This window comes from Streptomyces sp. NPDC002888 (assembly GCF_042888465.1).
In the GTDB taxonomy this organism is placed as follows: domain Bacteria; phylum Actinomycetota; class Actinomycetes; order Streptomycetales; family Streptomycetaceae; genus Streptomyces.
The window spans coordinates 115,344-228,681 of the sequence record NZ_JBIAPU010000016.1 but is presented as its reverse complement, the minus strand read 5'-3'; the positions used below and the strand labels follow the sequence as shown (position 1 = coordinate 228,681).

99 protein-coding genes, 12 pseudogenes and 1 riboswitch (2 of these 112 only partly in view) are annotated in these 113,338 nt (G+C 70.4%); of the genes and pseudogenes, 56 read left to right on the top strand and 55 right to left on the bottom strand.

Features of this window, described 5'->3' with window-relative positions:
* A pseudogene (locus ACFYWX_RS26165) lies at positions 1–145 on the top strand (iron-containing alcohol dehydrogenase) (its annotated part extends 403 nt beyond the left edge of the window); the annotation flags it as partial.
* Positions 146–518: 373 nt separating this feature from the next.
* The gene (locus ACFYWX_RS26160) at positions 519–4,163 is read left to right on the top strand and encodes a family 78 glycoside hydrolase catalytic domain (protein WP_389426522.1); all 3,645 of its coding nucleotides are present in this window, start codon (positions 519–521) and stop codon (positions 4,161–4,163) included.
* Here ACFYWX_RS26160 and ACFYWX_RS26155 read toward each other — a convergent pair.
* From ACFYWX_RS26155 to ribA, 5 genes are all read right to left on the bottom strand, one after another.
* The gene (locus tag ACFYWX_RS26155; protein ID WP_389426521.1) at positions 4,121–4,567 is read right to left on the bottom strand and encodes a hypothetical protein; all 447 of its coding nucleotides are present in this window, start codon (positions 4,565–4,567) and stop codon (positions 4,121–4,123) included. The two genes, ACFYWX_RS26160 and ACFYWX_RS26155, sit on opposite strands and share 43 nt — an antisense overlap.
* Entirely contained in the window at positions 4,564–4,755 is a 192-nt protein-coding gene (locus ACFYWX_RS26150) for a hypothetical protein (protein ID WP_389426520.1), read from the bottom strand. The genes ACFYWX_RS26155 and ACFYWX_RS26150 overlap by 4 nt, the downstream gene beginning before the upstream one ends.
* 100 nt (positions 4,756–4,855) lie before the next feature.
* Positions 4,856–5,788: an NADP-dependent oxidoreductase gene (locus ACFYWX_RS26145; RefSeq protein WP_389426519.1), complete on the bottom strand. Its 933-nt coding sequence runs from the start codon at positions 5,786–5,788 to the stop codon at positions 4,856–4,858.
* Positions 5,789–5,820: 32 nt separating this feature from the next.
* Positions 5,821–6,768: an NADP-dependent oxidoreductase gene (locus ACFYWX_RS26140; RefSeq protein ID WP_389426518.1), complete on the bottom strand. Its 948-nt coding sequence runs from the start codon at positions 6,766–6,768 to the stop codon at positions 5,821–5,823.
* A gap of 40 nt (positions 6,769–6,808) precedes the next feature.
* Positions 6,809–7,447, bottom strand: a complete 639-nt coding sequence (ribA, locus tag ACFYWX_RS26135) for a GTP cyclohydrolase II (protein ID WP_389426517.1) — start codon at positions 7,445–7,447, stop codon at positions 6,809–6,811.
* A gap of 107 nt (positions 7,448–7,554) precedes the next feature.
* Here ribA and ACFYWX_RS26130 point away from each other — a divergent pair, with 107 nt between their 5' ends.
* Positions 7,555–8,106, top strand: coding sequence for a MarR family winged helix-turn-helix transcriptional regulator (locus ACFYWX_RS26130; protein ID WP_389426516.1), 552 nt, complete (start codon positions 7,555–7,557; stop codon positions 8,104–8,106).
* A 102-nt stretch (positions 8,107–8,208) separates the two neighbouring features.
* On the opposite strand, the gene ACFYWX_RS26125 is transcribed toward ACFYWX_RS26130, so the two are convergent.
* Positions 8,209–9,417 (bottom strand): MFS transporter, encoded by a 1,209-nt coding sequence (locus ACFYWX_RS26125; protein ID WP_389426515.1) that lies wholly within the window; start codon positions 9,415–9,417, stop codon positions 8,209–8,211.
* 97 nt (positions 9,418–9,514) lie between these two features.
* Here ACFYWX_RS26125 and ACFYWX_RS26120 point away from each other — a divergent pair, with 97 nt between their 5' ends.
* The 5 genes from ACFYWX_RS26120 (at position 9,515) to ACFYWX_RS26100 (ending at position 14,380) form a co-directional block, all read left to right on the top strand.
* Entirely contained in the window at positions 9,515–10,087 is a 573-nt protein-coding gene (locus ACFYWX_RS26120; RefSeq protein WP_389426514.1) for a TetR family transcriptional regulator, read from the top strand.
* Positions 10,088–10,208: 121 nt separating this feature from the next.
* Positions 10,209–11,039, top strand: a complete 831-nt coding sequence (locus ACFYWX_RS26115; RefSeq protein WP_389426513.1) for a hypothetical protein — start codon at positions 10,209–10,211, stop codon at positions 11,037–11,039.
* Positions 11,040–11,316: 277 nt separating this feature from the next.
* Entirely contained in the window at positions 11,317–12,084 is a 768-nt protein-coding gene (locus ACFYWX_RS26110; RefSeq protein WP_389426512.1) for an IclR family transcriptional regulator, read from the top strand.
* A 68-nt stretch (positions 12,085–12,152) separates the two neighbouring features.
* Positions 12,153–13,139 carry a PDR/VanB family oxidoreductase gene (locus ACFYWX_RS26105; RefSeq protein ID WP_389426511.1) on the top strand — a complete coding sequence of 329 codons (987 nt, stop codon included), beginning with the start codon at positions 12,153–12,155 and terminating at the stop codon, positions 13,137–13,139.
* Positions 13,140–13,168: 29 nt separating this feature from the next.
* Positions 13,169–14,380, top strand: coding sequence for a cytochrome P450 (locus tag ACFYWX_RS26100; protein WP_389426510.1), 1,212 nt, complete (start codon positions 13,169–13,171; stop codon positions 14,378–14,380).
* A 296-nt stretch (positions 14,381–14,676) separates the two neighbouring features.
* Here the strand turns inward: ACFYWX_RS26100 and ACFYWX_RS26095 are convergent, their stop codons facing one another.
* On the bottom strand, positions 14,677–15,543 hold the full coding sequence (locus tag ACFYWX_RS26095) for a maleylacetate reductase (RefSeq protein WP_389426509.1): 867 nt from the start codon (positions 15,541–15,543) through the stop codon (positions 14,677–14,679).
* A gap of 44 nt (positions 15,544–15,587) precedes the next feature.
* On the opposite strand from ACFYWX_RS26095, the gene ACFYWX_RS26090 reads away from it, so the two are divergent.
* The gene (locus tag ACFYWX_RS26090) at positions 15,588–16,367 is read left to right on the top strand and encodes an IclR family transcriptional regulator (RefSeq protein WP_389426508.1); all 780 of its coding nucleotides are present in this window, start codon (positions 15,588–15,590) and stop codon (positions 16,365–16,367) included.
* A 20-nt stretch (positions 16,368–16,387) separates the two neighbouring features.
* On the opposite strand, the gene ACFYWX_RS26085 is transcribed toward ACFYWX_RS26090, so the two are convergent.
* Genes ACFYWX_RS26085 through ACFYWX_RS26075 form a run of 3 tightly spaced genes read right to left on the bottom strand, consistent with a single transcriptional unit; the run spans position 16,388 to position 18,498 of the window.
* Positions 16,388–17,095: a B3/4 domain-containing protein gene (locus ACFYWX_RS26085; protein ID WP_389426507.1), complete on the bottom strand. Its 708-nt coding sequence runs from the start codon at positions 17,093–17,095 to the stop codon at positions 16,388–16,390.
* A gap of 58 nt (positions 17,096–17,153) precedes the next feature.
* The gene (locus tag ACFYWX_RS26080; RefSeq protein WP_389426506.1) at positions 17,154–17,615 is read right to left on the bottom strand and encodes an FMN-binding negative transcriptional regulator; all 462 of its coding nucleotides are present in this window, start codon (positions 17,613–17,615) and stop codon (positions 17,154–17,156) included.
* 46 nt (positions 17,616–17,661) lie between these two features.
* Positions 17,662–18,498, bottom strand: a complete 837-nt coding sequence (locus ACFYWX_RS26075; RefSeq protein WP_389426505.1) for an EamA family transporter — start codon at positions 18,496–18,498, stop codon at positions 17,662–17,664.
* Between the two features lie 115 nt (positions 18,499–18,613).
* Here ACFYWX_RS26075 and ACFYWX_RS26070 point away from each other — a divergent pair, with 115 nt between their 5' ends.
* Positions 18,614–19,198 carry a helix-turn-helix domain-containing protein gene (locus tag ACFYWX_RS26070; RefSeq protein ID WP_389426504.1) on the top strand — a complete coding sequence of 195 codons (585 nt, stop codon included), beginning with the start codon at positions 18,614–18,616 and terminating at the stop codon, positions 19,196–19,198.
* A gap of 44 nt (positions 19,199–19,242) precedes the next feature.
* Here ACFYWX_RS26070 and ACFYWX_RS26065 read toward each other — a convergent pair whose 3' ends face one another.
* Both ACFYWX_RS26065 and ACFYWX_RS26060 read right to left on the bottom strand, forming a co-directional pair.
* The gene (locus ACFYWX_RS26065; RefSeq protein WP_389426503.1) at positions 19,243–20,895 is read right to left on the bottom strand and encodes a glycoside hydrolase 43 family protein; all 1,653 of its coding nucleotides are present in this window, start codon (positions 20,893–20,895) and stop codon (positions 19,243–19,245) included.
* Positions 20,896–21,068: 173 nt separating this feature from the next.
* On the bottom strand, positions 21,069–22,298 hold the full coding sequence (locus ACFYWX_RS26060) for a PP2C family protein-serine/threonine phosphatase (RefSeq protein ID WP_389426502.1): 1,230 nt from the start codon (positions 22,296–22,298) through the stop codon (positions 21,069–21,071).
* 198 nt (positions 22,299–22,496) lie between these two features.
* Between ACFYWX_RS26060 and ACFYWX_RS26055 the strand changes: the two genes are divergently transcribed.
* Together ACFYWX_RS26055 and ACFYWX_RS26050 are read left to right on the top strand one after the other, a co-directional pair.
* Complete coding sequence (locus tag ACFYWX_RS26055) at positions 22,497–24,341, top strand: hypothetical protein (RefSeq protein ID WP_389426501.1); 1,845 nt, start codon at positions 22,497–22,499, stop codon at positions 24,339–24,341.
* Positions 24,342–24,348: 7 nt separating this feature from the next.
* Positions 24,349–25,665 carry a hypothetical protein gene (locus ACFYWX_RS26050; RefSeq protein ID WP_389426500.1) on the top strand — a complete coding sequence of 439 codons (1,317 nt, stop codon included), beginning with the start codon at positions 24,349–24,351 and terminating at the stop codon, positions 25,663–25,665.
* Between the two features lie 40 nt (positions 25,666–25,705).
* Here ACFYWX_RS26050 and ACFYWX_RS26045 read toward each other — a convergent pair whose 3' ends face one another.
* From ACFYWX_RS26045 to ACFYWX_RS26010, 8 genes and pseudogenes are all read right to left on the bottom strand, one after another.
* Entirely contained in the window at positions 25,706–26,350 is a 645-nt protein-coding gene (locus tag ACFYWX_RS26045) for a pyridoxamine 5'-phosphate oxidase family protein (RefSeq protein ID WP_389426499.1), read from the bottom strand.
* 36 nt (positions 26,351–26,386) lie between these two features.
* The gene (locus tag ACFYWX_RS26040) at positions 26,387–27,628 is read right to left on the bottom strand and encodes a globin domain-containing protein (RefSeq protein WP_389426498.1); all 1,242 of its coding nucleotides are present in this window, start codon (positions 27,626–27,628) and stop codon (positions 26,387–26,389) included.
* Between the two features lie 273 nt (positions 27,629–27,901).
* A pseudogene (locus tag ACFYWX_RS26035) lies at positions 27,902–28,503 on the bottom strand (response regulator).
* A 271-nt stretch (positions 28,504–28,774) separates the two neighbouring features.
* Positions 28,775–29,038, bottom strand: a pseudogene (locus ACFYWX_RS26030) (MMPL family transporter); the annotation flags it as partial.
* Between the two features lie 54 nt (positions 29,039–29,092).
* Positions 29,093–29,230 carry a hypothetical protein gene (locus tag ACFYWX_RS26025; protein ID WP_389426497.1) on the bottom strand — a complete coding sequence of 46 codons (138 nt, stop codon included), beginning with the start codon at positions 29,228–29,230 and terminating at the stop codon, positions 29,093–29,095.
* On the bottom strand, positions 29,227–30,276 hold the full coding sequence (locus ACFYWX_RS26020; protein ID WP_389426496.1) for a zinc-binding dehydrogenase: 1,050 nt from the start codon (positions 30,274–30,276) through the stop codon (positions 29,227–29,229). Before ACFYWX_RS26020 ends, ACFYWX_RS26025 begins: the two co-directional genes overlap by 4 nt.
* Positions 30,273–31,133 carry a fumarylacetoacetate hydrolase family protein gene (locus ACFYWX_RS26015; protein ID WP_389426495.1) on the bottom strand — a complete coding sequence of 287 codons (861 nt, stop codon included), beginning with the start codon at positions 31,131–31,133 and terminating at the stop codon, positions 30,273–30,275. The genes ACFYWX_RS26020 and ACFYWX_RS26015 overlap by 4 nt, the downstream gene beginning before the upstream one ends.
* 45 nt (positions 31,134–31,178) lie before the next feature.
* Positions 31,179–32,003: an IclR family transcriptional regulator gene (locus ACFYWX_RS26010; RefSeq protein ID WP_389426494.1), complete on the bottom strand. Its 825-nt coding sequence runs from the start codon at positions 32,001–32,003 to the stop codon at positions 31,179–31,181.
* A 47-nt stretch (positions 32,004–32,050) separates the two neighbouring features.
* On the opposite strand from ACFYWX_RS26010, the gene ACFYWX_RS26005 reads away from it, so the two are divergent.
* A complete protein-coding gene (locus ACFYWX_RS26005; protein ID WP_389426493.1) occupies positions 32,051–33,766 on the top strand; it encodes an IlvD/Edd family dehydratase in 1,716 nt (571 codons plus the stop codon).
* Positions 33,767–33,852: 86 nt separating this feature from the next.
* Here the strand turns inward: ACFYWX_RS26005 and ACFYWX_RS26000 are convergent, their stop codons facing one another.
* On the bottom strand, positions 33,853–34,554 hold the full coding sequence (locus ACFYWX_RS26000) for a FadR/GntR family transcriptional regulator (protein WP_389426492.1): 702 nt from the start codon (positions 34,552–34,554) through the stop codon (positions 33,853–33,855).
* A gap of 256 nt (positions 34,555–34,810) precedes the next feature.
* On the opposite strand from ACFYWX_RS26000, the gene ACFYWX_RS25995 reads away from it, so the two are divergent.
* Positions 34,811–35,257, top strand: a complete 447-nt coding sequence (locus ACFYWX_RS25995) for a MarR family winged helix-turn-helix transcriptional regulator (RefSeq protein WP_389426491.1) — start codon at positions 34,811–34,813, stop codon at positions 35,255–35,257.
* Between the two features lie 28 nt (positions 35,258–35,285).
* Here the strand turns inward: ACFYWX_RS25995 and ACFYWX_RS25990 are convergent.
* Positions 35,286–35,375, bottom strand: a pseudogene (locus tag ACFYWX_RS25990) (DNA-binding response regulator); the annotation flags it as partial.
* A gap of 57 nt (positions 35,376–35,432) precedes the next feature.
* Between ACFYWX_RS25990 and ACFYWX_RS25985 the strand changes: the two are divergent.
* On the top strand, positions 35,433–35,615 hold the full coding sequence (locus ACFYWX_RS25985) for a DoxX family protein (RefSeq protein WP_389426490.1): 183 nt from the start codon (positions 35,433–35,435) through the stop codon (positions 35,613–35,615).
* A 419-nt stretch (positions 35,616–36,034) separates the two neighbouring features.
* On the opposite strand, the gene ACFYWX_RS25980 is transcribed toward ACFYWX_RS25985, so the two are convergent.
* Together ACFYWX_RS25980 and ACFYWX_RS25975 are read right to left on the bottom strand one after the other, a co-directional pair.
* A complete protein-coding gene (locus ACFYWX_RS25980) occupies positions 36,035–36,430 on the bottom strand; it encodes a hypothetical protein (protein ID WP_389426489.1) in 396 nt (131 codons plus the stop codon).
* Positions 36,420–36,914 carry a cupredoxin domain-containing protein gene (locus ACFYWX_RS25975; RefSeq protein ID WP_389426488.1) on the bottom strand — a complete coding sequence of 165 codons (495 nt, stop codon included), beginning with the start codon at positions 36,912–36,914 and terminating at the stop codon, positions 36,420–36,422. The genes ACFYWX_RS25980 and ACFYWX_RS25975 overlap by 11 nt, the downstream gene beginning before the upstream one ends.
* Before the next feature lie 156 nt (positions 36,915–37,070).
* Between ACFYWX_RS25975 and ACFYWX_RS25970 the strand changes: the two genes are divergently transcribed.
* The 3 genes from ACFYWX_RS25970 (at position 37,071) to ACFYWX_RS25960 (ending at position 39,309) form a co-directional block, all read left to right on the top strand.
* A complete protein-coding gene (locus ACFYWX_RS25970; protein WP_389426487.1) occupies positions 37,071–37,652 on the top strand; it encodes an RNA polymerase sigma factor in 582 nt (193 codons plus the stop codon).
* Complete coding sequence (locus tag ACFYWX_RS25965) at positions 37,645–38,445, top strand: hypothetical protein (protein ID WP_389426486.1); 801 nt, start codon at positions 37,645–37,647, stop codon at positions 38,443–38,445. Before ACFYWX_RS25970 ends, ACFYWX_RS25965 begins: the two co-directional genes overlap by 8 nt.
* Before the next feature lie 63 nt (positions 38,446–38,508).
* Entirely contained in the window at positions 38,509–39,309 is an 801-nt protein-coding gene (locus tag ACFYWX_RS25960; protein WP_389426485.1) for a maleylpyruvate isomerase family mycothiol-dependent enzyme, read from the top strand.
* Between the two features lie 52 nt (positions 39,310–39,361).
* Here ACFYWX_RS25960 and ACFYWX_RS25955 read toward each other — a convergent pair whose 3' ends face one another.
* Both ACFYWX_RS25955 and ACFYWX_RS25950 read right to left on the bottom strand, forming a co-directional pair.
* Complete coding sequence (locus ACFYWX_RS25955; RefSeq protein ID WP_389426484.1) at positions 39,362–39,490, bottom strand: hypothetical protein; 129 nt, start codon at positions 39,488–39,490, stop codon at positions 39,362–39,364.
* Entirely contained in the window at positions 39,487–40,356 is an 870-nt protein-coding gene (locus ACFYWX_RS25950) for a hypothetical protein (RefSeq protein WP_389426483.1), read from the bottom strand. Before ACFYWX_RS25950 ends, ACFYWX_RS25955 begins: the two co-directional genes overlap by 4 nt.
* Before the next feature lie 283 nt (positions 40,357–40,639).
* Between ACFYWX_RS25950 and ACFYWX_RS25945 the strand changes: the two genes are divergently transcribed.
* Positions 40,640–41,035: an MFS transporter gene (locus tag ACFYWX_RS25945; RefSeq protein ID WP_389426551.1), complete on the top strand. Its 396-nt coding sequence runs from the start codon at positions 40,640–40,642 to the stop codon at positions 41,033–41,035.
* A 243-nt stretch (positions 41,036–41,278) separates the two neighbouring features.
* On the opposite strand, the gene ACFYWX_RS25940 is transcribed toward ACFYWX_RS25945, so the two are convergent.
* Positions 41,279–42,253 (bottom strand): Lrp/AsnC family transcriptional regulator, encoded by a 975-nt coding sequence (locus ACFYWX_RS25940; RefSeq protein WP_389426482.1) that lies wholly within the window; start codon positions 42,251–42,253, stop codon positions 41,279–41,281.
* 361 nt (positions 42,254–42,614) lie between these two features.
* On the opposite strand from ACFYWX_RS25940, the gene ACFYWX_RS25935 reads away from it, so the two are divergent.
* Together ACFYWX_RS25935 and ACFYWX_RS25930 are read left to right on the top strand one after the other, a co-directional pair.
* Positions 42,615–43,265, top strand: a complete 651-nt coding sequence (locus ACFYWX_RS25935; RefSeq protein WP_389426481.1) for a TetR/AcrR family transcriptional regulator C-terminal domain-containing protein — start codon at positions 42,615–42,617, stop codon at positions 43,263–43,265.
* 168 nt (positions 43,266–43,433) lie between these two features.
* Positions 43,434–44,486 carry a threonine aldolase family protein gene (locus ACFYWX_RS25930; protein ID WP_389426480.1) on the top strand — a complete coding sequence of 351 codons (1,053 nt, stop codon included), beginning with the start codon at positions 43,434–43,436 and terminating at the stop codon, positions 44,484–44,486.
* Between the two features lie 92 nt (positions 44,487–44,578).
* Here the strand turns inward: ACFYWX_RS25930 and ACFYWX_RS25925 are convergent, their stop codons facing one another.
* From ACFYWX_RS25925 to ACFYWX_RS25915, 3 genes are all read right to left on the bottom strand, one after another.
* Positions 44,579–45,373: a CocE/NonD family hydrolase gene (locus ACFYWX_RS25925; protein WP_389426550.1), complete on the bottom strand. Its 795-nt coding sequence runs from the start codon at positions 45,371–45,373 to the stop codon at positions 44,579–44,581.
* A gap of 38 nt (positions 45,374–45,411) precedes the next feature.
* On the bottom strand, positions 45,412–45,732 hold the full coding sequence (locus ACFYWX_RS25920) for a hypothetical protein (protein ID WP_389426479.1): 321 nt from the start codon (positions 45,730–45,732) through the stop codon (positions 45,412–45,414).
* Between the two features lie 184 nt (positions 45,733–45,916).
* Entirely contained in the window at positions 45,917–46,894 is a 978-nt protein-coding gene (locus ACFYWX_RS25915) for a zinc-binding alcohol dehydrogenase family protein (RefSeq protein ID WP_389426478.1), read from the bottom strand.
* Between the two features lie 137 nt (positions 46,895–47,031).
* Between ACFYWX_RS25915 and ACFYWX_RS25910 the strand changes: the two genes are divergently transcribed.
* Complete coding sequence (locus ACFYWX_RS25910; RefSeq protein WP_389426477.1) at positions 47,032–47,373, top strand: ArsR/SmtB family transcription factor; 342 nt, start codon at positions 47,032–47,034, stop codon at positions 47,371–47,373.
* A gap of 113 nt (positions 47,374–47,486) precedes the next feature.
* Here ACFYWX_RS25910 and tcuA read toward each other — a convergent pair whose 3' ends face one another.
* The 3 genes from tcuA to ACFYWX_RS25895 form a co-directional block, all read right to left on the bottom strand.
* Complete coding sequence (gene tcuA / locus ACFYWX_RS25905) at positions 47,487–48,971, bottom strand: FAD-dependent tricarballylate dehydrogenase TcuA (RefSeq protein WP_389426476.1); 1,485 nt, start codon at positions 48,969–48,971, stop codon at positions 47,487–47,489.
* Between the two features lie 74 nt (positions 48,972–49,045).
* Positions 49,046–50,482, bottom strand: a complete 1,437-nt coding sequence (dctA, locus tag ACFYWX_RS25900) for a C4-dicarboxylate transporter DctA (protein WP_389426475.1) — start codon at positions 50,480–50,482, stop codon at positions 49,046–49,048.
* Complete coding sequence (locus ACFYWX_RS25895; RefSeq protein WP_389426474.1) at positions 50,479–51,597, bottom strand: PrpF domain-containing protein; 1,119 nt, start codon at positions 51,595–51,597, stop codon at positions 50,479–50,481. Before ACFYWX_RS25895 ends, dctA begins: the two co-directional genes overlap by 4 nt.
* A 132-nt stretch (positions 51,598–51,729) precedes the next feature.
* On the opposite strand from ACFYWX_RS25895, the gene ACFYWX_RS25890 reads away from it, so the two are divergent.
* The 5 genes and pseudogenes from ACFYWX_RS25890 (at position 51,730) to ACFYWX_RS25870 (ending at position 56,768) form a co-directional block, all read left to right on the top strand.
* Positions 51,730–52,638, top strand: a complete 909-nt coding sequence (locus tag ACFYWX_RS25890; RefSeq protein ID WP_389426473.1) for a LysR family transcriptional regulator — start codon at positions 51,730–51,732, stop codon at positions 52,636–52,638.
* 146 nt (positions 52,639–52,784) lie between these two features.
* Positions 52,785–53,909, top strand: a complete 1,125-nt coding sequence (locus ACFYWX_RS25885; protein WP_389426472.1) for an NAD(P)-dependent alcohol dehydrogenase — start codon at positions 52,785–52,787, stop codon at positions 53,907–53,909.
* Between the two features lie 133 nt (positions 53,910–54,042).
* A pseudogene (locus ACFYWX_RS25880) lies at positions 54,043–55,047 on the top strand (flavin-containing monooxygenase); the annotation flags it as partial.
* 10 nt (positions 55,048–55,057) lie between these two features.
* Positions 55,058–55,768 carry an SDR family NAD(P)-dependent oxidoreductase gene (locus tag ACFYWX_RS25875; protein WP_389426549.1) on the top strand — a complete coding sequence of 237 codons (711 nt, stop codon included), beginning with the start codon at positions 55,058–55,060 and terminating at the stop codon, positions 55,766–55,768.
* Position 55,769: 1 nt separating this feature from the next.
* Positions 55,770–56,768 carry a carboxylesterase family protein gene (locus ACFYWX_RS25870; RefSeq protein ID WP_389426471.1) on the top strand — a complete coding sequence of 333 codons (999 nt, stop codon included), beginning with the start codon at positions 55,770–55,772 and terminating at the stop codon, positions 56,766–56,768.
* An 85-nt stretch (positions 56,769–56,853) separates the two neighbouring features.
* Here ACFYWX_RS25870 and ACFYWX_RS25865 read toward each other — a convergent pair whose 3' ends face one another.
* On the bottom strand, positions 56,854–57,627 hold the full coding sequence (locus ACFYWX_RS25865) for a CAP domain-containing protein (protein WP_389426470.1): 774 nt from the start codon (positions 57,625–57,627) through the stop codon (positions 56,854–56,856).
* A 506-nt stretch (positions 57,628–58,133) separates the two neighbouring features.
* Here ACFYWX_RS25865 and ACFYWX_RS25860 point away from each other — a divergent pair.
* From ACFYWX_RS25860 to ACFYWX_RS25845, 4 genes are all read left to right on the top strand, one after another.
* Entirely contained in the window at positions 58,134–58,655 is a 522-nt protein-coding gene (locus ACFYWX_RS25860; RefSeq protein WP_389426469.1) for an ATP-binding protein, read from the top strand.
* On the top strand, positions 58,630–59,088 hold the full coding sequence (locus tag ACFYWX_RS25855; RefSeq protein WP_389426468.1) for a Fur family transcriptional regulator: 459 nt from the start codon (positions 58,630–58,632) through the stop codon (positions 59,086–59,088). The genes ACFYWX_RS25860 and ACFYWX_RS25855 overlap by 26 nt, the downstream gene beginning before the upstream one ends.
* Positions 59,089–59,183: 95 nt before the next feature.
* Entirely contained in the window at positions 59,184–60,335 is a 1,152-nt protein-coding gene (locus ACFYWX_RS25850; protein ID WP_389426467.1) for a PP2C family protein-serine/threonine phosphatase, read from the top strand.
* A 128-nt stretch (positions 60,336–60,463) separates the two neighbouring features.
* Entirely contained in the window at positions 60,464–60,901 is a 438-nt protein-coding gene (locus ACFYWX_RS25845; protein WP_389426466.1) for a GNAT family N-acetyltransferase, read from the top strand.
* A gap of 11 nt (positions 60,902–60,912) precedes the next feature.
* Here ACFYWX_RS25845 and ACFYWX_RS25840 read toward each other — a convergent pair whose 3' ends face one another.
* Together ACFYWX_RS25840 and ACFYWX_RS25835 are read right to left on the bottom strand one after the other, a co-directional pair.
* The gene (locus ACFYWX_RS25840) at positions 60,913–61,095 is read right to left on the bottom strand and encodes a hypothetical protein (RefSeq protein ID WP_389426465.1); all 183 of its coding nucleotides are present in this window, start codon (positions 61,093–61,095) and stop codon (positions 60,913–60,915) included.
* Between the two features lie 35 nt (positions 61,096–61,130).
* A pseudogene (locus ACFYWX_RS25835) lies at positions 61,131–61,436 on the bottom strand (glycoside hydrolase family 43 protein); the annotation flags it as partial.
* 234 nt (positions 61,437–61,670) lie between these two features.
* Here ACFYWX_RS25835 and ACFYWX_RS25830 point away from each other — a divergent pair.
* Positions 61,671–62,470, top strand: a pseudogene (locus ACFYWX_RS25830) (sensor histidine kinase); the annotation flags it as partial.
* On the opposite strand, the pseudogene ACFYWX_RS25825 reads toward ACFYWX_RS25830, so the two are convergent.
* Positions 62,463–63,285 (bottom strand): annotated as a pseudogene (locus ACFYWX_RS25825) (NAD-dependent epimerase/dehydratase family protein); the annotation flags it as partial. The pseudogenes ACFYWX_RS25830 and ACFYWX_RS25825 overlap by 8 nt on opposite strands.
* Positions 63,286–63,471: 186 nt before the next feature.
* On the opposite strand from ACFYWX_RS25825, the gene ACFYWX_RS25820 reads away from it, so the two are divergent.
* Positions 63,472–64,221, top strand: a complete 750-nt coding sequence (locus ACFYWX_RS25820) for an SDR family oxidoreductase (protein WP_389426464.1) — start codon at positions 63,472–63,474, stop codon at positions 64,219–64,221.
* On the opposite strand, the gene ACFYWX_RS25815 is transcribed toward ACFYWX_RS25820, so the two are convergent.
* Positions 64,199–65,119: a sigma-70 family RNA polymerase sigma factor gene (locus ACFYWX_RS25815; protein ID WP_389426463.1), complete on the bottom strand. Its 921-nt coding sequence runs from the start codon at positions 65,117–65,119 to the stop codon at positions 64,199–64,201. The two genes, ACFYWX_RS25820 and ACFYWX_RS25815, sit on opposite strands and share 23 nt — an antisense overlap.
* A 169-nt stretch (positions 65,120–65,288) precedes the next feature.
* On the bottom strand, positions 65,289–66,956 hold the full coding sequence (locus ACFYWX_RS25810) for a PucR family transcriptional regulator (RefSeq protein ID WP_389426462.1): 1,668 nt from the start codon (positions 66,954–66,956) through the stop codon (positions 65,289–65,291).
* 313 nt (positions 66,957–67,269) lie between these two features.
* Between ACFYWX_RS25810 and ACFYWX_RS25805 the strand changes: the two genes are divergently transcribed.
* From ACFYWX_RS25805 to ACFYWX_RS25795, 3 genes are read left to right on the top strand one after another with little or no spacing between them, the layout of a single operon-like run.
* The gene (locus ACFYWX_RS25805; protein WP_389426548.1) at positions 67,270–68,538 is read left to right on the top strand and encodes an aspartate aminotransferase family protein; all 1,269 of its coding nucleotides are present in this window, start codon (positions 67,270–67,272) and stop codon (positions 68,536–68,538) included.
* Entirely contained in the window at positions 68,535–71,429 is a 2,895-nt protein-coding gene (locus tag ACFYWX_RS25800; protein ID WP_389426461.1) for an FAD-binding and (Fe-S)-binding domain-containing protein, read from the top strand. Before ACFYWX_RS25805 ends, ACFYWX_RS25800 begins: the two co-directional genes overlap by 4 nt.
* Positions 71,426–72,865 carry an NAD-dependent succinate-semialdehyde dehydrogenase gene (locus ACFYWX_RS25795; RefSeq protein WP_389426460.1) on the top strand — a complete coding sequence of 480 codons (1,440 nt, stop codon included), beginning with the start codon at positions 71,426–71,428 and terminating at the stop codon, positions 72,863–72,865. The genes ACFYWX_RS25800 and ACFYWX_RS25795 overlap by 4 nt, the downstream gene beginning before the upstream one ends.
* A gap of 104 nt (positions 72,866–72,969) precedes the next feature.
* Here the strand turns inward: ACFYWX_RS25795 and ACFYWX_RS25790 are convergent, their stop codons facing one another.
* A complete protein-coding gene (locus tag ACFYWX_RS25790) occupies positions 72,970–73,716 on the bottom strand; it encodes an IclR family transcriptional regulator (RefSeq protein ID WP_389426547.1) in 747 nt (248 codons plus the stop codon).
* A 257-nt stretch (positions 73,717–73,973) separates the two neighbouring features.
* Here ACFYWX_RS25790 and solA point away from each other — a divergent pair, with 257 nt between their 5' ends.
* The 12 genes from solA (at position 73,974) to ACFYWX_RS25730 (ending at position 87,048) form a co-directional block, all read left to right on the top strand.
* Positions 73,974–75,107: an N-methyl-L-tryptophan oxidase gene (gene solA / locus ACFYWX_RS25785; RefSeq protein ID WP_389426459.1), complete on the top strand. Its 1,134-nt coding sequence runs from the start codon at positions 73,974–73,976 to the stop codon at positions 75,105–75,107.
* Positions 75,108–75,112: 5 nt separating this feature from the next.
* Entirely contained in the window at positions 75,113–76,099 is a 987-nt protein-coding gene (locus ACFYWX_RS25780; RefSeq protein WP_389426458.1) for a succinylglutamate desuccinylase/aspartoacylase family protein, read from the top strand.
* A 107-nt stretch (positions 76,100–76,206) separates the two neighbouring features.
* Positions 76,207–77,337, top strand: a complete 1,131-nt coding sequence (locus ACFYWX_RS25775; RefSeq protein WP_389426457.1) for an extracellular solute-binding protein — start codon at positions 76,207–76,209, stop codon at positions 77,335–77,337.
* Positions 77,330–78,481: an ABC transporter ATP-binding protein gene (locus ACFYWX_RS25770; protein ID WP_389426456.1), complete on the top strand. Its 1,152-nt coding sequence runs from the start codon at positions 77,330–77,332 to the stop codon at positions 78,479–78,481. The genes ACFYWX_RS25775 and ACFYWX_RS25770 overlap by 8 nt, the downstream gene beginning before the upstream one ends.
* A gap of 5 nt (positions 78,482–78,486) precedes the next feature.
* On the top strand, positions 78,487–79,407 hold the full coding sequence (locus ACFYWX_RS25765; protein WP_389426455.1) for an ABC transporter permease: 921 nt from the start codon (positions 78,487–78,489) through the stop codon (positions 79,405–79,407).
* Positions 79,404–80,273, top strand: a complete 870-nt coding sequence (locus tag ACFYWX_RS25760) for an ABC transporter permease (RefSeq protein ID WP_389426454.1) — start codon at positions 79,404–79,406, stop codon at positions 80,271–80,273. The genes ACFYWX_RS25765 and ACFYWX_RS25760 overlap by 4 nt, the downstream gene beginning before the upstream one ends.
* A complete protein-coding gene (locus tag ACFYWX_RS25755; protein WP_389426453.1) occupies positions 80,270–81,661 on the top strand; it encodes an aminotransferase class III-fold pyridoxal phosphate-dependent enzyme in 1,392 nt (463 codons plus the stop codon). The genes ACFYWX_RS25760 and ACFYWX_RS25755 overlap by 4 nt, the downstream gene beginning before the upstream one ends.
* Positions 81,662–81,684: 23 nt before the next feature.
* On the top strand, positions 81,685–82,638 hold the full coding sequence (locus tag ACFYWX_RS25750) for a succinylglutamate desuccinylase/aspartoacylase family protein (RefSeq protein WP_389426452.1): 954 nt from the start codon (positions 81,685–81,687) through the stop codon (positions 82,636–82,638).
* Positions 82,635–84,089: an aldehyde dehydrogenase family protein gene (locus tag ACFYWX_RS25745; RefSeq protein ID WP_389426451.1), complete on the top strand. Its 1,455-nt coding sequence runs from the start codon at positions 82,635–82,637 to the stop codon at positions 84,087–84,089. The genes ACFYWX_RS25750 and ACFYWX_RS25745 overlap by 4 nt, the downstream gene beginning before the upstream one ends.
* The gene (locus tag ACFYWX_RS25740; RefSeq protein WP_389426450.1) at positions 84,086–85,024 is read left to right on the top strand and encodes an aldo/keto reductase; all 939 of its coding nucleotides are present in this window, start codon (positions 84,086–84,088) and stop codon (positions 85,022–85,024) included. Before ACFYWX_RS25745 ends, ACFYWX_RS25740 begins: the two co-directional genes overlap by 4 nt.
* A 45-nt stretch (positions 85,025–85,069) precedes the next feature.
* Positions 85,070–85,735, top strand: coding sequence for a haloacid dehalogenase type II (locus ACFYWX_RS25735; RefSeq protein ID WP_389426449.1), 666 nt, complete (start codon positions 85,070–85,072; stop codon positions 85,733–85,735).
* A gap of 29 nt (positions 85,736–85,764) precedes the next feature.
* A complete protein-coding gene (locus tag ACFYWX_RS25730; RefSeq protein WP_389426448.1) occupies positions 85,765–87,048 on the top strand; it encodes an NAD(P)/FAD-dependent oxidoreductase in 1,284 nt (427 codons plus the stop codon).
* Between the two features lie 88 nt (positions 87,049–87,136).
* On the opposite strand, the gene ACFYWX_RS25725 is transcribed toward ACFYWX_RS25730, so the two are convergent.
* Both ACFYWX_RS25725 and ACFYWX_RS25720 read right to left on the bottom strand, forming a co-directional pair.
* Positions 87,137–87,313 (bottom strand): helix-turn-helix domain-containing protein, encoded by a 177-nt coding sequence (locus ACFYWX_RS25725; protein WP_389426546.1) that lies wholly within the window; start codon positions 87,311–87,313, stop codon positions 87,137–87,139.
* Entirely contained in the window at positions 87,244–88,326 is a 1,083-nt protein-coding gene (locus ACFYWX_RS25720) for a PucR family transcriptional regulator (RefSeq protein ID WP_389426447.1), read from the bottom strand. Before ACFYWX_RS25720 ends, ACFYWX_RS25725 begins: the two co-directional genes overlap by 70 nt.
* A gap of 98 nt (positions 88,327–88,424) precedes the next feature.
* On the opposite strand from ACFYWX_RS25720, the gene ACFYWX_RS25715 reads away from it, so the two are divergent.
* Both ACFYWX_RS25715 and ACFYWX_RS25710 read left to right on the top strand, forming a co-directional pair.
* Positions 88,425–88,709: a helix-turn-helix domain-containing protein gene (locus tag ACFYWX_RS25715; RefSeq protein ID WP_389426446.1), complete on the top strand. Its 285-nt coding sequence runs from the start codon at positions 88,425–88,427 to the stop codon at positions 88,707–88,709.
* Positions 88,706–91,006, top strand: a complete 2,301-nt coding sequence (locus ACFYWX_RS25710) for an XRE family transcriptional regulator (protein WP_389426445.1) — start codon at positions 88,706–88,708, stop codon at positions 91,004–91,006. The genes ACFYWX_RS25715 and ACFYWX_RS25710 overlap by 4 nt, the downstream gene beginning before the upstream one ends.
* 142 nt (positions 91,007–91,148) lie before the next feature.
* On the opposite strand, the pseudogene ACFYWX_RS25705 reads toward ACFYWX_RS25710, so the two are convergent.
* Together ACFYWX_RS25705 and ACFYWX_RS25700 are read right to left on the bottom strand one after the other, a co-directional pair.
* Positions 91,149–91,481: pseudogene (locus ACFYWX_RS25705) on the bottom strand (aldo/keto reductase); the annotation flags it as partial.
* Between the two features lie 9 nt (positions 91,482–91,490).
* Positions 91,491–91,757: pseudogene (locus ACFYWX_RS25700) on the bottom strand (transposase family protein); the annotation flags it as partial.
* Positions 91,758–91,878: 121 nt separating this feature from the next.
* On the opposite strand from ACFYWX_RS25700, the pseudogene ACFYWX_RS25695 reads away from it, so the two are divergent.
* Positions 91,879–92,252 (top strand): annotated as a pseudogene (locus ACFYWX_RS25695) (transposase); the annotation flags it as partial.
* A 31-nt stretch (positions 92,253–92,283) separates the two neighbouring features.
* Here the strand turns inward: ACFYWX_RS25695 and ACFYWX_RS25690 are convergent.
* Positions 92,284–93,276 carry an aldo/keto reductase gene (locus ACFYWX_RS25690; protein ID WP_389426444.1) on the bottom strand — a complete coding sequence of 331 codons (993 nt, stop codon included), beginning with the start codon at positions 93,274–93,276 and terminating at the stop codon, positions 92,284–92,286.
* A 124-nt stretch (positions 93,277–93,400) separates the two neighbouring features.
* On the opposite strand from ACFYWX_RS25690, the gene ACFYWX_RS25685 reads away from it, so the two are divergent.
* Positions 93,401–94,030, top strand: coding sequence for a TetR family transcriptional regulator (locus ACFYWX_RS25685; RefSeq protein WP_389426443.1), 630 nt, complete (start codon positions 93,401–93,403; stop codon positions 94,028–94,030).
* Between the two features lie 153 nt (positions 94,031–94,183).
* Here ACFYWX_RS25685 and ACFYWX_RS25680 read toward each other — a convergent pair whose 3' ends face one another.
* A complete protein-coding gene (locus ACFYWX_RS25680) occupies positions 94,184–94,831 on the bottom strand; it encodes a TetR/AcrR family transcriptional regulator (RefSeq protein ID WP_389426442.1) in 648 nt (215 codons plus the stop codon).
* Positions 94,832–94,985: 154 nt separating this feature from the next.
* Between ACFYWX_RS25680 and ACFYWX_RS25675 the strand changes: the two genes are divergently transcribed.
* Positions 94,986–97,328, top strand: a complete 2,343-nt coding sequence (locus ACFYWX_RS25675; protein WP_389426441.1) for an MMPL family transporter — start codon at positions 94,986–94,988, stop codon at positions 97,326–97,328.
* A 985-nt stretch (positions 97,329–98,313) separates the two neighbouring features.
* On the opposite strand, the gene ACFYWX_RS25670 is transcribed toward ACFYWX_RS25675, so the two are convergent.
* A complete protein-coding gene (locus tag ACFYWX_RS25670; RefSeq protein WP_389426545.1) occupies positions 98,314–98,730 on the bottom strand; it encodes a TetR/AcrR family transcriptional regulator C-terminal domain-containing protein in 417 nt (138 codons plus the stop codon).
* Positions 98,731–98,837: 107 nt separating this feature from the next.
* Here ACFYWX_RS25670 and ACFYWX_RS25665 point away from each other — a divergent pair.
* A pseudogene (locus ACFYWX_RS25665) lies at positions 98,838–100,617 on the top strand (FAD-binding dehydrogenase).
* Positions 100,618–100,731: 114 nt separating this feature from the next.
* Here the strand turns inward: ACFYWX_RS25665 and ACFYWX_RS25660 are convergent.
* The 7 genes from ACFYWX_RS25660 to ACFYWX_RS25630 form a co-directional block, all read right to left on the bottom strand.
* Positions 100,732–101,520, bottom strand: coding sequence for an ABC transporter ATP-binding protein (locus tag ACFYWX_RS25660; RefSeq protein WP_389426440.1), 789 nt, complete (start codon positions 101,518–101,520; stop codon positions 100,732–100,734).
* Positions 101,517–102,569 carry a FecCD family ABC transporter permease gene (locus ACFYWX_RS25655; protein ID WP_389426439.1) on the bottom strand — a complete coding sequence of 351 codons (1,053 nt, stop codon included), beginning with the start codon at positions 102,567–102,569 and terminating at the stop codon, positions 101,517–101,519. The genes ACFYWX_RS25660 and ACFYWX_RS25655 overlap by 4 nt, the downstream gene beginning before the upstream one ends.
* Positions 102,566–103,612, bottom strand: coding sequence for an ABC transporter substrate-binding protein (locus ACFYWX_RS25650; protein ID WP_389426438.1), 1,047 nt, complete (start codon positions 103,610–103,612; stop codon positions 102,566–102,568). The genes ACFYWX_RS25655 and ACFYWX_RS25650 overlap by 4 nt, the downstream gene beginning before the upstream one ends.
* 67 nt (positions 103,613–103,679) lie before the next feature.
* A riboswitch (cobalamin riboswitch) is annotated at positions 103,680–103,881 on the bottom strand.
* 35 nt (positions 103,882–103,916) lie between these two features.
* Positions 103,917–104,918, bottom strand: coding sequence for a methylmalonyl Co-A mutase-associated GTPase MeaB (gene meaB, locus ACFYWX_RS25645; protein ID WP_389426437.1), 1,002 nt, complete (start codon positions 104,916–104,918; stop codon positions 103,917–103,919).
* Positions 104,919–104,923: 5 nt separating this feature from the next.
* Entirely contained in the window at positions 104,924–107,098 is a 2,175-nt protein-coding gene (gene scpA, locus ACFYWX_RS25640; protein WP_389426436.1) for a methylmalonyl-CoA mutase, read from the bottom strand.
* A complete protein-coding gene (locus tag ACFYWX_RS25635) occupies positions 107,098–108,906 on the bottom strand; it encodes a methylmalonyl-CoA mutase family protein (protein ID WP_389426435.1) in 1,809 nt (602 codons plus the stop codon). The genes scpA and ACFYWX_RS25635 overlap by 1 nt, the downstream gene beginning before the upstream one ends.
* 112 nt (positions 108,907–109,018) lie before the next feature.
* Positions 109,019–110,671, bottom strand: a complete 1,653-nt coding sequence (locus ACFYWX_RS25630; protein WP_389426434.1) for a purine-cytosine permease family protein — start codon at positions 110,669–110,671, stop codon at positions 109,019–109,021.
* 237 nt (positions 110,672–110,908) lie between these two features.
* Between ACFYWX_RS25630 and ACFYWX_RS25625 the strand changes: the two genes are divergently transcribed.
* On the top strand, positions 110,909–111,550 hold the full coding sequence (locus ACFYWX_RS25625) for a superoxide dismutase (RefSeq protein ID WP_389426433.1): 642 nt from the start codon (positions 110,909–110,911) through the stop codon (positions 111,548–111,550).
* A 152-nt stretch (positions 111,551–111,702) separates the two neighbouring features.
* Here ACFYWX_RS25625 and ACFYWX_RS25620 read toward each other — a convergent pair whose 3' ends face one another.
* Complete coding sequence (locus tag ACFYWX_RS25620; protein WP_389426432.1) at positions 111,703–112,125, bottom strand: DUF350 domain-containing protein; 423 nt, start codon at positions 112,123–112,125, stop codon at positions 111,703–111,705.
* 195 nt (positions 112,126–112,320) lie between these two features.
* Between ACFYWX_RS25620 and ACFYWX_RS25615 the strand changes: the two genes are divergently transcribed.
* Positions 112,321–113,338, top strand: partial view of a PucR family transcriptional regulator gene (locus ACFYWX_RS25615; RefSeq protein WP_389426431.1) — the 5' portion only. It continues 641 nt past the right edge of the window; 1,018 of the gene's 1,659 nt are visible here — the first part of the coding sequence; it begins with the start codon at positions 112,321–112,323; the stop codon falls past the right edge of the window.

Genomic DNA, 113,338 nt, shown 5'->3' with positions numbered 1-113,338 from the left:
CAAGCGCACCGGCCGCGACCGGGCCGCTCTGCCGCGCAGCGTCGTCTACGACCCCGAACTCACCCTCCGCCTTCCCGTGGACACGTCGGTGACCAGCGGTTTCAACGCCATCGCGCACGCCGTGGAAGCCCTCTACGCGCCCGACGCCTACTCCGCCCTGTGGTTCGACGAGGCGGACGCCCTGACCGGCTTCCGCGCCTGGCAGCAGGCCTTGACCGGCCACGCGGAGAGGCACGGTGCGCACTTCCGACCCTCGCTGTCCTTCTTCCTCCTCACCCGCGAGGTCGTGATCTTCGACGACCTGGCCGACGGCGGCACCGCAGGGTGAGTCATCGACTCAGACCATTGTGTTTCGGCCGAGGTTGTTCGTAAGCTTTCCACTTGGAAGGTATTGAAACGTTTCAATATCTGACGGGGGAGGGACACCCCTGCTGCAGCGCGGTGCGCTTACGAAAGGAATCTGAGCCGTGGCCGAGGAGAACAGAAGTGCGTTGAGCCGCCGACACATGCTCGGCATCATGACGGCCGCGGCAGCCGGGGCCTCACTCCCGCTCGCCGCCGCGCCGAACGCCGTGGCGGCGAGCGCGGCAGCATCGGGCAGGCCCGGTTCCGCACCCGCAGACCTGCAGGTCAACTCCCGGGTCGCACCCCTGGGTACGGAGACCGCGCCGGCGTTCAGCTGGGTGCCTCCGGTGGCCAGGCAGACCGCGTACGAGATCCAGGTCGGCACCGGGCCGGGCAAGGCGGACGTCTGGCGCAGCGGCAGGGTGGCGAGTTCGAACAGCACCGAGGTGGCCCACGGGGGCGGCGCGCTGCGGTCGGAGCAGGCGTACTTCTGGCGGGTGCGGACCTGGGACGAGAAGGGCGCACCCGGTCCCTGGAGCGAGCCGGCGATGTGGGAGACCGGCCTGCTGAAGGCCGAGAAGGACTGGTCGGGCGCGCGGTGGATCGGCGGCCGCGAGGCGCAGGACCACGACTGGAAGGACCTGACCGCGACCGTCGTCTTCCGCGGCGGTTCCGACGCCGCCGGCGGGCTGTCCTTGCTGCTGCGCGCCGAACCCATCGGCAAGACGTGGGGCGAGGGCCTCAACTGGACCGTCCGGCAGAGCGGCGACGACATGCAGCTGGTGATGAAGACCAGCCACTACGCCGGCAACACCTGGGTCGACGACGGCACCTCCGAGCCCGACTGGGGCGTCAACCACTACGACCCGCAGAGCGAGACCAACCCCACCACCGCGGGCACCCGGAGCGTCCCGGTCGACACCGTCACCCTCCCCGCCTCGACCGGGCTGACGAAGGACACCTGGGCCACCCGCGACCACACCGTGCGGGTCGCGGTCATCGGGCTCACCGTGACCACCTCCGTCAACGGTGCCGAGGTCGACAGCCGTACGCTCACCGGCGACCAGATCCGCCGCCACGGCAGCTTCGGCTTCGGCGGCGGCACCTCCGCCACCGTCCGCAGCGTCAAGGTGACCGGCACCGGCGCCCCCGACTTCTCCGTCGACCTCACCACCGGCGCCAACCCGTTCGAGAACGGCATCGGCAGCCCCGCAGGCCTGACCTTCCCGCCGAAGAACCCCTTCATTCCGTCCAAGAACAGCGTGCTGCCGATCGCCAACCCGGCCCCGGTACTGCGTCGCGCGTTCACCCTGCCCCGAGGCCGCCGTATCGCCAAGGCCCGATTGCACCTGAGCGCCGCCGGCAACGTCACCTTCACCGTCAACGGCGACCCGATCACCGTCGACGGCAAGCCGGCGAACCGTGGCCGGACCAACGTGCCCCGGCTGCTCACCGACCAGAGCACCTACGACCGTACGGTCCTCTACGACACCTTCGACGTCACCGCGCTGCTGGAGGCCGGCCGGGAGAACGTCGTCGCCGCCGAACTCGGACGCGGCTGGTACGGCGTGACCACACCCCAGGAGTGGTACTGGCAGCTCGCCCCCTACACCGGTCAGCCCCGCCTGCGCGCGAAGCTCGTCGTGACCTACACCGACGGCTCCGCCACCACGCTCGTCACGGACGAGGACTGGCTCGGCGCGGACGGACCGACGACGTTCGACTCGGTCTACTCGGGCGAGAAGTACGACGCCCGGCGCGCGGACCAGCTGGGGGAGTGGCGCTCACCCGGCTACCGGACCGGCCGTGACTGGCGCCCTGCCACCGTGCTGATCCCGCCGGGCAGTTGCGCGGGCCCCTCGCCGAAGTACCACGGCACGCTGCCCGCCACGACGGTTCCCGACGGCTTCAAGCCTGCCGTGCCGCGGGCCCACGAGGCGGAGCCGGTGCTGGTCAACCAGACGCTGCGCCCTGTCTCGATCACCGAGACGGCGCCCGGCTCGGGGACCTGGGTCCTGGACTACGGCCAGATCCTGACGGGCTTCGTCCGCCTGCGGCTCACCGGCATACGCCCCGACAAGGCGGGCCTCACCCTGCGGATCCGCGGCGGCAACCGGATCGTCGCCGGCGACGGCACGGCCGCCTCCCCGCTCTCCGTCGAGGAGGAGAACTTCCAGCACGACGCCAACCTGCAGACGCACTACTACGCCCTCGGCAGGCGGTCGACGCAGACCTGGGAACAGCAGTTCAGCCACTTCGGCTTCCGCTACCTGGAAGTGATGAACCTAGAGGCGGTCCTCGGGCGAGCCCCCGACGTCACCCGGGACGCGGACGTGTTGACCGTCGACGTCGCCCGCTCCGGCTTCGCCCGCACCGGCACCTTCACCACCGACAACGCCCTGCTCAACCGCCTCCAGCGCAACCTGGAGTGGGCCGAGCAGAACAACCTCGTCCAGAAGCCCACCGACACCCCGTCGCGGGAGAAGAACGGCTGGACCGGCGACGCCATGGCCAGCTCCGAGTCGGAATCGCTGACCTGGGACGTCAACGCCGTCTTCACCAACTACCTGCGGCACTTCCCCGACACACAGATCTCCACCGGCCAGCTGCCCATGTTCGTCCCCATCGCCAAGGGCGGCTACGGCTACGACCACACGCCCGGCTGGAACGCCGCGTGGAAGGCGGTGCCCGCCTGGGACTCGGCGTACTTCGTGATGCCGTGGGAGCTGTACACGTACTACGGCAACAGCAGCCTGTTCGCGGAGCTGTACGACCACCAGGACACGCTCCTGAAGTACTACGAGACGCTGTTCACCGCAGAGAACGACTACAAGTTCGAAGCCTCCCTCGGTGCCTATTCCGGCGCGGAGAGCCCCGGCAGCAACGCCGTCATCAGCCTCGCCTTCTACATCCACTTCTGCGACTACATGGACGAGGTGGGCCGCAGGCTCGGCCGCACCGAACGCGCCGCCCACTACGCGAAGTTGGCACGGACGCTCCGCAAGGCCTTCATCGCCAACTACTGGGATGCCGCACAGGGCCACTTCACCCAGGGCAGCATCTCCAGCGAGAACACCCTGGCCATCGCCTTCGACCTGGTGCCCGGCTCGGACCTGAGCTCCGGCGACCCCCGCTACCTGGCGGGCACGAAGACGGTCGAGGAGAACAAGAAGGCCCTCGCGAAGCTGCTCGCCGACCGGATCGTGGCCGCGGACCAGCACCTCCAGAACGACATGTACGGCTCGCGCTACGAGTTCAACATCCTCAGCGAGTACGGCTACACGGACATCGCCCTCAAGGCCGTCACCCAGACCGGCCTGCCCGGCTACGTCCACCAGATCGCCAAGGGCGCCACCTCGCTGTGGGAACAGTGGACCGACCGGCTCTCGGTCAACCACCACTACCGCTCCAACGTGGCCACCTGGTTCTACCAGAGCCTGGCCGGCATCAGGCCGACCTCGACCGCCTACGAGTCACTGCGGATCCGCCCGTACATCCCCTCGGCCGCGGTCAACAGCCGGGTTCCGAAGAACACCGAGGACACCGACCTGGCACCCGCGATCCTCGACCACGTCAGCGCCTCGATCGACACCGTGCGGGGCGAGGCGTCCTCGGAGTGGCACCGCCGCCCGGACGGCAGGATCGACTTGGCGGTCACCATCCCGTACAACACCGAGGCCGAGATCTGGGTTCCCACCCGGGACAAGCCCGTCACCGCCCCTCGGGGTGTCGCCTTCGTCCGTGACGACACGTCCGGCGGCGCGGCCTACAAGGTCTACCGGGCCCGGGCGGGCCGGTACCGCTTCAACGCCGCGTGACCTGACCGCGCGGACCGCCGCACCGTGCCGAGGTGTCGCCTTCGGCACGGTGCGGCTTCAAGAGAGAGGACATGAGGAGGGCCTCGACGAGCCGGGTCATGCGGTGCACCTCGCAGGTCGTCGAGGGTGAGGGAGGCGCTCGCCAGGGACACCGCGCTCGGCGTGTGCGCGGGCGCGTGGCGCCCGGTGGTGAGGCGCAGCCACCACTCGGCGGGTGCGGTCAGGACGGCGTCGGGCCGGTCCGGCTCATCGGTGAGCGAGATCGCGTTGCCCACCTCCAGTCCGAAGGTGCGCTCGGGTGCGGTGGTGTGGACGGCCATGCGGACCGGGCGGACGGCCAGGGCGTCGGCCTTGCCGAGGAAGTCCAGGAACGGGTCGGCCTGGTCGAGGAGCAGTCCGGTCACGCGGGCAGCAGGGGCGCCTCGTGATCGAAGGCGACCTCCACGTCCCAGGTGTGGTGGGCGAACTCCGTGAGCCGCACGCCGGCCACCGTGGCGACATCGACTGCCACGGGCAGGAAACCGAGGTCGACCGTCAGATAGTCGTGTCCGCTGCGCAGGGCACCGATGGTCTGGTCGGCTCGGTCGGTCATGTGCGTTCTCCGTAGAGGTGTCAGGAAGGGAGATACGAAGGGAAAGGGGGCGTGGACGTGACGGGGGTCACTGCACTCGCGGGTTCGCGCGCGGCCCCGGTCAGGGGACCAGGACGATCTTGCCGTGGGTGTGCCGCTGCTCCAGCTCCGCGAAGGCGTCGGCGACGCGGTCGAGCGGGTAGGTGGCGGCGATCGGGATCTCGACGGCCCCCGAGGCGACCAGGTCGGCCAGTTCCACCAGGATCTCGCGTGCGGTCGCGTTGTGGCGTCCGTCCGTCCGGGCGCCGATCTCCGCCGCACGTTGCATGGCGACGGTCGTCTGGATGCGGTCCGGCTTGATGCCGAGGGCGACGGCGAGGTCGAGGTACTCGGGTCCGTAGAGGTCGATGAACGCGTCGATGCCGCTCGCTCCCGCCACCTGTTCGAGCCGCTCGCGAAGGCCGTCTCCGTACGGCACCGGGATCACGCCGTGCTTCTCCAGCCACTCGGCGTTGTCCGGCGAGGAGATGCCGAGCACGCGCACGCCCCGACCGGTGAGCAGCTGCACGAGGAACGAACCGACCCCGCCCGCGGCGGCGGACACCACGACCGTCTCCCCTGGCTGGGCAGCGACGGCGCGGCCGGCCGCGTAGGCCGTGGCGCCGACCATGTGCAGGGAGCCCGCCGCCTCCCAGCTCACGTGAGGCGGCTTGGCCACCAACTGGGCCGCCCGGACAGCCGCGTGCGTCGCCTGCGTGCCCGCGCTCGGCGTCCAGCCCAGCACCTCGTCGCCGACGGCGAGCCCGTCCACCCCGGCGCCGACCGCGGTGACGACCCCGGCGAGGTCGCTGCCCTGGCCGGAGGGGAAGTCCACCGGGAACAGATCGCGAATCACCCCGGACCGGATCATCGCGTCGAAAGGATTGATGCCGGCGGCACGCACCTCGACGACGACTTCTCCGGGCCCCGGCTCGGGGGTCGGGACGTCGGTGACGTACAGCACGTCACGAGCGCCGTACTGGTCGAAACGTACTGCCTGCGCTGTTCGGTTCATGTCTTCTCCGCAAGGTGTGGGGCCGGGCGCGATCAAGGGACGATGACGGTCTTTCCGGTGGCGTGGCCGGCTCGTGCCTTGGCGATGAGGGCGGGGGCGTCGGCGAGGGGGACTTCGGCGTCGATACGGACGCGCAGTTCCCCGATGGCGGCGAGTTCGGCGAGCGTGGTCAGCGTCTCGACGGTCGGGCTGTTGGAGAAGTTGACGCCGCGGATGCCGCGGGCGGCCAGGGCATCGGGGTGGGTGGCGTGGTTGGTGCTGATCAGTGTGCCGCCGGGGCGGAGCAGACCGGCCATGGGGCTGATGTCGCCGCCGGTCGGGGTGACGAGGTCGAGGACGGCGTCGATGCCGTCGGGGTGGGCGGCGGCCACCTGCTCGTGGGTGGGGCCCTGGGTGAAGTCGATGACGGTGTGGGCACCGAGGTCGCCCAGATGGTCGGCCACCTCGGGCGTTCCGGTGGCCAGTACGCGGGCTCCGAACCGGGCGGCGAACTGGATGGCCGACTGGCCCACGCCGCCGCTGGCACCGTTGATCAGCAGCGTGTGACCTCGCTCGAGACGTGTGGCCTGGACGGCCTGGTAGGCGGTCACACTCGCGGTGGGAAGGGCCGCGGCGAGTGTGAAGGGGAGGGCCTGAGGTATGTGGGCGATCTTGCCGTCCTGCTCGGCGACGGTGTACTCGGCGTAGGAGCCCTGTCCCTGGGGCAGGCGCATGAACTGCCCGTAGACGCGGTCCCCGGGGCGGAAGCGGGTGACGCCCGGGCCCGTCCTCTCGACGACGCCCGCTGCGTCAGAGCCCATGACCAGGGGGAAGTCGTGCGTGACGGAGTCCTTGAGGGCGCCGTCCGTGACCTTCCAGTCGAAGGGGTTCACTCCGGCGGCGTGGATGCGCACCAGGACTTCACCGGCGCCGGGCTCGGGGGTGGGCAGGTCGACGAACTCGGGCTCGGTTCCGAAATCGGTGACGACGACGGCTTTCAAGGCGATGCCTTTCTGGGCTGATGGGTGACCGTGGCGGGCGTCAGCCGACCAGGCTCGCCACCGGTGCGAGGGCGATGGTGTGGTGGGTGTGCTCGACCTTGGCGTGCAGGTAGCGCAGGTTGCTGGGGGTGGTGTGCACGCCGGTGGGGACGGTCCGGCTGACCGAGACGCCGAGGTCGCGCAACTGCCGTGCCTTGTCGGGGTTGTTGGTGAGCAGGTTCAGCTCGGTGATGCGGAGGGCGGTGAGCATCTGGGCGGCGGCGGTGTAGTCGCGGGCGTCTTCCGGCAGGCCGAGGGCGGTGTTGGCCTCGTAGGTGTCCAGGCCGGCGTCCTGCAGGGCGTACGCGTCGAGCTTGTTGTAGAGGCCGATGCCGCGGCCTTCCTGGCGGAGGTAGAGCAGGACGCCTCCGGTGGTTGCGATGCTCTCGACGGCCTCGCGCAGCTGGGGGCCGCAGTCGCAGCGGGCGGAGCCGAAGACGTCACCGGTGAGGCATTCGGAGTGCAGACGCACCAGCGGGGTGGCAGCGGCGGCCGGGTCTCCCAGGATCAGGGCGACGTGCTCGGCGCCGTCGGACAGGCCGTGGAACGTGACCACCTCGGCGGTCACCTGGTAACCGTCGGAGAAGCTCAGCGGGATGTGGACCCGGGTGCGGACGGTGGCTGCGGCGGTGGTGGTCATGGCCTCTCCCGTGGTGGTCAGGTCGTCTCTGTTCGCATCGTTCAAATTTGAACGTGACGCCTACGATAGAGTGGAGTTCCAATTTGAACAACTGGAAGAGGTGTGACGTGGGTCATACGCGTTGGCTGAACGACGAGGAGAAGCGCGCCTGGACGGCCTTCACCACCGCGCACGCGCTGCTGTACCGGCAACTGGAGCAGCGGCTCAAGCGTGATTTCGGCCTGTCCGGCCTGCAGTACGAGATCCTCGCCCGGCTCAGCGGGGCCCCGAACCGGGAGCTACGGATGGCGGAGCTGGCCGGCGCCCTGGTCAACTCCAAGAGCGGGCTGACCTATCAGATCGGGCAGATGGAGAAGGCCGGGCTGGTGCGCCGGCGCTCCTGTCCCAGCGACGACCGCGCGGTCTTCGCCGTACTCACCGACGAGGGCATGGCGCTGCTGGAGCGGGCGGCGCCCGGCCATGTGGAGACGGTCAGGGAACTGCTCATCGATGTGCTCACACCCGAACAGGTGCGGGCGCTCGCCGACGGCCTCGGCGAAGCGAACCGCCGCATGGCCGCCGGCCAGGGCGCTGCGAGCCCTCCCCGAGCCGACGGGACCGCATGCCCGGATGCCGGTGCCGGTGCCGGCGCCGAGGCCGTTGCTGACCTCGGCGCGTGACGGAGGCGTTGGGATGTCCGACTCAGTGGTCGGCGAGCTGGGCCTGGACGGCGGCGCGGTTGAAGTACGCCTCGGCGTGGGATGGGTCGGTGCTGACGGTGTTCACCGCGCCGCACCGACCGGCTGGGGCCGGGCGTCCCGGTCGTCGTGCCGCCTGCGGCGGCCGACCAGGTACGCGGCGAGGGCGAGGAGTGCGGACAGAGCGATGAGCGCGCAGACCGCCCCCCAGCCCAGCTGGACGTAGGCGCGGGCGCCGAGCCACGACCCGGCACTGCCGCCGAGAAACGCGCAGGTCATGTAGCCGGTGTTCAGACGACTGCGGGCCTCGGGCCGCAGGGCGAAGATACGGGCCTGGTTGGCGACCTGGCCGCACTGCACCGCCACGTCCAGCAGGAGCAGTCCGGCGGCCAGTGCCACGAGCCCCACCACTCCGCCCAGCGAGCCCGCGGTGAGCACCGCCGCCGCGGCGAGGGCGGCCAGGATGCACCACAGGTTCACCCGGTCGGCACCGAGCCGGTCCACCCAGCGTCCGGCCGCGGGCGCGCAGAACATGCTGCCCGCGCCGATCAGGGCCAGCAATCCCACGGCCTGGGTGCCCATGTCGTACCGGGGGCCGGTCACGAGGAGGGCCAGTGCGGTCCAGGCGGCGCTGAACCCGCCGAAGACGGTGACCTGGAAGAGCGCGGAGCGCTGCAGCTCCTTCTCGGTGCGCAGCATCCGCAGGGTGTCGGCGAGCAGGGTCGGATAGCGGTCGTGCACGGCCGGGGTGTTGCCGGGCAGGGCGAGGCCGAGGACGACGGCGAGCAGCGCGGTCAGCGCGGCGGCGACGAGGTACGGAGCACGCCAGCCCAGGTGCTCACCCAGCACGCCGCCGAAGGTGCGGGCCAGCAGGATGCCGCCGATCAGGCCCGCCTGCAGAGTGCCGATCACGCTGCCGCGCCGATCGGGCTCGACCAGACCCGCCGCCATGGGCAGCAGCAACTGCGGTACCACGGTCGCCGCACCCACCACGGCACCGGCCGCGAGCAGCAGGCCGGTGGCCGGGGCGAGACCGGCTGCCAGGAGGGCGACGCCGGTCACCGCGAGCAGCCCGGCGATCAGTGGACGGCGGGGGAGGCGGTCGCCGAGTGGCACCAGCAGAAAGATTCCGGCGGCGTAGCCGAGCTGGGTCACCGTCGCCACGATCGCCGCCGTGGCCGGGGTGACACCCAGGCCGTCGGCGATGAGCGGAGTGAGGGCCTGCGGGAAGTAGACGTTCGCGACACCGACACCACAGGCCAGCGCCATCAGTAGAGGCAGCTTGCGGGACATCAATCGACTCCAACCGAACGAACTGGATGGTTCGCTTTCGAGGCTGACATACGGACCTTGGAATCGTCAAACGAACCAGTTCGTTACCATCGGATGCATGGCATACGACTCCACGGCGACCAAAGAACGCATTCTCGCGGCGGCGACCGCGGAGTTCGCCGCGCACGGCGTCGCCGGTGCCCGGGTGGACCGTATCGCCGCCCGGGCCAAGGCCAACAAGCGCGCGATCTATGACTACTTCGGTGACAAGAGCAAGCTCTTCGCCGTCGTTCTCGAACGCGCCCTGGCCGGCCTGGCCGAGGCCGTCCCGCCGAGCGACGATCTGCCCGGCTATGCCGAGCGCCTCTTCGACTACCACCGCGCCCACCCCGAGGCCCTGCGCCTGGTCATGTGGGAGGCCCTCGAGATCGGCGACGAGCCCGTCCCTGCCGAAGAGGCCCGCACCCGCCACTACCAGGACAAGATCGACGCCGCAGCGTCCACCGGTCCGGGCGGTGACGCTCGCACGCGTGTGTTCTTCACGCTCGCCCTGGCGAGCTGGAGCATCGGCATGCCCCAGCTGCGGCGGATGGTCCTCGGCCCTGACCACGACCTCGACGACCTCCGTACGGACGTGGCCCGGGCCGTACGGGCCCTGTCGGCGGTGGGCGATGTGTCTGTGCAGGAGTAGTCGTGGCTCCTCACATGACAGGCGTGTCGCGCGCCAGAATGTGGGCGACTCGCGTGACCTGCCGGTGCGCGGCCTTCCGGAGGGTGGGCGGCCCCTCGACGTGGTGAGGATCCGATCAGGGGTGCCCGACGACGAGACCGGCTGTCGGCTGGAGCAGCGCCAGGACTTCCACACCCTGTACTGGATCCGGTCCGGCGCCGGTCGTCAGGTCATCGACGGGAAGCCCACGGAGGTGGGCTCTCCGACGCTGACCCTTGTCGGCCGTGGCCAGGTGTACCGGTGCGAGCACATGAGCGACATCGACGGCGCGGTCATCAGCTTCGGCGACGACCTGCTGTACGAGGGGTCCGCGGCGCAGGTGAACCCGGTGTGGCTCGTCGGGCGCTACGGGGCGCCGGTGAGCATGCCGGTCGAGGACGCTGCGCGCATGGACCGGCTCGTCGACAGCCTGGCAGCCGAGGCACAGCGCCCGCAGGACGCGCTGAGCGTGGAGGTCCAGCGGCACCTGCTGCTCACTCTGCTGTTGCTGGCCCAGCGCCACTACGACGGTGCCCGCGCCCACGGGGCGATGAACGACGACGGTGACGCGCGGCTGCACCGCCGCTTCGTGGCACTGCTGGAGCGGGACTTCGCCCACTTCCACATCGCGGACTTCGTGGCGTGGAACAACCGCAGGTGGGACATGCAGGCGTATTACCACGCGTCCGATGTCTACGTGGAGATGTACGGGAAGGCGACCGACGGTCGACGCTCACATCGCCGCGATGAAGGACATCCTCGTCGAATACCCCGAGGCCCGGATCGTGCAGCACTACCCCAACGTCGTGCAGGGCGACTGGACCGCGACCATCGGCCACTACAACCTCGAAGGGGTCAACGTCTGCACCGTCGCCCGCCACCACAGAGGGCAGATGGTCGAGGAGTACCTGTTCACGCGGCTGCTCGCCGATGACGAGCCCGACCCGTACGCCAAGGACGAGATCCTGGTGAGCATCACCAGCCCGACAGCAACCTGCTGCAGGCCGCTGCCGACATCCGTCCCGGCTGGAACGTGGTCGTACGCGGCACCCAGCTGGGCAAGCGGTCGGCCACCTTCACCCGGCGCGAGGGCGGCAAGGTCGTCGAGCGGCTCCGGTTCGCCGCGGTCTGGCATCGCGCCCGGACCGGGGGCACCCGAGCGGACGGGGTGCCCCTCTTGACCTGCCAGAAAGGAATCCGATGATGGCCAGGTGAGGACACAGAACGGCGAGTCGGTTCTGGCGCGGGTCGTGCGGATCTTCGAGGCGTTCACGCCGGAGGAGTCGGCCCTGACCGTCTCGGAGATCTCGCGGCGCACGGGGCTGCACGTGGCGACCGGGTCGCGGCTGGTGGCCGAGCTGGTCTCCTACGGGTTCCTGACCCGGGACGCCGACCGCCGGGTCCGGGTGGGCATGCGCCTGTGGGAGCTGGCCACCCGGGCCTCGCCCTCCCTGTCGCTGCGCAACGCGGCGATGCCGTTCATGGAGGGCGTCCACGACGTCGTCGGCCACCACGTGCAGCTCGGCGTGCTGGACGGCGACGAGGTGCTGTTCCTGGAGCGGCTGACGGCACCGGGCGCGGTCATCAACTACACGCGCATCGCGGGGCGCCTTCCCCTGCACGCCTCCTCCAGCGGCCTGGTCCTCCTCGCCCACGGCCCCGCCGACCTGCGGGAGCGGGTGCTCGACGAGCCCCTGGAGCGCTACACCCCGAACACTCCGGCCACCGCCGCCCGGCTGCGGGCCGTGCTGGCCGAGGTCCGTCGGCAGGGGTACGCGTACTGCCCGGGATACGTGCACCCGGACGCCCTGGGCGTCGCGGCGCCGGTGCGCGACGCGCGCGGTGAGGTGGTGGCCGCGCTGGCGGTGATCGTTCCCAACGAGGCGGGGGCCTCGTCCGTCGTGCCCGTGGTGCGGACGGCGGCACGCGGTGTGTCCCGTGCGCTGGGTGCCGGTGGAAGTTCGTCTCTCACTGAATGAGAACGCCGTCGCGGCGGTATGCCCCGGCCGCGCATCCTGCCTGGCAAGCCATAGACGGGAGCGACGACGTGGTCGTGAACAGCGTGGAACTGCCGGCGCCGAGGAGCGCGGCGAACGCGGCGACTCTGACGGTCACCGCCAAGGAGCGGGCCGCCGAGGGCGTCGTGTCCCTCACCCTCGCCCACCCGGACGGTGCCCGGCTGCCGGACTGGACGCCCGGTTCCCACATCGACCTGATACTGGCGGACGGGACGACCCGGCAGTACTCCCTGTGCGGCGACCGATGGGACGCGCACACCTACCGGATCGCCGTGCTGCGGGAGCCCGCGGGACGGGGAGGATCCGCCTATGTGCACGACCAGTTGCGTCCGGGGGACCGCGTCGGGGTCGGCGGCCCCCGCAACCACTTCCCTCTCGTGCCGTCGGAGAAGTACCTGTTCATCGCGGGCGGCATCGGCATCACCCCGCTGCTGCCCATGGTGCACCAGGCCGAACTGATCGGCGCGGACTGGCAGTTGCTGTACGGCGGCCGTACGCGGTCGTCGATGGCCTTTCGCGAGGAGCTGACGGCCACCTACGGCGAGAAGGTGCACATCGCCCCGCAGGACGAACTCGGACTGCTGGACCTGGCGTCCTGGCTGGGCACACCGCGACCCGACACCCAGACGTACTGCTGCGGCCCCGCCCCGCTGCTCACCGCCGTCGAAGCCGCCTGCGCCGCCTGGCCGCCGTACGCCCTGCGCACCGAACGCTTCACCGCCGCCGCGCGGACCGCGCCGCTGCGCGACACCGCCTTCGAGGTCGAACTGAGCCGTACAGGACGCACGGTCACCGTCACCCCGGACCTGTCCGTGCTGGAGGCGGTGCGTCGCGCCGGCGCCGATGTGCTGTCCTCCTGCGAGCAGGGCACCTGCGGCACGTGTCTGACACCGGTGCTGGAGGGACAGCCGGACCACCGGGACTCGATCCTCGCCGACCACGAACGGGCCGCGAACGACTGCATGTTCCTCTGTGTGTCGCGCTCATGCGGCGACCGCCTGGTCCTCGACCTCTGAGACCTCTTCACATGCCTTAAGGAGCCGCCATGACCGAGGCACTGGAGCGTGCCGTCCTGCCGCCCGTGAGCGATGCCGACCCCTTCGCCCACGACGTCCTCCTGGACCCCGAACCGCTGCACCAGGCTTTGCGCGAGGCCGGTCCGGTCGTGTACCTCTCGCGCTACGACGTCCATGCCCTGGCCCGCTACGAGCAGGTGCACGCCGCCCTGGTGGACTGGCAGCACTTCGAGTCGGGATCGGGCGTTGGCCTGGCCAACTTCCGGCACGAGAAGCCGTGGCGTCCGCCGAGCCTTCTGCTGGAGGCCGACCCGCCCCGGCATGACGCCCCACGCCGGGTGCTGCGGGAGATCCTGGCCCCGCCGGCACTGCGTCGCCTGCGCGAGAAGTGGCACGCTGTGGCCGAGGAACTCGTCGAGCAAGTCCTCGCCGAGGGAGCTGAGTTCGACGCCTTCACCGCGCTGGCGGAGGCGTTCCCGCTGCGGGCCTTTCCGGATGCGGTGGGCCTCGGGCCGGACGGACGCGAGAACCTGCTGCCGTACGGCAACATGGCCTTCAACGCTTTCGGTCCGCGCAACGACCTCGTCGCGGCGGACGCGCACCGGGTGGCCGCGCTGTCGGCATGGGTGAACGCCCAGTGCGTCCGGGAGGCGTTGAGCGAGGACGGCTTCGGCGCGCAGATCTGGGCGGCCGCCGACCGGGGCGATCTGACGTACGAGCAGGCGCCGTTGGTGGTGCGCTCCCTGCTCACCGCAGGCGTCGACACCACCGTGCACGGCCTGGCGGCCTGCCTGTACGCCTTCGCCACCCACCCCGAGGAATGGCAACGGCTGAGGAAACGCCCGGAGTTGGCGCGGGCCGCGTTCGACGAGGCGGTCCGCTGGCAGTCACCGGTGCAGACCTTCTTCCGTACCGCCACGACCGAGGTGACGATCGCCGGTACGGCCGTCCCGGCGGGCACGAAAATCCTCATGTTTCTCGGCGCGGCCAACCGCGACCCGGACCGCTGGCACGACCCCGACCGCTTCGACCTGACCCGCGACCCCTCGGGCCACGTCGGCTTCGGTATGGGCATCCACCAGTGCATCGGCCAGCACGTGGCCCGACTGGAGGCCGAGGCGATACTGACCGCCCTGGCCCGCCGCATTGAGCGCATCGAACTCACCGGCACCCCGCACCGCCACCCCAACAACACCCTGCGCTCGTGGGCGTCCCTGCCCCTGCGCGTCCAGCCCGTCTGATCAGGAGGGAACCCAGCAATGTCCCAGGAGGTCTGGTGAGACACCGCGGTCTGGCGGCACGGAGCCCGTGTCCGGCCATGTCCACCGCGACCGCCGGGCGGCCCATGGCCGCCACGTGGGCGATGACCTCACTCCAGCACCAGGACCCGTGCCAGTAGCCGTGAACGAAAATCAGCGGGGTCGAACCAGCGGACATGATCACTCCTTTGCGCGCGTCCAGAAGAAGTGCGGAGGATTCGACCGGATCCGGACTTGTGCGCTCCAGTCGAATTCCGCCCGACGGAAGAACTCGTCGCTCAGTTCTCCTCGTCAGCCACCGTCAACGGGTCCGCCCCCTGCCAGGCCGCTCGCAGTAGCCGCCGCAGACCGCGGGAGGTCACAGCGCGCGGGTTGTTCGCCGGGACCACCTCGAGGATCGCGCGCACGGCATCATCGACGGCGGCCTCGTCGAGCCCGTGGTCCCGCAGCGCCCTGGGCGCATCGACAGCACGCCGCAGCCCATGCAGGCCCTCCAGGGCCGACGCGGCGCCGAACGCCTCCGCGATGCGGCGCTCGGCCTCGGGAGCGGCGGGCGCGTTGAAAGCCAGCACATACGGCAGTACGACCGCGTGCTTCTGGGCGTGCGGCAGGTCGTACGCGCCTCCCAGCACATGACAGATCTTGTGATGCAGCCCCGAACCCGCCGAGGAGAACGCCACGGCCGACAGGTAGGCCCCGTACAGGACCTGCTCGCGGCCCTCCGATCCGGCCGGGTCGGCCACCACCGCCGGCAGCCCGGCCGCCAACGCCCGGATGCCCTCGCCCGCCAGTGCCCGGTCCACCGGATCGGTGCGCGGCGCCCACATGGAGTCCACACAGTGGGCGAGAGCGTTCAGTCCTGACGCGACACTCATCGCCACCGGCAACGACAGGGTCAATGTCGCGTCGTACTCGATCGAACGTGGCAGAACCCGCGCGTCCACTCCGGTGGTCTTGCGAACCCCCTCGGTCAGCCCCCAGACGCTGGTGGCCTCCGACCCCGCGTACGTCGTCGGCTCGGCCACGATCGGGAGCCCGGTGGTCAGCGCGACCGCCTTCGCCAGACCGGTCGTCGAGCCCCCGCCGACGCTGACCAGGAGACCCACCTCGTGCGCGGCCGCCGCGGCGTCACCATGCCGCGCCACGGCGTGACGGTCGAGGTCCCGGTCGGAACCAGCATGGAGGCCTGATGCCCCGTACGAGTCAGCCTGGCCGGAGCGTGGGTTCGCGGCTGTTCGAGGTGCTCTTCGCGTTCCGGCCCGGTCGGTCCCGGCTCACCCTCGCCGACCTGACCCGGGAGACCGGCCTGGCTCATGCCACGGTGCGCCGGCTGGCGCTGGAACTCGTCGAGGCCGGGGCGCTGGATCGCGCACCGGACGGCGCGTTCACCGTGGGCATCCGGCTGTGGCGGCTGGGCACGCTGGCGCCGCTGAGCGTTCTGTTGCGCACCGTGGCACTGCCGTTCATGGACGACCTGCACACCGCGCTGCGCCAGCACGTCCAGCTGGCGGTACTGGAGGGCACCGAGGCGGTGTTGGTCGAGCGGCTGTCGGCGTGCAACGCGGTGGATGTCGTATCGAGGCTCGGCGGGAGGCTGCCGCTGCACACTTCCGGCGTGGGCAAGGTGCTGCTCGCCCACGGCGGCCCGGAGCTGATGGAGCAGGTCATGGCGCAGGGCCTGCCGGCGTACACCGAGCGCACCGTCACCGATCCGGCGCGGCTGCGCACCATGCTGGCCGAGTGCCGCGAGACCGGCGTGGCCGTCGTCCGTCAGGAAACAACACCGGGGGTCGATTCGGTGGCCACCCGTGTCCTCGACGCCGACGGCGAAGTCGTCGCGGCCCTGTCGGTCGTCGTAGGCGCCGGGTCGGTCGACCTACGCGCGATACGGCCGGCGGTCATCGCCTCCGGCCTGGCCGTGTCCCGCAGGCTGGGCTGGCATCCGTCGGCCGGAGTGCGAGTCACCTGACCAGCGGCTCTGCAAGCAGCTCACGTGGTGGCCCGGGGGTGTGCCGGGCTGAGGTAGTGCACGGCGGTCTGCGCCGTGTGCGGGGCGAGCAGGCGCTGCAGTTCCTCCGCCGCGACCTTGAGGAGGCCGCCGTCGCGGGTGGCGTGGAGGGTTTCGAGGGCGAAGGCGACGTGTGTGGAGTCCTCGGTGACGCGGGTGCGGTGGGCGTCGCGGTGGTTCCAGTGGCGGGTCAGGACGGTGTCGGCGTCGGCGTAGATGATCTCGCCGGGCTTGGGGTTTTCCACGGTGTCGGGTTCGCCGAGGGGGGTGAAGGACTCGGTGCCGTCGGCGTATCGGATGTCGACGTCGCCGGTGACGTGATCCAGGTCGAAGGCGCCGGCGGGCAGGCCGTGACGGACGGAGACGGCGTTGTAGGAGTCGACGGCCGGGTTGATGCGCGGCAGCGTTCCCTTCTTGGCGAGGCGGCGGCCGAGCGCGTCGACGCTGGGGCGGATACGCCGGGGGTTGGTGCCGAAGGAGCGGTAGGCGGTGTGCCACGCCTCGATGCGGGGGTCGGTCTCGTCGGCCGGCTGCCAGGTGCCGTCGGCGAGCTGCTGCTCAAGGCCCTCCAGAGTTGCGGAGGTTTGGGGCCAGGGCTCACGGCCGCCCAGGCCGGTGGCGGTCACCAGGGCGATGAGGGTGTCGGGGAAGGCGTCCGCGACGGCGGGGGTGATGCGGAAGGCGGGCATGGTCGGGGTTTCCGTTTCCTGCGTCCGGGGGTGTGCGGCGGGGGAGGGGGTCAGGCTTTCAGGTGCCGTTGCGGTCCAGGCGACGGCGCTGCCGGCGTGCGGTGGACATGTCGAGGCCCTGACCGCGTGTCGTGAGGTGGACGGCGACGGCGGTGCGGTGCTCGACGGGCTTGTGGTCGTCGTACTTGAACTTGGCCAGTACGTCGGTCGCCTCCAGGCGCGGGCCGCGGATGCCGGGCAGCATCCGGCCGTAGGGCGGCCGGTCGACGGCCACGGGGGCGTGATCGCCGTCGGGCTGGAACTGGGCGAGCCGGCGGCGCAGCAGCTCGGCCTTGGCCTCGGGGGCGTCGACGACATGGGCGCGGCAGGTGAACTGGACGGCTGCGTAGTAGCTGGTGGGGACGCCGTCGGTGGGCGGAGTGCCGGCCTTGGCGCGCCAGGGACCGAAGTCGTGGCCTTCGGCGATCCAGGTTTGCCATTCGGCTTCGTCGAGGCAGGCGTCCCAGGGCTGGATGAACATGCTGGTCTCCTTGCGTCGTCGGCTGTGGGGTGGGCTCCGGGGCTGCTCAGGTCAGGGCGAGGAGGCTGACGGCGACGGCGGCCGTGCCCAGGCCGACGAGCTGGCCGCGGTGGATGCGTTCGGCGAGCACAGTGCGGGCGAGCAGGACCGTGCCGGCCGGGTAGAGGGCGACCGTCACGGCGACGACGGCGAGGTCCCCGCTGCGGGCGGCGAGCAGGAACAGCAGGTTCGCCACGGAGTCCAGCACCCCCGCGGCTGCGGACATCGCGTACGCGGGCCGCTCCGAGCCCAGCCTGCGGTACATCACCCCCGCCGCGGCCAGGGTGACGGCCGAGGAGACCGCCCGGCCCACGATCAGCGGCGCCACGCCGCTGTCGGACGGCGCTTGGTGCAGGAAGATCAGTTGGAGGGCGATGGCGGCGCCCGCGCCGAGGGCCAGCAGCAGCGCCGTACGGGAGGGGCGCGCCGACCCGGCGCCGTGTCCGGCGCTGACCAGTACGACCGACACCAGCGCGAGCGGCAGACCCACCAGTCCGGCGGCGGCCAGGTGCTCGCCCTGCAACAGGCCCACACCGACCGGCAGCATGGCGGACACCAGCGCGGTCACGGGCGACAGCACGTTCATCGGACCGATGGCCAGCGTGCGGTAGAGCAGGGCGAACGCGGCGGCGGAGGCGACCCCGGACACGGCACCCCAGCCAAGGGCGCCGGCGCTGAACGAGGCGCCGAGCACCGGCCACAGCAACAGCTCGACCGCGAGAGAGGCCGGGGCCGCGATCATCACCGTACGCAGCACATGAGCCTTACGGGCGCCGAGGCCGCCGAGGAAGTCGGCGCATCCATAGGCGAGTGAGCTGCCCAGGGCCAGCAGCAGAGCGATCACAGTACATCCCTTACTATCATTGGAACGACCGCACCGTACAACGTAACGACCGGTCCGTGTCAACCGAACGACCGCGCGGTGCATTGTGGTGGTCAGTGGCGAGGATGGAGATCAGATGGTCGAGACAGGCGCAGCCCTGCGGACGGTCGCGCACAACGTCCGGGCGGCCCGCACCCGCGCGGGCCTGTCCCTGGAGGAACTCAGCCGGCGCGCCCAGGTCAGCAAGGGAGCCCTGGTGGCATTGGAGAAAGCCCAGGGCAACCCCAACCTGGCCACCCTGGTCCGACTGGCCGACACCCTCGGCATCTCGGTGTCCGCCCTGATGCAGGGACCGCCCGAGGGCCGCGTCCGCGTCGTGGCCGCCGACGCCGTGGCACCCCTGTGGACCGGCGACCGGGGCAGCGAGGCCCGGCTCATGCTGACGACCTCAGGTCCGGCCCCTGTCGAGGTCTGGCGCTGGCGACTGGAACCGGACGAGGAATACCCCAGCCACCCCCACCAGGCCGGAGTCGTGGAGACCGTCAGCGTCACCTCCGGCCGGATGACTCTGATCGTCGACGGCACCGAACACACCCTGGAAGCCGGCCAGACCGCCACTTTCGACGGCGACGCCCCTCACACCTACCGCGGCTCCGGTACCGGAACCTGCAGCCTGATCATGACGGTCCACCTGCCGCCCGGTCCCGCTTCCACCACCTGAGCGACACGTCCGGCAGCCTGTGACCGGGGGGAGCGTCGGTCACCTCATGGTGCCGCCAGCTCGAAGCGCCTCACGTTCACGGCGCCGCCGAGCGCCTGGGTGGCGTGATTGAAGATGGCGAACCGATGGCCCATGAAGAACGTCCAGTTGTTGCCCAGGGTGAAGGCGGGCCCCAGAGACGTGAAGCCGGTGCCGTTCGTGCTGTAGGAGAAGCGTGCCTGGCGACCACTGCCGGGGCGGATGTCGGCGTTGACGCGCAGCCAGATGCGGCCGCCCGAGACGTTGGCGCTCGCCGCCTCGCTGCCGGTGCCAGTGGTGTTCCAGTTGCTGTCCATGGTGAGGCCGTTGACCATCACCACCCTGGTCGAGCCGCCGTCGCGCTTGATCCCGATCCATGCGGAGGAGTCGCGCAGGACGGCGAGTCCGGCCCGGTCGCCGTCCCGCATCGCCGAGTGGTCGAGTTCGACGGTGGCGGTGGAGGTGGGGCCCTGTATGCGGTGGGTCAGGGTGTTGCGGGCGGAGTACAGGTCATTGGTCACCGTCGCGGTCTGCAGGCGCAGCCCGTTGTTGACCGACCACTTGGTGTTGTCGGGGTTGTGGTTCCACTCCCATTTGGGCTTGAGGGTGGTCCCGTCGAAGGTGTCGACGCCGGTGAGGGGCGTGACCTGACGGGGCGGCGCCGGAAGGGCCGGGGCGGGGTAGGAGGCGCCCCAGGCGTTGTTGACGAGCTGTATGACGGGCCAGCCGTCCGACGTCCAGCTGATCGGTGCCAGGACGGGGACCCGGCCGCCGGGGTACGCGTCGACGAAGGCCATGTAGTACCAGGCGCCGTTCTGGGTCTGCACGAGCCCGCCCTGGTGCGGGACGCCGCCGCCGGAGATCGGACCGCCCAGGTCGAGCAGGACCTGCCGCATGGTGTACGGCCCGAAGGGGCCGCTCGTCGACTTCAGGATGTACTGGCCGTTGGCCGGGCGGGTGAGGAAGATGTAGTAGTTCCCGTTCCTCTTGTAGAAGCGGGAGCCTTCCAGGGTGCCGACGTTCGACGGGGTGGTGAACACCTGCCGGCTGCGGACCTGGGTGCGTGCGTCGGCGGAGAGCTGGGCGACGTGGATGGTGCTGTTGCCGTACGCGACGTACATCGTGTCGTTGTCGTCGACGAGCAGCCCCGCGTCGTAGTAGACGTTGTCGAGGGTGGTGTGTCTGGTCCAGGGGCCCTCGACGGAGGCGGCGGTGTAGATGTACGTCCGGGCGAAGTCGATCTGTCCCAGCCAGTAGAACGTCCGGTTGGCCGGGCGGTACGCGAGGGAGGACGCCCAGACACCCCTGACGTAGCCGCGCCCGCCGTTGAGGTCGTATTTGGACCCGAAGTCCAGGACCGGCACCGAGTGGCCGGCGAACTCCCAGTTGACGAGGTCGTGACTGCGGAGGATGGGTGCCCCGGGGGAGTAGTGCATCGTCGAGGCCGAGTAGTAATAGGTGTCGCCGACGCGGATGATGTCGATGTCCGCGAAGTCCTGCCAGATCACCGGGTTGGTGTAGTTCGCGGCGGCGAGCAGGGGGTCCTGGGCCGCCATCGGCGGTAACGCGGCGGCGTGGGACGGGGAGGCGCTCGTGAGGGATACCGAGCCCGCCACGATCAGGCCGGAGGCGGTCCGCAGGGCCTCGCGGCGACTGTGATCTTGGTGGGACCATGACATGAGGGAGTCCTCTCGGTCGGTCGTCAGGGGCACGGAGGCTCACGCGTCTTCGAAATGTTTCGAGGATTGCACCGATCGTTACGTCGCCGGAACAGTAGGAACGGTCCATGGCCCCGTCAAGACGTATGGCGTCACAAGGAAGCCGGCTCCTCGAAAGAATCGGCCACGTCTGCTCACAGGGGCAGGACGATCAGGGCGGTGTCATCGGTGTTGCCGGTGCGCGGGAGAAGATCGGACAGGAGCGCGTCGGCCATGGCCTCGGCGTCGGTGTGCCGGTGGCGGCTGAGGGAGCCTGCGAGGCGGTCCAGGCCGGCGTCGATGTCCTCGTCGCGGCGTTCGATCAGGCCGTCGGTGTACAGGACCAGGGTCGCGCCTTCGGTGAAGGGCGTGCGGGCCTGGACGCGGGGGATGTGTTCGGGCCGGGCGCCGAGGGGCGGGTCGGTGGCCTGGTCGAGGAAGACCACGGTGCCGTCGGGATGGAGCAGGGCGGGTGGAGGGTGACCTGCGCAGCTGTAGGCGATGGTGTGGTCGACCCAGTCGATGAAGATCGTCACGGCGGTGGTCGACTCGGCGCCCTGGACGGACCGGGCGTACAGACCGAGGGCGTCCAGGGCCTGGGCCGGGCCCTCGGCGACACGGCAGGCGGCGCTCAGGGCGCTGCGCAGCTGTCCCATGGCGCAGGCGGCCGCCAGGCCGTGGCCGACGACGTCGCCCACAGCAACCGCGAGGTGGCCGTCGGGCAGGTCGACCAGGTCGTACCAGTCACCGCACACGTTCAGGGCGCCGATGGCGGGCCGATAACGCACGGCCGCCCCGTGCGGGCCGGTCGGGCCGGGCGGCGGCAGCATCGCCGCCTGCAGGGCCAGGGCGACCTCGCGTTCGTGGGCGTGCGCCGTGCGCAGGCGGTCGTTGACCTCCTGCAGTTCGCGGGCGCGGGTGTACAGCTCGGCCTCCAGCACGCGGGCCCGGCTGTCGCCGCCCGGGCCGCCGAAGACGTGGATGAGATCGGTGACCTCCTCCACCCGGTGCACAATCAGCGCGACCCGCCCGTCCGGGGCGAGGACAGGGGCGTTGACCGGGCTCCAGAAATGCTCCTGCCAATGGCCGGGACGCGTGGGATCCTCGATGTCGTAGCGCAGCAGGGCCATCGTGTCGCGCTCGCCGGTGGCCACCACGCGCAGCATCGACGCCTCGGTCTCCCGCATGCCGGCCGCGGCCGGCTCATTGGGGTTCTCGGGAAAGACGTCGAAGATGTAGCGGCCCAGCAGCTGCTCGCGGGTGCGCCCGGTCAGCCGCAGGAAGTCCTCGTTGGCCTCGGCGTACACCAGGTCGGGGGTGAGCAGCGCCACCATGCCGGGCAGGGCCCGGAAGACCGCCGCATAGTCGATCCGCGGTTCCCACATGCCTGCCTGCCTCCGCGCCGATCATCGCTGTGCCATTCCACGATAGGAGCGAATGCACGAGGGGGCCCTGGCGTAGCATCCACAGCCACCGTCATTCCGCCGCCGAGGCTGGTGGCCTTCATTCCGGAGGGGCGGCGTAAGCCGCTGCCGGGAACCGCGGGACGCCCCGACGCGTCCTGTCGTAGCCTGGCGCCTGGAATGCCAGACCAACGCGAACAGTGGGGGATACGGGTTCCTGTGGAGAAGGTGGGGGTCGTCCTCGTTCATGGTCTCTTCTCCTCGCAGCAGACCTGGTCCGCCTTCGAGAAACTGATCGCGCGGGACCGCGATCTGGCGCACATCGAGACGCTTCCGTTCGGCTACGCCTCGCCGATCGCCTCGTTCAACCCGCTGCGCCGCATCCCGTCCTTCGACGATGCAGCGGACAGCCTGCGGGGTTTCCTCGAAGTCGAAGCGGCGAGCCATCGGCGGCTGGTTCTGGTATCGCACAGCCAGGGTGGACTGGTGGTCCAGCGCTACCTGGCACGCATGCTGGCCGAGGGCCGGGGCGCCGAACTCACCCGGATCGTCCGGATCGTGATGTTCGCCTGTCCGAACTCCGGCTCCGAGCTCGCGCTCTCACTGCGCCGCAAGTTCTTCCGCCGGCACCCGCAGGAGCGCCAACTGCGGCCGCTCGACGGCATGGTGGCTGAGGCGCAGCGGGCGGTCCTCACCCGCGTGGTGCACGCCCCATCCGTGACGCCGCAGTCCTGCCCCATTGCGATCACCGTCTTCGCCGGGGAGACCGACGGTGTAGTCACTGCGGTCTCGGCACGCAGTGTCTTCCCGGACGCGGGAGTTCTACCGGGCGACCACTTCACCATCATCCGCCCGGACTCACCGCAGCACCGTTCCTACACGGCGCTGAAGCGACTGCTGCCCCTGCCTGCGGGCCACACCGAAGCATCCGTGGCCGACGCACCGGCAAGGGCCACCGTACCCACCGCTGTGCCCGACTGGCACAGCCGGGCCGGGGTGGATCACGAGCAGAACGGCCTGTTCGGGATCGGGCCGGCCGTCGAGCAGTTGCTCGCCGATCTGGCGGGCCCGACCGGTCCCTGGGTGGTCAACGTGCGCGGCGCGGGCGGCGTGGGCAAGACGACTCGGGCCTACGAGGCCGCCCGCCGAATCGCCCAGGAAGGGGTCTTCCGCCACATCCTGTGGACCACGGTCCGCGGCGATGTGCACGAATCCGGTCTGCGAGAAGCCCTGTTCGACCTCGCCGAGCAGCTCGGGGTGCCGCTCGGCCCGGACCGCAGGGGGTGGGAGACGGAGCTGCGGACGGCCTTACGGGCGGCCGGCGACACCGGGCGGGTACTGGCGGTGGTGGACAACCTGGAGGTGGCGAGTCAGGCCACGGCCATGGTCGAAGGGCTGCGCCGGGCCGGTTTCGTCCGGCCGCACAAGCTCATGGTCACCAGTCGCAGCGTGGTCCACGATCCGGACCACGGGATCAAGGAGCATCCGGTCACCGGCCTCGGCGCGGAGGCGGCGATCGCCCTCATCCGGCATGTAGGAGCAGGCGACCCGGAGTTCGCCGAGGCTCCCGGGACCACCTACACCCCGGTGGTGCGGATCACCGAGGGCAATCCGTACCTGATGCGGCTGGCGATCCGGCGCTACCTCTCGACCCGGATGCCACTGCCCGACGTGGTGGACGAGCTCACCGCGCTGGAGCGCCGGGCCCCGGACGGAGGTGAACAGCTGGCGGTGCACATCAAGAACCATCTGTTCGACCGCTCGCTGGCGGAGTTCGACCTGAGCGTCGGCGCGGAACCGGCGCACCGACTGATGGCGGCGTTCTGCGCCAGACGTCGCGGAGACCGGGTGGGGACGGGCGAGTTGATGGACCTCAGCGGGCTGGCGGACAGCGAGCTGCGCCGCACGCTGCGCGGCGGACACGACCTGGAGCTCATCCAGGCGTCCCGGCTCAACCAGCTGTACTCCATCCACAGTCTGCTGTACGAGTACACCAAGCCACGCCCGGACGTACCGCGGCGGTGACTGTGTGATGTCGCGGCGCGGTTACTGCGGTGAGCAGCCGGAGGTGTGGCGCACCACCGTGCTGCGGTCGTTCGGCATCGCCCTGGAGCGGGTGGCTGCCGACCGCGACGTGGCGGACGATGAGCTCCAGGAGGCCGTCAACGCCCTGGACAATGTGGTGCGGTACGGCATCGAGGTGGACGGCCTGACGCTCTCGCGCTTTCTGACCGGGCTCGTCCAGGTGTCGGTCAGCGCAGGCGAGCACGGTGATCGGTTCGGCGAGTTCGACCTGATCTCCGTCATCGACCGCAGCCTGCCGCTGGCGGTGGCGGCCGCTCTGCCGACCTGGCCGTTGCACGTGGCGAAGGCGTCGTACTACTCACGCCAGGAAGAAGGGCGCACCGCCCGCCAGGAGGCGCTCCGGGCGGCTCAGCAGGCCTGTGCCGGCAACCGCGACGAGGTCGCCGTCGGGTTGATGCTGGCGCAGCACCACATCGACATCTGCCGGTACCGGGAGGCCGACCGGCTGCTCGACCGGTGCCGTCGGCTCTGCGAGGACGATCCCGCATGCGCCGACCGCCGGCCCGAACTGCACATCTGCTACGGCAACTTGTACTACGTGCAGGGGGCGCTACGGAGGGCGCTGCACCATTTCCAGGCCGCCCTGGCCACGGCGGGCGATCCCGTTTCCGTCCCGGACCACCGAGCGGCGGTGCGGGCACACCACTACAGCGGCAAGATCCTCAGTGCCCTGGGTCGGCATCAGGAGGCACTCGTCCAGTTGCTGCGGATGGAGGACTACCCCTGCGTCAGCGAGGCCGAGCGGATGCGCCGCTCCGGCTTCCTGCACCTGCGGTTGGGTGAGGTGCTCACGGCCGCCGGGAGCCTGGACGAGGCGTACGCCCACCTCTCCGAATCGCGCAGGATTCTCGGCCGATTACGGGAGAGCGGCACCGCGCAGGCCATTCTGGACGCGGCCGTGGCGACCCTGCACATGCGGCGGGGGCACCAGGAGGACGCCCTCGCGGTGCTGGCCGGGGCGGTGGCGGCCTCCCGGCGCAACGGGTACCAGCGCGGCGTGGTGCTGTTCGAGAGCAAGGCCGCTCTCTGTCACCTGCGCGGTCGTGACTGGGCCGGGACACTGCGCAGTGGGAGCGCGGCGCTCGGAGCCTGGATCCGGCTGAACGGTGTGGGCAACCTCCCCCGAGCGGCGCTCGGGTCCGTGGAGTACGTCGGCTCGGCACTGCTGCAGCGCGTCCGCCGGGGCCGCCGCACACCGGTCCGCGTTGGTGTGGTGCGCTGCCCGTGCGGGAACTGCCGGGCGGGTGCTGTGGCGGGTGTTTGAGAGATCGATCCCGGCGGATGCGGTGACCACCTCTGTCGCGTCACCTGGGCCGTTGCAAGGCGCTCTGTGCGCGCTGGGCTTGGCCGGCGCCGTCCCGGGGCCCGGTGAAATAGTCCGTGTCCTTGGGGCGCGAGGCGTCATGGCTGGTGGAACGGGGGGCCGGTTCCAGGTGGGGTATGTGCTTGGAGCAGTGGATGTAGGCCTCCTCGACGCTCAGGTGGACCCACATCTCGGGGCTTCGCCCGGGCGCGACGTCGGTGGGCAGGCCGGGGTGGAGGGAGCGCAGGCCCGTGTCGGTGTAGAGGCGGGCCGTGCCGTTGACATGAAGTCCCACGTGGTGGTGCGTGAAATCCACGAAGAGCATGCCGAGGTGCGGATTCTCCGTCATGTTTCCGGCGCTGGCGAGCACACCGTTGCCGCGGAATTCGGGGTACGCGAGCGTGTGGTCGTCGATCACGTGGACAAATCCCGGCGGCCCGGCGCGGAAGCTGGCATCACATTCTCCATGGGAGTCGGCGGTGGCCAGGAAGACCATGGCCTGGCGGCCGATGAAGTCCCGCATCTCGGGTGTGAGGCAGGGGCGAACCTGTTGATCGTAGAACCGGGCGGCGCGGTCGGCGGTGCCCAGTTGCTGCTGCAGCAGGTGTTCACCTGCTGATCCGAAGGGCGGCGGAGGCAAGGTCACGGGGCGTTCTCCTGGCAGGATGGTCAAGCGCTTGGCTCAGCGAAAGGACAGGACGGGCGTCTCGAACGGGTCGTGATGGATGCGGTCGGGCGGGGTGCCGCGCAGCGTGAGCGTCTCGGTGGCGGCGACGACCATCGGGGCCGGCCCGCTGAGATAGACGTCGTGCTGGTACCACGGTCCGTACTCGGCCAGAACCTCCGGCAGGGACCCCCTGATCCCGGGCACGTACTCCTGGGAGACCGCACCCCTGATGGTCAGCCAGTGGTGCCGCTGGGCCATCCGCAGCATGTCGTCGACCCCGTACAGCTCGGCGCCGGTTCGGGCGCCGAGGAACAGGTCGACCCGGTGGCGCTCGCCGCGACGGGCGACCTCTTCGACCAGCGCGCGGATCGGGGCGAGACCGGTGCCGCCCGCCACACACAGCAGGTCGCTGTAGGTGGCGGCGTCCAGAACCATGTCTCCCAGCGGGGGCCCCAGCTGAATCACGTCGCCCACCGCGGCTTGGTGCACCAGTGCGCTGCTGACGCAGCCGCCGGCCACCGCGCGCACGTGAAAGGTGAGGGTGCCGTCCTCACGGGGCGCGTTGGCGGGAGAGTAGTAGCGCCACAGCTTCGGCCACCAGGGCGTCTCGACGCTTACGTACTGTCCGGCGGCGTATTCGTAGGGCATGTGGGGACGCACGGTGATTTCGACGATGTTGTGTCCCCGCGAGACACGGTGGACGACCGTGGCGGGCCACACGGCGGGCCGAATCGCCTCGTCCTGCTCGGCAGCACTGATCATGACGTCGGCGACTGCGCCATACGCTTTGGTCCAGGCGGCGGCGATGTCCGCGGTCCACGCGGGGCCGGCGTAGCGGGCCAAGGAGGCGAGGAGGCACTCGCCCACGGCCGGGAAGTGCGCACTGAGCGTGCCGAACTTGCGGTGATCGCGTCCGAGGTGTCCGCAGAAGCGCACCAGGCTCTCAGGGTCGTCGACCAGCTCCACGATGCGCAGCAGCGCGCGCAGCAGGCGGCCGCGCTGGGTGTCCATTCCCGGCGGGAACAGGGAGCGGACCTCGGGGTAGCGGGCGAAGAGGACCGCGTAGAAGTAGACCGTCATGTCTGCGGCGAACGGCTCGACCACCGAGACGGAGGCGCGTATGAGGTCTTGCTCGTGCGCCGACAGCGGTGCCTCGACGACCTCGGGCTCCACGACATGGACCGCCGGGGTGGGTGCCGAGCGCTCCGGAGACGGGTACGCGGTGGCGCTGCGTGAGCGGTTGATCCGGAATCTCAAGGGACCAGTGCTCCCCGGTCCGTTGTTCGAGCACGGAATCTTCGTCTCAGGAGAGCGGCGATCGGGGTGTCGACGTCTGCGAGCATGGGTCCTCATCGGGGCGGCAGCGTTGAAACGGATCAAACCGTTCCGGACGTTACAGGACCGCATGGGTGACTCAGAAGTAACTCCCGTAACACGATCTTGTTGAAGTGCCGTGGTCGGGCGTGACCGGTGGGGCGGTTCGCCGGGCGGCCAGTGGGCCGGCTCGCCCAGCGCCGCTGGGGGGCATATTCAGGTCGGACGTACCAATCCCATGTCGTACGCGAAGATCACCGCCTGGACCCGGTCCCGGGCATCGATCTTGTTGAGGATGCGGCTGACGTGGGACTTCACGGTGGACTCGGCGAGGGACAGCCTGCCTGCGATCTCGGCGTTGGTCCGGCCGGCGGCGACGGCGGTGAGCACCTCACGTTCACGTTCGGTGAGGGCGGCCAGCCGACGTTCCTGGTCAGGAGTGTGGCCGGGGAGATGGCTGGTGTAGGCGTCGATGAGCTTGCGGGTCAGGCCGGGGGAGATGACGGCGTCCCCGGCGGCCACAGCCCGGATGCCGGCGACCAGCTCGTCGGGAAGGGCGTCCTTGAGGAGGAACCCGCTGGCGCCGGCGCGAAGGGCGGCGAGGCGTACTCGTCGAGGTCGAAGGTGGTCAGGACCAGGACGCGGGAGCGGCCCCCGGACTCCACGATGCGGGAGGTGGCCTCGATGCCGTCCATACCGGGCATCCGTACGTCCATCAGGACGACGTCGGGGCGCAGTTCGGCGGTCATGCGGACGGCTTCGGCGCCGTGCGTTGCCTCGCCGACGACGCTCAGGTCGGGGTGCTGTTCCATGAGCATGCTGAAGCCGAGGCGTTGCAGGGCCTGGTCGTCGACGTGGGTGTTGGGGCCGGCGGTGACATGGCCGAGGCCAGACGGCTGATGATCGTCACGATCATGCGCTGCTCGGCGTCACTGGTCAGGGATTCCGGGAGTCGGCGTGCGCGCTCCGCGGAGCGCTGTGTCGGCGGGGATCCGCTGGGTGCGGTCACGGAGGAGGCCTTTCACTGTGCGAGCCCGTACCGCCCGCCGGCCCACGGGAGTGGACCGGCGGGCGGCGACCGAGGACACGTCAGCCGTTTCGCGTCAGCTCCGTGCGCGCTTTTGCCGTTGCCGGGCGCACATCGCCCGAACCGCCGTCGACGCCGCTGCTCGGCTGTGCGCCTTCGAGTGCCTGGCGCAGCTTCTCACCTTCGACATCGACGTTGGGCATGACCCGGTCCAACCATCCGGGCAGCGCCCAGACACGGCGGCCCAGCAACGCCATTACCGCCGGGACGAGGGCCATCCGGACGACGAACGCGTCGAAGAGGACGGCGGAGGCAAGACCCAGGCCGGCGCTCCCGGTACCCGGGAAGCGAATGGGGAGGCGGCGGCCGGTACCGCGGTACTACTGCCGAACTGCCGTGCTCACAGGCGCAGACTGGTCATGCCTCCGTCCAACGTCGACGTCGAGGACACGCGTCCACTCGGTGTCGTCGTTCTCGGCGACGTCGCCGACCGCGCCGACACCGTGGAACTCGCTCATGGGGTTGTCCTTGCCCGACCGAGTCGGGGGTCGACGTGGATCTTGGGGCCGGGGCCGGCGCCGGCCGGGCGTTCGCCGGCGAGGACGGGGCCGACCTCGTCGAGGCCGATGGTGGCGGCGACGAGGGGTCTGGGGTCGACCGTCTTGGCGGCGTAGGCGTGGATGGTGGCGTCGAGACCGGGGGAGGCGGACAGGACGCCGACCGCGGTGACGTCCTTCAGAGCGAGGGTGCGGGTGTCGATCCGGCTGGGTTCGCCGGCCAGGCCGATGTACACCAGGCGGCCGGCCGGCTCGACCAACTCCAGGGCTCTTTCCGGCAGATGGGCGGCGTTCGAGGCGTCGACGACCGCGTCGAACGGCAGGTCCGGCACGGAGTCCTCCGTCCACACGCGCGCGAAGCCCAGTTCGCGGGCGAAGGCGAGGGAGCTTTCGGTGTTGCCCATGAGGTGGATCTCGGCACCGGCGGCGCCAAGGAACATCGCGACGAGGAGGCCGATGGTCCCCGGGCCCAGGATCAGGGCGCGGTCCCCGGGTTGGGGTGCGGCGGCCCGTGCGGCGCGCAGGGCGTTGCCGCCCGGTTCCACGAGGGCGCCGAGTACGGCGTCGACGGAGTCGGGGAGGGAGTGCAACGAGGAGACAGGTACGGCGAGTTGCTCGGCCAGGGCACCGGCCTGGCCCCCGCGGATGCCGACCTCGCGCCGCTTCTCGCACACGTGCTGGTGGCCGCGCAGGCAGCGGCGGCAGGTGCCGCACCCGAGCATCGTGTCGCCCATGGCGCGGCGGCCGAGCCAGGCCGGGTCGACGCCGTCGCCGACCGCCGCGACGCGGCCGGCCCACTCGTGGCCGAGCCGCATGGGGTAGGAGGAGTGTCCTTGGTGGAGGTAGGCCATCGCGCCGGTGAAGAACTCCAAGTCGGTGCCGCACACGCCGACCCGCTCCACGTCGACGACGACTTCGCCGGGCCCGGCCACCGGCGCCGGGAGGTCCTGGACGGCGTACTCGCCAGGACCCTCCAGCACGAAGGCACGTATGGAGCGGCTGCTCACCGCGGCGCGACCACGTTCTGGCGCTGGGCGCCGAGGCCACGGATGCCCAGCTCCATGACGTCGCCCGGCTGCAGCCATACCGGCGGGGTGAGACCCATGCCGACACCGGGCGGGGTGCCCGTGTTGATCAGGTCGCCGGGCTCCAGCACGAGGAACTGGCTGAGGTAGTGCACGATGAAGTAAGGGTCGAAGATCATCGTCTTGGTGTTGCCGTTCTGCCGGCGCACGCCGTTGACGTCCAGCCACATGTCGAGGGCGAGGACGTCGTCGATCTCGTCGGTGGTGGCCAGCCAGGGGCCCGCGGGGTTGAAGGTCTCGGCGGACTTGCCCTTGGCCCACTGCCCGCCGCGTTCCAACTGGAAGGAGCGCTCGCTGACGTCGTTGACGACCACATAGCCGGCGATGGCGTCGCGCGCCTCGTCCACCGAGTCGAGGTAGCTGGTGCGCCGGCCGATGACGATGCCGAGTTCCACCTCCCAGTCGGTCTTGGTGGAACCGCGCGGGATGCGCACGTCGTCGTGGGGGCCGACGAGGGTGTTGGGCGACTTGGTGAACAGGATCGGCTCGTCGGGGACGGCCATGCCGCTCTCGGCCGCGTGGTCGCGGTAGTTGAGCCCGATGCACAGGATCTGATGCGGGCGTGCGATGGGGGCGCCGACGCGTTCCCCGGTGAAGCGGGACACCTGGCCCGCCTCCGCCCGCTGGGCCACGACGGGGCGGACGCGGTCGATGCCGCCCGACCCGAAGAAGGCCTCGTCGAAGTCCGTGACGATGTCGGAGAGGTCGACGTAGGTCTCGTCGTCGATGCGAGCGACGGGCTTCTCGGCGCCGGGGGCACCGATGCGCATGAGGTACACGGGTCTGTCTCCAGGGTCGGGGCGATGGGGGAGCGACTGGGCGCTTCAGGAATGCGGCTCACCGAGAGGGCCGAGCAGGGCGCGGATCTCGTCGAGCGCGTCGACGAGGGTGGCCAGGGGCGTCCGGTAGGCGAGCGCGCTGATGCTCACCGCTCCGGAGGGGGTCGTGGGCGAGGTGGCGTACACGGGCAGGGCGAGGCAGTTGACCCCGGTCTCGTTCTCCTGGTCGTCGCAGGCGTAGCCCCGTTCGGCCGTGGCCCGCAGTTCCTGGTGCAGATCGGCGGCCGTGCACAGGGTCCGCGGTGTGCGGCGCTCCAGAGGTGAGGCGCCGACCCACGCTTCGACCTGCGCACGGGTGCCCGATCGCCGGGCGAGCAGCAGCTTGCCCACGGCGGTGGCGTGGGCGGGGTTGCGCCCGCCGATCGCCGAGGTCAGCCGGACGGCGCCGGTGGGCGGATCGACCTTGGCGCGGTAGACGACCTCGCGGCCGTCGAGAACCGCGTAGTGGGCCGTCTCTCCGAACCGGTGCGCCAGCGCTTCGAGTACGGGGCGGACACGGACGTGGTCGGGCCGGGCCTCGTGGTGGGCGAAGGCCATGCGCAGGAACTCGTCCCCGAGCACATAGCGGCCGCGGGCGTCCTGGCCGGCCAGACCGGCCCGGCGCAGGGCGCCGAGGGCCCGGTGCACGGTCGGCTTGGGACTGCCGATCGCGCGGGTCAGCTCGTCGAGGCCCGCGCCGTCGGGATACCGGGCGAGCTCCTTGAGGACGGCGAGCACCCGGTCCGAGCCGACCAGCCGGCCGCCGTCGGCGCCTGTCGCGCCGTCCTCGCCGGGGCCTGCCGATCCGTCATATGTCTGCGTATGCTTCATGACATTCCAAACTTTAGATCGGCGTACCGGTTATTGGAAGGAGTTCCATGGCGAGGCTCCGCAGCGCACAGTGGTACGAGGGTCAGGACCGCAACGCCTACATCCACCGGGCATGGATGCGACGGGGTGTTCCGGGGGACGCCTTCACCGGCCGGCCGCAGATCGCCATCGCCAACACCGCCTCGGACCTGACCCCCTGCAACGCGCACCTGAACGAGGTCGCGGCCTCGGTGCGCAACGGCGTGTACGAGGCGGGCGGGATCCCGCTGGACCTGCCGGTGGTGTCGCTGGGGGAGACGCAGGTGCGGCCCACGGCCATGTTGTGGCGGAACATGGCGGCGATGGCCACGGAGGAGATGCTGCGGGCCAATCCCGTCGACGGCGTGGTCCTGCTCGGCGGCTGCGACAAGACGATCCCTTCGCTGCTCATGGCCGCCGCCTCGGTGGACCTGCCCGCGGTCGTGGTCCCCGGCGGACCGATGCTCAACGGCACCTTCCGCGGCAGCCTGCTGGGCTGCGGCACCGGTGTGTGGCGGCTGTCGGAGGAAGTGCGCGCAGGCACGCTCTCCCAGGAGCAGTTCACCCGCTCCGAGTCGGCGATGATCCGCAGCCGCGGTCACTGCAACACCATGGGCACCGCCTCGACGATGGCGCTCGTGGCCGAGGCGCTGGGCACGGTCGTCCCCGGGGTGGCCGGGACCCCCGCCCCCGACAGCCGTCTGCTGGAGGCCGCGCACCACACCGGCCGGCTGGCCGTGGACATGGTCGGCGCGGACCGACGGCCCGCGACCTTCCTGACCAAGGCGTCCTTCCACAACGCGATCGTCGCGCTGGCCGCCGTCGGCGGCTCGACCAACGCGGTCGTCCACCTCCTGGCGATCGCCGGCCGACTGGGCATCGATCTGACGCTCGACGACTTCGACCGCATCGGCTCCCGCGTGCCGGTCCTGGTGGACCTCCAGCCGGCCGGCCGCTTCCTCATGGAGGACTTCCACCGCGCCGGCGGCCTGCTCGCCGTCCTGCGCGAAGTACGCGACCTGCTCGACCCCGACGCGCTGACCGTCACCGGCAGCCCTCTGGTCGACTCCCTCGACGACGTCCCGATCTGGGACGGGGAGGTCATCCGCACCCGCGCCGAGCCGCTGGTCGCGGAGGGCGGCATCGCCGTCCTGCGCGGCAACCTCGCACCCGACGGCGCGCTCATCAAGCCCGCGGCCGCCTCCCCGCACCTACTCCGACACCGGGGCCGGGCGGTCGTCTTCGACTCCATCGAGGACTTCCGCGCCCGCATCGACGATCCCGAGCTCGACGTGGACGCCGGTTCCGTACTCGTCCTGCGCGGCTGCGGCCCCAAGGGCTACCCGGGCATGCCCGAGGTGTCGAACATGCCGCTGCCGAAGAAGCTGCTGGAACAGGGCGTGCGCGACATGGTCCGCGTCTGCGACGGCCGGATGAGCGGCACGGCCTACGGCACCGTGGTCCTGCACGTGGCCCCGGAGGCCGCGGCCGGCGGACCCCTCGCCCTCGTACGGACCGGGGACTTCATCACCCTCGACGTCGAAGCCCGCCGCATCGACGTCGACGTACCCGCCGACGAACTCGCCCGCCGCACCCCCAACGAGGCCACCGTCACCGGCTACGCCAACCCCGGCCGCGGCTGGGAACGGCTCTACGTCGACCACGTCCTCCAAGCCGACACCGGCGCCGACCTCGACTTCCTCGTCGGCTCCAGCGGTTCCGAGGTGAGCCGTGAGTCGCACTGAGGGTCTCCTGGCCGCCGACGCCGCGCTTCTCGACTCGCACCGCGTCCTCGACGGCAACAGGCCACCAGCGGTCCGCCGCGTCGGGCTCAGGGGAGGGACTGGGTGGACTGCAGGTGCTCTCGTAGCCACCGCTCCGTGTTGTTGACGTGCAGCAGGGCCGCCGCCTGGCTGAGGGCGGCGTCGTGGTCGGCCAGAGCGGTGTAGATCGCCTCGTGTTCCGCGAGCGTCCGGCCGGCGGCCTGGGCGTCGACCAGGCCGCGCCAGATGCGGGCACGCAGCGTGCGGCCCGAGATGCCTTCCAGGAGGGTCAGCAGGGACTCGTTGCCCGTGGCCGCGACGACGGCGTGGTGGAACGCCGCGTCGTGGGCGTTCAACACCTCGACGTCCTCGCGGGCGTCCCGCATGGCATCGAGGTGCCGCTTCACCTCGGCCAGCTGCTCCTCGGAGATCCGGGTCGCGGCCAGCGCGGTGGCCAACGGTTCCAGCAGCCGCCGTACCTCCATCAGGTCCAGCAGTGCCCCCGAGTCGCTCTGCATCAGTTCCACCGCACCGCCGAGACCCTCCAGAAGCAGGCTCGGCTGGAGGCTGGTGACGTAGGTGCCGTCGCCCCGTCTGACCTCCAGCACCCGGGCCACGGCCAGCGCCTTGACCGCCTCCCGGGCCAGGTTGCGGGACAGCCCCAGCTGAGCCGCCAGTTCCTGCTCCGGGGGCAGCTTGGAGCCCGGGGGCAGCGCGCCCGTCCGGATCAGCTCACGGATCTGCGCTATGGCCTTGTCCGTCAGGGACAATGCGAACCCCCTCCTTGCGTGTGGTTCCCGGGTACGTCCGACCTGATCAGGCCCGGGACACGAAGATCGTCCCAGGGATCTTCGCGTATGTGCCGACGGTGGGGTTCCGCGTTCCGTGAGACCTGTTCCGGGTTCCGTATACCAAGAGTGACGTTGATGATACTGCGCCGCATGCAGGGTCCTGCTTTCCCCGGATCTTGATCTGTATAGCTTGCTATGTGAATCTGGGGAGAAGATCACACGGGAGGGAACGGATATGCCGGACGCGCTGCCTCGCGAGGGCTCACTCGGTTACCAAGTGAATCACCTGGCTCGCCTGCTGGCTCAGGCTCTCGCTGTCCGAATCACGCCGCACGGCGTTGTTCCCGGGCAGTTCGCCCCGCTGCTCGCCCTGTTCGAACTGGACGGTCTGTCGCAGCGCGAGTTGTGCGAGCGGGTTCGCATCGAGCAGCCGACCATGGCGAACACCCTGCAGCGGATGGAGCGGGACGGTCTGGTCCGGCGTGTTCCGGACCCGGCCGACCGACGCCGCGCGCAGGTGTATCTGACCGAACGCGCCCGGGCGATCGAGCAGGAACTCATTTCCGCGGCCCTCGCGGTGAACGGGGCTGCTACGGAAGGGCTCACCGACGCGGAGGCCGAGACGTACCTGGACCTGACGGCGCGAGTGATTCGCAGCCTGGAAGCCGGGGGCGGGCAGTAGCCTCGAAGCGATTCTCAGGTGGGGTCGGTCATGCGCCGGGGCGGCCGTGGCCGGTCTGGTAGGCGATCACGACGAGTTGGGCGCGATCCCGGACGCCCAGCTTGGTCATGATGCGGTTTGGGGGCGCTCTTGCGTCGCCCTACGGCGTTCACTGCGCGTACCACGACGGCTGCCGGTGGTACTGGACATCGCCCCGGTGTTCCTCCCGCTCGCGGCGCTCGGGCTGGCCGTGATGATGATCGGTGCCGCGATCGTGCACCTGCGCCGGAAGGAGCCCGCGGTGATCGTCCCGAACATCGTGCTGGGTGTCCTGGCGGCGTTCGTGGTCTGGGGCCGGTTCGGCCCGTATTCCTTCTAGGGCCGGTTGCGCGCACGACCTCCGTGGACCGGGTCCGCAACCGGCAGAAGTTCCGCTCCCGGGGGCGACCACGCACGTGCGACTCCGCCTCGTCGAAGCCGTCCCGGCGCCCGGCGCCACCCACCTCCACTACGGTCCGGGCACCCCGCAAGGCCTGAAACCTGCGCCGCGACCCACGGGTCGCGCTCTCCCTGACACCAGCCGACAACCCGTTCCAGCCGGTCGTCGTCCGCGGGAAGGTCGTCGCACGGATCGAGGGCGACGGCGCCTGGGAGATCGTCGACCGGATCCCGAAGTACACCGGTGGCCCCTACTCGCGAGACAAGGAGCGGGTCGTCGTGCTCATCGAACCCGACCGGCAGAGCATGGGCTGAGGCACCTCGACCCATGGCACGGCGAGCATCCACTCGGCCGATCGGTCATAGCCGTCTGCGTCTGCTCAGTAGGGCCAGCGCCACCAACAGAACGCATCCTGCGCCTTCGACGGCGAGGGTCGGCTTGACCAGGTTCGCGTCGAGAGCCTCCTCGAATCCGAAGAGGCCGGAGGTGAGGCTGACGATCAGGGCCACCAGTGTGCCGGCCGTGAAGAGGGTTCCCAGTGTCGCGAGGACGGTCAGGAGGCGGGTGGGCGTGATCAGCAGCGACAGCGCGAGCAGCCCGGCCCCGATCGCGTTGAGCAGGAACAGCGTGCCGATCGTGTCCAGATATCGGTAGCCGTCGTACCAGAGGTGGAGGTGGATCACGCCCATGGCCACGGCCGTTCCCGCCGCGGCCAGCCGGAGGGCGATGAGTGCGACCGTGCGCTCAGTAGCCATTGCTGTTGGTCGTGTCGGTGCCGCTGCCCGTTGAGGCGGTGCCGCCGACGGTGAGCTCGGTCTTCATGCCCAGGTCCTTGTGGTCGTCGACAGGGCAGTAGACCTTGTACGTGCCGTCCTTCAGCGAGACGGTGAGGTTCGCCGACTCTCCGGGTGCCAGCTGCCGCGTCTTCTGCTCCATTCCGGAGCCCTCGATCTCCATGGCATGGTCGTGATGGCCGTCGTTCTTGACGACGAAGGTGTAGGCACCCGCCTTCAACGTCCTCTCGGACAGCTCCATCTTGAAGTCGACCAGCTTCACGTTCACCTGGGGGGTTCCCGGCTTGCCACTCTGTGTCGGGGCTGTCTTTTCAGGGGCTGGCGATGACGAGCCACCACCGTTGCCGTCTCCGCCTCCGCACGCCACGAGGATGCCCGCCAGTGCTCCGGCGGCCAGCCCGGGCCCGACGATCCTGCGCGCGAACGTCATGAGCGTCATCGCCATGTCTCGGCCCTCCGTGAGAAATCGTTCCTGACCAGTGGTACGGACGGACCGCGCCAGGGGATTTCCGACAAGCGGGAGAAAAGCGGGAGAATGGGGGCCGTGGTCCCGCGTGGAACCGGGGGAATCCGTTCGGCGAGGTTCGCCGTATTCACTGGTATGCGTAGATTGGGCCCACCATTCGGGCGCCTCTCGGACGAGGCGCTGCTGGCGGGAATGGCGACCGGCGCCCCGGAGGCCGCCCTCGCGTTCGTCCGCCGGTTCCAGCGCATGGTCTTCGGTATCGCCATCGCTGTCGTCGACGACCCCCAGCTCGCCGAGGACATCTCCCAGCAGGCCTTCGAAAGGGCTTGGCGTCATGCGCAGGTCTACGACTCCCGGCGTGGATCGGTGAAGACCTGGCTGGGGACCATCACGCACAACCTGGCGATCGACGCCGTCCGCGCGCGCAAGGCGACCCCGGTCTCCCCCGAGAACCTCGACGCTCTGCTCGGCATCGTGACCGGGACGCCCGAACAGCGGGCACTGGCCGACGACGCGGCGTCCCGGATACGGGCCGCGGTGGCGGACCTGCCGCGCCAGCAGGCGCGTGCCGCGGTCATGGCCGGGATCTACGGGATGACCGCACGGCAGATCTCCGAGTTCGAAGGGATCCCTCTCGGCACGGCCAAGACACGGATCAGGACGGCGATGGGGAAACTGCGGACGGTTCTGGGACCCGAGCGAGCCGATCATGACTGACAGGGACTGCGAGTGGCTGAGGGCCGTCGCCGACGAGCTGGCGCTGGGTATCCTCCCCGGTCAGGAGCGCGCCGAGGCCATCGTCCACCTGGACCGCTGCCCGACCTGCCGGGAGCACGTCGAGCAGCTGACGCTCGTCGGAGACGGACTGCTCTCTCTCCTGCCGGGCAGCGAGCCGCCCGCCGGCTTCGAGACACGGGTGACGGACGGGCTGGGCCTGAACCGGCCGACGCGACGGCGGCGACCACGGGCCGGCGTGGCGGTCGCGGCCGCCGCCGCGATCGCCCTCGGGTTCGGCTTCGGTGGCTGGGCCGTCGGCACGGCCATCGAGGGAGCAACAGCTCCCTCCTCGCGGAGTTCGGAGCCCCCCGGCTCGGAGCACGGTCTGCTCGCAGCGTCTTTGCTGGCCCCGGACCACCGCCCGGTGGGCCGGATCTTCGCCTACACCGGATCTCCGGGCTGGGTCTACATGTCGGTTCACCTCGGCCGGGACGGGTCCGGATCCGACTCCCAGGCCAAAGGCGGGTCTGGACCCGACTTCCGGGCCGGAGACGGGTCCGAGGCCGCAGGCTCGCGCGACGGATACCCGGAGGCCGCAAAGGTCAGCTGCCGACTGGAGCGTAGGGACGGCACGTCGGTCCACATCGGGGAGTTCTCCCTCGACGACGCCGGCCGGGGTTACTGGGGAGCCCCCACGAAGGTCGACCCTGACACGGTGTCCGGCGCCCGGCTGCTGGCCGCGGACGGCTCCCTCCTGGCCACGGCCCACTTCGACGCACGGCAGAACCAGTGACCGCAGACCACCCCTCATGAAAATCGCTGTCCGATTGTCGGAGCACGGTGATGGACAGCCGGAGTGGAAAAGACTCTGGAGTTCCCCGATCTGCTGCGGCTGATCGACGAACGATCGACCGCCTTCCGTGCCACGGTCGCCTCCGCGCCCAGCCTCGACGTGCAGGTGCCGACCTGCCCCGAGTGGACGCTGTTCGATCTGGTGCAGCACCTGGGCGAGGGGCGCCGCTCCTGGGCCGCCACCATCGCCGCAGGGCCTGCCGCCGCCAGCAAGTCGACATCGGAGGGCGCCCCGGCTGCGCCTCGGGAACGCGAGGCCCTGCTGGCCTGGTCGGCCGCATCGACGCAGGAGCTACTGGACGCACTGCGGGAGGCCGGCCCGGATCGCGGTTGCTGGACGTGGTGGGGTACTTCGCAGTCGCCGCAGACCTGCGGTGCCGTCGCTCGGCACCAACTCCAGGAGGTCGCGATGCACACCTACGACGCCCAGGTCACCCTGGGCATCCGGCAGCCGCTGCCGGACGAGGTGGCACTCGACGGTGTCGACGAGTTCCTGTCCACCTGCTGCGCAACAACGGACGCCTGGCCGCACGAGCCCGCTGCCGTCGATTACCACGCCACCGAGGGCCCCTCCTGGCGCCTTCGGCTTTCCGCCGACGGCGCACGGACTGCCCGTCTCTCCACGCCCGGCACGATGCCCGCCACCGCTGCCGGCGAGGACCCGGACGCGGCCGACGCCTCCGCCCGGGGCACGGCCGGCGAGCTGGTCCTGGCCCTGTACGGCCGTATTCCGGTGGACTCCCTGAAGCTCGACGGCGACCGCCGTCTCTTCGACCTGCTCCTGGCCTGGGACCCGGATGCGTAGGACGTGACCATGCGCCGCCTGGTGCGCCCGAGGGCATGCCTCCCACCGACGGCTACAGCCACGCCGTCGTGGCGTCCTGGCCGCTGATCGCGATCTCCGGCCAGGTCCCCCTGATGGCCTCGGGCCAGGCCGGCTCGCTGGTCCAGGTCGGTGTGTTGGCGACCCCGACCAGCCGCGTCACCCCTTGCCGATCAAATCCGCCGGAAACGCCCCGGCGATCACCACGGCCTGGGCGAACGTCGTTCCAAGGGCCGTCAGGCGCGCCACGCCCTCCGGGCCGAGGTGCTCGTACGGAGCCCGGTCCAGGCGGTCGGTCTCCTGCTCGATGTCCTCGCGGAGCGCGAGGCCTCGCTCGGTGAGTTCGCCGGTGCTGTCCAGCAGCCCGCGGTCCCGCAGGCGGGCTGTTGCCGCGTTCCAGTCGTCCTCGGTCCAGCCACGGGTGGTCGCCACCCACTTCGGTGTCATGCCCTTGCCCGTGGCGGTGTGGGTCACCATCGCCTCCAGCCCGTCGAGGCCCGCGGACATCAGCACGGCCAGATGCCCGTCGCCCCGGTGTTCGCGCAGCAGGGTCGCCCCGTGCCAGTACGCGAGGTGCGGCTCGTCGGGGACGGGAAGGTCGGCGTGCGCCGAATACAGCGGCCGGGCGCTGCGCCCACAGGCCTCGGCGGCGCGCAACGCCAGCCGCGCGGCCTCCGCCATGTCCGCGGACGCCACGGCCTCCTCTCCCAGCAGCCGCCGCAGTGTGGCGTCGACGGCACGCGCGCGTGCCGCGAGCACGTCCGCGGGGGTGGCGATCGACCACACCGCGGGCACGTGCCGGGCCACTAGATCGTGCTTGTAGTTGTAGAAGGTCGCCGTCACCGCGCCGGCCCCGACCGGTCCCAACGCGGCCGCCCGCGCGGCGAAGTTCACGGCCTTGGGATGGGTGATCCCGAGCGCACCCAGTTCCCGTCCCAGATCGGGCGAGAAGTAGTGCGTCGCGTGCAGGGAATTGAGTGGGTGGTGACAGCGTCGACCGGCGCGGGGCTCGAGGGCGGCAGTAGTCATGCCGACAGGTTACCGACCGGTCGTTATGTCTCTGCCCCCGGGGCTCTCTCCCCCTCGTCCCGGCGTCCGGAAGGCCGTTCGGCGCGTTGGAAATCCCCCGCAGAGCTGCTCTGGATGTCGGTTTTCCTGGTTCTGGACGCTGTGGCTGGATCGGGTCGTGCGAGTGGCCCGAAGCTTTCGTCGTGTCAGCCGAGTGCGGCATCGCCGCGCCACGAGGGAGAGTTTCGTGAACGCCACGCCAAAGGTGAACGAGAAGCGAGAACGGCAGGTGGCCACACTGGTCATGGCCTGTCTCGGCATGTTCGTCGCCTATCTGCCAGTGACCACCGTGTCGGTGAGCCTGCCCGCCATTCAAAGCGTGTTGCATGCGTCGACCTCCCAGCTCACCTGGGTCTCGTCAGCGTTCCAGCTCCCCATGGCCGCACTGATCCTGACCGCCGGGGTCTTCGGAGACGTGCATGGCCGCAAGAAGGTGTACCTGGCAGGCCAGCTCGTGGACAAGGCCGGGAACGTGATCGGCACGGCGACCACCGGGCCGGACGGCAGCTATGCCTTCGCCGACCTGGACACGGGTGACTACTCGTTGATTGCCAGCGGCTATCCGGCAGTTGCCGCGCCAGTGGTCGTGGACGGCCCGGTACTCGAGTTCGACGTGGCACTGGCTCACTCGGAGAGCTGAGCCGGCCACCTGGTCGGCAGTCCGCGGGTGGGCCGAGCGGGAGGAAGACAGCAGACGTACCGGACCGGATCGCCCCGGGCATGGAGCGACCGGTACCGGTATGAGGGCGCGTCCGTGGGGACGGGAGAGCGCCCGCACATGGTCCGGGACCCGTACCCCCCTCGGGTCCCGGACCACGGCATGACCGGCACGGCACGATCGCGTGCCACGGTCAGCAGGTCAGCAGGTCAGCAGGTCAGCAGGTCAGCGGGTCGGCTCGTAGGTCAGTTGCTTGACCTGGCGCAGGATGAGGGCCGTCTCGACCGCCTGAATACCGTCGAGGGCGCCGATCTTCTCGCTCAGGTAGGTGTACAGCTGGTCGGAGCTCCGGAAATGGGCGGCGACGACGATGTTGGCCTGGCCGGTGGTGGCGGACGCGAAACGTACTTCCGGGTGTGAGGCGATGCTGTGCCCGACGTCGGCGAGCGCGCGGGGCGCCACGGTGAGCCAGAGCATGGCGCTGACGTCCTGTCCGAGGGGCTCCTGGTCGTACTGGACGTCGAAGTACAGCACGCCGGTGGAGCGCAGGGTGTCGAGCCGTCGCTTGACCGCCGACTCCGACTGCCCGGTGGACTTCTGCAGGTCGGTCAGGGTGGCCCGGCCGTCGCGGCGGAGCACCGCGAGGAGTGCCTCGTCGGCCGCGTCCAGCGTGACAGGGCCGTCGAACGGCTCCGGAGCCGGCAGACGCAGGGCGGCCTGCTGGTCGGGAGTGAGCGCGTTGGACTTGCTGAGCCAGCCAAGTGAACCTCCGTAGAAGGGATACAGGAGGCAGTGGGCGGTCACCGAGACGATCTGCCGGGTGCGTTGGAGCCGGTCGAAGAGCAGCTCGTCCCGCTCCTTGCGGCTGCGGGGTTTCATGCCGCAGATGACCTCGGTGCCCCCGGAGGTCAGGGTCACGTAGAGGGTGTCGGGGCGTTTGGCGAGCGCGTCCGCGAGTTGCTCCGCCACGTCCGGGGTGCAGTGCAGTCGCACGATCCAGCTCTGCCGGCCGAGCCGGTTCTCGTCCGGCATGCCGAGGACACGCACGTTGACGATCTTGCGCAGCCGGCGATACCGCCGGGCCACGGTCTGGTCGGAGACGCCGAGGACGGTGGCGATACGGCTGAACGGTGCGCACCCGTCGAGCTGCAGCGCCTGCAGCAGCTGCAGGTCGAGGGGATCGAGTGGTGGGAAGTCCACCGGTACTCCTTCATGTGCGTCGGCCTCGACGCGCTCTGCCTGCACAATCCGGCCACCGGCCGTGAGCAACTGATCCCGCAGATCACGCCACCTGCGGCGCGGCGCGGACGGGTGGTGGTGATCGGGGGCGCCCGGCGGGACTTGAGGCGGCCCGCGCCTGCGCCGAGGGCGGGCACGAGGTGACCCTGCTGGAGGCCGCGGGCCGAACGGGCGGCCAGGTGCAGCTCGCCGCGCGCGCGAACGAGCGGCAGAAGTATTTCAAGCAACTGGAGAGTGATCTTTCTTCAAGGGTGCGCCGAAAGTCTGGCCGGATGAGGTCCCTCCGTTTCACTTCGATACGATGTACCGTACGATGACCCGTATGCCCCGTCACTCTCCTTCGCTGGACCGCGCGACCCCGGATCGCATCGCCGAAACCGCCCTCCTCCTGGTCGACGAGGGCGGCCCCGAGGCGTTGACCTTCCGCTCGCTGGCCGGGCGTCTGGAAATCTCCCTCGCTTCGCTCCAACGTCGCTGCACCGACCTGGCCGGCCTGCTGGATCTGTGCACCGACCACCTTGCCGCCCAGCTGCCCGAGGCCGAGCCGGACACCGACTGGGCCACCGCCACCGAGGCCCGGTTCACCGCGCTGTACCGACTGCTCGCGGCGCACCCGGGGCTGCTCGCCCTGCGCGGGACGCGGCCCTGGCTCGGCCCGAACCTGCTGGCCCGCCTGGTGGAGCCCCAGCTGGCCGACAGCCTCGTGGCCGGAATGACCCCCGAGGAGGCGATCGCCGCCTACCGGCGGATGTATCTCCTGACCCTCGGCAGCGCCAGCTTCGTCGACCACCGCGATCCCAAGGCAGCCCAGGCGGCCACCCGCACCGCACTGGCCGCACTCGACCCGGAGGAGTTCCCGGCGCTGACCGGCCACCTGGCCGCGATCGTGCCCGCCGTGACCGACCACGAGGTCTACTACGGCGCGTTGCGTCAGCTCATCCACGCGTCGCACCCGCGCGGGTGCGACGCGTGATCCGGGTCTGTGCGATGCCGCGAGGGGCTCGGGGCGGTGCCAGTACACGCGCCGCAGCGTGAGCGCCTCGGGCCTCGATCGACCCGCAGCGGCCGACACTCCCCTCGCATCCCGCGGCGCACCGCCCATGTCGCGCCGAGCCGTCAACGAACAGCAAGGATCCCGACCATGAGCACCACGACACCTCCGACCCGCGTCTTCAGCAGCGACAACGCCGCAGGCACCTCACCCGAGATCATCGAGGCCGTCGCCCGGGCGGCCGCCGGCCAGGCCATGCCCTACGGAGCCGACGACAGCACGGCCGCGGTCCGGCGCCGGCTGAGCGACATCTTCGAGCGTGACGTCGACGTACTGCTGGTCTCCACGGGGTCCGCCGCGAACGCGCTGAGTCTGGCCGCGCTCACTCCGCCCTGGGGCAGCGTGCTGTGCCACCGGGACAGCCACATCAACAACGACGAGTGCGGGGCGCCCGAGTTCTACACCGCGGGCGCCAAGCTCGTCCCGTTGGGCGGCGACGACGCCAAGATCGACCCCGGCGAACTGCGGGCGGCCGGGCGGCACAAGGCCGGGGACGTGCACAGCGTGGAGCCCTCGGTGGTGAGCCTCACCCAGGCCACGGAGACCGGCGCGGTCTACACCCTCGACGAGATCCGCACCCTCGGCTCCATCGCCGAGGAAGCAGGGCTGCGCCTGCACATGGACGGCGCCCGGTTCGCCGGAGCCGTCTCCTCCCTCGGCTGCACTCCCGCCGAGCTGACCTGGCGGGCCGGCATCGACCTGCTGTCCTTCGGTGCCACCAAGAACGGCACGATGACCGCCGACGCCATCGTGGTCTTCGACCCCTCCCTCACCGCCGAACTGGCCTTCCGTGCCAAGCGCGCCGGTCAGCTCGCCTCCAAGATGCGCTTCCACGCGGCCCAGTTGGACGCCTACCTCACCGACGACCTGTGGCTGCGCAACGCGGCCCAGGCCAACGCCATGGCGGCCCGCCTCCAGGACGGCCTGAAGGCCATACCCGAGGTCGGGCTGCTCGGCGCCGCCGACGCCAACATCCTCTTCTGCCGCCTGCCCCAGCAGGTCACCGAGGGCCTCCTGGCCGACGGGTACGCCTTTTACCACGACCGCTGGGAGCCGGGCGTGGTCCGTTTCGTCACCTCGTTCGCGACCACGCCGCAGGACGTCGATCACCTTCTTGCCGCCGTCCGCCGACACGCTGTCTGAATCAACGGAGGGCGGGGCAGCCTCGGGGGCGCGGAGGTCGCCCTGTGCCCCCGAGGCAGATGTACGGCGCCGGCGAGTCGGCGTCTACCAGGTCACCGGAAGACGGCGGAGGGATGTTCCGGGTCGTGGAAGACCTGCTGGTCGGCGGCGCGGAGGGTGGTGGCGGTGGCGCGGGGTTCACCGGTGCCGGGGTTGCGGTTGTAGCAGGGGAAGGCTCCGCTGGATATCTGGACGCGGATGCGGTGGCCGCGCTTGAAGCGGTAGGCGGTCGGCCACAACTGCACGGTCGCGCGGGTGAGTTCGTCGGCGTCGGTGAGGCTGGTCAGGCCGTCGCAGACGTTGATGGAACGGCCCTTCTCGTCGACGTCGCAGAGGCGGACGAAGACGTCGGCGTAGGGCAGGCTGGAGCGGAAGAAGATCTCCGCGCTGACCTCGCCGATGACCTCGACGTCCTGGTCCAGGGCGGACTTCGTGTAGGTCAGGACATCGGGTCGTGCCTCCAGTTTCGCCTGGTCGAGGGGGCCGGCCTTGGCGGCGAAGGACATGCGGGCACCGCCGAGGGCGGGAGTGGGATCGGCCGGGTCGTAGTAGTAGCCGTCGGGAGCGGCGTCGGCGGGCGGCGGGTCGGTGGCCTGGGCGCCGCCGGGCCGCAGGTGGAAGCGCTGGTGCTCGTATTCTGGCGGCGGCCAAAAGGGGAAGTCGCGCCACTTGTTCTCGCCCATCACGTACAGGCGTACCGGTGCGCGTTCGGCGGGCTGTTCGCCCAGGCACAGGGCGAGCCCGAAGTCGACCGCCTCGCAGGCTGACAGCCCGCCCACCTCGAGGGAGGTGTGAGGCCAGGGGCCGACAGTGAGGCGGAGGGGGGTGGAGCGCCCGGTGTCCTGCAGGGTGCGGTAGTCGCGGAGCTGACCGGGCAGGAAGATGTCTACCAGCCGCCGATCAGGCTTGCCGCAACGGTGATGTCGGCCACCCGGCGGTGGTGGTCGGCCGCCGACCAGAACGGGTCGTCGGTGGGATGCGCGAGGATGTCCTGGATGTACTCGCAGCGGTACCCCAGGGCGGCGGTGTCGGCCTGGTTCAAGGGCAGCGTGCTCAGAGCGCGCAAAGCATTCTTCGCCCCCAGTAGTTGGCGTGGCCGCGCGAACCGTTCTTCTTGTCCTGCGACCATGACGCCCCAGTTGAACGGGGTCTCCAGGGAGAATCCGTCCGAGTGGAGGAATTCCAGGGTGAGGGCCGATTCGAACACCACGGGGATCATGGCTTGACCTGGGACGGTACGGCGACGGCGACCGCCCACTGGGTGAAGCCGCTGTAGCTGGCGCCGACCAGGATCATCGACTCGCCGAACCAGGGCTGCTTGATCATGCCGGACCTGCCGTAGGGGATTGCCTTGCCGCGAGCAGGGCGCGCGGTCCGCGCGCCCTGGTCCCTCAGTCGGCAACGCGCAGCAGCAGCTTGCCGGTCGACGTGCGTCCGCCCATGAGCCGGTGCGCCTCGGCCGCCTCTGCCAGGGGGAACTCCGCGGTGACCGGCAGGCTCACGGTGCCGTCGGTGACCTTGGCGAAGGCGCGCTCGGCGAGCGCGCGCAGAGCCTCGGGCGCGGACTGCGCGAGAGCGAGGATGGAGAAGCCGCCGACCGACCGGCCCTGCGTGTACAGCTCGGGCTGCCCGACGTGCCACGGCTCCGCCCCGCTCGCGTTGCCGAAGGAGACCAGGCGTCCGAAGGCGGCGAGGGCGTCGAGGCCGCGGCGCAGGGTGTCGCCGCCCACCGGGTCGAGCACCAGGTCGACCCCCCTGCCGCCGGTGGCGCGGCGGACGTCGTCGGAGAAGGTGTCGGTGGTGAACACCTCGTCGTAGCCGTGCTTGAGGGCGTACTCGGCCTTGGCGGCGGAGGAGACCACGCCGTACACCGCGCCGGCGCCCGCCGCCCGGGCCAACTGCCCGGCCACGGTGCCGATGCCTCCGGCCGCGCCCTGCACCAGCACCGTCTCCCCGGCCCGAAGCCGGCCCACCTCGTGAAGCAGGGCGTGCGCGGTCGGCACCACGGTGGGAAGCGTGGCGGCGGTCCGCAGGTCCAGGCCCTGGGGGAGCGGGAAGGCGGTGACCGCGCCCGCGACGACGACTTCCGCGTAGCCGCCGCCGTCGACGAGCGCGGCGACCTCCTGGCCCGGAACCAGCCCCTCGACCCCCTCGCCGACGGCCCGGACCCGCCCGGAGACCTCCAGGCCCGGCCTGAAGGGCAGTGACTGCACCCGGTAGCCGTCGGCGCGGGCCTTGAGGTCGGCGAAGTTCACGCCGATGTACGCGGTGTCGATGGTGACCTGGCCCGGCCCGGGCTCAGGGGTCTCGGCCTGGACGACCTGCAGTACCTCGGGGGCGCCGTACTCCTGGAACTCGACTGCACGCATAGGCGGAATCTGCCCTTCGGTGAGTGTTCAATGGGAAGCGAACACTGGGACTGTAAGATATTCATCGAACACTCAGCAAGCGGCCGGGAACACTCCGCGCGGTGTCCCCGGAGGACATGCGTGGTGACGGGAGGGGCATGTCGAACCAGACGGCGGGCGGTAGTCATCGTGCGGCGCCGGTGCACACGGATCCCGAGGAGGTGTCCGTACTCACAGCGCTGTCCGCGGTCGCCGACCCCGTGCGCATTCAGCTGATCCGCGAGCTGGCGGGCTCCGCCGAGTGGACGCGTAGCTGCGGCAGCTTCGACGTGCCCGTCGGCAAGGCGGCGCTCAGCCACCACTTCTCGGTGCTGCGCGGCGCGGGACTGGTCGAACAGCGCGACGAGGGGCCCAAACGGGTCAACCGACTGCGCCGCGAGGAGTTCGAGGCCCGCTTCCCAGGTCTGCTCGACCTGCTCCTGCGCGACGACGCGGGGTGAGCGGCCGGCCCGTGCACTGGCGCCGGCCCTGCCAGTCATGGAGCACGCAAGACGTTGCCGGTGTGTACTCCGCCGGGCCGTCGGCGAAGCCGCCCACCTCGGGCTGACCTGACTCACCTGACCCGACCAGCCGCATGGGCTGCCGCGGATCGGCCTGCCCTGCGGCCGAACACCGATCCCGCGGTCAGTCCCGAGCCGCCCGGATAGTTGAAGTAGAAGAGTCCGCCGACGAGCTCACCCGCTGCGTGCAGCCCGGGTACGGGCAGCCCGCGGGTGTCGAGGACCCGTGCGTCGGGGTCGATGCGCAGGCCGCCGAAGGTGAAGGTGATGCCGCAGGTGACCGGGTAGGCGGTGTAGGGAGGAGTGTCGAGGGGCTGGGCCCAGTTGGACTTGGGTGGCGTGATCCCCGCGGTGCGGCTGCCGTCCTTGACCGTCGGGTCGAACGGGCCACCGGTGATCGCTGCGTTGAACTCCGCCACCGTGGAGGCGAGTTGGTCCTCGTCGATGCCGAGTTCCCGGGCCAGCCCGCGAACGGTGGCGGACGTGACGCAGGTGACGTCCTTCGAGGCGTACTCCTCGGGACGCAGCAGCCGTGCGGCCGCGGCGTCGAAGATCTGGACGGCGGTGCCTCCGGGCTGGCGGAGGATCTCGGCGCCGTACTTGGCGTAGGTGTAGTTGCGGAAGTCCGCGCCCTCGTCGACGAAGCGGTGGCCGTCGGTGTTGACCACGATGCCGAACGGGTAGCCGCCGCGGGTGAGTTGGTTGGTCAGTTCGCGGTCGCCGGTGGGCCGTGCTCCCGCGTCCCAGGCGACGGCGTGGCAGCCGCTCCAGTGGCCGTACGACTGAGCACCTGCGTCGAGGGCCATGCGGACGCCGTCGCCCGTGTTGTAGGGGGTGCCGCGGACGAGGGCCAGGTCCCAGCCGGGGCCGAGGTGGGCGGCGCGCATCTGCGGGTCGGCCTCGAACCCGCCGGCGGCGAGGACCACGGCGCGGGATTCCAGTACCTCCCCGTCGGCGAGCACCACGCCTTGGACGGTGCCGTCGGATGCGGTGGCCAGGCGGGTGACGAGGGCGTCGAAGCGTACGTGCACGCCGACGTGTTCGGCGGCCGACAGATGCTGCTCGATCATCCCCTTGCCGCCGCCGACCACGCCGACCGCCAGACCGCCCCAGAAACGGTAACGGCCGTCCACCTCGTACGCCTGCCGGTGGTACATCAGCTCGAACCGCAGACCCAGGTCGCGCAGCCAGTCCATCGTCGCGCGGGACTCGCCGACCAGGGTCCGCGCGAGGTCGGTGTCGGTGCGCCCGCGCGTCACCCTGACCATGTCGTCGAGGAAGTCGTCGTCGGTGTAGGGGTCCAGGTCCGTGAGGGGGAAGCGGTCCTGGGCGGACGGTTCGAGAAGGCCCTTGAGGTCGGCGAGTCCGCCGTGGCTCGTGCGCATGGCGCCGGCGGTGAAGTACGAGTTGCCACCGGCCCATTGCCGCGAGGCCTTTTCCAGTACGAGGACTCGGGCTCCCTCCTGCCGGGCGGCCTGCGCGGCGCAGAAGCCGGCGTTTCCGCCGCCGACCACGATGACGTCCCAGGGTGCTGCCATGAGTGCGGGTGCTCCTGATCACGAGGAGTTGCCGGCCCGGAACTCAGGCTCCGGACCGGCGGCGTGGGGGTACGTCAGCTGACGGCGGGCACGGGATCGCGGTCCGTTCCGGCTGCTTCCTTCGGGTCGGCCGTCGCGGGCTTCTCACCCGGTGCGGGATCGGCGGCCTGCGGCTCGGGGGCGTGCTCGGCCTCGGGGGTGGAGGTGTACGGGATCTCGCCACGCAGGACGGCCCTGGCGCGGTCCTCGTCGAGCTGCCCCTCCCACTTGGCCACTGCCAGGGTGGCGACGCCGTTGCCGACGACGCTGGTCAGGGCGCGGGCCTCGGACATGAAGCGGTCGATGCCGAAGATGAGTGCCAGGGCGGCGACGGGAACGTGCGGAACGGCGCTGAGGGTGGCGGCCAGGGCGATGAAGCCGGAACCGGTGACCCCGGCGGCGCCCTTGGACGTGAGCAGCATGACGGCGAGCATCGACAACTGCTGGGTGAGGCTGAGGTCGATACCGAGGGCCTGGGCGAGGAAGACCGAGCCCATGGTCAGGTAGATCGCGGTGCCGTCGAGGTTGAAGGAGTACCCGGCGGGCAGCGTGATGCCGACGACCGGCTTCGAGGCGCCCGCGTGCTGAAGTTTGGCCATCATGCGCGGCAGCACCGGCTCGCTGGACGAGGTGCCCAGGACGATCAGCAGCTCTTCCTTGATGTAGCGCAGGAAGGGCAGCAGGCGCAGGCCGTTGACGCGCATGACCGTGCCGAGGACGACCAGGACGAAGAACAGGGCGGTGAGCCAGAAGGAGCCGACCAGCAGGAAGAGGTGACGCAGGGTGTCCAGACCGTAGTTGCCGATGGTGAAGGCCATGGAGCCGAAGGCGCCGATCGGGGCCAGCCGCATGATCCAGCGGATGAGCGTGAACAGGACCTTGGACAGCTTCTCGACGCCCTGGGTGATTCCCGCACCCGCCTCGCCGGCGGCGTTCAGGCCGAATCCGAAGAGCACCGAGATCAGCAGCACCGGCAGGATCTCGTGGCCGGTCAGCGCGCTGGGCAGAGTGTCCGGAATCATGGAGAGGACGAACGCGGCGACGCTCTCGTGGCTCTGGGTCGCCTCCGGCGGCAGGCCCTCGGTGGAGAGGGTGGAGGGGTCGACGTGCAGTCCGCTGCCGGGCTGGACGACGTTGACGACGACCAGGCCGATCACCATGGCGACAGTGGTCAGGACCTCGAAGTAGATCAGCGCCTTGAGGCTGACCCGGCCGACGGCGCGCGCGTTGCCCATGGAGGCGATGCCGTGGACGACGGTACAGAAGATGACCGGCGCGATCATCATGCGTACCAGGGCGATGAAGCCGTCGCCCAAGGGCTTCAGGGCGGCTCCGAAAGACGGCCACAACCAGCCGACGGCAGCTCCGGCAAGGACACCGATCAGGCACTGGACGTACAGCAGGGACAGCAGTCGGTGGATGCGGCCGGGTGGCTCGGTGACGGTGCCCGGGGCGGCGTCGTTGCGGCTCATGCGGGGCGTCCTTCCAGGACGGGAACGAGAAGTTCGGCTCGGGCGATGCGGCGGGCGGCGCGGTGCAACAGCACCGTGGGGGAGGCGCCGTCCGCCGCGGGGACGGCTTGGGCGGTGATGACGCCGGCCGGGGTGCCCAGGCGCAGCGTGCCGTCGGCGGTCTGCCGGGCGACGCGGTGGGCGAGGGTGCCGGGCGTGGCGGCCGCGGTGGCCAGGGCGACGGCCGAGGTGAGACCGATCGCCGGGTGGGGTGCGTGCATGGAGACCATGCGGACGGCCAGGTCGTACTCGTCCGGTCCGACCGGGCTGCCGTCGGTGGTGCGGTAGGCGGCGGGGCGGGCGACGACGCCGACCTTCGGCACGGCGTGGCTGACGGGATCGTTCTCCTTGGCCAGGCCCATGGCAAGGGCGGCCTGACGGCGCAGCACGGTCAGCGCGGGAACCACCGCGGCGAACTCGGCCAGGGACTCGGTGCCTTGGAGACCGAAGGCCTTGGCCTCGAACAGCGCGGCCGGGGCGCCGGCGTCGACCAGGGACGCCTCGACCCGACCGGCGGGCCCGGTCAGGGTGTCCAGGGCGCGGCCGGTCGGCAGGGCGCGACCGGTGGTCGAACCCGCCGGGTCCTCGAAGCCGAGCAGGACCGGCACACCGAGCGCGGCGGTGCCCGGCACCACGGCCGTGCCCTCGTCGGGGGCCGTACCGCCGGGGGTGGGGATGGTGCCGGTGAGGCGGGCCCCGGTGTTGACGTTGCGCATCCGTACCGTGGTGGAGTCCGGCGTGACCGGCACCAGGCCGTTGTGGACGGCGTACAGGGCGACGGCGGTGGCGCAGTTGCCGCAGTTGCTCGCCCACTCCACGCGCTCGTCACCGATGCCGACCTGTGCGAAGGCGTACTCGACGTCGATGCCCGGCTTGGCCGACGGCTGGACGATCGCGGCCTTGGAGGTGGTGGAGGAGGCACCGCCGACGCCGTCGATCTGGCGGGGGTCGGCGGCGTTGTAGGCGGCGAGCAGCAGGGTGTCGGCGTCCACGCCGGTCGCCACCACGGCGTGGTGGTCGAAGATCCAGCACTTGCTGGTTCCTCCGCGGATCATCTCGCCCTGCAGACGCAACACAACAGTCTCCTCGTGGACACCCCGACGGCACTTCCGTGGGGGGCGCGATCCACAGTGGGCGCGGAGAGCGTGAAGTACAATCTCGGAAATCTGCACGGGTATTAAGCTGTGATTAATGCTGGAGGTGGCGCGGTGCTCGACGTCCGGCGCATCTTGCTGTTCACCGAGGTCGCCCGCCGGGGCTCGGTCACCGCGACCGCACGAGCCCTCAACTACACTCCGTCAGCGGTGTCCCAGCAGGTCAGTCGTCTGGAGGCGGAGGCCGGGCAGCCCCTGTTGGAGCGCCATGCACGGGGCGTCACGCTCACTGACGCGGGACGCGCCCTGGCCGAGCGCGGGGAGCGCATCGAGCGCGAACTGACGGCCGCGGAGAACGAGCTCGCCGACTTCGCGGGACTGCGCGCGGGCACCCTCCGGGTCGGAACCTTCCCCACCGTCGGCGCCTCCCTCCTCCCGCGAGCCGTCATCGCCTTCCGGGAAGCGCACCCCGACGTACGGCTGACGGTGCGCAGCGCCCGCATCGCGGGCCTGTGGGCGATGCTGGAGAACCGGGAGATCGAGATGTCCCTGATGTGGGACTACGACTGGAACCGCATCGACCGCGAGGACATCGTCGTCACCTCACTCGTCGACGACCCTCCGGCCCTCCTCGTCAGCCAGGACCACCCCCTCGCCGGCCGCTCTTCGGCCGCCCTCGCCGACTTCGCGGACGACCCCTGGATCACCCGCGCCGACCACCACCCGGTGGCCGAGGCCCTCGCCCGCAGCTGCCACGCGGCCGGTTTCGAGCCGCAGATTGCCTACGAGGCCCACGACTACCAGGAGGCCCAGGCCATGGTCGCCGCAGGCATCGGCGTCGCCCTCGCCCCCACCCTGGCGCTGGAAGGCATCCGAGCCGGCGTCAGCGTCCTGCCGCTGCAACCCCCCGCCCCCGTACGCCGCATCCTCCTCGTCCGCATGAGCGACCACGCCCTCACCCCGGCTGCCCAGGCCTTCGCGGGCTTCCTGCGCGACAGCGCCGCGGCCGGCACGGCGTCATGACGCGTCATTTGGCGCGCGCCTGTCACGCGGGCATAGTGATCACCGGCGCCTGACCACCCGTCATCGGACGCAGCGGACGCCGTACCGCCCGAGCGAGCCCGGGTGGGAGGATCTCCGACCCAGGTGCCGGCGCACCCCTCGGACGAATGGGAGAAACCGTGGATGGTCATGGGTCTGCACAGGCCGCTTCACCCGCCGGGGTCTTTGCCCCCACGGCAGCCGGAGTGCCGGACCGGATGCGGGCGTGGACGACTCGGGGTGACGGCATCGACCGTCTGACATCCGCCTCTGTGCCGATCCCGGTACCCGGTCCGACCGAGGTGCTGGTGAAGATATCGGCCGTGTCCCTGAACTACCGCGATCTGCTGGTCGTGGGCGGTGTGGACCATTGGTCGCCGACCGAGCCCGTGGTGCCCGTCTCCGACGGTGTCGGCACCGTCGTCACGGTCGGTGCAGGGGTGACCCGCTGGCGTCCCGGTGACCGGGTCTCGGCCGGGTTCCTGCCCCGATGGCGGTCGGGCCCGCTCACCCGCGAGACGTATGTGTCACCCGTGGGCGGGCCGGTCAACCGCGGCATGCTCGCCGAGTACGTTCTCATCGAAGAGGACGAGGCGGTGTGCAGTTCACACAGCCTCGACGAAGTGCACGCGGCCACACTGCCCATCGCCGGGGTGACCGCCTGGCACGCCGTCGGGCACCGCAGCCGGGTCCGGCCGGGCGAGACCGTACTCGTCCACGGCACCGGCGGAGTCTCCCTGTTCGCCGCGCAACTGACCCTCGCACTGGGCGCCACCCCGATCGTCACCTCCAGCAGCGACGAGAAGATCGGCAAGCTCCACGCCCTCGGCATCGCCGAGACGATCAACTACCGGCGCACCCCGGACATCGCCGCAGAGGTGTTGCGCAAGACCGCGGTCGAGGGCGTGGACCACGTCATCGAGACCGTCGGCGGCGACAACCTGAACCGCTCCCTCGAAGCGGTCAAGGTGGGCGGGAGCATCAGCTTCATCGGCCTCATCGCCGGACGCGCGGCGAACATCAACGTGTACCAGTTCGTCACCAAGAACGTCACCGTCCACGGCATCGAGAGCGGCTCCCTGGAGATGCTCGGGGAACTGGCCGCCTTCGTCGACGACCACGGCGTCACGCCGGTGATCGATTCCGTCTACCCCGTCGAACAGATCCAGGACGCGTTGCGCCACCTCGAACTCGGCAAGCACTTCGGGAAGATCGTCATCACCATGCCGGGGGCCGCCGAGACTTCGCTGTAGGTCTGCGGCCCGTCTCGGAGGGGCTCGGAGGCCGCGGCCCGTGCCAGTCCCGGCCGACTGCGGCTGCCGGCGGTCGGGCCGCTCACCAACATCGCCGAGGCCCTCGGAAGAGAACCCCAACTGCCGTCCCCCGGAGTTCACCCGCGCACCTTTCCATGACCATGTGGACGTGGCGATCGTCGGTGGCGGCTTCGGCGGTCTGCTCGCCGCCGCCCGGCTGCGCCAGGCGGGCGTGGAGTCGATCCGGGTGATCGACAAGGGCGGGGACTTCGGCGGCACCTGGTACTGGAACCGCTATCCGGGCATCCACTGCGACATCGAGTCGTACGTCTACATGCCGCTGCTGGAGGAGGTCGGCTACGTCCCGAAGTGGCGATACGCGCCGGGGGAGGAGATCCGGCAGCACGCGCAAGCCATCGCCCGGCACTTCGGCCTCTACGACGACGCCTGCTTCCGGACGCAGGCGACCGAACTGCGCTGGGACGACGCCGAGTCGGAGTGGGGCATCGCCACCGACCGCGGCGACCGCATGCGGGCCCGCTACGTGATCGTCTCCACCGGAACCCTCAGCCAGGCCAAACTGCCCGGCATCCCCGGCATCGAGACCTTCAAGGGCCACACCTTCCACACCAGCCGCTGGGACTACGCCTACACCGGCGGCGACGCGAACGGCGGCCTCTCCAAGCTCGCCGACAAGCGCGTCGCCCTCATCGGCACCGGAGCCACCGCCATCCAGGTCGTACCGCACCTCGGCGAGGCGGCCCGGCACCTGTACGTCTTCCAGCGCACTCCCTCCTCGGTCGACGTACGCGACAACCGCCCCACCGACCCCGTGTGGGCCGAGTCGCTCCAGCCGGGCTGGCAGCGGCGCCGTATGGACAACTTCCTGAAGGTCGTCACCGGCGTCCGCACGGACGAGGACCTGGTGAACGACTCCTGGACCAGCAGCGCCAGGCTCCAGGAGAAGCTCATCCCGACCAACGCCTACGCCGGCGTCCCGGCCGAGGAGCGCGAAAGCGCCTACGAGATCGCCGACTTCCAGAAGATGAACGAGATCCGCGCCCGCGTGGAGACGATCGTGGAGGACCCGGAGACCGCCGAGAAGCTCAAGCCGTGGTACCGCTACATGTGCAAGCGCCGCGTCCGGCATCGGCAGGGCCACGGCCCTGAAGTTCGCGCAGGAAGGCGCGAGGGTTCTGGTCACGGATCTCGACCGGGCGGGCGCCGAGGAGACCGTCAAGGAGATCGAAGCGGCCGGGGGAGTCGCCCTCGGGGTCGTCGGTGACCTGAGCGACCAGCAGGTGGTGGACGAAGTCGTCGAGCGGGCCGTCGATGCCTTCGGCCGCCTGGACGTCCTGGTGAACAACGCCGGGATCATGGACCGCATGTCCGCGCTCGGCGAGACCGACGACGCCGAGTGGGAGCGGGTCGTCCGGATCAACCTGACGGCGCCGTTCCTGCTGACCCGTGCGGTCCTGCCGCACATGCTCGACGCGGGACGCGGCTCGATCGTCTTCACCGCCTCCGAGGCCGGCCTGCGCGGCAGCGCGGCGGGCGCCGCCTACACCGCCTCCAAGCACGGCATCGTCGGCCTGGTGAAGAACCTGGCCGTCATGTACCGGGGGCAGGGCATCCGCGCCAACGCCGTCGCCCCCGGTCCCACCGCGACCAACGTCCGGGTGGACGCCCGTCAGGAGGCCCACGGCCCCGCCGTCGTAGGCCAGTTGATCGGCGCCACCATCGGCCGACGAGGATCGGCGGAGGAACAGGCCGCCGCCATCGTGTTCCTTGCCTCCGACGCCGCCTCCTTCGTCAACGGAGCCGTCCTCCCCGTCGACGACGGCTGGGCCGCCGTCTGACATGGGCAACTCCAGGTGCACGACGAATCCCCAGGCCACCACCGCCCACGGACCGGTCCGCGGCGAGCGTCGAGCCGACGGCAGCCTGCGCTTCCTCGGCATCCCGTACGCCCGGCCGCCCGTCGGCGAGCTGCGGTTCGCCGCGCCCCTGCCGCCCGAGCCGTGGACCGAGCCGCTCGACGCGACCGCGTACGGACCGACGGCCCAGCGCCGTCCCATCACCGAGATCACGACCGTTCCGGAACCCACCGTCCCCGGCGAGGGGGTACTCAACCTCAACGTCTTCACCCCGGACACCGCCCCCGAGACACTCCTGCCGGTGCTCGTCTGGATCCAAGGCGGTGGGTACGTCGCCGGGTCCGCGGCGAGCCCCTGGTACGACGGGTCCGCCTTCAACCGGGACGGCGTGGTTGTGGTCTCCGTCGGCTACCGGCTCGGCATCGAGGGCTTCCTGCACCTCGACGGCGCCCCGGACAACCGTGGCGTACTGGACTGGATCGCCGCCCTGGAGTGGGTCCGGGACAACATCGCCGGGTTCGGCGGCGACCCGGACAAGGTCACGATCGCCGGTCAGTCCGCGGGCGGCGGCGCCGTGCTGACCCTGCTCGCCGCCCTGCACCTGGCCGAGGCGCAAGTCGCCGGCGGAGGGAAGGCGTACCTGTACGAGCTGGCCTGGCAGTCCCCGGGCAAGGGCGGGCTGCTGCGCGCCTGCCACGGCCTGGACGGTCCGCTCCTCTTCGGCACCTACGGCGCCCACCTGGGCCCGGTAGCCATCGGCCCCGAGCACGAGGCCGAAGCCCGCCGGCTGACGTCCCAGATCCGCACGGCCTGGACGTCCTTCGCCACCTCGGGCGACCCGGGCTGGCCCGCGTACGACACCGAGCAGCGCCCGACCCGGATCTTCGACACGACGCCGTCCGTCTCCGCGTACCCCGAGGAGACCTCGCGCCGCCTGTGGCAGGCCCACACCTTCGAGGCGATGCCCCTGCTGACCGCCTGACGCCGACCGCCTGAGCGGCTTCCCGGAAGCCGCTCAGGCGACGCGCAGCGGCACCGCGGTCCCAGCCACAGCCAGGCCCGGCCTCTTACCGGGCAGTTCCGAAGTCCTGGGTCCAGTAGTCGTTGGGCTGAGCGAGACCGACGCCGATCTCCTTGAACGCACAGTTGAGAATGTTGGCCTTGTGGCCGGGGCTGGACATCCAGCCCGCCATGACCTGCTCGGGAGTGGCGTAACCGTAGGCGACGTTCTCGCCGTAGGTGCTCCAGATGTAGCCGGCCCGCGTGATGCGGTCACCGGGGGACGACCCGTCGGACCCGGTGTGCGACATGTTCCGGTGGGCCGCCATGTCCGCACTGTGTGCCTGTGCGGCCTTGGTCAGGGTCGCGTTCACGGTTACGGCCGAGCAACCGGCCTTGGCGCGCTCGGCGTTGACGAGTTGCACGACGCGAGCGGCGGTCCCGGTCGCCGTGGCGGTGGCCTTCGGGGTGCTTGGCGGCGTAGGGCGCGCAGAGGCCGAGGCGGTGGCCTTCGCACTGCTGGAGGGCGCGGCGCTCTTGGGCTTCGGCGCAGTGGCCTTCGGAGTGTTCGCGGCAGCGGTCGGAGTCTTCGATGCCGTCGGAGTGGGCTTGCTTTCCTCCCCGCCTTTCCCGTCGGGACCCCAGGCTCCTCTCCAGTCGCGACCCCGGTCGGCGTGGTGACTCCAATCCTTGGCCCGGGTCTTTTCGGCGCTGTGCAATTGATCTCTTCCGCTGTCCTGCCAGTCGGTACAGGCCATGGCGACGGACGGCACGCCCACGGTCCCTATGGCGACAACAGCGATGACTATTCGACGGTGCCTCTTCTTGGCATGCTTTCCCATGCGTGACCTCACTCGGTGATCGCCGAGCGCCTTTGTGTATGGCTGGCACTGCGGAGACGCTCTGCGGGTCGTCATTGTTAGGACGGGTTCACCAGGCGATGCAACGGGCCTTCGTACTACCTTGCTTCGTAGTGTTGGGCGGCCCTTGCCATGGGCGTGGTTGCAGTGCTGGTCAGGCCTCTTCAGTCGCGTGCGGATCTGTCGCTTCGTCAGAAGCCGTAGCGATACAAAAGAAAGGTGAAAATGTCGATCTGGCGGAATGTCGCCAACCCCGGCTCGATATGCGGCTACGCCAAGCCGGACAATTCCTATATGTCGCAAGAGCGGAATCTACTATGCGGCGCCCTTAGTTCCCGTTGTTGATGTGGCGGATGTCACGCCGCGGTGCTGCGATTCACCACACCTGACGTGAATCATGGAATGCGACTCTCTCCAGAGACTTGACCGACTCCAGAAAAGGCGTAGGGTCGTAAGGGAAATTGCAGCCTCCCTGAAAGCACGCCTTGATGGATCGCACAGTTCCCCGGAAGCCCCGGCCGGGAGGAACCATCGCCGACGCGCCCGGTGCGCAGGCCGGGACCTGCGTGGAGTCGTTCGTGGGTGGCCCCTGGTCCTTGCCGTGGTCGCCGACCGCGTGCGCCCTGGCGAGGACCGTCATACGTGACGTGCTGCCCCACTGGGGCCTGGGCGACCTCGTTCCGACCGCCGAGTTGCTGGTCAGCGAACTGGTGAGCAACGCACTGCGTCATGCCTCCGGCCCGCTGCGCCTCACCCTCGAGCGGGTGTCCGATCTGCGCTGCCTGGTCAGCGACGGCACCTCGGAACCTCCCCGCCCGGCCGATGCGGGCCCGGAGGACGAGAACGGCCGGGGCCTCGCACTTGTGGACATGCTGGCGGCACGGTGGGGCTGCGAGTACGGGCCGGAGGGCAAGAGCGTGTGGTTCGAGCTTCCGGAAGCCGCGTACACACCTGATCTCGGGGCGAAGGGAAGGAGGAGGCAGCGTGACAACCGCTACCACGGTCGATGAACCCATGGCGCTGGCCGCGGCGCAGCTGCGTACGGCGCGTATGCGAGTGACTGCTCCGCGCATGGCCGTGCTGGTGGCCGTCTCCGACTCGTCCGGCCACCTCGATGCCGACACCCTGCGTGAGCGCGCCCAGCGGGTCACCGGTCACCTGTCTCTGCAGGCCACCTACAACGTGCTGCACGCCCTGACGGACGCCGGTCTGGTTCGATGCACTCAGATCCCAGGTCACCCGGCCCGCTACGAGACCGAGCGCCACGACAACCACCACCACTTCGTGTGCCGCGGCTGCGGTGCCATCCGCGACGTGGAGTGCACGGTGGGTACGGCTCCCTGCATGGAGCCGCAGTTGCCGGAGGAGTACGACACGCAGGAGGCCGTAGTGACGTTCTGGGGTCTGTGCCCCGACTGCCGTGCCGCGACTTCGGAGTCGTGACAGAACCGAGCCCTCGTGCAAGCGGCTGATCGCGGGACATGAGTGCCCGCGCTGTCGCGGATTGATGCCCGCTTCATGCCGATATGATCCTTGGTGTGATCAGGCCAGGACGGCACCGGCGCCGCCACCGTCCATACGGTGGCCAGCATGAAGCCGTACTGCTGTCCCCGGTGATCGTCACCGTCCTCATCGCCGGCCTGGCGTTCTCCACTCCGAGGGAGATCGCCTTCAGCCGCCTCCTGCCCGCGGCGCCCGCCCTCGCCGCCGCGTTGTGGCCCGTGCTCCCGACAGTTCTGCTGGGGACGTTCTGCCTGCTGATCATGATCGGCCTCAGCTTCGTCTACTCCGATCTCGGGACGCCGTACACAGCTGCCGCGATCATTGCGGTCACCTTGGCGGCCGCATATGCGAGCCATCTCCGACTCCAGCGAGAGGAGACGCTCTTCCAGGTCCGGCTCGTAGCCGACGCAGCCCAGAAGGTGCTGCTGCGACCGCTGCCGCACCGCATCCAGGACGTCGACATCGAGTCGCTGTATGTGGCGGCCCAAGAGCAGGCCCGGATCGGAGGCGACTTCTACGAGGCGGCCGACACGCCGTACGGGGTCCGACTGCTCATCGGCGACGTGCGCGGAAAGGGCCTGACGGCGGTGGGGGCGGCCTCGGCGGTGATCAACTGCTTCAGGGAGAACGCGTACGACCAGCCCGACCTGAGGGGCATCATCCATCGCCTGCAGACCACCATCGCCCGCTACAGCGCCGCGATTCCCGCCGATGATCAGTCGGAGCACTTCGCCACCGCTCTGATCGCGGAGATCCCGTACGGCAGCGGGCACGTCAGAATTCTCAACTGCGGGCACCCGCCACCCGTGCTTGTGCGGCGCGAGGAGATCCACGTTCTGGAGCCCGTCCTTCCCTCGACACCCCTCAATCTCGCGGCGCTCCTCGGAGACCACTACTACGTGGACACCGTCGCCTTCGCGCCGGGCGATCAGATGCTGCTCTACACCGACGGCGTATCGGAGACCCGGGACCGCAACGGCGAGTTCTTCCCGCTGCCGGACTGGATGCGGGAGCACAGCCCGGCGCCGCCCCGTGAGCTGCTGGACAGGCTTCACGGGGACCTGCTCCGCTACGGCGGCGGAAGGCTCGACGACGACATCGCGGCCCTCGCCGTGCGTTGCCGACCCACCTGGATTCGGGAGCACGAGTCTGGTTCTCGGCATGATGCGCGCCCAGGCCCGAGCTGACCGCGGCCCGTCGGTGACGTCGGTGTGGGGCTTGTCAGCAGCGCCGCTTGAGGGTCCTTATGATCACCGCATGATCGAAGGTGAGTTGGTGCGGCTGCGTGCCGCGCGCGCCGAGGACCTGGACGCCCATGTGCGCTGGCGTAACGACCCGGAGGTGGTGCGCTGGGCGGCTTGATGCTCGGCTTCGCCAGGACCCCCGCAGCGAGGCGACGTTCACCGTGGAGGACCTGGCCGACGGGTGCCCGATCGGCATGGCCGACTACCGTGGGCTGGACCCGTTTGCGGGGCAGGCGACGGTCGGGATCGTCATCGGTGAGCAGGACCGGTGGGGCGGCGGATATGGCTCCGAGGCACTGCGGCTGCTCTTGGGACACCTGTTTGGGGCGTGTCGGCTGCGGCGGGTCGAACTGGAGACATGGAGCGGCAACGAACGCGCGATCCGCGCGTTCCGTCGGGCCGGTTTTGTCGAGGAGGGGCGCCGACGCGCCAGTGTCCGGGTGGGCGCCGAGTGGTATGACAGCGTGCTGTTCGGCTTGCTCCAGGAAGAGTGGGCCGCGCAGGAATAGAAGCCCCGGCCCTACTCCTCCGGGCTCACATGGAAGTCGTCGGGCCGGTCGCGACGGAGTTCCTCGTACCGCTGCACGAAGACGTCGACTGCCTCGTGCACCGTGCAGCCCGAAGCCTCTCGGATCGCGTTGATCGCGAAGATGGTCCGGTGTTCCAGGATGGCTCGGTCCACGCTCTCAGGCAGCTGTTTCATAGGGGTAACAGCGTAGATGAGGCAGGGGAGGCTGTTCAGTGGTCGAGCGGCTCGTAGTCGAACCAGTCGAAGTGGACGGTGCCGACTGAGGCGTACATCCCTATGACCCGGCCGGTGAAGCCGCCGGCCACCTCGGTGGACAGATAACGGCCGTCGAGTGTGGCGAGTTCGACGAACGTTCCGTCCGGTTCCTCGACGCCGAGGGAGAGGGTGTCGGGGCCGGTACGCGCGTCGTTCAGTTGCTGTACGGGAGCCACCTCGATTCTGAGCACCACGGGCCCGCGAGCCACCGCGTGAGACGCTACGACGGTGTGCAGTGGGCCGATACGGGCGAGTACCCGACGGGTCCGGCCGAGTCCCGGGAGCCACCCTCTGCACCAGCAGGCCCGGGCCCCCGTCACCAGCCGGTCAGCAGCAAGTGCTTCAGAAGCAGGGCGAGGCGGAGGCCGGGGGAGGCGCTGGGCGTACTCGGCCTTGGTAGGACACGCCGGGGCAGGGCGAAGCCGACATGTACGGAAGCGCCGTGGAGGTCGGGTGTCGGGGCGCGCAGGGGAGCCTCGAGGGGGGAACGTGCCGTGATACGTGCCGGAGTCCCAAGGAGTGCGGCGCCGGTCCGTCGCAGGGCCGTCGCCGTGACCGCGATGCTCGCGGGCACACTGGCGGCGCCACAGGCGTGTTCCTGTCCGCCCATGACCTGACCGTGGTCACGACGGTGGTCGCGATGGCGGCCGTCGTCTCCTTGGCCACCGCAGTGCTGCTCGGCCGCTGGGTTGCCGCCCGCAGCCGCGAACTCGCCCTCGCCGCACGTTCCTTCGGCGACGGCGGCGCCTTCACGGCGCCCGACGGTCCGGCCACCGCCGAACTCGCCGCGCTCAGCCGCGAACTGGAGGCCACCAGCACCAAGCTCGCCGAGTCCCGGGAGCGCGAACGCGCCCTGGGGTCCTCCCGCTGTGAACTCGTCGCCTGGATCTCGCACGATCTGCGCACCCCGCTCGCGGGCCTGCGCGCGATGTCCGAGGCGCTGGAGGACGGCGTCGCCACCGACCCCGGCCGCTACCTGCGCCAGATCCGCACCGAGGTCGAACGTCTCAACGACATGGTCGGCGACCTCTTCGAACTCTCCCGCATCCACGTCGGCACCCTGGCTCTGTCGCCCTTCCGGATGTCCGTCTACGACCTGGTCGGCGACGCCCTCTCCGGGGTGTACCCGCTGGCCCACGAACACGGGGTGCGACTCGTCGGGGACCGCGTCGAGCCCCTGCCGGTGCGGGTGGACGGCAAGGAGATGAGCCGCGTGCTCGGCAACCTCCTCGTCAACGCGATCCGGCGCACCCCCGCCGACGGCACCGTCATGGTGGCCGCCGAACGCTCGCCCGTCTCTTTGACGGTGTGCGGCTCGCCGCTGCCGGTGTTGTACGCGGTGAGCGCGCCCACGGCCGCGTCCGCCTCCAGCGCCGTCGCATTGGCCGTCGCCACGTCCCGCACGTGCACTAAGTCCCGCCGCTGCCGGCCGTCCTCGAACACGCGCGGGGCCTCACCCCGGGCGATCGCCGAACGGAACAAGGAGGCGACCCCGGCGTACGGAGTGTCCCGGGGCATGCCGGGCCCGTACACGTTGTGGTAGCGCAACGACACCGTCGTCCCGCCCGTCGACCGCGCCCACGCCGCGGCCAGATGCTCCTGGGCGAGCTTGGTGGTGGCGTACACGTTCCGCGGATCGGCCGGAGCGTCCTCGGCGAGCAGCCCCGGCGACCGCTCCTGCGCGCACCCCGGGCACCGCGGCTCGAAACGCCCGGCCGCCAGGTCGGCGACGGCCCGAGGCCCTGGCCGCACCACCCCGTGTCGCTCGCAGGTGTACCGCCCCTCCCCGTAGACGACCATCGATCCGGCCGGCACCAGCCGTCGGACGCCCTTCTCCGCCATGGCCGTGAGCAGTACGGCGGTGCCGAGGTCGTTACGGGAGACGTACTCCGCCGCATCGGCGAATCCGGTACCCAGCCCGACCATCGCCGCCTGATGGCACACCGCGTCCACACCGGACAGGGCGCGGGCCATGGCCTCCCGGTCCCGCACGTCCGCGTCCGGGTCGGCGTGCACGTCGAAGACCACGGGGTCGTGCCCACGCGTCTGCAACGCCTCGACGACATGGGACCCGATGAACCCGGCACCGCCGGTGACCAGTACACGCATGCGCCCACGTTGGGGCGGCGCACCGGCCGCATCACCGGGTCGCGCCCACCACGTCACGACTCCGTAAGGCGCCCGCTGTCACAGATGTCGCTGCTGCCCTGTCTTATCAGGTGTGCGTCTTGACGCACCGGGTCCGGCGGGGCGTCGCCGGTCCGTCGGGAAGTGAATCAACGAACGGAGACAGTCATGAAGATCGTGGTCGTCGGCGGTACGGGGCTGATCGGCTCGCAGGTGGTCGCCCTGGTGCGCGACAGGGGACACGAGGCCGTGGCGGCCGCTCCCTCCACGGGCGTCGACACCCTCACCGGCCAGGGCCTGGCACAGGCTCTCAAGGGCGCGGACGTGGTCGTGGACGTGTCGAACTCCCCGTCCTTCGAGACCGAGGCGGCGCTGGACTTCTTCACCCGCTCGGCGCAGCGCCTGATCGAGGCTGAGAAGGCCGCGGGTGTCCGCCACCACGTCACGCTCTCCATCGTCGGCGTCGACCAGGTGCCCGACTCCGGTTACTACCGGGCCAAGGTCGCCCAGGAGGAAGCGGCGCGCAGCGGCGGCGTCCCCTACAGCATCGTGCGCGCCGCCCAGTTCTTCGAGTTCATCGCTCCGGTGATGGGCATGTCCACCCAGGGTGGGGAAGTGCACCTGCCTTCCACGCGGCTGCGTCCGATCGCCTCCGCCGATGTCGCCGCGGCCGTCGCCGAGGCGGCTCAGGGCGAACCGTCGTACGGCGTGCGCGACATCGCGGGCCCCGAGGTCCACCCGCTCGACCGGCTCGGTGAGATCACCCTGGCGGCGAAGCCGGACGGCCGTACCGTCGTCACCGACGAGGCCGCCGGCCTGTTCGCAGGCATGCCTGACGGGGTTCTCATCGGCGACGACACCGTGCACATCGCATCCACCCGCTACGAGGACTGGCTCAAGCAGAACGCCGGCCGGTGAGCCTGCGCGCCGACTGCGCGTACGCCTTCAGCTTGTCGGGTGCCAGGACCCAGTAGAGCCCGTCTATACCGTCCGGTCCCACGGTGACGCTCACCAAGGCAACGGTGACGCCGTCCTTGACGAGCAGCAGGCTGGGCCGGCCGTTGGCCTCGACCACGCCGTAGTCGGCCCCGGGGAAGAACTTCCGGGCGAAGGCGCTGATCCTGGCCACGCGCTCGGCCCCCACCACCTCCAGCCGCGCCACACCGCGCATGCCGTTGCCGTCCGCGTAGGCGACGACGTCGGCCGACAGCACGCTCTCGAGCGCGGCGACGTCACCGTGCTGCGCGGCCGCGACGAAGGCTTCGAGCAGCCGCCGGTGCTGTGCCGTGTCGACGGGTTCACGGCGCTCGGCCGACAGCCGCTTGCGGGCCCGGCTGACGATCTGGCGCGTGTTGGCCTGGCTCAGCCGGAGCATGCCCGCGATCTCGTCGTACGGATAGTCGAACGCCTCCCGCAGCACGTAGGACGCACGCTCCACCGGATTCAGCTTCTGAAGCACCAGCAGCACGGCCACCTCCAGCGCCTCGCCGCGCTCCGCACCCACCTGCGGATCCACACTGGTGTCCACGGGCTCCGGCAGCCACGGCCCCACGTACGCCTCACGGCGCACCCGCGCCGACTCAGCCACGTTGATCGCCAGCCGCGTGGTGATCTTCGCAAGGAACGCCCCGGGATCCAGCACCGCGCCCCGGTCGGCGCCCTGCCATTTCACCCACACGTCCTGCACCACGTCCTCGGCCTCGGACACACTGCCCAGGACGCGGTAGGCGATACCGAACAGCCGTGGACGCAGCCGCTGGAACCCCTCTGCCTCCTCGTCCAGCGAGTCGTCGGTCAGCGGCCGTCGCTCGTCCATGTTGCCGATGCCTCCGCAGCTCAACCGTCGTGTCGTGCCCTCGGACGGGCGCACCTACGACGCGAGGACGGCCCGCTCGTTGGATCTTATGGCGGCCGTGGTGCGTCCGTGGGCGCGGTCGGCACTGACCTTGTTCGGGTCGCCTGCGCAGGGCACGTCGAAGGCCGGTTCAACGGCCCCTCAGGACGTCGAGCGCCGTGAGTGCCACGTGGAGTTCGGTGCGTTGTTCGCCGGATTCGAGGTCGCAGTCGAGGAGGCGCTCGATGGTGCGCAGGCGTTGGTAGACGGTTTCCCGGGAGAGGCCGCCGTGGCGGGCGGCGACCGTCTTGTTGCCGGCGGCGTCCAGGTAGTGGCGCAGGGTGGTCAGCAGGTCGGTGCCGTGGCTGGTGTCGTGGTCGACGAGTCGGCCGAGCTGCCGTTCGGCGTAGTCCTGGACCCGGGTGTCCTCGCGGAGTGCGAAGAGGAGGTGGCGCAGGCCGATGTCGGACCGCTCGTGGTAGGAGCGTCCCGCGGGGAGCGGTCGGCCCGGTTCGGTCGCTTCGGCGACCCGGATCGCCTCGCGGAAGGAGCGGGCGACGCCTGGGAGATCCGTGGTCATGCCGCCGACGCTCACCGTCGCCCCCGGCACCAGGTCCAGCGTGGTGCGGCTCAGGTGCTCGACCACGGGCCGCCACGGCTGGTCCGGGCGCAGGGACAGGAGGATGCCGAGGCGGGTCGGGGCGAGGAGGCCGATGAGGGCCTGCGTCCCCCTGCTCCTGAGGTCCTCGGAGAGGAGGGCTTCGGCCTTCGTCGTGTCGCCCTCGTGAGGTGCGACGGTCAGTACGGCGATGAAGCGGGAGTCTTTCGTCGGCAGGCCCAGCGCGGCCACTCGGGCGTCGGCGTCCGCGGGGGAGCGGTGGCGCTGTTCGACGAGGTCGCGCAGGACGTTGCGGTGGGCGGTGCGCTCCCACGGGGTGGGGTGGATGAGGCGGGCGATGGTGAGGGCCATCGCGGTTCTCTCCAGGACCGTGACGTCCTCGGGGCCGAAGGCCGGGGGAGGAGTGGTCGGGCCGGGCCGAGCGGGGAGCATGGCCACCCGGCCCCAGCGTTCGCCCTGGTACTCCACCGGTGCCACGAGCCAAACCTCGGGGCCGGAGACGGCCGTGCGGTGGGCGGGCGGAGTCGCTCGGGAGCGCTGTTCCCAGTCGGTGAGCGCCGTCTCGACCGTGTCGCCGGAGGGTTCGCAGACCACCGCCTGGTGGACCAGGTTCTCCAGGACGATCGTGCGGCCGCTCATCTCCGCGGCGGCGCGTACGACGTCCTCGGGTCCGGCGCCGCGCAGCGTCAGGGCGGTGAACGCCTCGTGGATGCGCTGGGTCCGGCGCATCACCTCCGCCTGGTTCCCCAGGATGAGGGCGTGGACGACCTGGGTGACCTCAAGGAAGTTGACGTCCTCGGCCAGGGTGACGAGGGGGAGGCCACGGGCCTGGCAGGCGTGGACGAGAGCGTCGGGCGGCCGGTGGTAGCGGCGGACCAGTTCGATGACCAGGGCCGCCGCGCCGACATCGGCGAGCTCGTCGACGTAGCGGCGGATGCCCGCCGCGTCGTCCGGCAGTGGCATGCCGGTCGTCAGGACCAGCTCGCCGCCCTTGAGGAAGGAGGCCGGGTCGGTCAGCTCGGTGATGTGGACCCAGCGGACCGGCTGGTCGAGCCCGGTCACCCCGGTGACGACCTGTGGCTGTCCGGCGGCCAGGACGGGCAGGGCCAGGACGTCGGCGACGGTGAGGGCACGGCCGGGCGCGGCGCCGTCACCGTCGTCCCCCTCCGGCGCCGGCGCCGTCTGATGGTTCTCGGTCACGGTGTCTCCCTAGCTGCCCGGTCACTGTGACAAGCCCGGCTGACCTGCGCAAGAGGCCCTTCCACCCTGGCGGCCGGGGCAGTGGGCACCGTATGTCCGGCCCGTGGTTGACACAACGTCCGAACACGGCGTCCGCGCTGGACACATCACGTGTTGTCGCTCCCCTCGGTGGCCGAGATGCTCGGGATGCCGGAGCAGACCACGCAAGCCATGCAGACCACGCCCGCATGCAGACCACGCCCGCATGCAGACCACGCACGCCATGCAGACCGCGCAGGTCACGCAGACCACGACATACGGCCGGGAGACGAACATGACCGCACTGTCGCCGCACCTTCGCCAGGCCACCCCCGTAGTGGCGACCCGGGGCGAAGGCGTCCACCTCTACGGCGAGGACGGCCGCCGCTACCTCGACTTCACCGCCGGTATCGGTGTCACCAGCACCGGCCACTGCCACCCCAAGGTCGTGGCCGCCGCGCAGGAACAGGTCGGCACCCTCGTCCACGGCCAGTACACGACGGTCATGCACCAGCCGCTGCGGCGCCTGGTCGACAAGCTCGGCGAGGTGCTGCCCACCGGCCTGGACAGCCTGTTCTTCACCAACTCCGGCAGTGAGGCCGTGGAGGCGGCACTGCGGCTGGCCCGCCAGGCCACCGGCCGGCCGAACGTCCTCGTCTGCCACGGCGGTTTCCACGGCCGTACCGTCGCCGCCGCCTCCATGACCACCTCCGGCACCCGCTTCCGCTCCGGCTTCTCCCCGCTGATGAGCGGCGTCGTCGTCACCCCCTTCCCGTCGGCCTACCGCTACGGGTGGGACGAGGAGGCCGCGACCCGCTTCGCCCTCCAGGAGCTGGACTACACGCTCCAGACGATCTCCTCTCCCGCCGACACGGCCGCGGTCATCGTCGAGCCGGTGCTCGGCGAGGGCGGGTACGTGCCCGCCACCCGCGCCTTCCTGGAAGGGCTGCGCGAGCGGGCGGACCGGCACGGATTCCTGCTGATCCTCGACGAGGTACAGACCGGCGTGGGCCGTACCGGCCGGTTCTGGGGACACGACCACTTCGGCGTCACCCCCGACATCCTGGTCACCGCTAAGGGGCTGGCCAGCGGCTTCCCGCTGTCCGGCATCGCGGCCTCCGAGGAGCTGATGAGCAAGGCGTGGGCGGGCTCGCAGGGCGGGACATACGGCGCCAACGCCGTCGCCTGCGCCGCGGCCTGCGCCACGCTCGACGTCGTACGCGACGAGAAGCTCGTCGAGAACGCCGAGGCCATGGGCGCCCGCCTGCGCCAGGGCCTCGAGGCGGTGGCCGACCGTACGCCGGGCATCGGGGACGTACGCGGCCTGGGGCTGATGCTGGCCTCCGAGTTCGTCACCGAGGACGGAAGCCCCGACCCCGACACCGCTGCCCGCGTGCAGCGCGCCGCCGTCGACGAGGGGCTGCTCCTGCTGCTGTGCGGGGCCTGGAACCAGGTCGTGCGCATGATCCCGGCGCTCGTCATCGACGAGACGGCGGTGGACGAGGGCCTCCAGACGTGGGCAACCGCGGTGGAAGTCGGCACATCAGGGGCGTCGAACCGATGACAGGCGCGACCGCGCCCCTGGAGCCCCTGGTCGCGCGGCTCGCCGACACCGCTCCCGGTCTGCGCGTGGAGACCGGCCCGGGAGCCACCGGCTTCTACGCCTACGACGCCTCCAACTACCGTGTGCCGCCGCTCGCCGTGGTCTTCCCCCGTACCGCCGACGACGTGGTCGAGGTGCTGCGGGCCTGCCGGGAGGCGGGCGTTGCGATCACCGCGCGTGGCGGCGGCACCAGCATGGCCGGCAACGCGATCGGGCCGGGTGTCGTCCTGGACTTCTCCCGGTACATGAACCGGATCCTGGACATCGACCTGCAGTCCCGTACCGCGCGCGTCGAGGCGGGCGTGATCCTTGACGCGCTGCGCGGCGCGACCGCTCCGCACGGCCTGACCTTCGGCCCCGACCCGTCCTCGCACAGCCGCTGCACCCTGGGCGGGATGATCGGCAACGACGCCTGCGGCAACCGCTCGGTGCGGCACGGACGCACGAGCGCCCACATCGAGGCCCTCGAGATCGTGACGGCCGACGGCGTGCGGGCCGTCGCCGACCACGTCGGGCTGCGCGCCGCCGACCCGAACGACACGGACGCCGTGCGGCGCGTCGCACGGCTCGAAGCGGACGTACGGCGTCTGATCGACGGCGATCTCGCTCTGATCCGCACCGAGCTGGGCCGCATCCCGCGCCAGGTCTCCGGCTATCAGTTGCACCACCTGCTGCCCGAGCACGGCTTCGACATGGCCCGCGCCCTGGTCGGCACCGAGGGCTCCTGTGCGGTCGTCACCGCCGCGACGGTCCGCCTGGTGGCGACCGCACAGGCTTCGGCACTGCTCACCCTCGGCTACGACGACGTCGTCGACGCCGCCGAGGACGTCCCCGAGATCCTGCGCCGGCATCCCACCGCCGTGGAGGGCATGGACGAGGCGATCGTCGCCACCATGCGCGCCCGCCGCGGACCGGACTCCGTCACCGGACTGCCCGAGGGGCGCGCCTGGCTGTACGTCGAGCTCGACGGCGACGACCAGGTCACGGTGAACACCCGCGCCGCCGAACTGCTGGACGTGCTCAGGGCCCGGGGCCGGATGACCGGCGGGCGGGTCGTGGAGAGCCCGGCCGAACGGCGCTCGCTGTGGCGCGTCCGGGAGGACGGGGCCGGGCTCGCCGCCCGTCTCGTCGACGGCGGGGAGTCCTGGCCCGGCTGGGAGGACGCGGCCGTCGCGCCCGAGAACCTTGCCGCCTACCTGCGGGACTTCCGCAAGCTGCTGGCCACGCACGGCCTGACCGGTGTGCTCTACGGGCACTTCGGCGCCGGCTGCGTGCACGTGCGCATCGACTTCGACCTCGCCACGGACCCCGGCCGGGCCGCCGCCCGCCGGTTCCTCGCGGAGGCGGCCGCCCTGGTCGTCGAGCACGGCGGAACGCTGTCCGGCGAGCACGGCGACGGGCGGGCCCGCGGTGAGCTGCTGGAGGCCATGTACAGCCACCGGCTGATCCGGGCGTTCGCCGCCTTCAAGCGGATCTTCGACCCTCAGGGGCTCCTGAACCCCGGCGTCATCGTCGACCCGGCCCCCCTGGACGCCGATCTGGCGCTACACACGCCCTCCGACGTGCTGCCCGTCGAGACCCTCTTCTCCTTCCCTCACGACGAGGACGGCTTCGCGGGTGCCGTGCGCCGCTGCGTCGGCGTCGGCCGCTGCCGCAGCGACGCGGGTGGCGTGATGTGTCCCAGCTACCGGGCCACGGGGGAGGAGAACGACTCCACCCGCGGCCGGGCCCGTCTGCTCCAGGAGATGGTGCGGGGCGGGACCGTCCAGGAGGGCTGGCGCTCGACCGAGGTCAAGGACGCGCTGGACCTGTGCCTGTCCTGCAAGGCCTGCTCCAGCGACTGCCCGGTCGGCGTCGACATGGCCACCTACAAGGCCGAGTTCCTCCACCAGCACTACAAGGGCAGGCTCCGGCCACGCTCCCACTACTCGCTGGGCTGGCTGCCCCTGACCTCCGCCCTCGCCGGATACGCGGCCCGCCCCCTCAACACGCTGCTGCGCGGACGGCTCGGCACGGTGCTCGCCCGGCTCGGAGGCGTGACCACGAAGCGCAGGATCCCGGCCTTCGCCTCCCGGCGCGCCCTGCGAAAGGTCCTGCGCGGGGCGAAGACAAGCCGGCCGTCGAAGGCACTGCTCTTCGTCGACAGCTTCACCCGCGCCTTCCGCCCCGAAGTCGCGGGCGCCGCGAGCCGCGTGCTCGCCGACGCCGGAATCCCCTGCACGGCACAGGACGACCTGTGCTGCGGCCTGACCTGGGTCAGCACCGGCCAGTTGTCCGTCGCGCGCAGGATCATGGCCCGTACGGTCGCCCGCCTGGACAACGGCGACGACCGGCCCATCGTCGTCGCCGAGCCCAGCTGCGCCGCCGCACTCAAGCGCGATGTGCCCGAACTGCTCGGCACCCGCGCCGCCGACCGTGTCGCGGCCCGCGTCCACACCCTCACCGGCGCCCTCACCGACCTTGCCGCGCCCGGCTGGACGCCGCCTGATCTGCCGACGAGCGTCGTGCTGCAGACCCACTGCCACGAGTACGCCACCTTCGCCGGCCGCCGCCCGCGCGACCTCCTGCGCCGACTCGGCGTGCGCGAGGTCGACGAGGCCGAGGGCTGCTGCGGACTCGCCGGGAACTTCGGCTTCGAGGAGCAGCACTACGACACCTCGATGGCCGTCGCGGAGCTGGCGCTGAAACCCCGCCTCGACGAACTTCCTCACGGGGGGCGGACCGTCGTCGTCGCCGACGGCTTCAGCTGCGCCACCCAGATCGACCACCTCGCGGGTGACCGAGGCATCCGCGCCCTGCACCTCGCGGAACTGCTCGACCCCGCCGCCGATCAACGAGGAGAGACCTCATGACCGACACACCCACGCAGTTGTTCATCGGCGGGGCTTGGGTGGACGCCGCGGACGGCGCCACCATGCCCGTGGACGACCCCGCGACCGGCGAGCTCCTGTGCCATGTCGCCGACGCCGGCCCCAAGGACGCCAGGCTCGCCGAGGACGCGGCCGTACAGGCGCAGGAGGAGTGGGCCCGTACGGCACCGCGGGCGCGCAGTGAGATCCTGCGGCGCGCCTACGAGCTCATCCTGGAGCGCACCGACGAACTCGCCCACCTGATGACGTCCGAGATGGGCAAGCCGCTGGCCGAGGCCAGGGGAGAGGTGGCGTACGCGGCGGAGTTCTTCCGCTGGTTCTCCGAGGAGGCCGTACGCATCGACGGCGGCTGCGGTGTCCTGCCCGACGGCCGCAACCGCATGCTGCTCTCGCGCCGCCCGGTCGGTCCCTGTCTGCTGATCACCCCGTGGAACTTCCCCCTCGCCATGGGCACCCGCAAGATCGGCCCGGCGATCGCGGCGGGCTGCACGATGATCCTCAAGCCGGCTCCGCAGACCCCCCTCTCCAGCCTGGCCCTCGCCGCGATCCTGAAGGAGGCCGGGCTGCCGGACGGCGTGCTCAACGTCGTCACCACCTCCCGTGCGGGGGAGGTGTGCGAACCGCTCCTGCGCGGCGGGCGTGTTCGCAAGCTGTCCTTCACCGGCTCCACGCAGGTGGGGCGGCTGCTGCTGGCCCAGAGCGCGGACGCGGTCGTCCGCACCTCGATGGAGCTGGGCGGGAACGCGCCGTTCGTCGTCTTCGAGGACGCCGACCTGGACAAGGCCGTGGACGGCGCGATGGTCGCCAAGATGCGCAACATGGGGGAGGCGTGCACGGCCGCGAACCGCTTCTTCGTCCACCGCTCGGTGGCGGAGGAGTTCGGGCGGCGGCTCGCGGACCGCATGGGGGCGCTCGTCGTGGGCCCCGGCACCCGGGACGGCGTCGACGTCGGCCCGCTGATCGACGCCGCGGGGCGGGCCAAGGTCGAGGAACTGGTGGCCGACGCGGTGGAGCGCGGCGCCCGCGTGCTGGTCGGCGGCCGTGCGCCGGAAGGGCCCGGCTGCTTCTACCCGCCGACCGTGCTCACCGACGTGGACTCCGGCAGCCGCCTGATGGACACGGAGATCTTCGGCCCCGTGGCGGCGATCCTCACCTTCGACGACGAGGACGAGGTCGTCCGCCGCGCCAACGACACGCCGTGGGGACTCGTCGGCTACGTCTTCACCGAGGGCCTGGACCGTGCCCTGCGCGTCAGTGAACGCCTGGAGGTGGGCATGGTCGGCCTCAACACGGGACTGGTGTCCAACCCGGCGGCCCCCTTCGGAGGGATCAAGCAGTCAGGCCTGGGCAGGGAAGGCGGCCGGGTCGGCATAGAGGAGTTCCTGGAGTACCAGTACGTGGCAATCCCGGTCAGGTGACCCACCCAAGGGGGCGGGGCTGTGTCAATTTGCGGCTCCGCCGCGTGGGCGCGATCAGCCACGAACTCCCCGCACCGGCATAACCTCCCGCACCCGCGGAGCGTTCACGCACCCAGACGGCGCACCGCGATCTCCTTCGCCGTCTCCCCGACAAGACGCCCCAGCTCAGGAAGCCGTCCCGCGTCGAACCGCGACTCCGGCATGGACACGGCGATCGTCGCCAGCGGTGTGCCATCCTCGTCCAGGATCGCCGCTGCCACGGCGCACACGTCCGGCCGGTACTGATTGCGGTTGACCGAGTAACCGTCGCCGCGTATGCGGTCCAGCTCGGCGTGCAACGCTCCCGCATCGGTCGGCGTCGCCTCGCCGAACGCCTCCAGCCCTCGCGCGACAAGCTCATCGACGTCCGCCTTCGGCAGACGCGCCAGGACGGCGCGCCCGGTGGCGGTGGCGTGCAGCGGAGACGTGTCGCCGATGGCGTGGAACGTCCGTACCGCATGCGTGCAGTCCACCCGGTCGACGACCACCATGCCCTGCAACGCGTCCGGCACCGACAGGTGAATGGTCTCGTTGACCGCGTCCCGGAGCCGGATCATGGGCTCGCGCGCGGCCGCGAACAGACTCGAGCCCTGCAGCGCAGCCGGCCGGACGGCGAGCACCCGCGCGCCGATCTCCCAGCGGGTGGTGTCCTTGCGGTTGGCACGCAGCCACCCGGCTTCGTTGAGAGTGATCAGCGTGCGCTGCACGGTCGACTTGGGCAGACCGAAGAGCTTGGTCAGTTCCCCCACCGTCACCGGCTGGTGCTGCGCCACCGCCTCCAGGATCCGCAATGACCTGGTCACGCTCTTCATTTCCATCTGATTTCCCCCGTTAACTCTCGGATTTCCTTGAGTACACCCCTTGACTCCCTCCGAATGTCACTGCCATTCTCGTGCCAGATTCTAGCACAGCGTTCCACAATGTGGCACGGCACTCGACGAAGTGACCCGAAGCCCCCTCTCTCCGCAAACCGCGAGCAGGCAGCCTCTAGCCCTACTCGCATCCGGAATCACAGAATCCGCATACCGGGCGCCCAGCATCCTCGCCCCGGATGACGAAAGGAACCCTCGTGTCAGCCAGCAAGCGCGTCGCCGTCGTAGGCGTCGGAACGATGGGCAGCCAGGCCGCCTGGCGTCTGGCGGCCCGGGGAGCCGAGGTGGTCGGCTACGACCGCTTCGCCCCCGGCCACGACCGCAGCGCTGCCGGCGGCGAGACCCGGATCTTCCGCAGCGCCCACTTCGAGGACTCCCGCTACGTCCCGCTGCTCAAGCACGCCGACGTCCTGTGGGAGCAGCTCCAGCAGGAGACCGGCCGTGAGCTGCGCCGCCTGACCGGCTGCCTGCTGATGGGGCCGACCGAGCACCAGCAGATGGCCACGGTCCTGCAGTCCATCGCCGAGCACGGCCTGGACCACGAGGTCCTCGACACCGAGTCGCTGGCCAAGCGCTTCCCGCAGTTCCGGATCGAGGAGGGCGACGCGGCCGTGCTCGACCGCCGGGCGGGCTTCATCCGGCCGGAGCTGACGATCCAGACCGCCGCCCGCCGCGCGGAGCAGCTCGGCGCCCGCATCCACCGCTACACCACCGTCCGCGAGATCGTGCCCGTCGCGGGCGGCGTGGAGGTCCGCACTGACGCGGGCAGCGAGCACTTCGACACCGCCGTCGTCACCGTCGGCCCCTGGGTGAACGACCTGCTTCCCGAACTGCCCTGGGAGGTGGACATCCGCCGCCTCATCAGCGCCTGGTACGTGCCCACGGCCGACGCCTGGTTCGGGGAGGAGCGCCCGGCGTTCATCCGTACCGCGCCCACCCACTGCTACGGCCTCCCTTCGCCGGACGGCGTCTCCGTCAAGCTCGGCCTCTCCCGCGCCCTGCACCGCCCGGCCGGCGACCCGAACCGGCTGGACCGGAACGTGCAGCCGGAGGAGCTGGAGATCTTCACCGACCTCATCGGCCGGTACATGCCGGACCTGAGCCCCGACCCGGTCCGCCTCTCCGTCTACATGGAGGGCTACACCGACAGCAGCCGCCCCCTCGTCGGCCCGCTGCCCGGCGCCGAGAACGTCGTCCTGCTCGCCGGGTTCTCCGGCCACGGCTTCAAGCTCTCGCCCGCCTTCGGCGACATCGCGGCCGACCTGGCGCTCGACGGAACCTCGCCCCGGCCCATCGACTTCATCTCGACCCTCGACCGGACGGAAGCGTGACGACGATGACCACGACCGACCCTCTCCTCGTCGGCACGCTGAGCGCCGAGCCCGGCAGCAAGACCCGCGGCACCCTGCCCGTCGACCTCGGCACGCTCACCGTCGACATCCCGCTCACCCTCGTCAACGGCACCCGCCCCGGCCCCCGCGTCCTCATCACGGCCGGCGTGCACGGCGGCGAGTTCACCGGCATCGACGCGGCCACCCGACTCGCCGCCCTGCTGGAGCCCGGCGAGGTGCACGGCCAGGTCGTCGTGTGCCCCGTCGCCAACCCGCCGGCCGTGTACCAGGGTCGCCTCGGCGTCTCCCCGCTCGACGGCGTGAACATCAACCGCGTCTTCCCGGGCGACCCCGAGGGCGGCCCCACCGAACGTCTCGCGGCATGGCTGTTCGCCCACCTGGTGGACGGCGCCGACGCCTACGTCGACCTGCACTCCGGTGGCATCGACGAGGTCCTGAAGGACTTCGTCGGCTACCGCCTCACCGGCGACCCCGAACTGGACGCGAAGACCGCGGACATGGCGGAAGCCCTCGGCATCGAGGACGTCATCTTCGGAATGAACGCCGACGGCGGCAACAGCCACGCGGCCGCCGCCCGCCGGGGCGTCCCGGCGATCCTCGTGGAGACCGGCCAGCTCGGCGAACGCGACGCGGGCACCGCCCGTCGTCTCGTCGACGGTCTGTACGGGGTACTGGGCCGGCTCGGCGTCCTGGACACCAAGCCCCAGGACGACACGGCCGTCCGCGCATGGGTCTGGGCCGCCGGCGTCACCTGCGAGGCGACCGGCCTGTGGTTCCCGGAGTTCACCGCGGGCGACGACGTGACGGAGGGCCAGATCCTCGGCCGCGTCATCGACCCGGCCGACGGCCAGGAGCACAAGGTCCTCGCCCCGGCCACCGGGCGGATCTTCTACGGCATGCACGGCCTGACCGTGGCCCCCGGCGCCGAACTGGCCGCCATCGCGGCCGCACCGCGGGACCCCGGCCGCTGACCCCCCCGACCCCTCAAGCCCTCCCCGCACGACAAGAAGAGAAACCCGAACGGAACGCGCCCCCCACACGTCCCCTCCCCTCGTACCGCACCCCCAGGAGGCCCCCGGTGACGAATCGATATGCGGCCCAGCCGCGTGACGCCCGGATCGACCGCAGAGTGTTCCTGCGCGGAGTCGGCGGCATCGCCGCAGGCGTCGCGGCCACCTCGCTCACCGCGTGCGGCACCGGCACCAGCCGGTCCGTCGACAGCGGCAGCGGCAGCAAGAGCTCCAAGACGCTCGTCGTCCGCAACAGCGGCGGCACCTACGGCGACGCCAACCAGCAGGCGATCTACGAGCCGTTCAGCAAGGAGACCGGCATCCAGGTCAAGGTGGTGAACATCGAGTACGCCCAGATGCTCGCCCAGATCAAGCAGGGCCGCCCCCAGTTCGACGTCATCGACGACTCCATGGCCGACTTCGTGCTCTTCCAGCAGCAGGGCGCCACTCAGGAGCTGGACTACGACCGGCTGAAGAACTTCAAGAACGCAGGCATCGCCAAGAACCTGGTCACCTCCAACGCGGTCGGCAAGAACTACTGGGCCAGCGTGATGGCGTACCGTACGGACGCGTTTGGGGGGAAGAAACCTTCCTCCTGGGCCGACTTCTGGGACACCAGGGCCTTCTCCGGCAACCGCGCTCTGCAGGCCCTGGACGCCGACCTGCCCGAGCTGGAGTTCGCCCTCCTCGCCGACGGCGTACCGCTGGACAAGCTCTACCCCCTCGACGTGGACCGCGCCTTCAAGGCCCTCAGCGAGATCAAGCCCCACGTCAGGAAGTTCTGGGACACCGGCGCCCTGCCCGGCGTGCTCCTCGGCCGCAAGGAGGTCGACGCCTCCAGCGTCTGGCACGGCCGCCTCGACGCCCTGATCAAGGGCGGCGCGCCGCTTGCCTACCAGTGGAACGGCGCCCGCCGGCAGAGCAACGCCCTCGGCATCCCCAAGGGCGCCGCCCACCTCGACGCCGCCTACCAGCTCATCGACTTCGCGCTGCGCCCCGAGGTACAGGCCGCCTACGCCGAGATCTACCCCATGGCCCCGTCGGTGCCGGCCGCCTACAAGAAGCTCAAGCCCGCCACCGCCGCGAACCTGGCCAGCTCGCCCGAGCACCTGGAGTCCGGCTTCGACCTGGACGTCGATTGGTGGATCAAGAACCAGGACGCCGTGTCCAAGCGCTGGCAGGAGTGGACGCATGCCTGAACTCGGAACGAAGGTCGACCTGCCGGTGATGCCGCCGCCGACGGACACCTGTACCGGCAAGGCGCTGTCCGTCAGGGCACTGCGCAAGACGTACGCCGGCGTCACCGCCGTGGACGAGGTCTCCATGGAGATAGCGGGAGGGGAGTTCGTCACCTTCCTCGGCTCCTCCGGATCCGGCAAGACGACCACCCTCATGATGATCGCCGGGTTCTGCGACCCCGACTCCGGCAGCATCGTCGTCGGCGGCCGTGACGTGACCCGGCTGGCCCCGCAGAAACGAGGCCTGGGCTTCGTCTTCCAGCAGTACCTGCTCTTCCCGCACATGACGGTCTGGGAGAACGTCGCTTTCCCGCTCCAGCTGCGGGGCGCCTCGAAGGCGGAGCAGCGCCGCCGGGTCGGCGAGACTCTGGAGATGGCCGGGCTGTCCGCCCTGGCCCGCCGCCGTCCGCGCGAGCTCTCCGGCGGCCAGCAGCAGCGCGTCGCGCTGTGCAGGGCCCTGGTCTACCGGCCGCCGGTGATCCTCATGGACGAGCCGCTGGGCGCCCTCGACAAGAAGCTGCGCGACCAGCTGCAGACCGAGATCAAGCGCATCCAGCAGGAACTCGGCCTCACCGTCATCTACGTCACGCACGATCAGGAGGAGGCCCTCGTCCTCTCCGACCGCATCGCGGTCATGCGGGACGGCCGGATCGACCAGTTCGACACCCCGCAGGAGCTCTTCGAGCGCCCCCGCACCCCGTTCGTCGCCGACTTCCTCGGGGCCGCCAACTTCCTCCCCGGCCGCCTGGAGGAGCAGACGGCGGAGCGCACCCTCGTACGACTCGACACGGGTGGTCTGCTCACCGCTCGCCCCCAGGCCGTCGCGGACGGCGCGCGGGTACGTGCGGCGGTCCAGCCCGGACGGCTCGTCCTGTGCCCGCCCGACGACGGGTTCTGTACCGGGACCGTGGAGACGGTCACCTACGTCGGCACGCTCGTACGCGTCACCGTCCGCCCCGTCTCAGGCGCGGACACCGAAGTCGTACGGCTGGAACTGCCGGCCGGACGCGCCCCCGCCCTCGGCGAACGTGTCGGCCTCGCCGCGGACCCCGCGAACGTCAGCGTCTTCCCTGACGTGGTCCCCGACCCGGAACACGGGGGGTGAGAACCGTGACCGTGCTCGCTCCCGTATCGGGCTCCGCCGCTCCGGTGCCCCGCAAGAAACGACGGGTCCGCGTGTGGTCCGAGCGTCGCACCCGCTTCGGTCTGCTGAACGCCACCCCCGTCGTCGTGTACCTGCTGATTCTCTTCGTCTATCCGATCTTCAGCACTCTGATGCTGAGCCTCAAGGGCGAGAACGGCGGCTTCACGCTGCACTGGTACGCCGACGCGTTCCGGGGCGCCAACCTGGAGATCCTCCTCACGACCCTGCGGATCTCCCTCGAGACCTCCCTGCTCAGCCTGGTCGTCGGCTTCACGCTGGCATCCGCGATCTCCCGGCTCAGGCCGCTGTGGGCGGGCCTGGCGATGCTGGTGGTGGTCGTCCCGCACTTCATCAGCGCGCTGGTGCGCACCTACGGCTGGATCATCCTGCTCGGTGACAACGGCGTGGTGAACAACGTCCTGACGGACCTTCACTTCCCGGGCGCACCCTTTCAGTTGCTCTACAACGAGATCGGCGTCGTCATCGGCACGACCGCGGTGATGCTGCCGTACACCGTCCTGCTGCTCTACGCCGTGATGAAGGGCATCGACCGCCGGCTGCTCGCCGCGGCGGCCGGCATGGGCGCCGGACGGATCACCATCTTCCGCCGCGTCTACGTCCCTCTGGTGGCCCCCGGCCTGGTCAACGCCGGCGTGCTGTCCTTCATCCTCTGCCTGGGCTACTACCTCACCCCCGCCCTGATGGGCGGAGAGAAGCAGACCATGGTCGCCTCACTCATCGACGAGCAGGTCATGAAGCAGAACCAGTGGAACGGCGCCTCGGCGCTCGGCATCATCCTGCTGCTGCTCACCTTCGCCGGACTGCTGTTGCTCAGGCTGCTGAAATCGGCCGGCGACACCCTGCGGAAGCGGGGTGCGACGTCATGATCGAGCTCCGCTCCACCCTGGCCGGCCGCATCACCCTGACGGTGCTCGCGACCCTGATCCTGGTGTTCCTGGCCCTGCCGATCGTCGTCATCGTCGTCACCTCCTTCGGCAAGGACGCCTTCGGCAACTTCCCGCCGGAGGCCTGGACGCTCGGCTGGTACAAGCAACTGTTCGCCGACGGCAGCAAGTGGCCGGCCGCGCTCTCCCTGAGCGCGCTGGTCGCCGCCCTCACCACCGTGTTCTCGCTCATCCTGGGCATGACGGCGGCCACCGCCCTCGTCCGCAGCGAACTGCCGCTGCGCTCGGCGGTCTACGGCCTGGTCCTCGCCCCCCTGGTGATCCCCCAGGTCGTCATCGCCCTGGGCCTGTTCCTCCTCTTCGAACCGGCGGCGATGCTCGGCAGCCCCATCGCCATCGCGCTCGGCCACACCGTGCTGGCCTCACCGATCGCCGTCATGATCCTCATGGCCACCCTGAAGGGCATCGACGAACGCCTGGAGGACGCGGCCGCCAGCATGGGCGCGGGCCGGCTGACCGTCTGGCGGCGGATCACCCTCCCGCTGGCCATGCCCGGCATGGTCGCCGCCGGCATCTTCTCCTTCATCACCAGCTTCGACGAGTTCTTCATCTCGCAGTTCCTGTCCTCCGTGGACACCGTGACCCTGCCCGTGCAGGTGTTCAACGTCCTCCAGTACAACGTCGACCCGTCGGTGACCGCCGTCAGCGCGATCCTCATCGCCGTCGCCGTCGTGGCCCTCGCCCTGGTCGCAGTGGTGCGCAGGCTCAGCGGCTCCGGAAAGCAGGACGGCCTGCTGCCCACCGAGCCCACCGTGGGCCTGCCCGCCGGAAGTGAGACCCCATCATGACCACCAGCACCCGCACCCCGGCCGGTGAACTGTCCGCCACCGCGGCCAGGCACCTGCTGCTGAACATGACCCCCAACGGCTCGCTGGGCCCCGAGGGCGAGAACCTCTTCGTCGTCCAGCGCGGCGAAGGTCCGTACGTCGACGACGCGGACGGCCGGCGCTACATCGACGGCCTCTCCGGTCTGTACTGCTGCCAACTCGGCTACTCCTACGCCCCCGAGTTCGCCGAGGCCGCCGACCGGCAGCTGCGCGACCTGTGCTTCAGCCCGCTGTGGTCCTCCTCCGCGCACCCGACGGCCATCGAACTCGCCGAGCGGCTGTCCCGGATCGCCCCGGTGGATGTCGAGCACACCTTCTTCTCCGGCGGCGGCGCCGAGGCCGTCGAGACCGCCTGGAAGATCGCCCGCCGCTACCACGCCCTGCGCGGCGAGACGGGACGGGTCAAGGCGATCGCCCGGCGCGGCGCCTACCACGGCCTGACCATCGGCGCCCTGTCCCTCACTGACGACCCCGGCTTGAAGGAGCCGTACGGCCCCCCGGCGATCGACACCCGGTTCGTGTCCAACACCAACCGCTTCGGCCTGGCTCCCGAACACGCCGACGACGAGATGTTCACCGCCCGCCTGCTCGCCGAGCTGGAGGCCGCCGTCCTGGCCGAGGGCCCGGACACCGTCGCGATGCTGATCGCCGAGCCGGTGCAGAACCGGGGCGGATGCATCACGCCTCCGGCGGGCTACTGGGAGGGGCTGCGGGCCCTGGCCGACCGGTACGGCTTCCTGCTCGTCGCCGACGAGGTGATCACCGCCTTCGGCCGGCTGGGCGAGTGGTTCGGCGGGGGCCGCTACGGCGCCCGCCCCGACATCGTCACCGTCGCCAAGGGCATCACCGCCGGATACGCCCCCATGGGCGCAACTCTGGTCAGCAACGGCGTCGTCGAGGTCATCAATCAGCCCGGCGCGGTCCTCAACCACGGCTACACCTTCGCCGGGCACCCCCTGAGCGCGGCCATCGCCCTGCGCAGCCTGGAGATCATGGAACGCGACCGGATCCTGGACAACGTCCGCGACCTCCAGGACCACCTCGCGACGCGCATGGCGGCTCTCACGGACCTGAGAATCGTCGGCGACGTCCGCGGCGCCGGGTTCTTCTACGCCTGCGAACTCGTCGGAGACCTCGACCGCGGCGGCTTCAGCGACCGCGCCCGGGCCGACCTGGTCGCCGACCTGATCCCGCGCCGGCTGCGCGAGGCCGGCCTGCTCGCCCGCGTCTACAACCGCGCGGCACCGCTGGTGCAGATCGCGCCCCCGCTGATCAGCGACCGCCAACTCCTCGACCGTATCGCCGACATCCTCGCCGACACCCTCGACGAGGCGTCCGCCCGCCTGTGACACCACACCTCGAAAGGAACGACATGTACTCCATCGGTCCGCTGACCGTCGCCCCCGGCGAGCGCGCCCAGGGCCTCATCCCGGTCGGCACCAGCACCTACGGCGTGGAGCTCGGTATACCGCTGATCGTCGTGAACGGCGCCCAGGACGGCCCGGTGCTGTGCGTGGACGCGGGCGTGCACGGCGACGAGTACGATGGCCAGGAAGCCATCCGCCGCGTCCTCGCCGAGACCGACCCGGCCACCCTGCGCGGCACCCTCGTCGGCATCCCCTGCATGAACACACCGGCCTTCGAGGCGGCCGCCCGCACCAGCGGCCTCGACCACCTCAACCTCAACCGCATCTTCCCCGGCGACGCCGACGGCTCGTACTCCCTGCGGCTGGCCGCCGCCTTCGTCGAGCAGGTCGTGCCGGCCATCGACGCGTTGGTGGACCTGCACACCGGCGGCACGTTCGGCGAGATCGCCCCGCTCGTCATCCTCCAGGGCGGCTACGAGGAGCTGGCAACCGACCTCGCCCTCGCGGCCGGTCACGAGCTGGTCTGGAAGGGCGGCAAGTGGGGCGGTACGGTCCGCCACCCCACCCTCGCGGCGGGCAAGCCGGCCATCACCATCGAGGCCGGCGGCGGCACCTACCGCGAGACCAATGTCGAGCTGCACATCGACTCGATCCGCAACATCATGCGGCAGTTCGGCATGACCGACGGCGAGGCCAGGCTGCGCGACAGCTACACGACGGTCTCCGGCACCTTCGCCCGCTCCGCCGCCGGCGGCTTCTTCCTCGGGCACGCCGAGCCGGGGGAGACCTGCAAGGAGGGCGACCTGATCGCCCACATCGTCGACCACTACGGCAACACGCTGGAGGAGGTCCGTGCCCCACAGGACGGCATCGTGCTGTGGGTGCGGCGGATCCGTACCGTCCGTCCCGGCGACGAGGTCGTCATCTTCGGCGAGGTGCAGGGGGAGATCCAGCCATGAGCGGGGACACCCGGCTGCTCCTCGTCGACGGCAAGCAGGTCCCGGCCGCCGACGGCCGCACCTTCACCGTCCTCGACCCGTCGGACGGGACGGCCATGGCCCAGGTGGCACTGGCCGGTCCGGCGGACGTGGACCAGGCGGTGGCGGCGGCCAGGACGGCCTTCGGCGCGCCCGAGTGGGCCCGGATGCGCGCCGCCGACCGGGGCCGGCTGCTGCACCGCGTCGCCGACGCGATCCGCTACCAGGGGGAGCGGCTGGCCCGGCTGGAGAGCCAGGACGTCGGCAAGCCGCTCAGCCAGGCGAAGGCGGACGTCGAGGCCGCCGCCCGCTACTTCGAGTTCTACGCGGGCTTCGCCGACAAGCTCGGCGGCACGACCATCCCCCTCGGCCCCGGCCTGATCGACTACACCGTGCGCGAGCCCATCGGCGTATCGGGCCAGATCATCCCCTTCAACTACCCGCTCCAGAACACCGCTCGCGGTTCCGCCCCGGCGCTTGCGGCAGGCTGCACGGTGGTGCTCAAGCCGTCGCCCGAGGCCCCGCTCACCCCGCTGGAGATCGGCAGGATCGCCCTGGAGTGCGGGCTGCCGCCGGGGGTGTTGAACGTCCTCCCCGGTGACGGTGAAACGGGCGCGGCCCTCGCCGGCCACCCGGACATCGACCAGGTCACCTTCACCGGCTCGGTGCCGACCGGCATCAAGGTCGCCCGGGCGGCGGCAGCCAACGTGGTGCCGTCCGTGACCGAGTTGGGCGGCAAGTCACCGTTCGTCGTCTTCGCCGACGCCGACTTCGACCTGGCGCTCACCGCGATCCTCGGCGCCTCGTTCAGCAACGCCGGGCAGATGTGCTCGGCCGGGACCCGGCTGCTCCTCCAACGTGGTGCCGAGGACTTCCTGGACCGGCTGGTCGACAAGATCGCCGCCCTGCGCGTCGGTCCCGGTCTGACGGACCCCGACATCGGCCCGCTGGTCGCCGCCCGGCAGCGCGACCGGGTACTGAGCTACCTGGACCTGGCCCGGCAGGAGGGCGCGACGGTCCGCGTGGGTGGCGGCGCTCCGTCCGACCCCGAGCTGGCAGACGGCTACTACGTCGAGCCGACCGTCCTGACCGGCCTGACGAACGACGCCCGCTGCGCTCGCGAGGAGATCTTCGGCCCGGTCGTCACCGTCATCGACTTCGACGACGCGGACCAGGCGCTGGAGATCGCCAACGACAGTCCGTACGGCCTGGCTTCGTACGTCTGGACCCGTGACATCGACAAGGCGATGCGCCTGGCCCAGGGCGTCAGGACCGGCCAGGTCTACGTCAACGCCACCGGCGTCGGCACCGGCGTCGAGCTTCCCTTCGGGGGCTACAAGCACAGCGGCTGGGGGCGGGAGAAGGGCCTGGAAGCCCTGGCGAGCTACACGCAGACCAAGAACGTCTGCATCGGATTCGGAGGCAGGCCATGAGGTATCGCGGCCTGGGCGAACGCGGCCCGACGGTCTCCGTGGTCGGCTTGGGCGGCAACAACTTCGGCTCCCGTCTGGACGAGGAGGGCACGAAGGCCGTCGTCCACGCGGCCCTCGACGCGGGCATCACCCTGTTCGACACGGCCGACATGTACGGCGGTTTCGGCGAACAGGGCGGCTCGCGCGGCGACGGCGAACGCCTCCTCGGTGCCGCCCTCAAAGGCCACCGCGATCGGATCGTCCTGGCCACCAAGTTCGGTATGGAGATGGACGAGGAGGCCGAGGGACACGGCCCGCGCGGCTCCCGCCGCTACGTCCGCCACGCCGTCGAGGCGTCGCTCCGCCGCCTGGGCACCGACCGGATCGACCTGTACCAGTACCACGAGCCGGACGGCGTCACCCCGCTCGACGAGACGATCGCCGCCCTGTGCGAACTCGTCGACGAGGGCAAGATCCGCCACATCGGCTGCTCCGACCTGCCGTCCGAACAGCTCACCGACGCCTTCGTCTCCACCCAGGCGCGTTACCACCTGCTCGACCGCGGCGTGGAGGAGGACCTGATCCCGGCCTGTCTGCGCCACGGCATCGGCCTCCTCCCGTACTACCCGCTCGCCAACGGCCTGCTCAGCGGCAAGTACCGGCGCGGTGAGCAGCCCCCGCCCGGCAGCCGCCTGTCCTGGCGTCAGGGCTGGCTCACCGACGCGGCCCTCGACCGTGTCGAGGCGCTCACGGCGTACGGCGCCGAGCGGGGCCTGACGCTCCTGCAGGTCGCCGTCGGTGGTCTGGCCGCGCTTCCCGCCGTCGGCTCCGTGATCTGCGGCGCCATGACCGCCGGCCAGGTCACCGCCAACGCGGCCGCGGCCGACTGGACACCCGACGCGGCCGACCTGGCCGCCCTCGACGCCCTCGTCACTCCCGGTGACCGCGTCGTCTGAGACAACCAACTCCCCTTCGGCACCTGCGAATTGAGGCTGAACACCATGCGAGAGATCGTCACCTTCGACGCCTACGGCACCCTGGTCGACTTCCAGCTCGGCCCCACCACCCTGAAGGTCCTCTCCGACCGACTGGACCTGGACGGACTGGACGTCGACGAGTTCCTCGACGACTTCCGCGTCATGCGCTTCCAGGCCGTCCTCGAGGCCTACCGCCCCTACCACGAGGTCCTCCACTCCAGCCTGCGGATGGCCATGCGCCTGCACGGCCTGGAGTACCGCACCTCCGACGGCGACGCCCTCGTCGAGGCCGTCCCCACCTTCGGTCCCTTCCCGGAGGTCCCGGACGCCCTGCGCGCCCTGAAGTCCCGCTACGAGATCGCCATCATCTCGAACACCGACGACAAGCTGATCGCGCGGAACGTCGACAACATCGGCGTCGAGTTCGACTACGTCATCACCGCCCAGCAGGCCGGCGCCTACAAGCCGGACCGCCAGACCTTCGAGCACGCCTTCAGGACCATGGGCGTCGAGCCGTCGCAGGTCATCCACACCGCGCAGGGCTGGGAGTACGACCAGATCCCGACCCGCGACCTGGGCCTGAAGCGCCGAGTGTGGATCAACCGCTACGGCCGCCCGGGCAGCGCGGACTACCAGCCCTACGACATGCTGCCCGACCTGTCGGGACTGCCGGCACTGCTCGGCTGCTGAACCTTCGTACGGATGTGAGGAAGCACGCCATGAAGCAGATCCCCTACTGGCTCGACACCGCCCCGCCCCTGCCCGACCGTGCCGGAAAGGACCTGCCCGACGAGGCGGACGTGGTGGTCGTCGGCGGCGGCCTCACCGGCCTGTCCACCGCCTACCACACCGCTCGAAAGGGTGCCCGGGTCGTCCTCGTGGAGAAGGACAAGGTCGGCTCGGGCGCCTCCGGGCGCAACGGCAGCATGTGCACCCAGGGCATCACCATCGGCGTCGGCGAGGCCCGCAAGCGCTTCGGCCAGGAGCGCGCCCGCGAGCTCTACGACGCCTTCCGCGAGGCCGTGGACGTCGTCGAGGAACTGACACAGAAGGAGCGGATCGACTGCGACTTCAACCGCTCGGGACGCCTCGGAGTCGCCTTCAAGCCCCAGCACTTCGAGGCGATGAAGGCCACCCAGCACGACCTGGCCGAGAACTTCGACCACGAGACCCAGCTCCTCACCCGCAGTGAGCTGAAGTCGGAGCTGGGCTCGGACTACTACCACGGCGCCCTGCTCGACCCGCTGAGCGCCGGACTGCACGTCGGCAAGTACGTCCATGGCCTCGCCGACGCCGCCGAACGAGCCGGCGCGCAGATCCACGAACGCAATGCGGCCACGGGCCTCACCCGCCTGCCGGGCGGCGGCTTCCTGGTCGAGACCCTGCACGGCACCATCCGCGCCAGGCAGGTCATGGCCGCCACCGACGCCTACACCGACAAGGCGATGCCGTGGTTCCGCAAGCGGCTGATCAACGTCGGCAGCTTCATCATCGTCACCGAACCGCTGGGTGAGGCGCGGGCCAAGGAGCTGATCCCGAACGCCCGTCTGGTGGTCGACTCCAAGAACGTCGGCCACTACATCCGCCTCACCCCCGACAACCGCCTCGCCTTCGGCGGCCGGGCCCGCTTCGCCCCGTCCAACCCGGCCTCCGACGTCAAGAGCGGGGACGTCCTGAGGCAGGAGATGACGGAGATCTTCCCGCAGCTGGCGGGTGTGCGGATCGACTACGTGTGGGGCGGCATGGTCGGCTTCTCCTGGGACCGCCTCCCGCACGCGGGCGAGGTGAACGGCCTGTACTACTCGATGGGTTACTGCGGCCACGGCGTCCAGATGGCCACGTACATGGGCCGGGCGGTCGCCGAGATGATGGACGGCAGGCCGGAGGCCAACCCCCTGCGCGGCCTCGGCTTCCCCAAGGTCCCCGTCCCCTTCTACAACGGCACCGCCTGGTTCCTGCCGTTCGGCGGGGCGTACTACAAGGCCAAGGACCGCCTGCGCTGAGGTGACGGTGGGTGGTACGGCGGGGGCTTGCCGCGACGTGGTCGCGGGAGGCCCCCGCACGGCGAAAGCGGAGTGCGCGTTGCCGGGGCTACGGCCCGGAGGGGGAGTTTCCGTCTGCGTGCAGCCATGTGGTCAGGGCCCACCACCAGTGCAGGGCGGTCAGGGGTCCTGAGCGGTGGGGAAGCGGAGGGTCGGTCAGCGACTCGCCGGTGAGCTGTTGGAGCCGGCCGAGACGGTAGCGGACGGTGTTGGGGTGGGTGAACAGGACCGTGGCGGTCTGGTCCAGGCGGCGGCCGTTGTCGAGGAAAGCCAGGGCGGTGAGGGCGAGTTGGCGGTGGAAGTCGTCCGACTGGTCGAGCCGCCGAGAAGCCGCCGGCTCAGCAGGGAGCCCAGCAGTGGCTCATCCGCCAGGGCGATCTCGGCGGCGAAGTCGGTGAGGTCGTACAGTCCGTGGCGTCCCTGCCGGCTGCCGATGTCGATGGCCCGCACCGAGAGCCGGTACAGAGGGCGCAGGCCGTCGAGCGGAGCAGCGGGGGAGGCGACGACAAGGGCGGTCGCGTCGATCTCCTCGCCCCTGGGCAGCCGGGGGCACAGGCCCACCAGGCGACCTCCGACCAGCCCGAAGATCCCGCGAGGTGCGGAGAGCGCGGAGAACCGGCCGGTGAGATCACGGGTGCGTGCGGGATCGGCGATGTCCGAGACGAGACAACGGTGCAAGCGGTCCGGCTGCGCCCCGGCCCTGGCGAGTTCCTCGGGGGACGGGGTGATGCCTCCGACCAGTAACTGCCTCAGCAGTCTCGTGCGGTTCTCACCCGCTCCGTGCGGGGTTCTGTCGTGCTCCGCGGCGCGATACCCGTTGATGACGTGGCGTTCGACCGTGTCGCCGTACTCCTTCAACCGGAGGACCATGGTGAGCAGCATGCTGTCGGGTACTCCGGCGGACCGGCAGCGGTCGAGGGTGATCTCCACCGTGCGGGTGAGGGCGGCCTGGACGCCGCGCACCACGGCGGTCATCGGGATGCCCTGGGCCGCACGGTCGGCACCGAGCAGCAGGGCGGGCGTGAAGTCCTGTTCCTCGACCCGGCCGAAGGCGGCGAACCAGGTGCCGGCCGCGCGGATCATGGCGGCGGCGTGGGAGCGGGTCTCCGCCTCGGTGAGCCGGGCCAGCTCGGGGGAGTGGGTTCTCGCCGCTCGGACCAGTTCGCCGCAGACGTCCATGTCGGCGGTCATGGCGCGCAGGATGCCGACGACCGGCTCGCGTTCGTGAACGACAGTCATGGGCCCCTTCCGGCCCGGGCAATGTAGCCGGGTCACAACGATCAGGTGGCCGCGTTGACGACAAGAAGATGGGCTATGAGTGGTGTCTGCGGGCCACGATGGCCGAGCACCAGATGTTTCAGACCTCGGACTTGGTGCCGCTCCTGGCGGAACGTGGCGTGACCCTGTCGCGTGAGCAGGTCTACCGCTTGGTGACGCAGCCGCCGCAGCGGATGAGCATGGACACCTTGGTCGCGCTGTGCGACATCTTCGAGTGCACGCCGAACGATCTCATCAAGCCGAAGGTGGTCAACGCCCAGGTCAAGAAGACCGCGGATGGACAGGCCGAGCCGCTGCCGCTGAAAGAACGGCGGACCATGATCCGGCGCCCAGGTCAGCCGTGAGGCCACTGACACCGGACCAGCTCCGCTTACGCGCCGAACTCGCTGCCGCCCAGGAGCAGATCGTCACGCTGCTGCGGTCAGCGGTGGGCGAATCCCTGGCCCCCGAACAGGCGCAGGCCGTGGCGGAGGAAGCCCGGGCATGGCGTGGTGCGAACGCCTTCCGCCTGGTGCGCTATCTGTCCGACAGGCCCGACGCTCTGAGCCTGCCGAGTAGCGACTGCCCGACCTGCGTGGTGCGTTTGCTGGCTGCGCTGACCGCCATCGGCCACGGTGACACGGTCGCCCTGGTGTCCTGCAGCGACTGCGGACGGACCGACCCTCTTCCCACCAACAACGGACCGGCGGGGCGACTGTGTTCACGCTGCGCCGGCCGACGTGCCAAGAAGCCGTGCGCCCGCTGCGGCAGAGTGGCCGGCATCTACGCCCGCCGACCGGAGGGCGGCATCTGTAATCCGTGCAGGAACAAGGAGCCGGATGCCAAGGAGGAATGCGCCGACTGCCACCGCATGATGATCTCGTACCGGCGCCTGCCCGACGGCACCAGCCTCTGCCAGACCTGTGCTCCCAAGAACACTCAGACCTGCTGCCGTTGCGGACGGGTACGCCGGGTCAACGCCCTGACCTCCGACGGGCCGGTCTGCGGCGGCTGCTACTCCAGCCCTCCCCGCCTGTGCGGTGTCTGCGGACAGATCGTTCCCATCGTCGCCCGGGCCGACGGCACCAGGCCGGACACCTGCGAGCGGTGCTATAAGCGATACGAAAAGACCTGCGCCATCTGTGAACGGGTCCGCCCCGGACACCACATCAACGGTGGCCTGGGCCCGTTCCACTGCGACACGTGCCGCCCTCGCGAAGAGTGCGCATGTGCCCTGTGCGGCCGGATCGGGAAGGTTAAGGTCTTCTGGCCCAAGGGACCGGTGTGCGATCCCTGTTACAGAACAGCCCTGTCGACCCCTGCACCGTGCGCGTCGTGCAACCGACAGCGCATCCTGATCGGTCAGACGGCCGAGGGAAGCCCCCTGTGCAAGGCGTGCTCGTTCCCCGACGAACCGGTCGAGCGGTGTTCAGCCTGCGATGAGCCGGCGGACCTCTACTCCGGCCGCCGCTGCCCCCGCTGCACCCTGGCCGCCCGCGTGACCGACCTGCTCTCCGCGGACGGCGCAAGCGTGACCCAGCCGCTCCAACCCCTCGCCGCGGTACTGACCGGCGCGGACAACCCCTACCGCGTCCTGCAGTGGCTGCGCCGAAGCTCTGCCGCCCGCCTCCTGGGACGCCTGGCCCTCGATCCCGAAGCACTGGACCACAAATCCCTCGACACGCTGCCGCAACGGACTGCCACCGCCTGCGTGCGCGGGCTACTCGTCACCGCCGGCATCCTGCCGCCACGCGATGAAAATCTCGCCCTCCTCACCAACTGGGTCGCACGGACCGTGGCCGAACTGCCACCACGGCACGCCAATCTCATCCGTCCGTTCGCCGAATGGCACATCATCCGCGACGCCCGCCGACGCTCATCCCGCGGCCGTTACACCTACGCCGCACACAAGGGTGACTGCGGCAACGTCCTCGCCGCCATCAACTTCCTGAACTGGCTCGAGACCCAGCACCTGAGTCTCTCCCAGCTCCAGCAGAGGCATCTGGACACCTGGGCGATCGACCGGCCAACCCTGCGCTCCCGTTCCATCCCCTTCCTCCGCTGGAGCACTGCACGACGCCTCTGCCCGCCGGATCTGGTCATCGAGCACTCAGCCGCCCAACTCCCAGGCCACTTCCAGGCCGAGGAGGAGCACCGAAAAGAGCTGCTGCGCTGCTTCAACGACACGGCGTTGCCCCTGGAGGTCCGCGTCGCGGCTGCTCTCGTCCGCCTCTACGCCCTCCCCCTGACCCGCATCGTCGAACTCACTGACGGCCACATTCGCCACGACCAGGGGCATACCTACCTGACGGTCAACCACCACCCCTTCGTGCTCCCGCCGAAGCTCGCCCGCCTCATTGACGATCAGCTCCAGCACAGCCCCCGGCACAGCAACACGGCCGGGTGCAGATACCTCTTGCCCGGTCACAGCCCTGGACGCCCGCGCAACCCCCTCGGCCTCGCCGACACCCTGAGACACCACGGTCTGCCCGCCCGCGCAGCACGGAACACCGCCATGATGGACGCTCTGGTAGACCTGCCGCCCATGGTCATCGCCGACCTGCTTGGCATTCACCCCAAGACAGCCGAACGCTGGGCCACCCTCGCCGGCGGGAACTGGTCCGACTACTTGACTGCGCGACGGGCCGCCCCGCAGGGCTAGGCAGTGGAGCAGGGCATTGTTCCGAGTCTGATCGTTGTCATGGTCGGTGGTTTCGTGCGGTGACGGACTCGCCTGTTGGCTCCGGGCGGCAGGTGCGCGGGGCTGTTCGGGGCCCTCGGGGTGAGGGTCCCGGCGGTGTCCGTCAGGAAGGGCGGCTCGGGTCCCGGGGCGGACTCAGATCCAGACGGGGGGCGTGGTCCTCGGAGCAGCGGGCGCCGAAGCTGCGGTGCGGCAGGATCTCGTCGATCGTGGCGAGGTCGGCCCCGGTCAGAGGGACGTCGGCGGCGCCGGCGTTCTCCTCGATGCGCTGGACGCTGCGGGTGCCGGGGATCGGCACGACGTGCTCGCCCCGGGTGAGCAGCCAGGTTAGGGCCAGCTGGGAGACGGTGATGCCCTTGGTTGCGGCCAGGTCGCAGAGCTTGCCCACGGCCTCGACGTTCTTCTCGAAGTTGCCGGGCTGCCAGCGGGGGTCGGCGTTGCGCACTTGGGTGAGGGTCGGTGCGAGGGCGGCCAGGACCTCGACGGCCTCGGCGATGTAGCGGTAGGCGGTGCTGGTCCCGACGTCAAAGCCCACAGCCAGCTGAGCGTAGGTGTGCCCGTGTCGTAGATGGGCGAGGGCGAGCAGGGCCTGGCGGCCAGTGCTCAGGCGGCGCCAGCGGGTGCCGTGTTCCCTGCGGATCACCCGCAGACGCCCGGACAGGAAGCGAAGGGGCGCGGTGGACACATCGATGCCGGACGGGTAGACAAGCACGCGGAAGCTCCTGGGCGACAGGCGATCTTGGTCGTGAACCCATCTACCAGGAGCTTGCGTACGTCCGGCCGCCACCCCCGCCGCAACTCACCACCCCGCCAACCAGGTTGGCAAACGCTCACTGTCGCTGGGCATCTCCGGAGCCAACATGCACGACAGCCAGGCCCTGGAGCCGCTTGTGCCCGGCATCCCGCCCATCTGCTCCCGCCGTGGACCCCGACGCAGACGCCCGGCGAAACTGCATGCGGACAAGGGCTACGACTACGAACACCTGCGACGATGGCTCCGCAACCGCGGCATACGCCACCGCATCGCCCGCAAGGGCATCGTGCCGTCGCAGCGGCTCGGCCGCCATCGATGGGTCGTTGAACGTACGGCTTCCTGGCTTGCCGGATGCCGCCGCTGCACCGCCGCTACGAACGCAAGCCCGAGCACTTCCTCGCCTTCGTCGGCATAGCCGCCACGCTCATCTGCCACCGGCTCCTGACCAAATGACCGGTGGGAAGGCGTCGTGATGTCGGCGTGGTCAGTCGGTGGTGAAGCTGGACAGTGACGCGGCCGGGTAGCGGCTGCCCGCCGATCCGTGGGGGAGGATCTCGGTGATGCGGGCCAGGTCGGCGCTGGTGAGCTGGACGCCGTCGGCGCCGGCGTTCTCCTCAAGACGCTTGGCGCTGCGGGTGCCGGGGATGGGCACGACGTCCTGGCCCTGGGCGAGGAGCCAGGCCAGCGCGAGTTGGGCGGTGGTGATGCCCTTGGCTGCGGCGAGTTCCGTGAGCTGTTCGGTGGCGCGGAGGTTGTAGGCGTAGTTCTCGCCCTGCCAACGCTCGTCCCAGCTGCGCATGTCGTCCGCGGGGTATTCGGTCGCGGGCTTGACCGCGCTCGTCAGGAAGCCTCGGCCGAGCGGGGAGTAGGGGACCAGGCCGATGCCGAGCTCCCGCAGGACGGGGAGGATCTTCTCCTCTACCTCGCGCTCGAAGAGGGAGTACTCGTATTGGAGGGCGGAGACCGGGGTGACGGCGTGGGCGCGGCGGATGTACTGGGGGCCGACGTTGCTCAGGCCGAAGTACCTGACCTTGCCCTCGGTGATCAGTTCACCGACTACGCCCGCGACTTCCTCGGCGGGGACGTTGGGGTCGGAGATGTGCTGGTAAAAGAGGTCGATGTGGTCGGTCTGCAGGTAGCGCAGGCTGTTCTCGGCGACCTTGCGGATGTTCTCGGGGCGGCTGTTGAAGCCGGAACCGAGCGGCTGGGAGGTCATGTCGAAGCCGAATTTGGTGGCCAGGACCACCTCGTCGCGGAAGTCCCGGACCGCATTGCCCAGCAGGATCTCGTTGCTGCCGGCGCCGGCGCCGTACAGCTCGGCGGTGTCGAAGAGGTCGATCCCGAGTTCGTGGGCGCGGCGGATGGTCGCGGTGCCCTCGTCGTCGTTCGAGGTGCCGTAGGCCATGGACATGCCCATGACGCCAAGACCGAGCGCCGAGACGCGCAGGCCCTGAGAGCCCAGATTGCGGTGCTGCATGAGTTCACTTCCTCAGTGCTTGCCGGTTACCCCGAACGGGCCGAACCGAACTGTTTGGTTTTAACTCTACGGGCAGGCATCCCACAACGCCAAACCAAACCGTTCGGTGCCTTATCCTGGGGTTATGTCCCACTCCCCCGACTTCGGCCAGACCCCAGCACGCGCAGCCACTCCTGACAGTGGCGACACCACGCGTGAGCGGATCCTCGCCGCCGCCATGGAGGAGTTCGCCCGCCACGGCATCGCCGGCGCCCGCGTCGACCGCATCGCCAAAATCGCTCGGACCAGCAAGGAACGGGTCTACGCCTACTTCCGCGGCAAGGAAGCGCTCTACGCCCACGTCGCCGCGCGAGAGCTCTCTGTCATCGCCGACGCCACCCAGATAGACCCGTCCGACCTTCCCAGCTACGCGGGCCGCCTGTTCGACTACTTCACCGCCCGCCCCGACCATTACCGCCTGATCACCTGGGGCCGCCTCGAACTGGCTGATGCTGCCGACACCGAAGACGATCCCACCCGGGCGGTCATCACCCGCAAGCTCGACCAGCTCCGCCAGGCCCAGCAGGCCGGGCAGCTCAATCCCGCCTGGGACCCGGCCGACGTCCTCGCCCTGGTCAACCAGATCGCCACTACCTGGGCAGCTCAACCCGAACTCACCGAAGCCGCGGCCGAACACGCCACCGACTCCACCACCGCAGCCCGCCGCGCCGCCGTGGTCACCGCAGTCGAGCAGCTCTTCCCTCGAGCGGTCTGAGAAGACCCGCTCCGGACACCTGGCCCGCGCGCAACGGGGTACGTGCAGTGGTGACCAGAGTTTGGTTCAGGGTGCCAAGCCGCCCAGGCATCTCTACTCGCCGACAGCACCACCGAATCAGGCGCTACTGGGGTCAGTCGCGGCCTCCGGGAGTCAGTCCCGGACGACGCCGCTGATCGCGGCGCGGAGGTCGTCTTCTTCCGTTTCCGCGCGTGCCGGTGGGAGAGGGGACGTGCCGGCGGGGTTGAGCGAGTCGAAGAGCAGGGCCATGAAGCGTGCGCGCATGGACGGTGTGGTACCGGGGAGCGCGAGGCCTGCGATACCCATGACGAGGAAGTGCGGAATGTCGTCCGCAGTTAGGTCGGTACGGATCTCGCCCTGCTCCTGTGCGTGCTCAAGGAGGGGCCGGAGGGACTCGCTGAACCGCTGGAGGGCGTCCACGGCGACGTCGGCGAAGTTGGCGGCGAAGGTGACCAGTCCCCGCTCCTCGGTGATCAGGTCGAGCAGCCGGGTGGCGATGTCCAGGAGGGCCTGGCGCGGGTGACGGGAGGCCGTGGCGTCGTTGATCAGTGGGAGGAGGTCGGTCTCGAGGATGTCGTCGAGGACGGCCCGGACGATGGCCTCCCGGTTGGGGAAGTGCCGGTAGAGCGTGGCGATGCCCACGCCCGCCTCGACGGCGATCTGCTCCAAAGAGCCCTCACCTGCGCCAAGGACATTACGTCCGGCCGCAATGATGCGCTCCACGCTGGAGCGGGCGTCAACTCTGCGGAGCCGGCGTGTGCGCGGTGCGGCGTTCGGCATCTCTGACCCTCCCGTTCTGCACCGCAGACTACTCAATCGCCTGTGCGATGATAGCGCCCTACCGCTTCGATAGTTCACTATCACTTTGATAGTACCCTCTCACCTCGTTCGGAAGCGCGTGCCCAGCAGGGTGCGCCGGAGAAGGGAGAAGAGTGTGTCTGTGCTGCTGTACCGGCTGGGACATTTCGCCTACGCCAGGCCCTGGTATGTGATCACCGGCTGGCTGGCGGTGGTAGCCGCCGTGGTGGCGCTGCTCGCGGTCAACCCCGTCAAGCTGAGCAACGAGGTACGCATCGACGGCACCTCTGCCCAGGAGGTCATCGACGATCTGGCGAAGTCCCTTCCCGAGGCGTCCGGCGGGCAGGGCATGCTGGTGTTCCGCGCGCAGAACGGGACGCGGGTCGACGGCGAGGACAGCCGCGCCGCCCTCATCGCGTCGGTGGACGCGGTCTACCGCCACGACCACGTCATCGACGCCCGCAAGGTCCTCGCCGACGAACTGTCCAAGGGGGAGAAGAGTCCGCTGCTGCGGACCCAGGCGGCGGTGGCCGAAGCTGCCGGGCAGCCGACGGGAGGCAAGGCGCCGACCCCGTTGCTGCAGGACGGCCGACCGGTGCCCGGGGTCATCGTCTCGGCCGACGGCTCCACCGCCCTGATGCAGTTCCAGTTCGACGAGCAGACCTATGAGCTGCCCTCCGGCACGATCGACAGCACCGTCGAGGCCGCAGAGCAGCAGGCCGAACGAGCCCACCTCGACGTCCTGCCGTCGGCGGCCATGCTGGAGATACCCGAGATCGTGGGCGTCGGCGAGATCGTCGGCGTCGTGGTGGCGGCCATCGTCCTGCTGGTCACCCTGGGATCGGTCGTGGCTGCGGGCCTGCCCCTGGTCATCGCGTTGATCGGTGTCACGGTGGGCGTCGGCGGCGCCTTCACTCTCTCCACCGTCTTCGAGATCCACTCGCTCACCGCCGTACTGGCCCTGATGCTGGGGCTCGCCGTCGGCATCGACTACGCCCTGTTCATCGTCAACCGGCAACGGCGGCTCATCCTGGACACCGGCCTGGACGCGCACGAGGCGACCGGCCGCGCCATCGGCACCGCCGGCAGCGCGGTCTTCTTCGCCGGCAGCACCGTCATCATCGCCCTGGCAGGACTGCTGGTGGTCGGTATCACGCTGCTCAGCACCATGGCCCTCGCCGCCGCGGCCACGATCGCCATCACCGTCCTGCTCGCCCTCACCCTGCTGCCGGCGCTCCTGGGCCTGGTCAAGGAGCGCATCTGCTCGGCCGGAACCCGACGCACGGCGCAGCAGCAGGCCTCCGCCGCCGCACGGACACGGGCCACCCGCTGGGGATCACACCTGGTCCGCCACAAGTACCCCGCTCTCGCGGCGGCGTTCCTGATCCCCCTGGTTCTGGCGCTGCCCGCCCTCGACATGAGGATGGGTCTGCCGTCCGGCGCCAGCTACAACCCCGACACCGCACAGCGCCAGAGCTACGAGGAGGTCAGCGACACTTTCGGGCCCGGCTTCAACGGCCCCCTCATGCTCGTCGCCCGCTCCTCCGACAGCGGGCGGCCACTCACTCCCGTGGCCCTCGCTGCGGTCGTCTCCGAGCTGAAGGACACCGAGGGCGCCACTTCGATCTCTCTGGCAGGTATGAACACCGCCGGCACCGTGGCCGTCCTCAGCCTCATTCCTGGCGACGGTCCGAACGACGACGGCACCAAGGACCTCGTCGCCTCCGTGCGGGACAAGAGCCGGGAGATCCGCGAAACCCATGGCGTCACCATCGGCGTCACCGGCTTCACCGCCCTCGCGATCGACGTGTCCGACCGCCTCGGGGACGTCCTGCCCCTCTACGTGGCCACCGTTCTCGGGCTCTCGCTGATCGTCCTGCTCCTGGTCTTCCGCTCGGTCGTCGTCCCGGTGATGGCCACGCTCGGCTTCCTGCTCAGCATCGCCGCCACCTTCGGCATCACCACGGCGGTCTTCCAATGGGGCTGGCTGCAGGCGCTGTTCGGACTCGACGCGAGCGCACCTGTGGTGAGCCTGCTGCCCATCATCGTCACCGGCGTGCTCTATGGACTGGCCATGGACTACCAGGTGTTCCTGGTCACCTCGATGCGTGAGGCCCGCATGCACGGTGCCGACCCGCTCGACGCGACCGTCTCCGGCTTCGCCCGGGCGAGCGCCGTCGTGATCGCCGCGGCCACGATCATGGTCTCGGTCTTCGCCGGATTCATCTTCAACGCCCAGCCCATGATCAAACAGGCGGGATTCGCGCTGGCGGCGGGCATCCTCATCGACGCGTTCGTCATCCGCATGACATTCATCCCGGCCACCATGGCACTCGCACGGGAGAAGGCCTGGTGGATTCCCGTATGGCTGGACCGCCTCCTGCCCGACCTGGACGTCGAAGGCGACAAACTCGCGCAGAAGATCCCGCTCCCCCATCCTGCCACTCCCCGCCAGCACGCCACAGCGCAGCAGACCTGACGCTCCGTCGGCGAACATGTGCCTGCCGGTAACGCCGAACCCGAGGTCGTCGGCCGCGGCGCCCGTGTCATCCGCGTCGTTTCGCGCACGGCACGGGGCGGGAAGTGGCAACGAGTCGTAGTCCTGGCCTGTCTTTCTGATGGCACCCGTTTCCATGATCGGAAGCGCTTCTACACCACCACACTCGGCGGACCGCACCCGCACGGACCGAGCCGTCACCACGTCAATGAGTGCTGCGGCAGCCGCCCCCTGCGACCGCGTACACAGCGGTCGCAGGGACAGTGAGCGTTTGCCAACCTGATCGGCGGGGTGGGGAGTTGCGGCGGGGGTGGCGGCCGGACGTAAGGAAGCTCCTGGTAGATGGGTTCAAGACCAAGATCGCCTGTCGCCCAGGAGCTTCCGCGTGCTTGTCTACCCATCGCAGCGCGTCGAGCAGGCTCACCTGTGGCGAGACGTCCAGCCGTTGGGCGGATCCGTTGATCCACAGCTCGATCTCCACCGTGTCATTCCTCCGGTTCGCCTGAGGGCTCGTTCTCTTGAGGGAGGCGCCATCAGGCACGTAGGACAGGACCAGAGGGACTCCGGCCTGAATCACTACGTCTCGCTTCGCGGCGCTCGCGGATGATGATCTTTTTCGGATCACGCGCTGTCTGCGGGTGGCGCTGGCTAACCGGTGTAGCCGCGGTGGTCGCCGCCGCAGAAGGCCAACACCGTCACAGCGGGGCCGACGTCGCCCCGGGTTCACACGTGCTGGAGGATTTCGTCGATCACTTGTTGGTGGTCGCGCCACCGAGCACAAGGCCGGGGGCGCACGTCAGCAGTACCGGGAGGCCACGGCCCGGGCTCAGCTGTCGGCCGCTGTTGGTTACGGGGAGGACCGGCCGTGCTCGCCGGTATTCGTTGTCGGTCGAGTCACCCGTACCTGTACCTGTCCCGGTGAGGCGACGTATCGGGGTCCTTGCAGCGTGAACTGGTGGTCCAGGCTTCAGGATCCGGTGCGATAGCGGGTGAGCATGAGGGCGACGGCTTCGTCCACGATCGTGGTGTCGGTGGGGTCGGGCGGGACGAAGTCGGTGCGTACGAGTTGAGGCCACAGGAGCTGGCCGCAGATCATGCCGAGGAACTGTTCGGCCACGGCCGATGTCGGCTGGGTCTGTCCGTCGGCCGAACGGAAGTCGAGTGTGCCGGCCTGCGCTTCGGCGTCCAGGTAGTCGCGGAGCCGGTCGAAGAAGGGTCCGCGGTCGATGGCGAAGCCGGTGCCGACGATGTCGGCGAGTTCCGGCATCTGGGGAAGTTCGGTGACGAACCGGTGCGCGAGCTCCTCCGTCCACCAGACCCGCGCTGGCGCCCGCGCTCCGGTGCGCGCTCGATCTCTTCTTCTTGATCCGGTGTCTTTGCGCAGACAGCGCCCGCTGCGGTGAGAGCTGTACGCCTTGTCACCGCGACCGGGTGTGGGAGTGCTCGCCCTGTGGGCGAATACTGCAACCCTCGAATACCGACACTCCGCCAGTGCCTCCGGCCGCGATCACGCGCCGCAGCGCCCTGACGGTGGCGGGCGGCGCGATCGCAGGCGCCGCCCTCGCGCAGGCGACGGCCCCTGCCTTCGCCGCCTCGGCCGCCTCGTCGGACGCGGACGCGATCGTCGTCGGCGGCGGGCTCGCCGGCCTGGTCGCGACGGCGGAACTGGCGGCGGCGGGACGCAAGGTGCTGCTGCTCGACCAGGAACCGGAGGCGAGCCTTGGCGGGCAGGCCTTCTGGTCGTTCGGTGGCCTGTTCCTCGTCGACTCCGACGAGCAGCGGCTGATGGGCATCAAGGACTCCCATGAACTCGCCTGGCAGGACTGCCTGGGCACGGCCGGCTTCGACCGCGGTGTCGACGACCCGGGCGGCCAGGACTACTGGGCCTACAAGTGGGCCGAGGCGTACGTGGACTTCGCCGCGGGGGAGAAGCGCTCCTGGCTCTCCGGGCTGGGTGTGCAGTGGTTCCCGATCGTCGGCTGGGCCGAGCGCGGCGGCGGCCTCGCGGACGGTCACGGCAACTCGGTGCCCCGCTTCCCCGTCACCTGGGGCACCGGCCCGGCGGTCGTCGAGCCGTTCGAGAAGAAGGTGCGGGCGGCCGTCGAGGACGGGAAGGTGACCTTCAAGTTCCGGCACCGCGTCGACGACATCGTGACGACGGGCGGCGCCGTCACCGGCGTACGCGGCGCGATCCTGGAACCGAGCAACGCCCAGCGCGGCAAGCCCAGTTCCCGTACGGTCGTCGGCGAGTTCGAACTGCGCGTGCCGGTCGTGATCGTCACCTCCGGCGGTATCGGCGCCAACCACGACCTCGTACGGCAGAACTGGCCCACCCGCCTCGGCACCCCGCCCAAGTCCATGATCACCGGTGTCCCGGCGCACGTGGACGGCCGCATGCTGGCGATCACCGAGAAGGCGGGCGGACGGATCGTCAACCCCGACCGCATGTGGCACTACACCGAGGGCCTGCGCAACTACGACCCGATCTGGCCCGGCCACGGCATCCGCATCCTGCCCGGCCCGTCGTCCATGTGGTTCGACGCCACCGGCAAGCGCTTCGGCACGCCCGACATCCCCGGTTACGACACCCTCCACACCCTCAAGTCGATCACCGACACCGGTTACGACTACTCGTGGTTCGTCACCACCCAGAAGATCATGGCCAAGGAGTTCGCGCTCTCCGGCTCCGAGCAGAACCCGGACCTCACCAACAAGAACGTCTGGCAACTGCTCTCGCGCATCTGGCAGACCCCCGAGCCGATCGAGAAGTTCAAGAAGAACGGCGTCGACTTCGTCGTCGGGACGACCCTGTCGGAACTCGTCAGGGGCATGAACAAGCTCACCGGCGACAACCTGATCAAGCTGGACGACCTCAAACGCCAGATCGACGCCCGCGACCGGGAGATCGACAACCCCTACACCAAGGACGTCCAGGTCATGGGCATCCGCAACGCATTGGCCTACCCCGGCGACACGCTCAGCCGCACGGCCTCGGCCCACAAGATCATGGATTCGAGTGCCGGCCCCCTCATCGCCGTACGCCTCAACATCCTCACCCGCAAGACCCTCGGCGGACTCCAGACCGACCTGTCGGGCCGCGTCCTGAACGCGGCCGGCGAGGTCGTCCCCGGTCTGTACGGCCGGCGAGGTCGCGGGCGTCGGCGGAGGCGGCGTCCACGGATACCGCTCCCTGGAGGGCACCTTCCTCGGCGGCTGCCTGTTCTCCGGCCGCCAGGCGGGACGGGCGGCAGCAGCCGCGACCGCGTCCTGAGCGCCCAGCCGCGGGGCGGGCCGCTGCGGTCCGGGCGCCGCCGGGGTCACCGGCTCCGGCGACGGCGGTGGCGCGGTCCGGGGATGCGACAGCACCGGAACCCGGCGGTGTGCGTCAGCTGGTCGAGACCGGCCCCAGGAACCGTATGTGGGGGCGTTCCTCGGGGCCGTCGTCCGTGATGGTGGCCCGTACTCCGTAGACGTCGGCGACGAGGGTTTCGGTGAGGACGTCCCGGGGGCTGCCACCGGCCACCACGCGGCCCTGCTTCAGGACGACCACGTGGTCGCAGTACATCGCGGCCAGGTTCAGGTCGTGCAGCGCGATCACGCTGGTCAGGCGGAGTTCGGCGATCAGGGCCAGCAGCGCGAGCTGGTGCTGGATGTCGAGGTGGTTGGTGGGTTCGTCCAGCAGCAGTTCCCGCGGCTCCTGGGCGAGAGCGCGGGCGATCTGGACCCGCTGGCGCTCGCCGCCGGAGAGGGTGTGCCAGGGCCGGTCGGCCATATGGGCGAGGCCTGTGCGGGCCAGAGCGGTGCGGACGGCTTCCTCGTCCGTGGCGGACGCGGGACTCCAGGCCCGCCGGTGCGGGACGCGGCCCAGGCGTACGACATCGAGAACGGTCAACGCGACCTGGGTGTCCGCCTGTTGCTCCACTACGGCGACGCGCCGGGCCACGGCGCGACGGCCCACCTGGTCCAGCGGGCGGCCGTCCAGAGCGACCACGCCGGAGGTCGGCGCGAGGACCCCGGCGAGCAGGCGCAGCAGGGTGGACTTGCCCGAGCCGTTCGGGCCGAGTAGGCCGGTGACGGTCCCGGGCAAAGGGGTGAGGCTGACCCCGTCCAGGACCAGTGTGCCGCCGAGCCCGCGGGTGACCCGGTCGGCGCGCAGTCCCGTGTCGTGGGTCATCGCGGGCCCCTGGTGCGGTACAGGACGAGGACGAACGCCGGTACGCCGATCAGCGAGGTCACCACGCCCACCGGCACCTCCAGCGGGTCCAGCACCGTGCGGGCCAGCGTGTCGACCCAGACCAGGAACACCGCCCCGGCCAGGGCGGTGGCCGGCAGCAGCCGCGTATGGCGGGGACCGGTCAGCGCGCGTGCCGCGTGCGGCAGCACAAGACCGACGAAGCCGATCGCCCCGGCCGAGCTCACCAGGGCAGCCGTCAGCAGAGCGGTGGCGCACAGCAGAACCAGCCGAGTGCGGGCGACATGCACGCCCAGCGACGCGGCGGCGTCCTGCCCGAACGCGAACGCGTCCAACGCCCTGGCGTAAGCGGCGCACACCAGCAGCGCCGCCACCAGCGCCGTGAGACCCGCACCCACGTCCGTCCAGTCGGCCCCGCTGAGGGAGCCGAGCAGCCAGAACAGCACCCCGCGCGTGGTCTCCGCGTCGGCCGCCGTCATCACGACGAAGGAGGTGAGCGCGGAGAACAGCTGCATGGCGGCGACGCCGGCGAGCACCACGCGGTCCGTGGTGCCGCCGAGGGTGTGGCTGAGCAGCAGCACCAGCGCGAAGGAGACCACCGCGCCCACGAACGCGCCGCCGGAGACCGACAGGACGCCGCCGCCCGCGCCGAGCACGACCACCATGACCGCGCCCGTCGAGGCACCGGAGGAGACGCCCAGCACGAAGGGATCGGCGAGCGGGTTGCGCAGCAGGGACTGCATGACCGCCCCGCACACGGCCAGTCCGGCGCCGCACACGGCGGCGAGCAGGGTGCGCGGCAGCCGCAGATTCCACACGATCCCGTCCCGGATCGGCGTCAACTCCGCCTGCCCCCACCCCAGATGGGCCGCCACCGTGGACCACACGTCTGAGACGGCGATGTCCGCAGGCCCGATGGTGATCGCCACGGCGACGGAGGCGCACAGCGACGCGAGACCGGCCGCCCACAGCAGGGCGCGGCGCAGCCCGCGCACCGCCGCCGGGGTGGTCGCGGACAGGGCGTCGGTCATCCCGCGAGGCCGTACGCGCGTAGCGCCGCCGCCACCTTTTCGATGCCCTCGACGGTCCGCAGGGTCGGGTTCATGGCTTGGCCGGACAGCAGTACGTACCGCTTCTTCCGGACCGCGGTCATGTTCTTCGTGACCGGGTCGGACTCCAGGAACTCGATCTTCTTCGCGGCGGTCTCGGCCGTCTGCTGCTTGCGGCTCAGGTCGCCGATGACGAGGACGTCGGGGTCGCGGTCGGCGACGGTCTCCCAGTTGACCTGCGGCCACTCCTCGTGGGTGCCGTCGAAGACGTTCTTCGCGCCGAGTTCGCGGGTGACGATGCCGGGGGCGCCGCAGCAGCCCGCCAGGTACGGGGACTGGGAGTTGGCGAACCAGTACATGAGGGTCACGTCCTCGGCGTCGAGACCGGTGGTGGCCTTCTTCACCCGGTCCTTCAGATCGGTGACCAGTCGCTCGCCGCGCTCCTCGACGCCGAAGATCCTGGCGAGGTCGCGTACTTCGCCGTAGACGGCGTCCAGGGTGAGGGGCTCGGTGCGTACGCCGTCGCCGTCACCGCTGTTGTCCTTGCCGACGCAGTCGGAGGGGGAGAGGTAGGTGGGGACGCCGAGCTTGTCGAACTGCTCGCGCGGGGCCACGCCGCCCCGGCCGAGCGTGGAGGCGAAGGAGGCGGCGACGAAGTCGGGCTCGGTGTCCAGGACCTTCTCGAAGGACGGGGCGTTGTCGGCAAGCCGCTTCACCTTGCCGCCCGCCTTCTCCAGGCCCTTCGCCACCGGGTCCGTCCAGGTGGCGGTGCCCACCATGCGATCGGCCAGCCCCAGGGAGAGCATGATCTCGGTCGTGCCCTGGTTGAGGGAGACCGCGCGCTGCGGAGGACCAAGGACGCGGACCTGGTGCCCGCAGTTGTCGAGCGTGACCGGATAGCCCTCGGCCTCGCCCTTCGCCGAGTTCCCGGCCGACGAGCCGGAGGAGCCGCCGCAGCCGGTCAGCAACAGGGCGCCGGCCAGAGACGACAGGGCGGCATGACGGATGGGGCGTGCGAGGGGCACGGAACTTCCTTCGGCGTCGAGGGCTCAAGCGCGAAGCCCGGTCGTACGGGATGCTCCCCGGCCGTCCTGCGCTGCCGGGGCCGCCAGCAGGTCTTCGGACTCGGGGTCACCCGGACGAAGCGCCTTCCCGGACCGCGATCGCCGTCCAGTGGCCGTTGCTCCGCCCGTCGCCCTCACCGCTGCGCGTCAGCTCCGGATTCGCACCGGATTCCCTGACCCACGCACGTACGTGTACGCACATGGGTACGACTGGCCCCGGCAAGCTACCACAGGCGCCGGGTGCCTCTTTCGGGCAGCTCGGCCGTCAGTGTTCGGTCCCCTCGTCGCCGGGCTGCGTGAACACCCTCAGGATGCGCTCGGCGGCCAGCGTCGCCGTCAACTCGCCTTCCCTGACCTGCTGTTCGAGGGCCGGTGCCAAGGCCCGTACCGCCGGATCGGCGTGCAGGCGGCCGAGGAGTTCGTCGCGGACCATGCTCCACGTCCAGTCGACCTGCTGGTCGCGGCGCTTGGCGGCGAGACGCCCCGTCGAGTCCAACAGCGCGCGGTGCTGTTCCAGACGTTCCCAGACGGTGTCCAGACCGGTGGACTCCCGGGCGCTGCAACTCAGCACGGGCGGTGACCACGCCGCGTCCCTGCCGTGCATCAGGCGCAGCGCGCCCGCCAACTCCCGTGCCGCCGCGCGGGCGTCGCGCTCGTGCGGGCCGTCCGCCTTGTTGACGGCGATCACGTCCGCCAGCTCCAGGACACCCTTCTTGATGCCCTGCAGCTGGTCGCCGGTGCGGGCGAGGGTCAGCAGCAGGAAGGAGTCGACCATGTTGGCGACCGCGGTCTCGGACTGGCCGACGCCGACCGTCTCCACCAGGACCACGTCGTAGCCGGCCGCCTCCATCACCACGATCGACTCGCGGGTCGCCTTGGCGACCCCGCCCAACGTGCCCGCGGTGGGGGAGGGCCGGACGAAGGCCGCCGGGTCGACGGCCAGGCGTTCCATGCGGGTCTTGTCGCCGAGGATCGAGCCGCCCGTACGACTGGACGACGGGTCGACCGCCAGCACCGCCACCCGGTGCCCGAGCCCGGTGAGCAGGGTGCCGAACGCGTCGATGAACGTCGACTTGCCCACCCCCGGCACACCGCTGACGCCGATCCGCCGGGCCCGGCCGCTGTGCGGGAGCAGCTCGGTCAGCAACTCCTGTGCCAGCGCCCGGTGCTGGGGCCGGGTGGACTCGACGAGCGTGATGGCGCGCGCGATGATCGCCCGCTTCCCGTCGAGGACACCCTTCACATACGTGTCGAGGTCGATCGCCATGGGCTTCAGAGGCCGTGCCCGAGATCGGCCGACAGCTGCCGGACCAGGTCGTGGGCCGCGTCCGGGATCACCGTGCCGGGCGGGAAGACGGCCGCCGCGCCCATCTCCAGGAGCGTGGGCACGTCCTGCGGCGGGATCACCCCACCGACCACGATCATGATGTCCTCGCGCCCCTCCTCGGCGAGTTGCTCCTTCAGCGCCGGTACGAGGGTGAGGTGACCGGCGGCCAGCGAGGAGACCCCGACGATGTGGACGTCCGCCTCGACGGCCTGGCGGGCGACCTCGGCCGGGGTCTGGAACAGCGGGCCGACGTCCACGTCGAAGCCGAGGTCGGCGAAGGCGGTGGCGATCACCTTCTGGCCGCGGTCGTGGCCGTCCTGGCCCATCTTGGCGACCAGGATGCGCGGGCGGCGGCCCTCGGCCTCCTCGAACGCGGACACCAGGGTGCGGGTGCGTTCCACGGACGGGGACTCGCCTGCTTCGTTGCGGTACACGCCGGAGATCGTACGGATCTGGCTCGCGTGCCGTCCGTACACCTTCTCCAGGGCGTCGGAGATCTCGCCCACGGTCGCCTTGGCGCGCGCCGCGTGCACGGCCAGTTCGAGGAGGTTGCCGTCGCCCCCGGCGGCCCGGGTCAGCGCGTCCAGCGCGTCCTGGCAGGCCCGCTCGTCCCGCTCCTCGCGCAGTCGGCGCAGCTTGGCGATCTGCTGGGCGCGTACGGAGGAGTTGTCGACCTTGAGGACCTCGATCTGTTCGTCGCTGTCCACGCGGTACTTGTTGACGCCGATGACCGGCTGGCGCCCGGAGTCGATCCGGGCCTGGGTGCGGGCCGCGGCCTCCTCGATGCGCAGCTTGGGGATGCCGGCGTCGATGGCCTTGGCCATGCCGCCCGCCTGCTCGACCTCCTGGATGTGCTGCCAGGTCCGGCGGGCGAGGTCGTACGTCAGCTTCTCCACGTAGGCGCTGCCGCCCCACGGGTCGATGACCCGGGTCGTGCCGGACTCCTGCTGGATCAGCAGCTGGGTGTTGCGGGCGATGCGCGCGGAGAAGTCGGTCGGCAGGGCGAGGGCCTCGTCGAGGGCGTTGGTGTGCAGCGACTGGGTGTGGCCCTGGGTGGCCGCCATCGCCTCGACACACGTACGCGTCACGTTGTTGAACACGTCCTGCGCGGTCAGCGACCAGCCGGAGGTCTGCGAATGGGTGCGCAGCGACAGCGACTTGCTGTTCTTCGGGTCGAACTGCCTCACCAGCTTCGCCCACAGCAGGCGCGCCGCCCTCAGCTTGGCGATCTCCATGAAGAAGTTCATGCCGATCGCCCAGAAGAAGGAGAGACGAGGTGCGAAGGCGTCCACGTCCAGGCCCGCCTCCCGCCCGGCCCGGATGTACTCCACGCCGTCGGCGAGCGTGTACGCGAGCTCCAGGTCGGCCGTCGCCCCCGCCTCCTGGATGTGATAGCCGGAGATGGAGATGGAGTTGTAGCGGGGCATCCGCTGCGAGGTGAAGGCGAAGATGTCGGAGATGATCCGCATCGACGGCTTCGGCGGATAGATGTACGTGTTGCGGACCATGAACTCCTTGAGGATGTCGTTCTGAATGGTCCCCGCCAGCTTCTCCGGCGGCACGCCCTGCTCCTCCGCGGCCACGATGTACAGCGCGAGCACGGGCAGTACGGCGCCGTTCATCGTCATCGACACGGTCATCCGGTCCAGCGGGATGCCGTCGAACAGCTGACGCATGTCGTAGATCGAGTCGATCGCCACGCCCGCCATGCCGACGTCACCGGTCACCCGCGGGTGGTCGCTGTCGTAGCCGCGGTGGGTCGGCAGGTCGAAGGCGACCGACAGGCCCTTCTGGCCGGCGGCCAGGTTGCGGCGGTAGAAGGCGTTCGACTCCTCGGCGGTGGAGAAGCCCGCGTACTGGCGGATCGTCCACGGCTGGTTGACGTACATGGTCGGGTACGGGCCGCGCAGGTACGGCGCGATGCCCGGGTACGTGCCGAGGAAGTCCAGGCCCTCCAGGTCGTGCCCGGTGTAGAGCGGCTTGACCGGGATGCCCTCTGGGGTCTCCCACAGCAGGTCGTCACCGTCGGTCGCCTTCTTGACGGCCGTACGCCACTCGTCGGCACCGCCGTCGACGGCCGGGGTCCCCAGTTCGATCTCGGAGAAATCGGGGATTCCCATCAGGACACTCCCATGCGGTCGAGGGTCGCGGACAGTACGGCGACGGCGTCGCATCCCGCGAAGACGTAGCCGTCGACTCCGGAGTACGGCCCGGGGCGCCCGGCGAGGGACACGTGCGAGGCGCCGACGGCCCTCAGTTCCGCGGCCACGGCTTCTGCCTGCTCCTGGTACACCGCGTCGCTGGAGCACAGGCACACTTCCGTGGCGCCGCTGTCCTCGAACGTGCCCTCGGTGACGGGCTCGATACCGCCCGCCTGGAAGAGGTTGGAGGCGAAGGTCGCCCGCGCGGTGTGCGCGGCGGCCGGTCCGATGGTGGCCAGGAAGACGCGCGGCCGGGAGCCGGTCGCGGCCAGGTGGGCGTCCGAGCGGGCACGCAGCGCCTCGTACGCCTCGTCGCGGCGCACGCGCGGAAGACCACCCGACGGCGCCGCGGGCGCGCTCTCGCGCACGACCGGCTTCTCGGCGAGGAACGGGAACTCGCTGACACCGGTGACGGGTTCGCGCCGCTTGGCGAGCTTGCCGCTGCGCGTTTCCCAGGTGGCTGCCAGGTCCTGCCCGAGACGCCCCGAACGCAGAGCGGCCCTCAGGCCGCCCAGCCGCTCGATCCGCTGGAAGGACTCCCAGCCCGCGTGGGCGAGTTCGTCGGTGAGCCGCTCCACGTACCAGGAACCGCCCGCCGGATCGATGACCCGGGACAGGTGCGACTCCTCGATGAGGATCGTCGAGGTGTTGCGGGCGATGCGCCGGGCGAACGCGTCCGGCAGTCCCAGGGCGTGGTCGAAGGGCAGCACGGTGACGGAGTCGGCCCCGCCCGCGCCCGCGGCCAGCGTGGCGATGGTCGCGCGCAGCATGTTCACCCACGGGTCGCGGCGCGTCATCATCACCGGCGAGGTCACCACGTGCTGGACCTGCGCCCCGGCGCCCGGGACACCGCAGACCTCGCCCACCCGCGCCCACAGCCGGCGCGCCGCGCGCAGCTTGGCGATCGTCAGGAACTGGTCGGCCGACGCGGCGTACCGGAACTCCAGCTGCGCACAGGCCTGTTCGACGGTGAGCCCGGTCCCGGTCAGCTCGCGCAGGTACGCCACTCCGGTCGCCAGCGAACAGCCCAGCTCCTGCGCCGCCGAGCCGCCGGCCTCGTGGTACGACAGCGCGTCCACGGTCAGCGCCCGCAGCCCCGGGTACTCCTCGGTGCACAGCCGCGCGAGCCGGGCCACGGGCGCGAAGTCGTACGCCTGCCCGGTACGGGCCTCGTGCCCGAGCGGATCCGCGCCGAGGTTGCCGCGCGCCGCCCCCTTGGCGACACCCCGCTCCTCGTACAGCCGCAGCAACTCATGTGCGGCGACCTCGACCTCACGCCCCGCGTCGAGGACGACGGGGGCCAGGTCGAGGTGGACGCCGTCGAGGACCCGGCCGAGCGACGACACCGGGATCCCGCCCTCGCCGACGGTCAGCCACAGGGAAGTGACGCCGTTCTCCAGGTCCGCGAGCACCGCGGCGCCGTCGGCCGTCGTGTGCCGTTGCCGTACGTCCCAGCCGCCGACCGCGTTTCCTTGGGGCCGGCTGCCCCGCACGAAGGGCGCGAACCCGGGGAGGCCGGGCTCGGGTGCGGCGTGGCTCGCGGTGTACAGAGGCGGGGTGCGAAGCCCGTCCTCCAGCGGGGTGGACAGGGCTTCCTCGGCTTCCGAGTCCTCGACGTCCTTGCCCGATTTGCGCAGGACACCCGCAACGAGGCGCTGCCACTGCTCATGGGTCACGTCTGGGAACTCGGCGGCCAGTTCAAGCCCGTCGTCAGGCAGGACCGTCATGCTCGGATGCTAGGCCAGGAGACTTGAGCGGCAGCAGAGGCAGGGCTGTGACCTTGCCCTCGCCGTGACTGTGACCTGCCACTCCCCGGGGTGCGTTCGAAGCCGGGGCAGGTCACGTCGACGGCTGCGCCGGCAGCACATGGTCGCCGACCTTGTCCGTGCTGAGGCACAGTGAGCAGACGGCCGCGTCGTGGGTCCGGCAAGCGGTCAGGTCGGGGCGCTCGTACGCCTGGTGGCAGACGTGGCAGTCGTACGTCGTGGCGCTGGGGTTGCCCTCCGCGTCGAGCAGCGGTTCGTCGATGCCGTCGTCGGTGCGGCGCAGGTAGTACTTGCCCTTGGTGACGATCGCCATCAGCGGGGTGAGGACGAACGCGATGACGGCCGCCGCGACCGGGGAGTACGGCTGGAGGGTGTCGCCCAGGGCGTGGAAGTACAGGGCGATCGACAGGCCGGAGGCGGCGACGAAGGCGACGACACCGACGGGGTTGACCGGGTGGAGCATGCCTCGGCGGAACTCGGGGGCGTGCGGGGACAGCTTCAGCAGGTACTTGTTGACACCGATGTCGGTGGCGACGGTGACCACCCAGGCGATCGCGCAGTTCGAGTAGAAGCCGAGGATGTCGTTGAGGAAGCTGAACATGTCGGCTTCCATCAGGACCAGCGCGAAGGCCAGGTTGACCAGGACGAAGACCAGTCGACCGGGGTAGTGCCGGGTGACGCGGGTGAAGGAGTTGGTCCATGCCAGCGAACCGGAGTACGCGTTCGTGACGTTGATCTTGATCTGGCTGATCACGACGAGGGCGACGGCGAGCGGGACGACCATCCAGGACGGCATCATCGCGTCGAACGCGCCACGGAACTGCTGGATCGGCTCGGTGGCGGCGGCCGGGCCGACCTCGGCCAGGATGTAGACGGCGAGGAAGACACCGATGGCCTGCTTCAGCGCGCCCAGTACGACCCAGCCGGGCCCGGCCATCACCACGGCGGTCCACCAACTGCGCTTGTTGGCCTCGGTCTTGGGCGGCATGAAGCGCAGATAGTCGATCTGCTCGCCGATCTGCGCGATGAGAGACAGGCACACGCCCGCACCGAGGAGCACGGAGGCGGTGTTGACGCCGCCGTCGCCGTCGGTGCCCGCGTAGGCGAGGAAGTGGTCGACGGTGCCCGGGTCGGTGGAGACCAGGTAGACCAGCGGGGCGACCATCAGCAGCAGCCAGATCGGCGTGGTCCACACCTGGAGCTTGCTGAGCGCCTTCATGCCGTAGATCACCAGCGGGATCACCATCAGCGTGGAGACCAAGTAGCCCAGCCACAGCGGCAGTCCGAGGCCGAGCTTGAGGCCCTGGGCCATGATCGAGCCCTCGAGGGCGAAGAAGATGAAGGTGAAGCTGGCGAAGATGACGCTGGTGAGGACCGAGCCGTAGTAGCCGAAGCCGGAGCCGCGGGTGATCAGGTCCAGGTCGATGTTGTAGCGGGCGCCGTAGTACGCCAGCGGGAAGCCGGTGACGAAGATGACGACCGCGGCGACGGCGATCGCCACGAGCGCGTTGCCGGTGCCGTGGGCCAGCCCGATGCCGGCGCCGATGGAGAAGTCGGCCATGTAGGCGATGCCGCCGAGGGCGGTGGTCGCCACCACCATCGGGGTCCAGCGGCGATAACTACGGGGCGCGAAGCGGAGGGTGTAGTCCTCCAGGGTCTCCTTGACCGCCTGGTCGGCCGTCGGAATCGCCGCTCCGGACGGCAGACGTGACTCGGTAGTGCTCATGGCCAACCCTTCGGGGACGCGGTGGTGTTGTGGGGGCGCGGGGAGGGGGTGGACACGCTAGAAACCGCTTGTTTCCCGAAGCCTCCTGCGGGGTGAACGGACTGTTTCCTCCCGGGATGGGGCTGTGGCCGCAGCGACACGAGAAGGTCCTAGGTCCAACGCCTGATCAAAAAGCTACGCTCTTACTGCTAACGTGCAGCTGCATATCGTTCGCAATAAGGCCGAAGGATGTTGGACATGGCGGTTTACACGCTCCCGGAGCTTCCGTACGACTACGCGTCGCTCGCCCCGGTCATCAGCCCCGAGATCATCGAGCTGCACCACGACAAGCACCACGCGGCGTACGTGAAGGGTGCGAACGACACGCTGGAGCAGCTCGCGGAGGCGCGGGACAAGGAGTCGTGGGGCTCGATCAACGGCCTGGAGAAGAACCTGGCCTTCCACCTCTCCGGGCACATCCTGCACTCCATCTACTGGTACAACATGACCGGCGACGGCGGCGGTGAGCCGCTGGAGAAGGACGGCGTCGGCGAGCTCGCGGACGCGATCGCCGAGTCCTTCGGTTCCTTCGCCAGCTTCAGGACACAGCTGTCCAAGGCGTCGGCCACGACGCAGGGTTCGGGATGGGGTGTGCTCGCATACGAGCCGCTCAGCGGCCGGCTGATCGTCGAGCAGGTCTACGACCACCAGGGCAACGTCGGCCAGGGCTCCACCCCGATCCTGGTCTTCGACGCCTGGGAGCACGCCTTCTACCTGCAGTACAGGAACCAGAAGGTCGACTTCATCGAGGCCATGTGGCAGGTCGTCAACTGGCAGGACGTGGCCAAGCGCTACGCCGCCGCCAAGGAGCGCGGCGACAGCCTGCTCCTCGCGCCGTGACGGCGTAGTCCGCAGATGTCCTGCTCGTGATCGTCTTCTCAACCTTCACCGGCAGGCGGCACAACGAAGGGCCCTCGCAAGCAACTTGCTTGCGAGGGCCCTTCTGCTGCGGCGTGGGGTGGTGGGTGGGCCCCTGCGCGGAGAATGCGGCTTCAGGCGATGGAGGCCGAAATGATGGCGGACACGGCGAGGTTGCAGGACGCCGTCACCCAGACCGCGGGGTGAGGCTCCGGCTCGACCAGCGTCGCGCCCAGGCGCCCCGGGGTGATCAGGTCCACCACGAGGAACGCCAGGGCCATCATCACCAGCCCCAGCAGCCCGAACGCCGCGGTCGACACCAGTCCCTTGCCGAAGTCCTCGTACGTCGTCCAGATGGAGGTGAAGACGATGCCCCCGATACCGAGCAGCGCGGAGCTGAGCACCGTCGCAGCGTTGCGGTTGCGCTGTTCCCAGATCTGTCGGCCGAGCTTTCCGGGCGTCAGCACGTCGACCAGGACGATGCCGAGGACCAGCAGAACCAGGCCGAGGCCGCCGTATGCGGTGGCCCGCCCGAGTCCGTTGACGATGTCGCTCATGAAGTTGCCGACTCCGTAGGTGAGAGATCGTCACTGATCGCGGTCAAGGAGAGGCAAAATGTAGCGCACCCGTTCGGCCCTCTGATGGGCGCGCCTTGAGAGTCCCGAGCAAGCGAGCGCCTCGTCTCATTCGTTCCCCGGCAGCCGGACGGATAGCATCGGGGGCCTGCGTGGTTCCCAGCAGAGGCGACGTTCATGGATCCGGCCGGGGTATCTCCGCCCACAGCGAGCATCAGCCTGCGCCAGTTGCTGATGGCGCTGGGTGACTCGCTGGTGGAGGTGCAGGCCGCTCCCGCCGGGCTGGACGTCGAGATCCTGGGCGTTGCCCTGCTGGACCCCGAGGACCCTCCGACTGCCCAGCCGGGTGAGTTGGTCCTCGTCATCGGTGCCCGTGGCCGGGCCGCCCTTCCCGCCCTGCGGGCCGCCGCCCGCGACGGAGCCGCCGCCGTCGTGGTCAAACTGGACGGTCCGGGCCAGGCCGCGGCCCTCGGCGAGACCGCCGCCGAGGCCGGCGTGGCTCTGCTCTCCCTGCGCAGCGAAGCGCGCTGGGAGCAGGTGCACGCACTGGCGCGTGCGGCACTCGACGACGCGCCTCCGGGCCACCCCGGCGAAGGGGCCGAGGAGGGCGACCTGTTCTCGCTCGCCCAGACCACCGCCATCCTCACCAGCGGCATCGTCAGCATCGAGGACGTCGCCAACCGCGTGCTGGCCTACTCCCGCTCCACCGACTCCGACGAGATCGACGACCTGCGGCGGCGCTCCATCCTCGGCTGGCAGGGACCGGAGGCGTATCTGGCGAAGCTGCGCGAGTGGGGGGTGTTCCAGCACCTGCACTCCAGCGACCAGGTGATCGGTATCAACAGCCACCCGGAGCTGGGGATCCGCCGTCGACTCGCGGTGGCCATCCGGTCCGGGGACCGGCAGCTGGGGACCATCTGGGTTCAGGAGGGCCCGACGCCCCTGTCCGAACACTCGGAGCAGGTACTTCTGGGTGCCGCCCGGGTCGCCGCGCACCACCTGGTACGCCGCCGCCGCGAGCTCACCGAGGACCTCACCCTCACCCGGACGCTGCTGGCCGGACTGCTGGAGGGGAGCACCGGACCGCAGCCGCTGGCCACCCACCTGGGATTCGACGCCGCCCGCCCGGCCGCCGTACTGGGCTTCTCGTACGGGACGGCGGGAGCCGCCGCGCCGGAGGCGGTCCACGTCGGCG

Bases quoted from the DNA above. Each gene is read 5' to 3' on its own strand.
- ACFYWX_RS25950 (WP_389426483.1), bottom strand. From the start codon at position 40,356: ATGACTACTGCCGCCCTCGAGCCCCGCGCCGGTCGACGCTGTCACCAC.
- ACFYWX_RS25660 (WP_389426440.1), bottom strand. From the start codon at position 101,520: ATGACCCACGACACGGGACTGCGCGCCGACCGGGTCACCCGCGGGCTC.
- tcuA (WP_389426476.1), bottom strand. From the start codon at position 48,971: ATGGCAGCACCCTGGGACGTCATCGTGGTCGGCGGCGGAAACGCCGGC.
- ACFYWX_RS26150 (WP_389426520.1), bottom strand. From the start codon at position 4,755: ATGACCGACCGAGCCGACCAGACCATCGGTGCCCTGCGCAGCGGACAC.
- ACFYWX_RS25935 (WP_389426481.1), top strand. From the start codon at position 42,615: ATGCCCCGTCACTCTCCTTCGCTGGACCGCGCGACCCCGGATCGCATC.
- ACFYWX_RS25690 (WP_389426444.1), bottom strand. From the start codon at position 93,276: ATGCAGCACCGCAATCTGGGCTCTCAGGGCCTGCGCGTCTCGGCGCTC.
- ACFYWX_RS25980 (WP_389426489.1), bottom strand. From the start codon at position 36,430: ATGGCTACTGAGCGCACGGTCGCACTCATCGCCCTCCGGCTGGCCGCG.
- ACFYWX_RS25975 (WP_389426488.1), bottom strand. From the start codon at position 36,914: ATGGCGATGACGCTCATGACGTTCGCGCGCAGGATCGTCGGGCCCGGG.
- ACFYWX_RS26055 (WP_389426501.1), top strand. From the start codon at position 22,497: ATGCCAGACCAACGCGAACAGTGGGGGATACGGGTTCCTGTGGAGAAG.
- ACFYWX_RS26025 (WP_389426497.1), bottom strand. From the start codon at position 29,230: ATGAGCGAGTTCCACGGTGTCGGCGCGGTCGGCGACGTCGCCGAGAAC.
- ACFYWX_RS25820 (WP_389426464.1), top strand. From the start codon at position 63,472: ATGAAGATCGTGGTCGTCGGCGGTACGGGGCTGATCGGCTCGCAGGTG.
- ACFYWX_RS25750 (WP_389426452.1), top strand. From the start codon at position 81,685: ATGTACTCCATCGGTCCGCTGACCGTCGCCCCCGGCGAGCGCGCCCAG.
- ACFYWX_RS25910 (WP_389426477.1), top strand. From the start codon at position 47,032: ATGTCGAACCAGACGGCGGGCGGTAGTCATCGTGCGGCGCCGGTGCAC.
- ACFYWX_RS25965 (WP_389426486.1), top strand. From the start codon at position 37,645: ATGACTGACAGGGACTGCGAGTGGCTGAGGGCCGTCGCCGACGAGCTG.
- ACFYWX_RS26070 (WP_389426504.1), top strand. From the start codon at position 18,614: ATGGTCGAGACAGGCGCAGCCCTGCGGACGGTCGCGCACAACGTCCGG.
- ACFYWX_RS25755 (WP_389426453.1), top strand. From the start codon at position 80,270: ATGACCACCAGCACCCGCACCCCGGCCGGTGAACTGTCCGCCACCGCG.
- ACFYWX_RS25805 (WP_389426548.1), top strand. From the start codon at position 67,270: ATGACCGCACTGTCGCCGCACCTTCGCCAGGCCACCCCCGTAGTGGCG.
- ACFYWX_RS26100 (WP_389426510.1), top strand. From the start codon at position 13,169: ATGACCGAGGCACTGGAGCGTGCCGTCCTGCCGCCCGTGAGCGATGCC.
- ACFYWX_RS26005 (WP_389426493.1), top strand. From the start codon at position 32,051: ATGGCGAGGCTCCGCAGCGCACAGTGGTACGAGGGTCAGGACCGCAAC.
- ACFYWX_RS25870 (WP_389426471.1), top strand. From the start codon at position 55,770: ATGGGCAACTCCAGGTGCACGACGAATCCCCAGGCCACCACCGCCCAC.
- ACFYWX_RS25770 (WP_389426456.1), top strand. From the start codon at position 77,330: ATGCCTGAACTCGGAACGAAGGTCGACCTGCCGGTGATGCCGCCGCCG.
- ACFYWX_RS25970 (WP_389426487.1), top strand. From the start codon at position 37,071: ATGCGTAGATTGGGCCCACCATTCGGGCGCCTCTCGGACGAGGCGCTG.
- ACFYWX_RS26050 (WP_389426500.1), top strand. From the start codon at position 24,349: ATGTCGCGGCGCGGTTACTGCGGTGAGCAGCCGGAGGTGTGGCGCACC.
- ACFYWX_RS25740 (WP_389426450.1), top strand. From the start codon at position 84,086: ATGAGGTATCGCGGCCTGGGCGAACGCGGCCCGACGGTCTCCGTGGTC.
- ACFYWX_RS25760 (WP_389426454.1), top strand. From the start codon at position 79,404: ATGATCGAGCTCCGCTCCACCCTGGCCGGCCGCATCACCCTGACGGTG.
- ACFYWX_RS25630 (WP_389426434.1), bottom strand. From the start codon at position 110,671: ATGAGCACTACCGAGTCACGTCTGCCGTCCGGAGCGGCGATTCCGACG.
- ACFYWX_RS25885 (WP_389426472.1), top strand. From the start codon at position 52,785: ATGGGAGAAACCGTGGATGGTCATGGGTCTGCACAGGCCGCTTCACCC.
- ACFYWX_RS26120 (WP_389426514.1), top strand. From the start codon at position 9,515: ATGGCATACGACTCCACGGCGACCAAAGAACGCATTCTCGCGGCGGCG.
- ACFYWX_RS25635 (WP_389426435.1), bottom strand. From the start codon at position 108,906: ATGACGGTCCTGCCTGACGACGGGCTTGAACTGGCCGCCGAGTTCCCA.
- dctA (WP_389426475.1), bottom strand. From the start codon at position 50,482: ATGAGCCGCAACGACGCCGCCCCGGGCACCGTCACCGAGCCACCCGGC.
- ACFYWX_RS26090 (WP_389426508.1), top strand. From the start codon at position 15,588: ATGCCCCGTACGAGTCAGCCTGGCCGGAGCGTGGGTTCGCGGCTGTTC.
- ACFYWX_RS26160 (WP_389426522.1), top strand. From the start codon at position 519: ATGACGGCCGCGGCAGCCGGGGCCTCACTCCCGCTCGCCGCCGCGCCG.
- ACFYWX_RS26145 (WP_389426519.1), bottom strand. From the start codon at position 5,788: ATGAACCGAACAGCGCAGGCAGTACGTTTCGACCAGTACGGCGCTCGT.
- ribA (WP_389426517.1), bottom strand. From the start codon at position 7,447: ATGACCACCACCGCCGCAGCCACCGTCCGCACCCGGGTCCACATCCCG.
- ACFYWX_RS25930 (WP_389426480.1), top strand. From the start codon at position 43,434: ATGAGCACCACGACACCTCCGACCCGCGTCTTCAGCAGCGACAACGCC.
- ACFYWX_RS25715 (WP_389426446.1), top strand. From the start codon at position 88,425: ATGGCCGAGCACCAGATGTTTCAGACCTCGGACTTGGTGCCGCTCCTG.
- ACFYWX_RS25780 (WP_389426458.1), top strand. From the start codon at position 75,113: ATGACCACGACCGACCCTCTCCTCGTCGGCACGCTGAGCGCCGAGCCC.
- ACFYWX_RS25620 (WP_389426432.1), bottom strand. From the start codon at position 112,125: ATGAGCGACATCGTCAACGGACTCGGGCGGGCCACCGCATACGGCGGC.
- ACFYWX_RS26065 (WP_389426503.1), bottom strand. From the start codon at position 20,895: ATGTCATGGTCCCACCAAGATCACAGTCGCCGCGAGGCCCTGCGGACC.
- ACFYWX_RS25800 (WP_389426461.1), top strand. From the start codon at position 68,535: ATGACAGGCGCGACCGCGCCCCTGGAGCCCCTGGTCGCGCGGCTCGCC.
- ACFYWX_RS26060 (WP_389426502.1), bottom strand. From the start codon at position 22,298: ATGTGGGAACCGCGGATCGACTATGCGGCGGTCTTCCGGGCCCTGCCC.
- ACFYWX_RS25745 (WP_389426451.1), top strand. From the start codon at position 82,635: ATGAGCGGGGACACCCGGCTGCTCCTCGTCGACGGCAAGCAGGTCCCG.
- ACFYWX_RS26080 (WP_389426506.1), bottom strand. From the start codon at position 17,615: ATGTTCATCCAGCCCTGGGACGCCTGCCTCGACGAAGCCGAATGGCAA.
- scpA (WP_389426436.1), bottom strand. From the start codon at position 107,098: ATGGGAATCCCCGATTTCTCCGAGATCGAACTGGGGACCCCGGCCGTC.
- ACFYWX_RS25865 (WP_389426470.1), bottom strand. From the start codon at position 57,627: ATGGGAAAGCATGCCAAGAAGAGGCACCGTCGAATAGTCATCGCTGTT.
- ACFYWX_RS25815 (WP_389426463.1), bottom strand. From the start codon at position 65,119: ATGGACGAGCGACGGCCGCTGACCGACGACTCGCTGGACGAGGAGGCA.
- ACFYWX_RS25840 (WP_389426465.1), bottom strand. From the start codon at position 61,095: ATGAAACAGCTGCCTGAGAGCGTGGACCGAGCCATCCTGGAACACCGG.
- ACFYWX_RS25795 (WP_389426460.1), top strand. From the start codon at position 71,426: ATGACCGACACACCCACGCAGTTGTTCATCGGCGGGGCTTGGGTGGAC.
- ACFYWX_RS25915 (WP_389426478.1), bottom strand. From the start codon at position 46,894: ATGCGTGCAGTCGAGTTCCAGGAGTACGGCGCCCCCGAGGTACTGCAG.
- ACFYWX_RS26085 (WP_389426507.1), bottom strand. From the start codon at position 17,095: ATGCCCGCCTTCCGCATCACCCCCGCCGTCGCGGACGCCTTCCCCGAC.
- ACFYWX_RS25735 (WP_389426449.1), top strand. From the start codon at position 85,070: ATGCGAGAGATCGTCACCTTCGACGCCTACGGCACCCTGGTCGACTTC.
- ACFYWX_RS25860 (WP_389426469.1), top strand. From the start codon at position 58,134: ATGGATCGCACAGTTCCCCGGAAGCCCCGGCCGGGAGGAACCATCGCC.
- ACFYWX_RS25720 (WP_389426447.1), bottom strand. From the start codon at position 88,326: ATGACTGTCGTTCACGAACGCGAGCCGGTCGTCGGCATCCTGCGCGCC.
- ACFYWX_RS26125 (WP_389426515.1), bottom strand. From the start codon at position 9,417: ATGTCCCGCAAGCTGCCTCTACTGATGGCGCTGGCCTGTGGTGTCGGT.
- ACFYWX_RS25730 (WP_389426448.1), top strand. From the start codon at position 85,765: ATGAAGCAGATCCCCTACTGGCTCGACACCGCCCCGCCCCTGCCCGAC.
- ACFYWX_RS25790 (WP_389426547.1), bottom strand. From the start codon at position 73,716: ATGAAGAGCGTGACCAGGTCATTGCGGATCCTGGAGGCGGTGGCGCAG.
- ACFYWX_RS25685 (WP_389426443.1), top strand. From the start codon at position 93,401: ATGTCCCACTCCCCCGACTTCGGCCAGACCCCAGCACGCGCAGCCACT.
- meaB (WP_389426437.1), bottom strand. From the start codon at position 104,918: ATGGCGATCGACCTCGACACGTATGTGAAGGGTGTCCTCGACGGGAAG.
- ACFYWX_RS26010 (WP_389426494.1), bottom strand. From the start codon at position 32,003: ATGAAGCATACGCAGACATATGACGGATCGGCAGGCCCCGGCGAGGAC.
- ACFYWX_RS25655 (WP_389426439.1), bottom strand. From the start codon at position 102,569: ATGACCGACGCCCTGTCCGCGACCACCCCGGCGGCGGTGCGCGGGCTG.
- ACFYWX_RS25845 (WP_389426466.1), top strand. From the start codon at position 60,464: ATGTGCGCTGGCGTAACGACCCGGAGGTGGTGCGCTGGGCGGCTTGAT.
- ACFYWX_RS25945 (WP_389426551.1), top strand. From the start codon at position 40,640: ATGGCCTGTCTCGGCATGTTCGTCGCCTATCTGCCAGTGACCACCGTG.
- ACFYWX_RS25995 (WP_389426491.1), top strand. From the start codon at position 34,811: ATGCCGGACGCGCTGCCTCGCGAGGGCTCACTCGGTTACCAAGTGAAT.
- ACFYWX_RS25680 (WP_389426442.1), bottom strand. From the start codon at position 94,831: ATGCCGAACGCCGCACCGCGCACACGCCGGCTCCGCAGAGTTGACGCC.
- ACFYWX_RS25625 (WP_389426433.1), top strand. From the start codon at position 110,909: ATGGCGGTTTACACGCTCCCGGAGCTTCCGTACGACTACGCGTCGCTC.